The 115,343-nt window shown below is 41.6% G+C and carries 112 protein-coding genes (2 of these 112 only partly in view); 96 read left to right on the top strand and 16 right to left on the bottom strand.

What is annotated here, in order from left to right:
• Nucleotides 1–1,215, top strand: the 3' portion of a protein-coding gene (locus IGI84_RS09280; protein WP_081118097.1) for a beta-glucoside-specific PTS transporter subunit IIABC. The gene continues 705 nt to the left of window position 1, outside the view; the window shows 1,215 of its 1,920 coding nt (coding positions 706–1,920); its start codon lies off the left edge, out of view; the stop codon is at nucleotides 1,213–1,215.
• A 76-nt stretch (nucleotides 1,216–1,291) separates the two neighbouring features.
• On the opposite strand, the gene IGI84_RS09275 is transcribed toward IGI84_RS09280, so the two are convergent.
• Nucleotides 1,292–2,212 carry a MurR/RpiR family transcriptional regulator gene (locus IGI84_RS09275; protein ID WP_005235454.1) on the bottom strand — a complete coding sequence of 307 codons (921 nt, stop codon included), beginning with the start codon at nucleotides 2,210–2,212 and terminating at the stop codon, nucleotides 1,292–1,294.
• Nucleotides 2,213–2,472: 260 nt separating this feature from the next.
• Between IGI84_RS09275 and IGI84_RS09270 the strand changes: the two genes are divergently transcribed.
• Nucleotides 2,473–3,864 (top strand): 6-phospho-beta-glucosidase, encoded by a 1,392-nt coding sequence (locus IGI84_RS09270; RefSeq protein WP_081118099.1) that lies wholly within the window; start codon nucleotides 2,473–2,475, stop codon nucleotides 3,862–3,864.
• A gap of 20 nt (nucleotides 3,865–3,884) precedes the next feature.
• Nucleotides 3,885–5,318 (top strand): 6-phospho-beta-glucosidase, encoded by a 1,434-nt coding sequence (locus IGI84_RS09265; protein ID WP_008378424.1) that lies wholly within the window; start codon nucleotides 3,885–3,887, stop codon nucleotides 5,316–5,318.
• A gap of 232 nt (nucleotides 5,319–5,550) precedes the next feature.
• Here IGI84_RS09265 and IGI84_RS09260 read toward each other — a convergent pair whose 3' ends face one another.
• On the bottom strand, nucleotides 5,551–6,021 hold the full coding sequence (locus IGI84_RS09260; RefSeq protein ID WP_077454296.1) for a glutathione peroxidase: 471 nt from the start codon (nucleotides 6,019–6,021) through the stop codon (nucleotides 5,551–5,553).
• A 153-nt stretch (nucleotides 6,022–6,174) separates the two neighbouring features.
• Complete coding sequence (locus tag IGI84_RS09255; RefSeq protein ID WP_216681797.1) at nucleotides 6,175–7,560, bottom strand: MATE family efflux transporter; 1,386 nt, start codon at nucleotides 7,558–7,560, stop codon at nucleotides 6,175–6,177.
• Between the two features lie 185 nt (nucleotides 7,561–7,745).
• On the opposite strand from IGI84_RS09255, the gene trxB reads away from it, so the two are divergent.
• The 6 genes from trxB to thrB all read left to right on the top strand — a co-directional run bounded on the left by trxB (nucleotide 7,746) and on the right by thrB (nucleotide 14,384).
• On the top strand, nucleotides 7,746–8,678 hold the full coding sequence (gene trxB, locus IGI84_RS09250; protein WP_077454294.1) for a thioredoxin-disulfide reductase: 933 nt from the start codon (nucleotides 7,746–7,748) through the stop codon (nucleotides 8,676–8,678).
• Between the two features lie 147 nt (nucleotides 8,679–8,825).
• Nucleotides 8,826–10,553: a phospho-sugar mutase gene (locus IGI84_RS09245; RefSeq protein ID WP_077454293.1), complete on the top strand. Its 1,728-nt coding sequence runs from the start codon at nucleotides 8,826–8,828 to the stop codon at nucleotides 10,551–10,553.
• 243 nt (nucleotides 10,554–10,796) lie between these two features.
• Nucleotides 10,797–11,090, top strand: a complete 294-nt coding sequence (locus tag IGI84_RS09240; RefSeq protein ID WP_005225828.1) for an ArsR/SmtB family transcription factor — start codon at nucleotides 10,797–10,799, stop codon at nucleotides 11,088–11,090.
• A gap of 116 nt (nucleotides 11,091–11,206) precedes the next feature.
• Entirely contained in the window at nucleotides 11,207–12,457 is a 1,251-nt protein-coding gene (locus IGI84_RS09235) for a homoserine dehydrogenase (protein WP_430600230.1), read from the top strand.
• A 2-nt stretch (nucleotides 12,458–12,459) separates the two neighbouring features.
• Nucleotides 12,460–13,518 (top strand): threonine synthase, encoded by a 1,059-nt coding sequence (gene thrC / locus IGI84_RS09230; protein WP_005225830.1) that lies wholly within the window; start codon nucleotides 12,460–12,462, stop codon nucleotides 13,516–13,518.
• Nucleotides 13,515–14,384, top strand: coding sequence for a homoserine kinase (thrB, locus tag IGI84_RS09225; protein ID WP_077454291.1), 870 nt, complete (start codon nucleotides 13,515–13,517; stop codon nucleotides 14,382–14,384). The genes thrC and thrB overlap by 4 nt, the downstream gene beginning before the upstream one ends.
• Before the next feature lie 78 nt (nucleotides 14,385–14,462).
• On the opposite strand, the gene IGI84_RS09220 is transcribed toward thrB, so the two are convergent.
• Nucleotides 14,463–15,350 (bottom strand): pyruvate, water dikinase regulatory protein, encoded by an 888-nt coding sequence (locus tag IGI84_RS09220; protein ID WP_010748043.1) that lies wholly within the window; start codon nucleotides 15,348–15,350, stop codon nucleotides 14,463–14,465.
• Nucleotides 15,351–15,445: 95 nt separating this feature from the next.
• On the opposite strand from IGI84_RS09220, the gene IGI84_RS09215 reads away from it, so the two are divergent.
• The 9 genes from IGI84_RS09215 (at nucleotide 15,446) to recO (ending at nucleotide 22,716) form a co-directional block, all read left to right on the top strand.
• The gene (locus tag IGI84_RS09215) at nucleotides 15,446–15,877 is read left to right on the top strand and encodes a Fur family transcriptional regulator (RefSeq protein WP_005225833.1); all 432 of its coding nucleotides are present in this window, start codon (nucleotides 15,446–15,448) and stop codon (nucleotides 15,875–15,877) included.
• A 160-nt stretch (nucleotides 15,878–16,037) separates the two neighbouring features.
• Complete coding sequence (rpsU, locus tag IGI84_RS09210; RefSeq protein ID WP_002356740.1) at nucleotides 16,038–16,214, top strand: 30S ribosomal protein S21; 177 nt, start codon at nucleotides 16,038–16,040, stop codon at nucleotides 16,212–16,214.
• 33 nt (nucleotides 16,215–16,247) lie between these two features.
• Nucleotides 16,248–16,697 carry a GatB/YqeY domain-containing protein gene (locus IGI84_RS09205; RefSeq protein WP_077454289.1) on the top strand — a complete coding sequence of 150 codons (450 nt, stop codon included), beginning with the start codon at nucleotides 16,248–16,250 and terminating at the stop codon, nucleotides 16,695–16,697.
• A gap of 184 nt (nucleotides 16,698–16,881) precedes the next feature.
• Nucleotides 16,882–17,841: a PhoH family protein gene (locus IGI84_RS09200; RefSeq protein ID WP_371875354.1), complete on the top strand. Its 960-nt coding sequence runs from the start codon at nucleotides 16,882–16,884 to the stop codon at nucleotides 17,839–17,841.
• A gap of 21 nt (nucleotides 17,842–17,862) precedes the next feature.
• Nucleotides 17,863–20,064: an HD family phosphohydrolase gene (locus tag IGI84_RS09195; RefSeq protein ID WP_077454287.1), complete on the top strand. Its 2,202-nt coding sequence runs from the start codon at nucleotides 17,863–17,865 to the stop codon at nucleotides 20,062–20,064.
• Nucleotides 20,064–20,540, top strand: a complete 477-nt coding sequence (gene ybeY, locus IGI84_RS09190) for an rRNA maturation RNase YbeY (protein ID WP_081118108.1) — start codon at nucleotides 20,064–20,066, stop codon at nucleotides 20,538–20,540. The genes IGI84_RS09195 and ybeY overlap by 1 nt, the downstream gene beginning before the upstream one ends.
• Nucleotides 20,524–20,913 (top strand): diacylglycerol kinase family protein, encoded by a 390-nt coding sequence (locus IGI84_RS09185; RefSeq protein WP_170920108.1) that lies wholly within the window; start codon nucleotides 20,524–20,526, stop codon nucleotides 20,911–20,913. The genes ybeY and IGI84_RS09185 overlap by 17 nt, the downstream gene beginning before the upstream one ends.
• A 36-nt stretch (nucleotides 20,914–20,949) precedes the next feature.
• Entirely contained in the window at nucleotides 20,950–21,849 is a 900-nt protein-coding gene (gene era / locus IGI84_RS09180) for a GTPase Era (RefSeq protein ID WP_005225846.1), read from the top strand.
• Between the two features lie 93 nt (nucleotides 21,850–21,942).
• The gene (gene recO / locus IGI84_RS09175) at nucleotides 21,943–22,716 is read left to right on the top strand and encodes a DNA repair protein RecO (protein WP_142424313.1); all 774 of its coding nucleotides are present in this window, start codon (nucleotides 21,943–21,945) and stop codon (nucleotides 22,714–22,716) included.
• Here recO and IGI84_RS09170 read toward each other — a convergent pair.
• The gene (locus IGI84_RS09170; protein ID WP_223079816.1) at nucleotides 22,710–23,516 is read right to left on the bottom strand and encodes an AraC family transcriptional regulator; all 807 of its coding nucleotides are present in this window, start codon (nucleotides 23,514–23,516) and stop codon (nucleotides 22,710–22,712) included. The genes recO and IGI84_RS09170 overlap by 7 nt on opposite strands.
• Before the next feature lie 121 nt (nucleotides 23,517–23,637).
• Here IGI84_RS09170 and IGI84_RS09165 point away from each other — a divergent pair, with 121 nt between their 5' ends.
• The 5 genes from IGI84_RS09165 (at nucleotide 23,638) to glyS (ending at nucleotide 30,947) form a co-directional block, all read left to right on the top strand.
• A complete protein-coding gene (locus tag IGI84_RS09165) occupies nucleotides 23,638–25,650 on the top strand; it encodes a beta-galactosidase (RefSeq protein WP_430600229.1) in 2,013 nt (670 codons plus the stop codon).
• Nucleotides 25,650–27,407 carry a glycoside hydrolase family 35 protein gene (locus tag IGI84_RS09160; protein WP_216681792.1) on the top strand — a complete coding sequence of 586 codons (1,758 nt, stop codon included), beginning with the start codon at nucleotides 25,650–25,652 and terminating at the stop codon, nucleotides 27,405–27,407. The genes IGI84_RS09165 and IGI84_RS09160 overlap by 1 nt, the downstream gene beginning before the upstream one ends.
• A 299-nt stretch (nucleotides 27,408–27,706) precedes the next feature.
• Complete coding sequence (locus IGI84_RS09155; RefSeq protein ID WP_081118113.1) at nucleotides 27,707–27,946, top strand: hypothetical protein; 240 nt, start codon at nucleotides 27,707–27,709, stop codon at nucleotides 27,944–27,946.
• A 15-nt stretch (nucleotides 27,947–27,961) separates the two neighbouring features.
• Nucleotides 27,962–28,873: a glycine--tRNA ligase subunit alpha gene (gene glyQ / locus IGI84_RS09150; RefSeq protein ID WP_077454407.1), complete on the top strand. Its 912-nt coding sequence runs from the start codon at nucleotides 27,962–27,964 to the stop codon at nucleotides 28,871–28,873.
• 1 nt (nucleotide 28,874) lies between these two features.
• The gene (glyS, locus tag IGI84_RS09145; RefSeq protein ID WP_220426603.1) at nucleotides 28,875–30,947 is read left to right on the top strand and encodes a glycine--tRNA ligase subunit beta; all 2,073 of its coding nucleotides are present in this window, start codon (nucleotides 28,875–28,877) and stop codon (nucleotides 30,945–30,947) included.
• Nucleotides 30,948–31,248: 301 nt separating this feature from the next.
• Here the strand turns inward: glyS and rlmD are convergent, their stop codons facing one another.
• On the bottom strand, nucleotides 31,249–32,625 hold the full coding sequence (gene rlmD / locus IGI84_RS09140; protein ID WP_220426602.1) for a 23S rRNA (uracil(1939)-C(5))-methyltransferase RlmD: 1,377 nt from the start codon (nucleotides 32,623–32,625) through the stop codon (nucleotides 31,249–31,251).
• A 114-nt stretch (nucleotides 32,626–32,739) separates the two neighbouring features.
• Between rlmD and recX the strand changes: the two genes are divergently transcribed.
• From recX to IGI84_RS09120, 4 genes are all read left to right on the top strand, one after another.
• Nucleotides 32,740–33,534: a recombination regulator RecX gene (gene recX / locus IGI84_RS09135; RefSeq protein ID WP_008378247.1), complete on the top strand. Its 795-nt coding sequence runs from the start codon at nucleotides 32,740–32,742 to the stop codon at nucleotides 33,532–33,534.
• Complete coding sequence (mutY, locus tag IGI84_RS09130; RefSeq protein ID WP_220426601.1) at nucleotides 33,527–34,678, top strand: A/G-specific adenine glycosylase; 1,152 nt, start codon at nucleotides 33,527–33,529, stop codon at nucleotides 34,676–34,678. Before recX ends, mutY begins: the two co-directional genes overlap by 8 nt.
• Before the next feature lie 93 nt (nucleotides 34,679–34,771).
• On the top strand, nucleotides 34,772–35,305 hold the full coding sequence (ntdP, locus tag IGI84_RS09125) for a nucleoside tri-diphosphate phosphatase (protein ID WP_005225863.1): 534 nt from the start codon (nucleotides 34,772–34,774) through the stop codon (nucleotides 35,303–35,305).
• A 161-nt stretch (nucleotides 35,306–35,466) separates the two neighbouring features.
• Nucleotides 35,467–36,429 carry an N-acetylmuramoyl-L-alanine amidase gene (locus IGI84_RS09120; protein WP_195265050.1) on the top strand — a complete coding sequence of 321 codons (963 nt, stop codon included), beginning with the start codon at nucleotides 35,467–35,469 and terminating at the stop codon, nucleotides 36,427–36,429.
• Between the two features lie 58 nt (nucleotides 36,430–36,487).
• Here the strand turns inward: IGI84_RS09120 and IGI84_RS09115 are convergent, their stop codons facing one another.
• Complete coding sequence (locus tag IGI84_RS09115) at nucleotides 36,488–36,931, bottom strand: GNAT family N-acetyltransferase (protein WP_077454401.1); 444 nt, start codon at nucleotides 36,929–36,931, stop codon at nucleotides 36,488–36,490.
• Nucleotides 36,932–37,073: 142 nt separating this feature from the next.
• Here IGI84_RS09115 and IGI84_RS09110 point away from each other — a divergent pair, with 142 nt between their 5' ends.
• The 8 genes from IGI84_RS09110 to IGI84_RS09075 all read left to right on the top strand — a co-directional run bounded on the left by IGI84_RS09110 (nucleotide 37,074) and on the right by IGI84_RS09075 (nucleotide 46,348).
• Nucleotides 37,074–38,189, top strand: coding sequence for an AI-2E family transporter (locus IGI84_RS09110; RefSeq protein WP_077454400.1), 1,116 nt, complete (start codon nucleotides 37,074–37,076; stop codon nucleotides 38,187–38,189).
• 112 nt (nucleotides 38,190–38,301) lie between these two features.
• A complete protein-coding gene (locus IGI84_RS09105) occupies nucleotides 38,302–39,678 on the top strand; it encodes a hemolysin family protein (protein WP_077454399.1) in 1,377 nt (458 codons plus the stop codon).
• Between the two features lie 237 nt (nucleotides 39,679–39,915).
• Nucleotides 39,916–40,932: a lipoate--protein ligase gene (locus IGI84_RS09100; protein WP_081118120.1), complete on the top strand. Its 1,017-nt coding sequence runs from the start codon at nucleotides 39,916–39,918 to the stop codon at nucleotides 40,930–40,932.
• 10 nt (nucleotides 40,933–40,942) lie between these two features.
• On the top strand, nucleotides 40,943–41,668 hold the full coding sequence (locus IGI84_RS09095) for a methionine ABC transporter ATP-binding protein (RefSeq protein ID WP_077454397.1): 726 nt from the start codon (nucleotides 40,943–40,945) through the stop codon (nucleotides 41,666–41,668).
• Nucleotides 41,655–42,323 (top strand): methionine ABC transporter permease, encoded by a 669-nt coding sequence (locus IGI84_RS09090; protein WP_081118122.1) that lies wholly within the window; start codon nucleotides 41,655–41,657, stop codon nucleotides 42,321–42,323. Before IGI84_RS09095 ends, IGI84_RS09090 begins: the two co-directional genes overlap by 14 nt.
• A 5-nt stretch (nucleotides 42,324–42,328) precedes the next feature.
• Complete coding sequence (locus IGI84_RS09085) at nucleotides 42,329–43,144, top strand: MetQ/NlpA family ABC transporter substrate-binding protein (protein ID WP_096742818.1); 816 nt, start codon at nucleotides 42,329–42,331, stop codon at nucleotides 43,142–43,144.
• A 191-nt stretch (nucleotides 43,145–43,335) separates the two neighbouring features.
• Nucleotides 43,336–44,916 (top strand): peptide chain release factor 3, encoded by a 1,581-nt coding sequence (locus IGI84_RS09080; RefSeq protein ID WP_005225872.1) that lies wholly within the window; start codon nucleotides 43,336–43,338, stop codon nucleotides 44,914–44,916.
• A gap of 661 nt (nucleotides 44,917–45,577) precedes the next feature.
• On the top strand, nucleotides 45,578–46,348 hold the full coding sequence (locus tag IGI84_RS09075) for a hypothetical protein (protein ID WP_430600223.1): 771 nt from the start codon (nucleotides 45,578–45,580) through the stop codon (nucleotides 46,346–46,348).
• A 112-nt stretch (nucleotides 46,349–46,460) separates the two neighbouring features.
• On the opposite strand, the gene IGI84_RS09070 is transcribed toward IGI84_RS09075, so the two are convergent.
• The 3 genes from IGI84_RS09070 to IGI84_RS09060 form a co-directional block, all read right to left on the bottom strand.
• Nucleotides 46,461–47,519, bottom strand: coding sequence for a DUF916 domain-containing protein (locus tag IGI84_RS09070; protein ID WP_220426597.1), 1,059 nt, complete (start codon nucleotides 47,517–47,519; stop codon nucleotides 46,461–46,463).
• 20 nt (nucleotides 47,520–47,539) lie between these two features.
• Nucleotides 47,540–48,043: a hypothetical protein gene (locus tag IGI84_RS09065; RefSeq protein WP_077454391.1), complete on the bottom strand. Its 504-nt coding sequence runs from the start codon at nucleotides 48,041–48,043 to the stop codon at nucleotides 47,540–47,542.
• 325 nt (nucleotides 48,044–48,368) lie between these two features.
• A complete protein-coding gene (locus IGI84_RS09060) occupies nucleotides 48,369–48,869 on the bottom strand; it encodes a hypothetical protein (protein ID WP_428207869.1) in 501 nt (166 codons plus the stop codon).
• 1,424 nt (nucleotides 48,870–50,293) lie between these two features.
• Here IGI84_RS09060 and IGI84_RS09055 point away from each other — a divergent pair.
• The 7 genes from IGI84_RS09055 to IGI84_RS09025 all read left to right on the top strand — a co-directional run bounded on the left by IGI84_RS09055 (nucleotide 50,294) and on the right by IGI84_RS09025 (nucleotide 58,453).
• Nucleotides 50,294–50,761: a hypothetical protein gene (locus tag IGI84_RS09055; protein WP_220426595.1), complete on the top strand. Its 468-nt coding sequence runs from the start codon at nucleotides 50,294–50,296 to the stop codon at nucleotides 50,759–50,761.
• Nucleotides 50,762–51,653: 892 nt separating this feature from the next.
• Nucleotides 51,654–52,970 carry a helix-turn-helix domain-containing protein gene (locus IGI84_RS09050; RefSeq protein WP_269924085.1) on the top strand — a complete coding sequence of 439 codons (1,317 nt, stop codon included), beginning with the start codon at nucleotides 51,654–51,656 and terminating at the stop codon, nucleotides 52,968–52,970.
• Between the two features lie 279 nt (nucleotides 52,971–53,249).
• Nucleotides 53,250–53,687: a hypothetical protein gene (locus IGI84_RS09045; protein WP_220426593.1), complete on the top strand. Its 438-nt coding sequence runs from the start codon at nucleotides 53,250–53,252 to the stop codon at nucleotides 53,685–53,687.
• A 443-nt stretch (nucleotides 53,688–54,130) separates the two neighbouring features.
• A complete protein-coding gene (locus IGI84_RS09040; RefSeq protein ID WP_220426592.1) occupies nucleotides 54,131–54,751 on the top strand; it encodes a hypothetical protein in 621 nt (206 codons plus the stop codon).
• A gap of 288 nt (nucleotides 54,752–55,039) precedes the next feature.
• On the top strand, nucleotides 55,040–55,504 hold the full coding sequence (locus IGI84_RS09035) for a hypothetical protein (RefSeq protein ID WP_228078649.1): 465 nt from the start codon (nucleotides 55,040–55,042) through the stop codon (nucleotides 55,502–55,504).
• 46 nt (nucleotides 55,505–55,550) lie between these two features.
• Complete coding sequence (locus IGI84_RS09030) at nucleotides 55,551–56,549, top strand: DUF916 domain-containing protein (protein ID WP_142424978.1); 999 nt, start codon at nucleotides 55,551–55,553, stop codon at nucleotides 56,547–56,549.
• Nucleotides 56,550–56,983: 434 nt separating this feature from the next.
• The gene (locus IGI84_RS09025; RefSeq protein ID WP_220426591.1) at nucleotides 56,984–58,453 is read left to right on the top strand and encodes a helix-turn-helix domain-containing protein; all 1,470 of its coding nucleotides are present in this window, start codon (nucleotides 56,984–56,986) and stop codon (nucleotides 58,451–58,453) included.
• A 137-nt stretch (nucleotides 58,454–58,590) separates the two neighbouring features.
• On the opposite strand, the gene IGI84_RS09020 is transcribed toward IGI84_RS09025, so the two are convergent.
• Both IGI84_RS09020 and IGI84_RS09015 read right to left on the bottom strand, forming a co-directional pair.
• Nucleotides 58,591–58,902 (bottom strand): DUF1827 family protein, encoded by a 312-nt coding sequence (locus tag IGI84_RS09020; RefSeq protein ID WP_077454383.1) that lies wholly within the window; start codon nucleotides 58,900–58,902, stop codon nucleotides 58,591–58,593.
• A gap of 151 nt (nucleotides 58,903–59,053) precedes the next feature.
• Nucleotides 59,054–61,312 (bottom strand): ATP-dependent Clp protease ATP-binding subunit, encoded by a 2,259-nt coding sequence (locus tag IGI84_RS09015; protein ID WP_220426615.1) that lies wholly within the window; start codon nucleotides 61,310–61,312, stop codon nucleotides 59,054–59,056.
• A 270-nt stretch (nucleotides 61,313–61,582) separates the two neighbouring features.
• On the opposite strand from IGI84_RS09015, the gene IGI84_RS09010 reads away from it, so the two are divergent.
• The 7 genes from IGI84_RS09010 to IGI84_RS08980 all read left to right on the top strand — a co-directional run bounded on the left by IGI84_RS09010 (nucleotide 61,583) and on the right by IGI84_RS08980 (nucleotide 67,731).
• On the top strand, nucleotides 61,583–61,774 hold the full coding sequence (locus tag IGI84_RS09010; protein ID WP_077454381.1) for a hypothetical protein: 192 nt from the start codon (nucleotides 61,583–61,585) through the stop codon (nucleotides 61,772–61,774).
• Between the two features lie 160 nt (nucleotides 61,775–61,934).
• Nucleotides 61,935–62,201: a phosphocarrier protein HPr gene (locus IGI84_RS09005; RefSeq protein ID WP_003126335.1), complete on the top strand. Its 267-nt coding sequence runs from the start codon at nucleotides 61,935–61,937 to the stop codon at nucleotides 62,199–62,201.
• Entirely contained in the window at nucleotides 62,201–63,928 is a 1,728-nt protein-coding gene (gene ptsP, locus IGI84_RS09000; protein WP_140964866.1) for a phosphoenolpyruvate--protein phosphotransferase, read from the top strand. The genes IGI84_RS09005 and ptsP overlap by 1 nt, the downstream gene beginning before the upstream one ends.
• A gap of 264 nt (nucleotides 63,929–64,192) precedes the next feature.
• Nucleotides 64,193–65,203, top strand: coding sequence for a glycosyltransferase (locus IGI84_RS08995; protein ID WP_077454380.1), 1,011 nt, complete (start codon nucleotides 64,193–64,195; stop codon nucleotides 65,201–65,203).
• Between the two features lie 31 nt (nucleotides 65,204–65,234).
• Entirely contained in the window at nucleotides 65,235–66,467 is a 1,233-nt protein-coding gene (locus IGI84_RS08990) for a glycosyltransferase family 4 protein (protein ID WP_077454379.1), read from the top strand.
• A gap of 74 nt (nucleotides 66,468–66,541) precedes the next feature.
• On the top strand, nucleotides 66,542–67,417 hold the full coding sequence (locus IGI84_RS08985) for an NAD(P)-dependent oxidoreductase (protein WP_144771738.1): 876 nt from the start codon (nucleotides 66,542–66,544) through the stop codon (nucleotides 67,415–67,417).
• Nucleotides 67,418–67,500: 83 nt separating this feature from the next.
• Entirely contained in the window at nucleotides 67,501–67,731 is a 231-nt protein-coding gene (locus IGI84_RS08980) for a YkuJ family protein (protein ID WP_005225886.1), read from the top strand.
• 68 nt (nucleotides 67,732–67,799) lie between these two features.
• Here IGI84_RS08980 and IGI84_RS08975 read toward each other — a convergent pair whose 3' ends face one another.
• On the bottom strand, nucleotides 67,800–68,741 hold the full coding sequence (locus IGI84_RS08975) for a GIY-YIG nuclease family protein (protein WP_220426590.1): 942 nt from the start codon (nucleotides 68,739–68,741) through the stop codon (nucleotides 67,800–67,802).
• A gap of 320 nt (nucleotides 68,742–69,061) precedes the next feature.
• Between IGI84_RS08975 and fabT the strand changes: the two genes are divergently transcribed.
• From fabT to IGI84_RS08855, 24 genes are all read left to right on the top strand, one after another.
• Nucleotides 69,062–69,502, top strand: a complete 441-nt coding sequence (gene fabT / locus IGI84_RS08970) for a fatty acid biosynthesis transcriptional regulator FabT (protein WP_008378199.1) — start codon at nucleotides 69,062–69,064, stop codon at nucleotides 69,500–69,502.
• A 9-nt stretch (nucleotides 69,503–69,511) separates the two neighbouring features.
• A complete protein-coding gene (locus IGI84_RS08965; RefSeq protein ID WP_220426589.1) occupies nucleotides 69,512–70,474 on the top strand; it encodes a beta-ketoacyl-ACP synthase III in 963 nt (320 codons plus the stop codon).
• A gap of 52 nt (nucleotides 70,475–70,526) precedes the next feature.
• A complete protein-coding gene (locus IGI84_RS08960) occupies nucleotides 70,527–70,751 on the top strand; it encodes an acyl carrier protein (protein WP_005225890.1) in 225 nt (74 codons plus the stop codon).
• A 123-nt stretch (nucleotides 70,752–70,874) separates the two neighbouring features.
• The gene (fabD, locus tag IGI84_RS08955) at nucleotides 70,875–71,798 is read left to right on the top strand and encodes an ACP S-malonyltransferase (RefSeq protein ID WP_220426588.1); all 924 of its coding nucleotides are present in this window, start codon (nucleotides 70,875–70,877) and stop codon (nucleotides 71,796–71,798) included.
• 9 nt (nucleotides 71,799–71,807) lie between these two features.
• A complete protein-coding gene (gene fabG, locus IGI84_RS08950) occupies nucleotides 71,808–72,545 on the top strand; it encodes a 3-oxoacyl-[acyl-carrier-protein] reductase (RefSeq protein ID WP_220426587.1) in 738 nt (245 codons plus the stop codon).
• Nucleotides 72,546–72,557: 12 nt separating this feature from the next.
• Nucleotides 72,558–73,796 carry a beta-ketoacyl-ACP synthase II gene (fabF, locus tag IGI84_RS08945; RefSeq protein ID WP_142424987.1) on the top strand — a complete coding sequence of 413 codons (1,239 nt, stop codon included), beginning with the start codon at nucleotides 72,558–72,560 and terminating at the stop codon, nucleotides 73,794–73,796.
• A complete protein-coding gene (accB, locus tag IGI84_RS08940; protein ID WP_077454374.1) occupies nucleotides 73,797–74,279 on the top strand; it encodes an acetyl-CoA carboxylase biotin carboxyl carrier protein in 483 nt (160 codons plus the stop codon).
• A gap of 4 nt (nucleotides 74,280–74,283) precedes the next feature.
• A complete protein-coding gene (gene fabZ, locus IGI84_RS08935) occupies nucleotides 74,284–74,712 on the top strand; it encodes a 3-hydroxyacyl-ACP dehydratase FabZ (protein WP_005225895.1) in 429 nt (142 codons plus the stop codon).
• A gap of 7 nt (nucleotides 74,713–74,719) precedes the next feature.
• Nucleotides 74,720–76,084, top strand: a complete 1,365-nt coding sequence (locus IGI84_RS08930; RefSeq protein WP_005225896.1) for an acetyl-CoA carboxylase biotin carboxylase subunit — start codon at nucleotides 74,720–74,722, stop codon at nucleotides 76,082–76,084.
• A gap of 12 nt (nucleotides 76,085–76,096) precedes the next feature.
• Complete coding sequence (accD, locus tag IGI84_RS08925; RefSeq protein ID WP_005225897.1) at nucleotides 76,097–76,966, top strand: acetyl-CoA carboxylase, carboxyltransferase subunit beta; 870 nt, start codon at nucleotides 76,097–76,099, stop codon at nucleotides 76,964–76,966.
• The gene (locus IGI84_RS08920; protein ID WP_220426586.1) at nucleotides 76,959–77,744 is read left to right on the top strand and encodes an acetyl-CoA carboxylase carboxyl transferase subunit alpha; all 786 of its coding nucleotides are present in this window, start codon (nucleotides 76,959–76,961) and stop codon (nucleotides 77,742–77,744) included. The genes accD and IGI84_RS08920 overlap by 8 nt, the downstream gene beginning before the upstream one ends.
• Nucleotides 77,745–77,934: 190 nt before the next feature.
• Nucleotides 77,935–78,780: a transporter substrate-binding domain-containing protein gene (locus IGI84_RS08915; protein WP_005225899.1), complete on the top strand. Its 846-nt coding sequence runs from the start codon at nucleotides 77,935–77,937 to the stop codon at nucleotides 78,778–78,780.
• Between the two features lie 22 nt (nucleotides 78,781–78,802).
• The gene (locus IGI84_RS08910; RefSeq protein ID WP_005225900.1) at nucleotides 78,803–79,492 is read left to right on the top strand and encodes an amino acid ABC transporter permease; all 690 of its coding nucleotides are present in this window, start codon (nucleotides 78,803–78,805) and stop codon (nucleotides 79,490–79,492) included.
• A gap of 16 nt (nucleotides 79,493–79,508) precedes the next feature.
• Nucleotides 79,509–80,234: an amino acid ABC transporter ATP-binding protein gene (locus IGI84_RS08905; protein WP_005225901.1), complete on the top strand. Its 726-nt coding sequence runs from the start codon at nucleotides 79,509–79,511 to the stop codon at nucleotides 80,232–80,234.
• Nucleotides 80,235–80,592: 358 nt separating this feature from the next.
• Nucleotides 80,593–81,117 (top strand): YqeG family HAD IIIA-type phosphatase, encoded by a 525-nt coding sequence (locus IGI84_RS08900; protein ID WP_008378174.1) that lies wholly within the window; start codon nucleotides 80,593–80,595, stop codon nucleotides 81,115–81,117.
• A gap of 1 nt (nucleotide 81,118) precedes the next feature.
• Nucleotides 81,119–82,237: a ribosome biogenesis GTPase YqeH gene (yqeH, locus tag IGI84_RS08895; protein WP_077454368.1), complete on the top strand. Its 1,119-nt coding sequence runs from the start codon at nucleotides 81,119–81,121 to the stop codon at nucleotides 82,235–82,237.
• A 15-nt stretch (nucleotides 82,238–82,252) separates the two neighbouring features.
• On the top strand, nucleotides 82,253–82,564 hold the full coding sequence (gene yhbY / locus IGI84_RS08890; protein WP_005225905.1) for a ribosome assembly RNA-binding protein YhbY: 312 nt from the start codon (nucleotides 82,253–82,255) through the stop codon (nucleotides 82,562–82,564).
• Nucleotides 82,565–82,576: 12 nt separating this feature from the next.
• A complete protein-coding gene (locus tag IGI84_RS08885; protein ID WP_005225906.1) occupies nucleotides 82,577–83,218 on the top strand; it encodes a nicotinate-nucleotide adenylyltransferase in 642 nt (213 codons plus the stop codon).
• On the top strand, nucleotides 83,208–83,807 hold the full coding sequence (yqeK, locus tag IGI84_RS08880) for a bis(5'-nucleosyl)-tetraphosphatase (symmetrical) YqeK (protein ID WP_081118631.1): 600 nt from the start codon (nucleotides 83,208–83,210) through the stop codon (nucleotides 83,805–83,807). Before IGI84_RS08885 ends, yqeK begins: the two co-directional genes overlap by 11 nt.
• An 11-nt stretch (nucleotides 83,808–83,818) precedes the next feature.
• Complete coding sequence (gene rsfS / locus IGI84_RS08875; protein ID WP_034695537.1) at nucleotides 83,819–84,160, top strand: ribosome silencing factor; 342 nt, start codon at nucleotides 83,819–83,821, stop codon at nucleotides 84,158–84,160.
• Nucleotides 84,160–84,888 carry a class I SAM-dependent DNA methyltransferase gene (locus IGI84_RS08870; protein WP_077454365.1) on the top strand — a complete coding sequence of 243 codons (729 nt, stop codon included), beginning with the start codon at nucleotides 84,160–84,162 and terminating at the stop codon, nucleotides 84,886–84,888. Before rsfS ends, IGI84_RS08870 begins: the two co-directional genes overlap by 1 nt.
• A 27-nt stretch (nucleotides 84,889–84,915) precedes the next feature.
• Nucleotides 84,916–86,082: a nucleotidyltransferase gene (locus IGI84_RS08865; RefSeq protein WP_096742798.1), complete on the top strand. Its 1,167-nt coding sequence runs from the start codon at nucleotides 84,916–84,918 to the stop codon at nucleotides 86,080–86,082.
• 79 nt (nucleotides 86,083–86,161) lie between these two features.
• Nucleotides 86,162–86,884: a YebC/PmpR family DNA-binding transcriptional regulator gene (locus IGI84_RS08860; protein WP_220426585.1), complete on the top strand. Its 723-nt coding sequence runs from the start codon at nucleotides 86,162–86,164 to the stop codon at nucleotides 86,882–86,884.
• Nucleotides 86,885–87,095: 211 nt separating this feature from the next.
• Complete coding sequence (locus IGI84_RS08855; RefSeq protein WP_077454441.1) at nucleotides 87,096–87,755, top strand: hypothetical protein; 660 nt, start codon at nucleotides 87,096–87,098, stop codon at nucleotides 87,753–87,755.
• 66 nt (nucleotides 87,756–87,821) lie between these two features.
• Here the strand turns inward: IGI84_RS08855 and helD are convergent, their stop codons facing one another.
• Entirely contained in the window at nucleotides 87,822–90,101 is a 2,280-nt protein-coding gene (gene helD, locus IGI84_RS08850) for an RNA polymerase recycling motor HelD (RefSeq protein ID WP_220426584.1), read from the bottom strand.
• A gap of 140 nt (nucleotides 90,102–90,241) precedes the next feature.
• Between helD and IGI84_RS08845 the strand changes: the two genes are divergently transcribed.
• From IGI84_RS08845 to rbfA, 12 genes are all read left to right on the top strand, one after another.
• Nucleotides 90,242–91,114, top strand: a complete 873-nt coding sequence (locus IGI84_RS08845) for an aminoglycoside 6-adenylyltransferase (RefSeq protein WP_081118628.1) — start codon at nucleotides 90,242–90,244, stop codon at nucleotides 91,112–91,114.
• A complete protein-coding gene (locus IGI84_RS08840; RefSeq protein WP_081118627.1) occupies nucleotides 91,084–91,599 on the top strand; it encodes an ASCH domain-containing protein in 516 nt (171 codons plus the stop codon). The genes IGI84_RS08845 and IGI84_RS08840 overlap by 31 nt, the downstream gene beginning before the upstream one ends.
• A gap of 70 nt (nucleotides 91,600–91,669) precedes the next feature.
• A complete protein-coding gene (locus IGI84_RS08835; protein ID WP_005225916.1) occupies nucleotides 91,670–91,846 on the top strand; it encodes a 2-hydroxymuconate tautomerase in 177 nt (58 codons plus the stop codon).
• 312 nt (nucleotides 91,847–92,158) lie between these two features.
• Complete coding sequence (gene thrS, locus IGI84_RS08830; protein WP_430600209.1) at nucleotides 92,159–94,099, top strand: threonine--tRNA ligase; 1,941 nt, start codon at nucleotides 92,159–92,161, stop codon at nucleotides 94,097–94,099.
• 176 nt (nucleotides 94,100–94,275) lie between these two features.
• Nucleotides 94,276–94,710: a DUF4234 domain-containing protein gene (locus IGI84_RS08825; protein WP_086292276.1), complete on the top strand. Its 435-nt coding sequence runs from the start codon at nucleotides 94,276–94,278 to the stop codon at nucleotides 94,708–94,710.
• Nucleotides 94,710–95,048: a DUF2752 domain-containing protein gene (locus tag IGI84_RS08820; protein WP_170920140.1), complete on the top strand. Its 339-nt coding sequence runs from the start codon at nucleotides 94,710–94,712 to the stop codon at nucleotides 95,046–95,048. The genes IGI84_RS08825 and IGI84_RS08820 overlap by 1 nt, the downstream gene beginning before the upstream one ends.
• Nucleotides 95,049–95,255: 207 nt before the next feature.
• Nucleotides 95,256–95,729, top strand: a complete 474-nt coding sequence (gene rimP / locus IGI84_RS08815) for a ribosome maturation factor RimP (RefSeq protein WP_077454435.1) — start codon at nucleotides 95,256–95,258, stop codon at nucleotides 95,727–95,729.
• A gap of 21 nt (nucleotides 95,730–95,750) precedes the next feature.
• On the top strand, nucleotides 95,751–96,965 hold the full coding sequence (nusA, locus tag IGI84_RS08810; RefSeq protein ID WP_077454434.1) for a transcription termination factor NusA: 1,215 nt from the start codon (nucleotides 95,751–95,753) through the stop codon (nucleotides 96,963–96,965).
• 16 nt (nucleotides 96,966–96,981) lie between these two features.
• Nucleotides 96,982–97,278 carry an RNase P modulator RnpM gene (rnpM, locus tag IGI84_RS08805; protein WP_005225922.1) on the top strand — a complete coding sequence of 99 codons (297 nt, stop codon included), beginning with the start codon at nucleotides 96,982–96,984 and terminating at the stop codon, nucleotides 97,276–97,278.
• Nucleotides 97,271–97,573 carry a YlxQ-related RNA-binding protein gene (locus IGI84_RS08800; protein WP_015509584.1) on the top strand — a complete coding sequence of 101 codons (303 nt, stop codon included), beginning with the start codon at nucleotides 97,271–97,273 and terminating at the stop codon, nucleotides 97,571–97,573. Before rnpM ends, IGI84_RS08800 begins: the two co-directional genes overlap by 8 nt.
• Nucleotides 97,574–97,585: 12 nt before the next feature.
• On the top strand, nucleotides 97,586–100,318 hold the full coding sequence (infB, locus tag IGI84_RS08795) for a translation initiation factor IF-2 (protein ID WP_220426583.1): 2,733 nt from the start codon (nucleotides 97,586–97,588) through the stop codon (nucleotides 100,316–100,318).
• 32 nt (nucleotides 100,319–100,350) lie between these two features.
• Complete coding sequence (gene rbfA / locus IGI84_RS08790; RefSeq protein WP_077454432.1) at nucleotides 100,351–100,701, top strand: 30S ribosome-binding factor RbfA; 351 nt, start codon at nucleotides 100,351–100,353, stop codon at nucleotides 100,699–100,701.
• Nucleotides 100,702–100,751: 50 nt separating this feature from the next.
• Here the strand turns inward: rbfA and IGI84_RS08785 are convergent, their stop codons facing one another.
• A complete protein-coding gene (locus tag IGI84_RS08785) occupies nucleotides 100,752–101,330 on the bottom strand; it encodes a phosphatase PAP2 family protein (RefSeq protein WP_220426582.1) in 579 nt (192 codons plus the stop codon).
• A gap of 122 nt (nucleotides 101,331–101,452) precedes the next feature.
• Here IGI84_RS08785 and truB point away from each other — a divergent pair, with 122 nt between their 5' ends.
• The 4 genes from truB (at nucleotide 101,453) to iadA (ending at nucleotide 106,481) form a co-directional block, all read left to right on the top strand.
• Entirely contained in the window at nucleotides 101,453–102,379 is a 927-nt protein-coding gene (truB, locus tag IGI84_RS08780; protein ID WP_220426581.1) for a tRNA pseudouridine(55) synthase TruB, read from the top strand.
• 2 nt (nucleotides 102,380–102,381) lie between these two features.
• Nucleotides 102,382–103,335 carry a riboflavin biosynthesis protein RibF gene (gene ribF, locus IGI84_RS08775; RefSeq protein ID WP_220426580.1) on the top strand — a complete coding sequence of 318 codons (954 nt, stop codon included), beginning with the start codon at nucleotides 102,382–102,384 and terminating at the stop codon, nucleotides 103,333–103,335.
• A 239-nt stretch (nucleotides 103,336–103,574) separates the two neighbouring features.
• Nucleotides 103,575–105,266 carry a putative basic amino acid antiporter YfcC gene (yfcC, locus tag IGI84_RS08770; RefSeq protein ID WP_220426614.1) on the top strand — a complete coding sequence of 564 codons (1,692 nt, stop codon included), beginning with the start codon at nucleotides 103,575–103,577 and terminating at the stop codon, nucleotides 105,264–105,266.
• A 30-nt stretch (nucleotides 105,267–105,296) separates the two neighbouring features.
• On the top strand, nucleotides 105,297–106,481 hold the full coding sequence (gene iadA, locus IGI84_RS08765; RefSeq protein ID WP_220426579.1) for a beta-aspartyl-peptidase: 1,185 nt from the start codon (nucleotides 105,297–105,299) through the stop codon (nucleotides 106,479–106,481).
• A gap of 136 nt (nucleotides 106,482–106,617) precedes the next feature.
• Here the strand turns inward: iadA and IGI84_RS08760 are convergent, their stop codons facing one another.
• Nucleotides 106,618–107,439, bottom strand: a complete 822-nt coding sequence (locus IGI84_RS08760; protein WP_077454427.1) for an aldo/keto reductase — start codon at nucleotides 107,437–107,439, stop codon at nucleotides 106,618–106,620.
• Between the two features lie 162 nt (nucleotides 107,440–107,601).
• Between IGI84_RS08760 and IGI84_RS08755 the strand changes: the two genes are divergently transcribed.
• The 7 genes from IGI84_RS08755 to IGI84_RS08725 form a co-directional block, all read left to right on the top strand.
• Entirely contained in the window at nucleotides 107,602–108,249 is a 648-nt protein-coding gene (locus IGI84_RS08755) for a hypothetical protein (protein WP_081118618.1), read from the top strand.
• A 440-nt stretch (nucleotides 108,250–108,689) separates the two neighbouring features.
• Nucleotides 108,690–109,880 (top strand): radical SAM family heme chaperone HemW, encoded by a 1,191-nt coding sequence (gene hemW / locus IGI84_RS08750; RefSeq protein ID WP_220426578.1) that lies wholly within the window; start codon nucleotides 108,690–108,692, stop codon nucleotides 109,878–109,880.
• A gap of 182 nt (nucleotides 109,881–110,062) precedes the next feature.
• Nucleotides 110,063–111,106 carry a heat-inducible transcriptional repressor HrcA gene (gene hrcA, locus IGI84_RS08745; RefSeq protein WP_430600206.1) on the top strand — a complete coding sequence of 348 codons (1,044 nt, stop codon included), beginning with the start codon at nucleotides 110,063–110,065 and terminating at the stop codon, nucleotides 111,104–111,106.
• A 38-nt stretch (nucleotides 111,107–111,144) separates the two neighbouring features.
• A complete protein-coding gene (gene grpE / locus IGI84_RS08740; RefSeq protein WP_077454424.1) occupies nucleotides 111,145–111,732 on the top strand; it encodes a nucleotide exchange factor GrpE in 588 nt (195 codons plus the stop codon).
• 52 nt (nucleotides 111,733–111,784) lie between these two features.
• Nucleotides 111,785–113,614, top strand: coding sequence for a molecular chaperone DnaK (dnaK, locus tag IGI84_RS08735; protein ID WP_005235649.1), 1,830 nt, complete (start codon nucleotides 111,785–111,787; stop codon nucleotides 113,612–113,614).
• A gap of 126 nt (nucleotides 113,615–113,740) precedes the next feature.
• Nucleotides 113,741–114,910, top strand: a complete 1,170-nt coding sequence (gene dnaJ, locus IGI84_RS08730) for a molecular chaperone DnaJ (protein ID WP_005235650.1) — start codon at nucleotides 113,741–113,743, stop codon at nucleotides 114,908–114,910.
• 187 nt (nucleotides 114,911–115,097) lie between these two features.
• Nucleotides 115,098–115,343: the beginning of a glycerol dehydrogenase gene (locus tag IGI84_RS08725; RefSeq protein ID WP_144771745.1), read on the top strand. 855 nt of this gene lie beyond the right edge of the window; 246 of the gene's 1,101 nt are visible here — the first part of the coding sequence; its start codon is at nucleotides 115,098–115,100; its stop codon lies beyond the right edge, outside the window.

Genomic DNA, 115,343 nt, shown 5'->3' with positions numbered 1-115,343 from the left:
AGTGTGGTGCCGGTCATCTTTATCATTGCCTTTGCTGCGCAAGTTCAAAAATTTGCGAAAAAAATCATTCCGTCTGTTGTCCAAACGTTCTTAGTGCCTTTCTTGGTTTTATTGATTGCATTGCCAATTGGTTTTTTGGTGATTGGACCTGTGATCAGTATGTTGACGGATCTTTTGAGCTCAGGATTTGAAGCGTTGATGGACTTCTCTCCAGCGATTTATGGTTTGTTATTAGGCTTCTTCTGGCAAGTCTTGGTTATTTTCGGCTTGCATTGGTCAGTTGTTCCGCTACACATTATGCAAGTGACACAACTAGGATACAGTCAGATTTTAGTAGCATCATTTGGCGCCAGCTTTGCTCAAACAGCAGTTGTGATGGCGATGTACTTTAAACTGAAAGATAAGAAACTAAAAGCTCTATGTCCGCCAGCCATTATTTCAGGACTTTTTGGTGTAACAGAACCAGCAATTTATGGGATCACGTTACCGAAAAAAATGCCGTTCTTCTTTTCAATGATTGGTGGTGCGGTCGCAGGTGCCTTCTTGATGATTAATGGTACAACGAGCTACACCTCTGGTGGGTTAGGGGTCTTTGGCATTTTCAACTATATCACTCCAGAAGGCGACGCTAGTGGCATGTGGTTCTCTGTCTTCGGAATCTTGATCGCTGCAGCGATTGGCTTTGGTTTGACGATGGCTTTCTGGAAAGATGATGCAGTGGAAGAAGAGATCGCAGAAGGACAACCAGCTATGACCGTTCGGAAAGAAGTAATCACTTCTCCAGTGGAAGGAACCATCGCACCATTAAGCAGCGCAAAAGATGAAGCCTTTGCTCAAGGAGTGCTAGGGAAAGGCATCTTGATCCACCCTTCAAAAGGTGAAGTTGTGGCTCCTTTTGATGGCACAGTAATGACCTTGTTCCCAACGAAACATGCCATTGGCTTGATTTCTGATAACGGTTTAGAGCTATTGATTCATATTGGTTTGGATACGGTTCAGTTAAATGGCGAATTCTTTGAAGCGCATGTGAAGCAAGGAGATAAAGTCACTCGTGGGCAAAAACTGATCAGCTTTGATAAAGATGCGTTGATCAAAGCTGGATTCAATATTGAGACGCCAGTATTAGTTACCAACTCCGCCGATTATTTGGATATCATCGAGTCTGACAAACGAGAAGTTGGCTGTTCCGATGATTTGATCACGGCTTTAGTTTAGCCAAAACTTTATTAACAAGAGCTAAGTAAGTATAAAAGCGATCGCCCATGTGAAGCGATCGCTTTTTGGCAGCTGTTTAATTGGGAAACAGTGAGTCTTTATAATGAAGATTTTTATCGTAGGTTGGTTCAGCAATAATCGTTGATGATGTAGGGCGCTTGTCGTAAGCCATCCCAATATCGATCAAATGCTGCAGATTTTTCTCATAATGTTCCGAAAAGACAACTGCATACAACAAATCCAGCAAGTAGCAAACCGATGTATTGATCGTAAAGTTGGCGATCTTTGAGTAGAGCCTTTCTCTTGTCGTGATATTCAAAACACAATTACTTAATTTTGCCAAGGAGTTCTCCCCGATACTCGTCATGCCAATGATGGAAACCTGCCGTTCGGCAAGGATCTTTCCAATTTCTTTGACCATTTTATTTTCGCCAGTATAAGAGATCAAAATCGCAGTCGTATCGGAGGTACAGTTGGAAGCCTCATAGGCACTTTCGCCGAAGGTATCGCAGACGTGGATGTTTTTTCCTAAACGTCGCATCTTCAAAACAAAGTCTTGAGAAATCAATGTATTGGCATTACTGGCGAAGATCTTGATATGGTTGGCATTGAGCAACGATTGTTTCGCCTTTTGTAATTCATCATGATGGATCAAGGAAAGTGTATCTTCAATCGTTGTTTGTTCAAGCTTTGCCAACTTTTTGGCGATGGTCATAATGCCGTCATGGGAGGAAAAGGGAAAGTTCGCATCCACATCGGTAAAATGGCTGCTCATATAAGTTTGCTCTTCCACAAAAGCCGTTTTTAAATCGAGCCAACCATTGAAGCCTAATTTTTTGGCGATCCGAATAAAAGTAGAAGGATGAACGTAGGTTTTTTCTGACAATTCCTTGATGGTTTGATCCGCCATCGCAGTCGGGTTGGCTAATAAATAATCGATTAACGATCGTTCCGCGGGTGCTAGTTTGATTTGGCGCATTTTTTCTTGTAGCAACATGGTATGTCTGCTCCTTTTTACATTTTTTTATGATTATTTGTAAATGTTTTTTACAGAAATTCTTCTTTATTAAGTAATTAGCGAATCGTTTACATCCTAATTATTCCTTATTTTATGCTCTTTGTAAATCTTTTTTACAAAACACCAGCAAGAAGAAGCGAGATTTGCAAACGCTTTTTCTAAATAAGCTATTTACATTGAATCAAATGTTTTTATGAATGATAATAAGAATGTAAATAAAATAGCAAAGGAGCAATACAATGACAAAAGGAATTAAAATTGCAACCATTGGTGGCGGCAGCAGCTATACCCCGGAGTTAATGGAAGGCTTTATCAAACGCTATGAAGAATTGCCGATTCGTGAAATTTGGCTAGTAGATATCGAAGCAGGAAAAGAGAAATTAGAAATCGTAGGTGCGATGGCACAACGAATGTGGGACGCCACGCCTTATGATGTAAAAATCCACATGACGTTGGATCGAGAAGAAGCGTTAAAGGATGCCGATTTCGTTACGACTCAATTCCGAGTAGGGTTGCTGAATGCCCGCATCAAAGATGAACGAATTCCTGCCTATTACGGCATGATTGGTCAAGAAACCAATGGCCCTGGGGGAATGTTCAAAGCGTTCCGTACGGTACCGATCATTCTTGAAATTGTTGAAGACATGAAACGTTTATGTCCGGATGCTTGGTTGATCAATTTTGCGAATCCAAGCGGCATGGTAACTGAAGCAATCGTGCGTTACGGAAAATGGGACAAAGTCATCGGGTTGTGTAATGTGCCAGTCATGGCAACCATGATTGAGCCAGCCTTAATTGGCAAAGAACCGGATGAATTGATTTACAAATTTGCAGGATTGAACCACTTCCACTGGCACAAAGTTGCTGATTCACACGGCAACGATGTAACGATGGACATTATTGATAAAATGTATGAAGAAGACAATGGCTTACCGAAGAATATCTTTGATGTACCATTTTACAAAGAACAGCTGGAACAAATGAAGATGATTCCTTGCGGGTATCACCGTTATTACTATCGTCAAGAAGAAATGTTGAATCATGCGATTGAAGAGTACAAGACTGTCGGTACACGCGCACAGCAAGTAAAACAAACCGAAGCAGAATTGTTTGAGTTGTACAAAGATCCTGAATTGGATCATAAACCTGAACAGCTGCAAAAACGTGGGGGTGCTTATTACTCAGATGCAGCGTGTGAAACGATTGCTTCCATTTATGCCAATAAAAATACCCAAATCGTCGTTTCAACCAAAAATGAAGGCGCCGTGCCTGATCTACCTGCCGATTGCGTAGTTGAAGTGACCGCTTACGTTGGTGGACAAGGCGCGAGAAATGTTGCCTTTGGTGAGTTACCGACAGCTGAAAAAGGTTGGTTACAGGTAATGAAAGCAATGGAATTATTGACGATCGAAGCCGCTGTGACTGGGGATTACAATATCGCATTACAAGCATTCACCATCAACCCACTGGTTCCATCAGGGGATACGGCAAAACGTGTCATGGACGAACTGTTTATTGCCCACAAAGATCACTTGCCGAAATTTAAGGAAACGATCGCACGTCTTGAAAAAGAAGGCGTCGAAGTACAAGATGAAGTAGCCCGCGAACTTGATCGCGAACTAGTTAAATAAAGAGAAAGTAGGAAAGAAACATGGCATTTAGAAAAGACTTTTTATGGGGCGGCGCAACAGCTGCCAATCAATGTGAAGGAGGCTACCAAGAAGGCGGACGCGGCTTAGCAAACGTAGACGTGGTACCGATCGGCAAAGATCGTTTTCCAGTGATTACTGGTCAAATGAAAATGTTTGATTTTGATGACGAACATTTCTACCCAGCAAAAGAAGCAATCGATATGTATCATCGCTACAAAGAAGACATCGCATTATTTGGCGAAATGGGCTTTAAAACCTACCGCTTGTCGATCGCTTGGAGTCGGATTTTCCCTAAAGGAGATGAAACAGAACCAAATGAAGACGGCTTGAAATTCTATGAAGATCTTTTCAAAGAATGCCACAAATATGGGATCGAACCGTTAGTAACGATCACTCACTTTGATTGTCCGATGCATTTAGTTGAAAAATACGGAGCATGGCGTTCTCGTGAATTAGTCGGATTCTATGAAAACTTGTGTAATGTGATTTTCAACCGCTACAAAGGATTAGTAAAATACTGGTTGACCTTTAACGAGATCAACATGATTCTACATGCGCCATTTATGGGAGCAGGTTTGTACTTTGAAGAAGGCGATAACGTTGAGCAAGTGAAATACCAAGCGGCTCACCATGAGCTGTTGGCCTCTGCGATCGCAACGAAAATCGCTCATGAAGTCGATCCTGAGAACAAAGTAGGTTGTATGTTAGCTGCTGGCGCATACTATCCATATACAAGCAAACCAGAAGATGTCTGGGAATCTCGCAAAGCAGATCGCGAAAACTATTTCTTTATTGATGTTCAATCACGTGGGGAATATCCACAATATGCGCTGAAAGAAATGGAACGCAATGGGATCGAAATCAAAATGGAAGAAGGCGACCTTGAGCTGTTGAAAGCTCATACCGTTGACTTTATTTCTTTCTCTTACTATTCTTCCCGCGTATCAACAACGGACGCTGAATTGTTAGAACAAACGGCTGGTAATATTTTTGCCTCAGTGAAAAACCCATACTTGGAAGCTAGTGAGTGGGGGTGGCAAATTGATCCACTTGGTTTGCGGATCACGATGAATGACATTTATGATCGCTACCAAAAACCATTGTTCATCGTTGAAAACGGCTTAGGAGCTGTCGATACACCGGATGCAGATGGTTATGTGGAAGATGACTATCGAATCCAATATTTGGCAGAGCATATTCAAGCAATGAAAGATGCGGTTGAACAAGATGGTGTCGATCTATTGGGCTACACCACATGGGGTTGTATCGATTTAGTTTCAGCTGGAACCGGTGAAATGAAAAAACGCTATGGTTTCATTTATGTGGACCGTGACAATGAAGGAAACGGCACCTTGAAACGAACAAAGAAAAAATCATTTGATTGGTACAAACAAGTGATTGCTTCAAACGGTGAAGATTTGTCGAATAACTAATCAAAAGAAGCTGCCGCTGATCTCTTAGAGAAATCTAAGGAGATCAACGGCAGTTTTTTAAAGTCTTTTTAAAAACTTTTGTAACGAATGGCTTCTTTAAGAAGAAATGGAGGCTCAAATATTTTTGATAACCGACAATGAGAGTGTTGTAAAATGTTTGCGTTGCAGCAATTACAAAAAGGCGACCTTAAAGATGACGTATTTTACCCTTAAGGTCGCCTGTATCAATTTTTTAAAGAACTTTTTCAATTTCAGGAATCATTTTTTGAGGATTGGTTTGTGGAGCAAAACGCTCAACGACTCTGCCTTGGCGATCCACCAAAAATTTCGTGAAATTCCATTTAATGGCTTTGCCTAGCGTGCCCGGTGCTTCTTCTTCCAAATAGCGAAACAAGGGATCCGCGTCTTTGCCATTGATCACCGTTAACTTGTGCATCGGAAAATCAACACCATAGGTGGTTCGGCAAGCGGCTGCGGCTTCTTCGGCTGAACCGACTTCTTGTTTGAACTGGTCAGAAGGAAATCCTAAAACGACCAACCCTTGGTCTTTATAGGTTTCATAAAGACCTTGTAATTCTTTGAACTGCGGGCTCAAACCGCACTTCGTAGCTGTATTGACAATCACTAGCGGTTGACCTTCGTATTTTGCTAGCGAATACGTTTCGCCGTTTTCTAATGTTGCTTGGTAGTCATAGATTGACATAGCAAACGCTCCTTTTAATGTAAATCATAGTCGATAGCTTCTGAGACAAGTATAGAGCAAAGTCTTCAAAAAAACCAAGCAAACTTCTTGGCGTATCTTATTTTTTATGGAAAACAAAAAAGTCCAGCAGTCACCGAGACCGCTGGACTTTAATTATGCTTCCGGTAAGACTTCTGGTTCGGCTTCTTGGGGATGAACGACAGCTTTGGTTTTCCAGACACCAGAATGCCAGCGATAGATCATTAAGACACTGCGGAGTGCTTCGTCAATGGCATAAGCGATCCAAACGCCGATCAAACCGAATTTAAAGACGATGGCCAATGAGTAAGAAAACGGTAAGCTGATGACCCATAGAACAACCAGACTGCAGATCAATGGGAACTTCACGTCGCCACTTGCATTCAAGGAACCCACAAGGATCATATTGACTGCACGAGCTGTTTCTAAGACGATCTCTACCAAAAAGACACCTTTAGCAATCTCGATCACTTCCGCGTTGGAGGTAAAGATTCCCATGATTGGCTCAATAAACAAGTAAGTCAATAGACAGATCGTCACTGAGGCAATGATCCCGATCACCATCGTGCGCATGCCTCGCTGATGCGCGCGATCGAATTCTCCAGCACCGACATTGCGGCCAATCATGATTTGATTCCCTTGACTCAATGCGGAGGCAATCAAATAAACAAATTGGGTGATAGCTGTTACGTAAGATTTTGCAATCAAGACACTTGCACCAAGTTGAGCCACAATCATCGTCACCACGACTTGCGCACCTTGATAGGAAAGAGATTCGCCAGAAGAAGGCAATCCGTAAGTCAAAATGTTTTTCATCACACCCCAAGAGACGTTCGAAAAACGGGCAGACAAAACAGAAAAATTCACGTGCTTCTTCAGTAGTACTGCGGCAATTACTAAACCGATCGAATTACCAAAGACGCTAGAAAATGCCAATCCAGTCACACCGAAATTCGGCAATCCGAAGGGGCTGTATAAGACAAAATAATTCCCAATCACGGCTAGAATACTAGCAAACATCGGTACCAATAACGCAGGTTTTGTGAAACTGTGGCTACGCATGACAGCAATTATGACCGCCGTGATCGAGGAAAGGAACAGACTTCCGCCATATACTTGTAAGTACCCATGCCCGAGGGCAACTAATTCAGCATCCAGTCCCATGAAACGCAAGAGATAGGTTGAGCCAAAAAGGAACATTAAGCTGATTAAAATTCCAATGAATAATGAGCCAAAAAGAGCGGTATTGATGACTTTCGGGATCTGATCCCGTTTTTTTGCACCAATTAATTGGGCGATAATGATCTGAGTACCCACGGTGATGAAACCGTAAATAAAGACCGTTAAATTTAACAGTTGATTGGCGGCACTGACAGCCGCTACTGCTGGCTCGGAGTAATGAGAAATCATCCAAACGTTGATATTCCCAATAACGACCCGCAAAAATAACTCAACAAAAATCGGCCAGCTGAGGAAAAGCAGTTCGCGATCTGATTTTCCTAAAAGTTTTTTCTTATTCAATTGTAAGGACTCCTTATTTTCTATATAATAGACGTATCGTGAAAATTTTACAAAAATTGAAAAGAAAGTCAATGTAATTTTCAAAAGTAAAAGCAGGAATATCTTATTATTTTTTGTAAGCAGATGAGTTGAAAGAATTTGCTTTTGAAAGTAAAGTATGGGTAGTCCAAATTGGAGGGAAATATATGTATGATGTAATTATCATCGGCGCAGGCCCTGCGGGGATGACAGCAGCGCTTTATGCGTCAAGATCGAATTTATCAGTACTAATGATTGAACGAGGTGCACCTGGCGGTCAAATGAATAATACGGCTGAAGTTGAAAACTACCCAGGATACGAGTCAATCTTAGGCCCTGAACTAGCATTCAAGATGTATGAAGGTGCCATAAAATTTGGTGTTGAAAATGCTTATGGAATCGTTCAAAACATCACTGACCAAGGTGAGTTTAAAGAAGTTGTGACCGAAGACAAAACTTATCAAGGAAAAACAGTCATTATTGCCACAGGGTGTGTACATAGAAAGTTAGGCGTCAAAGGCGAAGAAGAATTCGCTGGACGCGGTGTTTCATACTGTGCGGTTTGTGACGGTGCCTTTTTCCGTAACAAACGCTTGATTGTTGTTGGCGGAGGCGACTCGGCAGTCGAAGAAGCTATCTACTTAACACAATTTGCTTCTGAAGTAACGATCGTTCACCGTCGTGACGAATTACGAGCACAAAAAATCATCCAAGACCGCGCATTTGCCAACGAGAAAATCTCTTTTATTTGGGATTCTGTTGTGGAAGAAATCAAAGGCAATGAGATGGTCGTAACTGGCGTGCAAATCAGAAACGTAAAAACGGATGAAGTGACAGAAGAAGCTGCTGGCGGTGTCTTTATCTATGTTGGTTTAGATCCGTTGACAGAGCCATTCAAAGCCAGCGGTATCACGAATGATGCTGGCTGGATCTTAACCAATGACCAAATGGAAACTTCAATCCCTGGTGTCTATGCGGTTGGCGATGTTCGTGAAAAAGGCTTACGTCAAATCACGACAGCAGTCGGCGATGGCAGTATTGCTGGTCAACAAGTATTTGACTTTATCGAAACACAAAAAGATGCTCAATTAACGAAATAACCTAATGGAATCAGCTGTTATTTTTAAAGTGTCAATCACTTTTGATAGCAGCTGTTTTTATTTTTCGTTTGGTTATTCTTTGAGAAATCTGTAAGTAGTGTTATACTAATTTTAGAGCATTTTAACGGAAAAAGGAGAGGTTATTTTATGGCATGGGAACAAACATTTAATCAATGGAAAAACAGTGAACACTTAGATCCACAATTAAAAGAACAATTGACCGCATTAGAAGCAGATCCTGCGATGCTAGAAGACGCTTTTTATATGCCTTTGGAATTTGGGACTGCCGGTATGCGAGGGATTTTAGGGCCTGGGATCAACCGGATGAACATTTATACGATTCGTCAAGCAACCGAAGGATTGGCTCGCTTTATGGATACACAAGATCCTGAAACAAGACGTCGTGGCGTAGCGATCGCCTATGATTCCCGTCATTTTTCACCTGAGTTTGCGATGGAAGCAGCGAAAACATTGGCAAAACATGATATTCCAGCCTTCGTCTTTGAAAGCTTACGTCCGACGCCAGAATTATCTTTTGCTGTGCGTTACCTAAAAACTTTCACCGGAATCATGATCACTGCTTCTCACAATCCAGCCGAATACAATGGCTACAAAGTATATGGGGAAGATGGTGGGCAAATGCCACCTGCAGATGCGGATGCATTGACCAAATTCGTTCGGGAAATTGAAAATCCATTGGAAATCCCTGTATTAAGTGAAGAAGAAGCCAAAAACAGCGGCTTGATCTCTATTATTGGCGAAGAGATCGACACTGCCTATCTGAAAGAGATCAAAGAAGTCACGATCGATCAAGAATTGATCGATACGGTGGGCAAAGATTTGAAACTTGTCTATACACCACTTCACGGAACAGGGCGGATGCTTGGAGAGAAAGCGTTGAAACAAGCTGGTTTCCAACAATTCATTATTGAACCTTCTCAAGCGGTTGCTGATCCAAATTTCAGTACAGTAAAATCACCGAATCCAGAAGAGCACTCTGCCTTTGAATATGCGATTGCTTTAGGAGAAAAAGAAGGAGCCGACCTATTGATCGCCACGGACCCAGATGCCGATCGCTTGGGGGCTGCAGTAAGAATGCCAGATGGCAACTACCAAGTGTTGACTGGAAACCAATTAGGCGCATTGATGATCCGTTATATTCTAGAAGCTCATAAAACAGCAGGAACCTTGCCTGAAAATGCAGCAGTCTTAAAATCGATCGTTTCTAGTGAATTGCCAACAGCGATCGCCAAATCTTACAATGTGGATATGATCAATGTTTTGACCGGCTTTAAATTCATCGCCGAAAAAATCCAACAATTTGAAAAAGATCATTCGCAAACCTTCATGTTTGGTTTTGAAGAAAGTTATGGTTACTTAGTGAAACCATTTGTACGGGACAAGGACGCGATCCAAGCGCTCGTTTTATTAGCAGAAGTGGCGGCTTTTTACAAACAATCAGACAAAACCCTTTATGATGGTCTGCAAGATATTTTTGAAGAATATGGTTATTACGCAGAAAAAACCATTTCAGTAACGATGAGCGGTATGGAGGGGGCAACTAAGATTGCTGCCTTGATGAAGACTTTCCGTGAAAAAGCTCCTTCTGTTTTCGCAGGAACTCCTGTCGTTCAAACAGAAGACTTTAAACTGTTGACTCGTGTGGGCTTAGATGGACACCTGCAAAAAATGACGACACCGCCTTCTGATGTTTTGAAATACACATTAGAAGATGAAAGCTGGATTGCTGTGCGTCCTTCTGGAACTGAACCAAAAATCAAGTTTTATATTGGTGTGAAAGGCGAATCGGCAGATGAGGCAGAACAAAAAATTGCTGATCTGCAAGCAGCCATCGAAGAGATCACTGGGGAATAAAACTACCTGATGTCTCCAATACCAAGAAATTGCAACTGACTGAATGATCCGAGTGGTAGAAACGAAGCTTCGATTCCTCAGCACCTCGCTGTTGAGGAATCAAAGCTTCGAGAAGAAATTTTCTGACACTTGGATCTATTCGTGTCTTTTATCTATTTTCTTTCCCTTGCTCATCAAAGGTGGATTGACAAGCCGTCAACCAAGGGCTAAAATGCAAAAGGAAATAAGAGAGGATGTGGCGCGATGACTACGCCGAAATTAGAGGAAATTCAGCAAGTAACACAGATTTTTAAGATGCTTAGTGATCCCACCAGACTAAAAATTTTGTTGTCCCTTCAAGAAGGTGAACGCAACGTCACTTCGATTGCGGAACAAGTACATATGGAACAATCAGCAGTTTCTCATCAGTTGAAACTTTTGAAAGATAATCGGATCGTAAAGTCAGAGAGACAAGGAAAAACGATTCTTTATAGTCTCGATGACAAACATGTTGTGGATATTTTGCAAAAAACATTTGAACATATCCATCACCGTTAAAACTAGGGCGAGAATTTCTCAAAAGTCCTAGTTTTTTCTTATTGTTTTTGGTATGCTAGTGGAAATATTAAAATTAGATGAACGGTTTTTAATAACGTTTTCAGTTAGGGGGCATTATGGGTAAGCGATTAAACATTGGATTATTAGGAATGGGTGTTGTCGGCAGTGGAGTCTGTCAAGTGCTGGCGGAACAAAAAGAAGCCATTCTGGCACGGACAGGAGTCAATGTGCAAATCACGAAAGCACTAGCTTCGCCTTATGAGGATAAGTCTGCGTTAGCAGCTAAGTATGGGTTTGCTTTGACGAATGAGGCAAATGAGTTGTTTGAAGATGAGACCATCGACGTAATTGTGGAATTGATCGGGAAGATCGATCCGGCAAAAGCGTTTATTTCAGCTGCTTTAGAAAATAAAAAGCATGTTGTGACGGCAAATAAAGATTTGATTGCCACCCATGGACCTGAACTGCTGGCAATTGCTGAAAAAGCCGGTGTTTCTCTTTATTATGAAGCCAGTGTAGGTGGCGGCATTCCGATTTTGCGCACATTGAGCACCCACTATCTACCTGATACCATCACAGGAATTTTTGGTATCGTCAATGGGACGACCAATTACATGTTGACGAAAATGACGGAAGATGGCCTGACCTATGAAGATGCTTTGTCGCAAGCTCAAGCGAAAGGCTTTGCGGAATCAGATCCTACCAATGATGTCGATGGCATTGATGCTGCTTACAAAATGGTGATTTTGACGAAATTTGCCTTTGGGAAAACGATCAGCATTGATGATGTTGCAACGAAAGGCATCCGCGGATTAGCTGTGGCAGATATTAAGCAGGCGCAAGCCTTTGGTTATGAAGTGAAGTTGATCGGCGCAGCTCAAAAGACAGTTGACGGTTCCCTTACTGTGTCAGTTGGACCTGTATTAGTACCGAAAAACCATGCGTTAGCGACGATCCAAAACGAGTTTAATGGTATTTTTATCGAGAGCGAAGGCATTGATCAATCAATGGTTTATGGACCAGGAGCAGGATCGCGACCGACGGCCACCAGCGTGGTTGCGGATTTAACCGTGCTAGCAAAAAATAAAAGCTATGGGATCGTGGAACCATTTCTAACCTTTGAAAAAGAAACAGCATTAGCTGCTGTCCGAGAAGTTCCCAGCCGGCATTATGTGTCGTTTTCAAGTCAAGAGATCAAAGCGAACGCTCTTCCAGAATGGTTTGCGTTTGAGCAAACGGTGTTCAACGAAGCAGACCAACGAATTGTTGGAATCACCAATTCAATGAGCGAAAATGAGCTAGCAGAAACACTCGCAACTTATACCGATGCGCAAAGCATTCAAATAATGAAAGTGATGGAGGAATAGACATGTATCAAGGATTATTGCATCAATACAAAGAATATCTCCCAGTTAATGAAAATACCCCAGCATTGTCACTGGCAGAAGGTAACACGCCGTTGATTCCCTTACCAAGCCTTTCCAAGGAATTAGGGATCCAATTGTATGGAAAATACGAAGGGCTGAATCCAACAGGCTCATTTAAAGACCGCGGGATGGTCATGGCGGTGGCAAAAGCGGTGGAAGAAGGCGCCAAAGCAATCGTCTGTGCCTCGACAGGAAATACTAGTGCGGCAGCAGCAGCTTATGCCACCAGAGCGGGTATCAAAGCCTACGTTGTAATTCCAGATGGCAAGATCGCTATGGGAAAATTGGCGCAAGCAATCGTTTATGGAGCCGATATCATTTCGATTCCAGGAAACTTTGATGAAGCGTTAAAAGCGGTCCGGGATATTGCAGAAACGGAAGCCGTGGCGCTAGTAAACTCAGTCAATCCTTATCGTTTAGAAGGACAAAAAACAGCGGCCTTTGAAGTATGCGAACAATTAGGACAAGCGCCAGATGTTCTTGCGATTCCTGTCGGTAATGCAGGAAATATCTCGGCATATTGGAAAGGGTTCAAAGAATGGCATGAGAAAAAAGGCACCGCGTTGCCAAGAATGCATGGCTTTGAAGCTGAAGGTGCTGCTGCCATCGTCCGTGGGGAAGTCATCGAACAGCCGGAAACCATCGCTACAGCGATTCGGATCGGCAATCCAGCCAGCTGGCAGTTGGCAGAAGCCGCTCGTGATGAATCAAATGGACACATCGATGCAGTAACCGATGAGGAAATTTTGAATGCTTACCGTAAAATCGCTGCGCAAGATGGTGTGTTTATTGAACCAGGCTCAGCCGCATCACTTGCCGGCGTTATCCAGCACGTGAAAGCAGGGAAAATCAAACCAGGTGAGACTGTCGTTGCCGTCTTTACTGGAAATGGTCTGAAAGATCCGGATACAGCAATTAAAGCAACCGAAGTAACCATCAATAAAATGAGTGATTTAGAAGAAATGCGTCAGCATCTTCGTGAAGGAGTTGCCAATCTATGAAGATCCGCGTTCCTGCAACCAGTGCGAATTTAGGGCCTGGTTTTGATTCCTGCGGGATTGCCCTGTCAAAGTATTTGTTCATCGAAGTTTTAAAAGAAAACGATACATGGGAAATCATCCATGAGTTAGGCTCAGAGATTCCAACCGATGAAACCAATTTACTTTTGCGTGTGGCTTTGAAATTAGCACCAGACATGAAACCATTGAAGATTCGTATGAGCTCAGATATTCCATTGGCACGAGGCTTAGGCAGCAGTTCTTCTGTTATTGTTGCTGGGATTGAACTAGCCAACCGCATGGCGCATATGAATCTGAGTGCAGCACAAAAACTTGAGATCGCAACCGCCATTGAAGGGCATCCTGACAACGTCGGACCAGCGATCTATGGAGATTTTGCGATTGCTGCCTATGATCATCAGCACAAGCATACGTATTTAGTCAAACATCATTTTCCTGAATGTGAGATCATCGCCTATATCCCTCACGATGAGTTGTTGACGGAAGCAAGTCGCCAAGTCTTGCCCCAGACACTTTCTCACGAGCAAGCAGTCGAAGCCAGTGCGATCGCCAATGTTATGATCGCAGCAGTAATTAATGGCAATCTGCCTCTTGCAGGGAAATTGATGCAGCAAGATCGTTTTCATGAAGCCTATCGTGAGAAACTTGTTCCACACTTGTCGACCATTCGCCAGATTTGTGAAGAAGAAGGCGGTTATGGCTGTTTCTTGAGTGGCGCAGGTCCCACTGTCTTAGCAATCGTCCCAGAAGACAAGGCAGAACGTATCTCAAAACTTTTGCATGCGCTGGAAAGTAATGCGTATATCGAACAATTGCAAATCGATCGTGAAGGGCTACAAGTTTTCTAAAGAGCTTTAAAATGAAAAATATACCAAAAACGATGAGCAGACTCAGTCCGCTCATCGTTTTTTATTGCTTAATAGTGGTTAATCTTTCGTCTCTGAGGTGTAATAGCTATGATCTTCTAAGTTTAATGCATTTAAAATCATCGAGGCGGTTTCTTCGATGGAAAGAGAAGCGACATTGATCACGACACAACCTAATTTCTCATAAAGATCATTGGCAAACGTCAGCTCCGCTTTGATTTTTTCGATATCGGAATACGCAGAATCGGGGTTCAAGCCGTAGGAGCGCATCCGTTCTTTGCGGATACTGTTTAATACATTCGGATCGTTTGTTAACCCAACGATTTTTTTCGGATCGATTTCCCAGAGCTGTTTCGGGATGTGGGCTTGCGGAACCAAAGGCAAATTAGCGACTTTTAAGTTTTTGTTCGCTAAAAATAGACTCAAAGGCGTTTTTGAGGTCCGAGAAACACCCAATAAAACGACATCCGCCTCTAAAAAGCCACGGGGGTCTTTCCCGTCATCATACATCACAGCAAACTCCATGGCTTTGATGCGTTTGAAATAATTTTCATTCAAGTGATGCAAAGCGCCGGGTTCTCGTGACGGTGCCACCCCAGTGCGGCGTTCAACTTCACTCACAGGCGGTGTCAGTACATCAAAATGATAGAGATCCGCTTCTTCACAAAAATGATTCGTCAAGTCCACTAGCTCTTCTTTGATCAAGGTATGAAGAATAATGGCATTGTGTTTTTTTGCATCTGATAATGCTTTGATCAAATGCTCTTTTGTGTGGATAAACGTGCGTCTGAAAAGGTTGAATTCGACGCTGGGGTATTGGGCCATTGTCGCTTGTGCAAGCTTCGATGCCGTTTCGCCGGCAGAGTCAGACAATACGAACATCGTCACTGCGGCACTGGTTTGCAATTTTTCTTGCAAGTCTGGTTGTTCAGGTTCAGTTGGCTTCATAAGAAAAATCCTCTCTTGCTTTTTTATTGATTTCATTATAACATACTTAAGATCGATAGAATCGGAATGATTTTGATTTATCAGGAGGGCCTACGATGAAAAATCAAACACTTATTGAGCATGCCATGACAACATTGAAAGAAAATGGCTTTAAATACACCAAAAAAAGAGAAGCGATCATCACCTATTTAGTCAAACGCAATCGCTATTTACCAGCAAAAGAAATTCATGAATACATGTCGGAAAAGTATCCTGGTTTGAGTTATGATACGATCTACCGGAATTTGCACGATTTTTCTGAGATCGGTATTTTAGAAGAAACAGAGCTGAACGGTGAGATGAAGTTTCGCTATAACTGCTGTGCAGAATTAGAAGACCATCACCACCATCATTTCATTTGTACAGTCTGCGGCAAAACAAAAGAACTGCATATTTGTCCAATGGACTTCTTTCAAGAACAGCTTCCTGGTTGTTTGATCGAGGGTCATCGCTTCGAGATTCTGGGGCGTTGTGAAGAATGTCAATGAAAACCCAAACAAACTTGACAGTATCGAAGACTTTTTTACCAGAATGCCTTGACACTTTTTCAGGGGTTAGCTATAATTTTTAAAGGACAGTCGTGTTTTTTGGGATTTTATTTCAATAACAACTACGGTTACTTTTTAAGCTCGGAGGGAGGGAATTTACATGTCAAAAACAGTCGTTCGCAAAAACGAATCACTTGACGATGCTCTTCGTCGCTTCAAACGTTCCGTGTCAAAAGCGGGTACTTTACAGGAATCTCGTAAACGTGAATTTTACGAAAAACCTAGCGTAAAGCGTAAGAAAAAATCTGAAGCAGCTAGAAAACGCAAAAAATTCTAATTTTCTACTGTTTTGAGAATTGGAGCTGGTAGTGTGACACTACTAAGTACACTGAATGATGACATGAAGACAGCGATGAAAGCCAAAGACAAGGAAACCTTGCAGGTGATCCGCATGTTGAAAGCATCAATTCAAAATGAGCAGATCAAAAAAGGTACTGACTTGAATGAAGAAGAAGAGTTGACTGTTTTATCTCGTGAGATGAAGCAACGTCGGGACTCTTTAAATGAGTTTGAGAAAGCTGACCGAAAAGATCTAGCCGAGAAAGTCAAAGTTGAAATTGCAGTTGTTGAAAAATATTTACCAGCGCAACTTGATGAAGCGGAAATCCGCCAAATCGTTGCTGGAGCGATTGAAAAGACTGGTGCTTCTTCTTCCAAAGAATTTGGAAAAGTGATGGGTGCTGTAATGCCGCAAGTCAAAGGCAAAGCAGACGGCAATCAAGTCAATGCGATCGTTAAAGAATTATTGGATCAAATGTAAGCTCACGCCGCAAGTATGGATGACATGCTTGCGGCTTTTTTCTGATTTCGAAAACTTAAAAAAAGCATAAGGACAAAAGGAAACTACCTTTGGGCTTTATAAGTAATTTTTCTTTTTTCCATCTTATGTTATTATTAATAAGAACGCCAAAAAAGGAGCTGTAACATATTTGACAGACAAAACTATGACGATCGAGATAACACTTAGTGAAAACGATGATGTTCGTTTGCTATTAGGTGCTCACGATAAAAACATTAAAATTATTGAAGACTCGACAGGGACGGTCATTCACACTCGTGGTGAGCTAATCCAAATCGTCGGCGAAGCGGATGCAGCAGAAAAAGCACAATCTGTGATTCGAGCGTTGCAAGAGTTGATCAAACGAGGTATCAATATCAGTACCCCTGATGTGATCACAGCGTTGAATATGGTGAACAAAGGCAGTCTTGATTATTTCAAAGATATGTATGAGGAAGAAATCATCAAGGACCGTAATGGTAAACCGATTCGGGCGAAAAATGCCGGTCAAAAGAAATATATCGAAGCTGTTCGCAAACATGATGTGGTCTTTGGTGTCGGACCAGCTGGAACAGGAAAAACCTTTTTAGCCGTTGTCATGGCGATCGCTGCTTTAAAGAAAGGCCAAGTGCAAAAGATCATTTTGACACGGCCCGCTGTGGAAGCAGGAGAAAACCTTGGTTTCCTACCGGGAGACTTGAAAGAAAAAGTCGATCCTTACTTACGACCCGTTTATGATGCGTTGTATCAAATTTTCGGGATGGATCATACGAATCGTTTAATGGAACGTGGCGTCATAGAGATCGCTCCATTAGCATATATGCGAGGGCGCACGTTAGAAGATGCCTTTGTAATTTTAGATGAAGCCCAAAACACGACGATCGCTCAAATGAAAATGTTTCTGACACGTTTAGGATTTAACTCCAAAATGATCGTCAATGGCGATACGAGTCAGATCGACTTGCCAAAGGGAACTTTAAGCGGTTTGATCCATGCGGAGCGAACGTTGCAAGAGATCCCCAAAATTGCTTTTGCTAATTTTGAAGCAGGAGATGTGGTACGGCACCCAGTTGTGGCCGAAATCATTCGAGCTTATGAAGAAGCAGATCTTAAAGACAAGCGCTGATCGTCTTTTAGGAGGAGAACTATGATCATTCAACCACTACGGAAATTTAGAGAAAGACTTGGAAAGTTCTATTTGCCAGTTTTAATGTTTCTATTCTTTCTTTTTTCGATTGGTATCATGTACACCAGCGTCAAACAGAACAATGTCGATTATAGCGAAGGTCAGGTGGCGGAAGAAAACATCCGTGCCAATAAAACGATTGAAAATACCGCTGCGACAGAACAAAAGCGCAAATTAGCAGCAGAAGCGGTCCCACCAGAGTATACTTATCAAGACACACTGGCGCAAACACAGCACGATCGCATCGACCATTTATTTGACTTAGTTGATTCAGTCAAAAAGTCGGTAGATGATGCCCACGCTAAAGAAGTTGCTGAGGCTGATGAGGATGAAAATATCCCTAAACCGAGTACGGATGAATACATCGCAGCCTTAAAAAAAGAGTTTGAAAAAATGAGTGATGACGAACTTGATTTTTATCAGTCATTGACGAATAATTTTTTGTCGACGTTGTTTTCTTTAAGTAGCGATGAATTGAATACGGTACGAACCTATGCCTTACAGCTAGTGGACGAGCAAATGGCCAAGCAGATCCGTCAAACAGAACTCAGCACTTTCCGCTCGGAGGCAGAAGACAAGATCCAATTTCTAGATGTTACTTCAGACATGGCATCAGTATTGCGTTTTATTGTCAATCAAGGAATCGTCGTCAATGATATTCCCAATGAAAAGCGGACGGAAGAAGCGAGACAAACCGCCATGGACGCTGTTCCACCGGTAATGATCTATCAAGGAGAAATCATTGTTCGTGAAGGCTCACAGATCGATGCCAACGCATTGGAAAAATTACAGCTTTTAGGAATGACCAATCAAACCTTCTCAGTTTTTCCGTTGATTGCTTTAGTTTTAGCGACATGCTTACAAATGCTGATGCTGTTTTATTATACAAGACAGACAAAAGACGTTGAAAAACGTATGAACGCCGTCACTTTTTATATTTTGGCGATGGCATTCAGTATTTTGATCATGAAATTCTTCCAACTGTTCCAATCAGAATTAGTGACCTTTATCCCGCTCTTTTTCCCAGCAGCCTTTACACCGCTGATTCTGAGCATTTTCTCCAGCAGACGTTTAGGAATATTATCCGCGATTTTCCAAGTGGTCAGTGCACTCTTCATTTACTTTGATTCCAGTGGGACCAACTTGTTGACGACTGTTTTAGTGACCTACCTTTTCTCTGGTTTAATGGGGACGATGATCAAACGAGCACGTATTGCCAGTCAAGGGAAAATCGCAGTCATGTGGGTGATCGTTTTCCCATTACTCTTAAGCATCATGCTGGTCATTTTCCAAGGAATGGATTTGGCCCGCGGCAACACATGGACAACACTCGTCTGTGGATTGGCCGGCTCGCTCCTAAGCTATTTGCTGACAATGGGCCTGCATCCGTATATCGAACTATTGGTAACGGACGAAAGTATGATCGTGTTGAATGAATTGAGTAATCCGAACCATCCGTTGTTGAAACAGTTGTTGGAAGAAGCACCAGGGACCTATCATCACAGTATGATGGTTGCCAATCTTAGTGCCAATGCTGTAGCTGAGATCGGTGGGCAAAGCTTACTGACCCGCGTGGCTTGTTACTACCATGACATTGGTAAAGTCAAACATGCCAATTTCTTCGTCGAAAATTTACCTGCAGGTGCTGAGAATCCACATAATTTCTTGCTACCTGAAGACAGCAAACAAATCATCTTCGGTCACGTGATTGATGGGGCGGAAATTCTCGAAGAGGCCAAAATGCCGCGGATGGTGATCGATATTTGCCGTCAACACCATGGCACGACCCTGATGCGTTATTTCTATGTCAAAGCCCAAGAGCGTAATCCCGAGGTGACGGAAGAAGATTTCCGTTATCCCGGGCCAAAACCGCAAACACGAGAAGCGGGTGTCGTGAGTATCGCTGATAGCTGTGAAGCAGCGGTTCGAGCGATGGAAAATCCGACCAATCAAAAGATTCAAGAATTTGTTGCGAATCTCATCAATGACCGGATCTTGGACGGTCAACTGGATGAAACAGGGTTAACGTTGAAAGAAATCCGAATGATTGAAAAATCACTGGTCAATGGACTTTGCAGTACCTTCCATTCACGGATCAAATACCCAAAGATGAAATCGGAAGCAGAGAAAATGAAAGAAGAACAAGAAAGAAGAGAGCGCTAATGGAGATTACCTTTTTAGATGAGACAAATTCAGTAGGGGAAACCAAGATCAAAGAGATCGAAGGCCTTCTACAATTTGCTGCAGGACATTTAGACCTTCCAGAGGATACAGAGATGTCGGTCACGTTTATGGACAATGCAGCCATCCAAGAAATCAATCGGGAGTATCGCGGCAAAGATATGCCGACAGATGTCATCAGTTTTGCCTTCGAAGAAGAAACGCCAGAGGAGATGCCGATCATTTTTGATGAAGTCCTTGAAGAGATGCCTCGTGATCTAGGAGACATTATGATCTCCATTGAACGGGCAAAGGAACAAGCTGCTGAATATGGGCATACTTATGATCGGGAACTTGGTTTCTTGGCGTTGCATGGTTTCTTGCATATCAACGGCTATGATCATATGACACCAGAAGATGAAAAGGAAATGTTTGGATTGCAAAAGGAAATACTGGATGCCTATGGACTCAAAAGATAAGAATATTGGGAAAAACAAACAGTTTATCTCGTCAATCGAATTTGCTTTCACCGGTATAAAAACCGTCTTTAAAGAGGAGCGTAATATGCGTAAACATGTTGCGTTAGGTATCGTTGCGATCATTGCAGGCTTTGTTTTCCGTTTGAATCAAATGGAATGGCTTTGGCTGCTGTTAGCTGTTTTCTTAGTGTGGATCGTTGAGATCATCAATACAGTCTTTGAAAATGTCGTTGACATGTTTACGGACTTTCATTTCCATCCTATCGGAAAAAAAATCAAAGATATGGCAGCTGGTGCTGTTCTGATGACCGCTGTGTTTGCATTAGTGGTCGCCGCGATCATCTTCTTGCCAAAATTGCTACAGCTCTTCTAAAGATGCACCAAAACCACAAGATAAAGGGGAACAACAATGACAACACACAAATCAGGCTTCGTTGCGATCGTCGGGCGGCCAAATGTTGGAAAATCAACACTACTAAATCGAGTTGTAGGACAAAAAATCGCGATCATGAGTGACAAGGCGCAAACGACTCGTAATAAAATTCAAGGGGTCTATACGACAGATGACGCACAGCTGATCTTTATCGATACACCAGGGATCCATAAACCCAAACACCGTCTAGGCGATTTTATGGTGGAAACCGCCTATAGCGCACTTCGTGAAGTTGACGTGACACTATTTATGATCAGTGCCGATCAAAAGCGCGGTAAGGGTGATGATTTTATCATCGAACGGTTGCGTCAAAGCCAGACGCCGGTTTTCCTAGTGATCAATAAAATAGATAAAGTCCATCCAGATGCCTTATTGGCAATTATTGAAGACTATTCCTCACAAATGGACTTTGCTGAGATCGTACCGATTTCCGCAACAGAAGGCAATAATTTCGAAACGTTAATGAAGCTACTGATCGATGAAATGCCTGAAGGGCCTCAGTACTTCCCAGAGGATCAAATCACGGATCATCCAGAATACTTTATCGTTTCCGAATTGGTGCGGGAAAAAGTTTTGCTACTGACCAGAGATGAAGTGCCTCACTCGGTAGCGGTCGTTGTTGACTCCATGAAACGGGATCACAATGACAAGGTGCACATTCAAGCGACGATCATTGTCGAACGTGACAGTCAAAAAGGCATTATCATCGGTAAAGGCGGAAAAATGCTGAAACAAATCGGGACGAAAGCTCGTTTAGACATTGAACACTTGTTAGATGACAAAGTCTTTTTGGAACTATGGGTGAAAGTTCAAAAAGATTGGCGCGACAAGCAAACCTTCTTAACAGACTACGGCTATCGCAAAGATGAGTATTAAGGAAATTTAGATCAATCATGGTCTGCTTTAAAAAGAAAAAACTGATGCAGTTAGTTAACTGGATCAGTTTTTTTAAAGAAATGGGGTACGACGATGAATCTTGTTGAAACAAAAGGAATCTTGCTTTTTTCAAAAGACCATAAAGAAAAGGACAAGCTAGTCAAAATCTTTACGGAGTCAGCTGGGAAGCAAATGTTTTATGTCAAAGGGGCTCATCGGAAAAACAACCCCTTGGCACCAGCGTTGCTCTCCTATACTGAAGCGACTTACATGGGAACCATCAAAGCGGAAGGCTTGTCCTTTTTAAATAATGCCAAAGACATCCATCCATTTCGTACGATTCAAAGTGATATTTTTATCGCTGGCTATGCGACTTATCTGTTGAATCTGGCTGATTCTGCCATCGATGATCGGGTCTATGATCCACATCTTTACCAATTTCTGCACGAGGCGTTACAATTGATGGATCAAGGAAACGACGCAGAGATCATCACCAATATTTTTGAGATTCAGATTTTACACCGTTTCGGGATCACTCCAAATTGGACGCATTGTGCCATCTGCGGAAAAACCGACGGTCGGTTTGACTATTCCTCAAAATATAGCGGTATTTTATGTGAACAGCACTGGGGGATGGACGAACGTCGCTATCATGCGGATTCTCGTGCGATCCATTTTATTCGCTTGTTTTCGCAAATATCCTATGAGCAGATTGCTTCGATCAAATTAAAGTCAGAAACGAAAGCAGCGATTCGACAAGTGATCGATCTATTGTATGATGAATATGTCGGCATCCATTTGAAAAGCAAGAAGTTTATCGATCAGATGGGGCAATGGCAAGACGTCTTAAAACCGAAAAATCAATGATAGAGTTGGCGAAACTTCAATGGAGTTAAGCCGACTCTTTTTTTGAACAATGCGGTAAAGTGACTCGCATCTTGAAAACCCACGGCGAAGGCGGCTTGCTGAATGGGCAGATCCGGCTGTGCCACCAAAAGTTCTTTGGCGCGGGCCATGCGATAGTTTAATAAGTATTGGGCGGTGGATTGTCCTAGAAAACGCTGGAACAACCGCGAGAGATATTGGGGCGAAACATAGACTAAGCCAGCCAAGTCTCTGATCGTGATCGCCTGATCGTAATTGGTTTCGATTTCTTGTATTACAGGGATCAGATATTGTTGAAACAAGGGGTGTTTTTCGGTTGGATTCCCCGAGTTCTCTTGCATGATCGCCAGCAAAAAACGATAACACTCGCTAGAAGCCTGTAACGGATCCCAACTGATTTTTGGGTCTTCTTTAATGCGTTGTTTGATCCAAGTCATATAGGAAAAAGTTTCAGACTCTTCAACTAAAAGATAAGGTTTACTTGTAAATTGTTTTAAGATCTCAGCTGCCAAAGGTCCTTGAAAAGTGGCAAAGGAGGTTTTCCAATCAGACAAGGGATAGTAGCGATGTGGAGTAAAAGGAAAAATCAAGATGCCTTCACTGGGACGTAAGATAAAGGATTCTTGACCAAAGGTGACGCGGCCTTCTCCTTGTTCTGTCTGCAGCCAATGAAAGTAAGGGTAGCCATCGGGTCGAACAACGTCATCTTGTGGCCAATCGTTTCCGATACTTTCAAGCGACAAAGGCAGCTGCTGGTTTGTTTGATAAAAATAAATAGGCATATCCAACCTCCATGTTTCGAAAAGTTATAAAATAGTGTTTCATGTATTATACTACAACAGAATGAAAAGCCTTACAATAAGAGAGTAGAAATCATTTTATTTTAAAGGAGCGTTCATTCTTATGACAAAATTTTTCGATCGAATTTTATTTGGCGGCGATTATAACCCCAATCAATGGCCCAAAGAGATTTGGGAAGAAGACATTCGAATCTTTAAAAAAGCGAGTATCAATAGTGCGACCGTCAACGTCTTTTCATGGGCAAAGATCCAGCCTTCTGAAAATTGTTATGATTTTGAGGAATTGGATCAAATTATCGAAAGATTAAGCAAGGAAGGGTTCGATATCGTCTTAGCGACATCGACGGCGGCGCTGCCAGCTTGGATGTTCAAGAAATATCCGGAAGTCGCTCGCACCGATTATGATGGTCGCCATCATAAGTTTGGGCAACGGCACAATGCCTGCCCTAACAGCTTAGTCTATCAAAAATACGCAGAACGCTTGGCAACGAAATTAGCCGAACGTTACGGCGAAAATCCACAAGTGACTTGTTGGCACATCAATAATGAATACGGCGGCGAATGTTATTGCGAAAACTGTGAGAAAGCGTTTCGTGTTTGGTTAAAAGACAAGTATCAAACGATCGAGGCAGTGAACAAAGCCTGGAACATGGAATTTTGGGGACACACTGTGTATGAATGGGATGAAATCGTGCTGCCAAATGCGCTGTCAGAAGGAATCGGCTATGAGAAGACAGCATTTGCGGGTATTTCCATTGACTACCGACGGTTCAACTCGGATAGTCTTTTAAAAAACTATATGATGGAACGGGACGCTATTCGGAAAATTGATCCGACAACTCCGATTACAACGAATTTGATGGGAACCTTTAAAGGACTGGATTATTTCAAGTGGGCAAAGGAAATGGACCTTGTTTCGTGGGATAATTATCCATCATATAATACGCCATGGAGTTTAGTAGCCATGACCCATGATCTAATGCGTGGCTTGAAACAACAGCCCTTTATGTTGATGGAACAAACACCTTCGCAACAAAACTGGCAACCTTATAACTCGTTGAAAAAACCGGGACAAATGCGGGCACAAAGTTACCAAACCATCGCGCATGGGGCGGATACGATCCAATACTTTCAATTACGACGTTCCGTTGGCGCTTGTGAGAAATTCCATGGCGCGGTCATCGAACATGTCGGTCATGAAGACACGCGAGTTTTTCGAGAAACAGCCGCTCTTGGGGCGGAATTAGCGCAGCTTTCAGACATCATTGGGACGCAATCTCAAGCACAAGTTGCTTTGATTTTTGATTGGGACAATTACTGGGCATTAGAATACACCAGTGGTCCGACCGTTGATCTGAAATACGTAGAACAGATCCATCGCTACTATCGGTATTTTTACGAACAAAATATTGCCGTCGACTTGATTCCCGTGGATGCTGACTTATCAAAATACAAATTAGTCGCAGCACCGGTTCTCTACATGATCAAAGAAGGGATGCAAGAGCGGCTCACTGATTTCGTTAAGCAAGGCGGTGCTTTACTTACAACGTATATGAGCGGCATCGTTGATCAATCAGACAATGTTCACTTAGGCGGTTACCCTGGCCCCTTGCGGGAGTTATCTGGCATCTGGGTGGAAGAAATCGATGCATTAGCCCCAGAACAATCAAACGGGGTTTCCTTAGTCAATGAAGAACTGACAGGAACCAGTAATTTAGTCAGCGATCTGATCCATTTAGAAACCGCTGAAGCGCTAGCGCATTATACAAGCAATTTTTATGCAGGAATGCCGGCAGTGACGAAAAATACGTTTGGTGAAGGAACTGTCTATTACTTTGGTGGCCAGTTGGAAGATCAGCTACAAGATCAGCTTTTCAAAACAATCGTCGAAGAAACCGGTATTACCCCAGTGATCGAGGAGGCAACAAAACTGGAAGTTGCTTGTCGTGAAAATGCAGAGGCGAAATTCTTCGTTATCATTAATTTCCACGAAGAAGCACAACCTTTACCAGAAATTTTCGTCGGAGAAACGGATCTCCTGACGGGTGAGGTTCTTTCTTCAGAAACGAAACTGGCACAGTACACCACCTATATCGTCAAAGAGGAGCGTAACTGATGCGAACTTTTGCTATTGAAGATGACTTTTATTTAGACCACAAGCCTTTTAAAGTGATCTCTGGAGCGATCCACTATTTTCGTGTCGTTCCTGAATATTGGCAAGATCGTTTAGAGAAGCTACGCTTGATGGGCTGTAATACCGTGGAAACCTATGTTCCTTGGAATCTCCATGAAGCACAAGAAGGTGTCTATCAGTTTGAGGGGATCCTTGATTTGCGGCGATTTATCCAAACGGCACAAGAAGTAGGGCTTTATGTCATTTTGCGACCAGCACCTTATATTTGTGCGGAGTGGGAATTTGGTGGGCTGCCTTATTGGCTATTGCAAGATCCTATGATGAAGCTTCGGTTTGATTATCCACCATTTATGGAAAAAATCACTCGTTATTTCGCCCATTTGTTTCCACAAGTGCGGGATCTGCAGATCACCCAAGGTGGTCCGATTTTAATGATGCAAGTAGAAAATGAATACGGCAGCTACGCCAATGACAAAGAGTATTTGCGAAAAATGGTGGCTGCGATGCGGCAGCATGGTGTAGAAACGCCGTTAGTGACCTCTGACGGACCTTGGCACGATATGCTAGAAAACGGCAGTATCAAAGACTTGGCTTTGCCTACGATCAACTGCGGCTCCAACATCAAGGAAAACTTTGAAAAACTTCGAAGATTTCACGGAGAAAAACGGCCATTGATGGTCATGGAATTTTGGATCGGCTGGTTTGATGCCTGGGGTGACGACCAGCATCATACGACCTCCACAGAAGATGCAGTAAAGGAATTACAGGATTGTTTAGCATTGGGTTCTGTCAATATCTATATGTTTCATGGTGGGACCAATTTTGGCTTTATGAACGGGTCAAACTATTATGAACGCTTAGCGCCGGATGTCACTAGCTATGATTACGATGCCTTACTGACAGAATGGGGAGAACCTACTGCCAAATACCAAGCCTTCAAAAAGGTGATTGCTGACTATACGGAAATTCCTGAGTTTCCCTTGAGTATGGAAATTGAGCGAAAAGCTTATGGAACATTCTCAGTGAAAGAACGAGTCTCCTTGTTTTCGACGATCGACGCGATCAGTCAACCGATCATAAGTAATTACCCCTTATCGATGGAAGCCTGCAATCAAGCGACAGGTTATATCTATTATCGCTCACTGATTGGGTCTGCTCGGAAGATTGCCGACTACCGTCTGATCAATACGATGGATCGTGCCCATACATTTATCAACCAGGAACTTTTGCGCATCGATTATGATCAAGAAATCGGTCAAACCTACAGTTTCGATTTATCAGAATCAGAAAACGAGTTGGGGATCTTGGTGGAGAATATGGGGCGGGTCAATTATTCCGTAAAAATGAACCATCAGCACAAAGGCATCAAAGACGGTGTGATCATCAATGGCGCCTTCCAAAGCAACTGGGAAATCTATCCCTTACCGATGGATAATTTGCATGCCATTGATTTCCAAGGAAAATGGCAAAAAGGACAACCAAGTTTCTCACGCTTTGAATGTGTTTTTGATGAATGTGCAGATACCTTTATCGAATTGCCAGGCTGGGGTAAAGGGTTTGTCCAAGTCAATGGTCATATGATCGGCCGTTTCTGGGAAAAAGGACCGCAGCAACGCTTGTACGTCCCGGCACCGTTTTTGAAAACTGGAATAAACGAGATCATCGTTTTTGAAAGTGATGGGAAAATCGCTGATGAGATCGTCTTTCATGATCACGCGGATTTAGGTCCAGAAGCATAAAAGTTCAAATTAGTCATTGACAAACCCTAGCTTCAACTACTATCATAAGGGTAATCGAATCCGTGCTATGACCGGAAGAAAGAAAGAAGTCCATTCCATGAAGCGAACTTGGGAGAGTGAAAGCCAAGTTGGAACCTTATTTCGCAGGCGTCCGTGAGCATGATCAATGAAGCTGCCGACTTGTCGGAAGTAGGGTGGAACCGCGAATGTATCGTCCCTATATCTATACACTCCGTATAGATATAGGGACTTTTTTATGTTTCACACCAAGAATAGCCAAAAACAAAGGAGGTTTTTTTATGTTATTTGATATGACGATTCCAGCAAGTGCGTTTACCGAAAAAAAGCTCAAAGTATTAGCAAGTATTCCGCTGCAGGTTCGCCTTTTAAAGGATGAACAGCTTATCCATGAATTTACAACGAGTCCAGACCAAATGCTTTACGACTTATCTGATGTTTTAGAAGCAGATGTCGTGGTCGAAGTGAAATTGATCCCCGGATCAGTTGTCGAATTTTATCCTGTCGTCAATGCGTTATAAGAAAGGAAGAAAAAGATGAGTAAACTAACTGTGCAAGAAATGATTTTGACCCTGCAAAAATTCTGGTCTGAAAACGGCTGTATGCTGATGCAGGCCTATGATACAGAAAAAGGGGCTGGAACCATGAGCCCATATACATTTTTACGTGCAATCGGTCCAGAACCATGGAACGCCGCTTACGTAGAACCTTCTCGCCGTCCAGCTGATGGCCGCTACGGGGAAAACCCAAATCGTTTGTATCAGCACCACCAGTTCCAAGTCGTGATGAAGCCTTCTCCTGAAAATATCCAAGAGCTTTATTTAGAAAGCCTGCGTCTTTTAGGGATCGATCCATTAGAACATGATATTCGTTTTGTCGAAGATAACTGGGAAAATCCCTCAATGGGTTGTGCAGGTCTTGGTTGGGAAGTTTGGTTAGATGGGATGGAGATCACTCAGTTTACGTACTTCCAACAAGTTGGCGGCTTAGCATGTAAGCCAGTGACATCAGAGATCACTTACGGCTTAGAACGTCTAGCATCTTATATTCAAGAAGTTGAAAGTGTCTACGATCTTGAATGGTCTGCAGGTGTCAAATATGGTGAGATTTTCCGCCAACCTGAGTATGAACATTCAAAATACTCCTTTGAAGTCAGTGACCAAGACTTGCTTTTAGGGAACTTCGATCGTTTTGAACAAGAAGCAAAACGTTGTATCGATGAACGCTTAGTTCATCCAGCTTACGACTATATCTTAAAATGCAGCCATACCTTCAATTTGTTGGATGCACGTGGCGCAGTCTCCGTCACTGAACGTGCTGGGTACCTCGCACGAATCCGGAATATGGCGCGTCAAGTAGCAAAACTATTTGTAGCAGAACGGGAAAACCTCGGTTATCCATTGCTTGATCCAGAAGTGGCGCAAAAACTGATTGAGGAGGGAAAATAAGATGGCACAAAACCTATTATTAGAAATCGGCTTAGAGGAATTACCTGCGCATGTCGTAACCCCAAGTATGAAACAATTACAAGAAAAAACGGCAGCTTTCTTAGATGCTCATGCATTGCCTTATACAGCAATCGAAGCCTATTCCACACCTCGCCGCTTGGCAGTTTATGTCACCGGTATTCCTGAAAAACAAGCCGATACACAAGAAGACGTCAAAGGACCAGCGAAAAAAATCGCCTTAGACGAAGCTGGCAACTGGTCGAAAGCAGCTCAAGGATTTGTTCGGGGACAAGGATTGACAACCGATGACATCACCTTCCGTGAATTAAAAGGGGTTGAGTATGTCTATGTAACGAAACATACCCAAGGTCAAGCAACCGTTGAGGTATTGAAAGGATTGCAGGAAGTAATCACAAGTTTGACGTTCCCAGTAACGATGCACTGGGCAGATTACGATTTTGAATACATCCGACCCATTCATTGGATCGTTGCACTCTTTGGTGAGCAAGTCATTCCTTTCCAAATCCTTGATATTGCTACCGGTCGCGAGTCAAAAGGTCATCGTTTCTTAGGTGAGGCAGTCACGTTTGATCATGCGGACGAGTATTTGGAAAAAATGAAGCATCAGTTTGTCATTGCTGATCCAAGCGAACGTCAACAAATGATCACTGCACAAATCAACGAAATCGCTCAAGAAAACAACTGGCGGATCGATTTAGATGAAGACTTACTAGAAGAAGTGACAAATCTGGTTGAATACCCAACAGCGTTTGTAGGGGACTTTGAAGAAAAATATCTTTCTGTACCTGAAGAAGTGTTAGTTACTTCTATGAAAGAACATCAACGCTACTTCGATGTCCGCACCCTTGATGGAGAATTGCAGCCGCATTTCATCTCTGCCCGCAACGGGGATGCTGTGAAAATTGATAATGTTATCAAAGGAAACCAAAAAGTCCTGACCGCTCGTTTAGAAGATGCTGAGTTTTTCTACAATGAAGACAAAAAGCTGACCATCGACCATTGCGTGGAAAAGCTTAAGCAAGTCACCTTCCACGAAAAAATCGGCAGTTTGTATGAAAAAATGCAGCGTGTTGGATTAGCTGCACAAATCATCGGGAAGACGGTTGGTTTAACAGAAGAAGAACTGACCGACCTTCAACGGGCAGCTCAAATCTATAAATTTGATTTAGTGACAAATATGGTGGGAGAATTCCCTGAATTGCAAGGAATCATGGGGGAAAAATATGCCCTGATCCAAGGAGAGAAACCAGCAGTTGCCCAAGCGATTCGTGAACACTACATGCCGATCTCAGCAGAAGGTGAACTGCCGCAATCGAAAATCGGGGCTGTTTTAGCCATTGCGGATAAATTGGACAGCTTGCTTGCGTTCTTCGCTGTCGATATGGTTCCAAGTGGTTCAAACGATCCTTACGCACTCCGCCGGCAAACTTACGGAATTATCCGCATCCTAGCTGAAAAACGCTGGTATTTCCCATTTGCTCAGTTGCAAGAAGAGATTCGCGAAGCCATTAATGCCCAACCGGAAGTTTTTGGGATTCAACTTGCCGCAGGTCAAGAACAAGTGACTGATTTTGTGAAAGGCCGTCTGCGTCAATTCTTACTCAGCAAAAATACGCGTCATGATGTTATTGAAGCTGTTTTAGGCGCTCGTCAAGCAGATATCAGTACGTTATTTGAAACGGCTCAGATGTTAAGAGAACATCTGCAAGACACCGACTTCAAACCATCAATGGAAGCCTTGACTCGAGTCATCAATTTAGCGAAAAAAGCCGAATTGGAACAAGTAGCCATTGATCCTGCCTTGTTTGAAAACGACTCTGAAACTGCCTTGTATGAAGCGGTCTTAACAGTAGAGGACAAGTTCCCACATCAAACGATGGAAGAAAATTACCAAAGCTTAGTAGCACTGCGCCCATTGATCGAAGCTTATTTTGATCAAACAATGGTCATGGTTGAAGATGAAAATATTCGCCGCAATCGTTTTGCCTTGTTGGATAAAATCGCGAAGATGAGTCTGGCGGTTGCTAGTTTAGATGCTTTGATTACGAAATAAAAAGGAAGCTTGCAGTTGCAGGTTTCTAAATAAAAAAAGCTGGAACTGAAAGAATCAGTTCTGGCTTTTTTCTATGTTTCTCGATTTGCTTGTATTCAAAGTTGTATTCTAGTGACGGTATTTTGTTAATAACCAAAAAATTTATTTGCCATTTCTTTTCAGGGAATCCAATGATTGTTTAGCTTTTATGATTGAGGATTTGATGATGCTTCTATTGATACATAGATACTCATTATACAGAGAAACGATAGGTGCAATAAAACAGCCTGACAGATCATAAGATGATTTGTCAGGCGAATGTTTATTTGCGGGTCAATTTTACTACCACTTCACAGCGGGCGGTTTGTGGAAACATATCTACTGATTGCAGATATTCTACGTGAAACACTTTGGCTAGTTGGACTAAGTCTCTTGCTAAAGTAGAAACATTACAAGATATATAGACCATCTTCTTCGGTGGCTGTTTCAGCAAAGCTTTCAATAATCGTTCATCCAAGCCTGTCCTTGGTGGATCAACAATGATGCTATCAGGTTTGAAGCCTTCATTGAACCATTTTGGTAAGAGCTCCTCCGCAGTACCCGTTTCATAATGGGTATTTTGGGCACCAATGCGGCGTGCATTTTCTTGGGCATTTTCAATTGCTTGAGGAATAATGTCCATGCCGCGGACTTCTTTGGCATATGGAGCCACGCTCAACCCAATCGTTCCCACGCCGCAATAGGCATCAACGACTGTTTCATTTTTGCTCAAGTCAAGGGCTTTTAACCCTTCTTGATACAAGACGCTGGTTTGCTGCGGATTCAGCTGGAAGAATGCGCGGGCGGACAAGTCGAAGGTCAGTTCATTCAACCGTTCTTCGATTGCTTCTTTGCCCCAAAGATGAATCGTTTCCTCTCCCATGACGACTGATGTTTTTTTGTTTTGCACATTTTGCATGATGGAAACGACTTGCGGCAAGCGCTGATTGATTTCGCGAATCAGCGCATTTTTTTGTGGCAGTTTGACAGAATTGGTAATGAAAACGACTTGAACTTCGCCAGTCGCGATCCCGATCCGAACCATCAATGTTCGTAGAATGCCGCTGTTTTTGCGTTCATCGTAAATGGGAATCTGGTATTTATTCAACAACTGGACGATGCCGTTGATCACTTTTTGCGTATCTTGTTCTTGTACGAGGCAATCATCAATGGCGACTAAGCGATGGGATTCCATTTCGTATAAACCCGCTTCGATACGTTTGGTTTGACTGTTGTAACGCAATTGAAATTGCGCTTTGTTGCGGTAATGCCAAGGAACATCCATGCCTAAAGTATCCCTTAGTTCAAACTGTTGGTAGCCATTTGGCTTAAATTTTTCAAGTGCTTGTTTCAAGAGGTCTTTTTTGAAATCTAATTGTTTATCGTAGACTAAATGCTGCAATTGGCAGCCGCCGCATCGGTCATAAAACTTGCACGGTGGTTGGATGCGATCGCTGCTGGGCTTGACGATTTTGGTCATCTTAGCTTCAGCAAAGCGGGGAGAGGCTTTGGTGACTTCGGCGATGACCTGTTCTCCCGGCAGAACACGGGGAACAAAGATAATTAGCTTTTTGTAATAACCGATGCCTTCTCCGTCGATCCCTAAGCGTTTGATCGTTAGTTGTAGTTTTTGTCCAAGCTGGACTTGTGTATTTGCCATGTGAACTCCTTAAATAAAATAGTCAGTTCATTTTACCACATTTTTTCAGCTTGATTAGAAGGAATTTCATTGTAGTTGTGGTAAAATAGAATGTACGTTCGCGAGGTGAAGAAGATGAATACAATTATTCGTATCAATAAAGGAAAAGGACCCTTTTATGAAGTGGCGACATCAGAAGGTGAAACGCTGCGGGTCTCAGAAGATCTTTTGGTCCGTTTTCGGCTATTAAAAGGCAAGGAACTGAGTGAAGAAGAATTAAAAGAAATCAAAAAAAGTGCAGGATTTGATTTAGGATTGCAGCAAGCCATGAACTATATCAGCTATCAGCTGCGTTCTGAAATGGAAGTCCGTACCTATTTGAAAGACAAAGAAATCGAAAAACAAGACCGAGACTTAGTTGTTGAACGTCTAAAAGAGCTGAATTTGATCGATGACAAAAACTATGGAGAGAGCTACATTCGCACCCAAGTCCGTATGAGTGATAAAGGACCCGTGGTCATCAGCCAGCAATTGAGAAAAAAAGGCTTGAAAGATCCCGTGATTCAAGAAGTACTGCCTTTGTATACCGAGGAGATGCAGTTTGAAGTCGGTTATCATACGGCTGAAAAAGCGATGCGTCGTTTTCACAATAAAAGCCATAAAGAAATGATCCAAAAGATAAAAATGCATTTGATGCAAAAAGGTTTTCATCAAGGAGTCATTCAAATGATTTTGGATGAATTACCGATGGAAAAAGATGAAGACCAAGAAAATGAAGCGCTCCAAAGGGAAGGTGCTCGCCTTATGCGGCGGCATCAACGTTTGCCCTTGATGAAACGAAAAATGAAAATCAAGCAAGGCCTTTATCAAAAAGGGTTTGCCATCGATGATATACAACGATTCTTAGATGAGGAAGTAATGGATGAGTAAGCAATGGGAAACTTGGGATGAAGAAAAAATCGAGACGTTCCAAGAAACATTTTTAACTTGGTATCATAAAGAAAAACGCAATCTTCCTTGGCGGGCGACCAACGATCCGTATGCAATCTGGATCTCAGAGATCATGCTTCAACAAACACGAGTGGAAACAGTGATTGGCTATTTTTACCGTTTTATGGAGCAATTCCCAACGATCCAAGACTTGGCTGAAGCTGAAGAACAAAAGCTGTTAAAGGTTTGGGAAGGTCTAGGTTATTACTCTCGTGCCCGCAATCTGAAGGCGGCTGCCCAGCAAATCGTGGCAGAATTCGACGGGAAAATGCCCGATTCAATTGAGGAGATTCGTTCACTAAAAGGAATTGGTCCCTATACAGCTGGTGCTATCGGCAGTATTGCTTTTGGCTTACCAGAACCGGCGATCGATGGAAATGTGATGCGGGTCGTCAGTCGGTTATTTTGTATCGAAGCAGATATTGCGAAAGCTAGCAGCCGAAGACCATTCGACGAGGCGATGAGAACGATCATTTCCCCCGATGAACCCGGTGATTTTAATCAAGCCTTGATGGATCTTGGCTCACGAATCTGTACACCCACCACACCGAAATGTGAAGAGTGTCCCATCAGCCAGTACTGTCTTGCTTATGCAGAGAATCGACAAACAGACTTTCCAGTGAAATCGAAAAAAGCCAAGCCCAAGGATGTCTACTACATCGCAGGCGCCATCGAAGATCAAGGCTCGTTTCTACTTGTGCAGCGACCTGAAACAGGCTTATTGGCCTCTATGTGGCATTTCCCGTTGGTAGAAGTAACGAAAGAACAATATGAGGCTTTGCAGCGGACATGGGCAAAAGAGGAGCAGTTGCAGTTGGATTTGATTGTCGAAGATGATGCACTCGAGATTTTTCCTGATCTGCCTGTCGTTTGGCAAAAACGACATTTTGGTGAGATCACGCATATCTTTAGTCATTTGAAATGGCATGTCCTTTTATTTTATGGCAGAAAACGGGGAGAGCTCACGTTACAAGACAGTCAATGGGCTGCCAAAGAGTCCTTTCAAAACTATGTTTTTCCAAAACCTCAGCAGAAATTAGTCGAGCAATTAAAGAAATATCAGAAACTCGATAAAGATTTCTAGGCAAAGCTTTCTTTTATTGCTATAATATTAACGATGTCGGTGTAATGAACACCCAAACAAAACGCAAGTTTTCTTGCTGAGGGAAGGGTTGCTATGCGAGTTCCAAAAGAAGGAGAGTTTGTCAGCATTCAAAGCTACAAACATGACGGCAATTTGCATCGAACGTGGCGGGATACGATGGTCTTAAAGACCAGTGAATTCTCAGTGATAGGGGTCAACGATCATACACTAGTGACCGAATCAGATGGAAGACGCTGGGTTACCCGTGAACCAGCAATTGTATATTTTCATAAAAAATACTGGTTTAATGTTATTGCAATGATTCGAGAGAAGGGGGTTTCCTATTATTGTAATCTTGCTTCACCGTATTTACTTGATGAAGAGGCATTGAAATATATCGATTATGACCTTGATATCAAAGTATTTCCTGATGGCGAGAAACGTTTACTAGATGTGGATGAGTATGAATTGCACAGTAAGATTATGCAATATCCGCAAGACATTGATTTTATCTTGAAAGAAAATGTCAAAATTTTAGTAGATTGGATCAATAATGGCAAAGGACCCTTTTCGCAAGGGTATGTGGACATTTGGTATGATCGCTACAAGCAGTTGTCTCAAAAATAAGTGAAATGGGTCGGATCGCTCATTTTTCCCAAGAAACTTCAACCAAATTGGTTGGAGTTTTTTTGTGTCTCTAAAGGAATGCTTCCATCAGCAGGCTTTAAGTTCCGTTTAAGCTGATAGTCCCATGATAAAGAGACTAAGAAAATAAGTGGGGGAAGCACATGAAGAAAAAAGGGAAGCTTGTTATCGGGACCACCATGATTCTGCTTTTTGCAGCGGGGTTTGCTGTGTTGAGAAATGACCAATCCGCTCGTGAGGAGAGTCAAGAAAGTACTTCTCAAACTGAGCCTAACGCTCAAACAGAAGAGACCGCTCAGACTGTCAGTATGGTCCAAATTTATGTAGATCCCTCAGAATACGATGCAGCGGTTGAAAGTGAGAACGATTATGTATCGATCTATCAGACAACAAGTCAAGAGACAGTCATTGGAAAAATCCATCGAGGAAGTTGGGCAACCTTCATCAGTCAAACAGAAGAGATGGTTGAAATACAAACAGATGATGGGGTAACAGGTTACATTGAAAAGCAATCAGCATCGATTCAAGAAGTCGCGCTTTCGGCAGTACCAAAAGATTTATCGAACTTCAAAGTCGTCCTTGATGCAGGTCACGGCGGCGAAGATTCTGGGGCACTTTCGACGGATCAAACGATCATGGAAAAAGATTTGACGTTAGCAACGGTCCAAACGATCGGCGAAGCACTGACCAAAGCAGGTATTCAAGTCAGTTATACACGCACCGAAGATCGTTATCTCTCGCTGTCAGATATTACCGCTGCTTCGCTTTCAGAAGAACCAGATCTATTTATCAGCATTCATTACGATAATTCAGAAATACCAAACAGCAATCAAGGACTGACAACATACTATTACTATACTGGGGCAAAAGAGATGGCAGAAACGATCACTGCCAATTTGAGTTCCTCGGTGGCATTGAGTTCCAACGGTACCCGTTTTGGTAACTATTATGTGTTGCGGGAACAATATCTTCCAGCAGTTTTATTGGAGTTAGGCTATTTGAACAGTGACACCGATCTGTCAGTGATCACGAGTGACGGCTATGATCAAAAGGTGGCGCAAGCGTTGCTGGCAGCGATTAAAGAGATCGTGGAAGCAGAGGAATAAAAAAACAGCGACAACAAAACAGAGGAAGGATCTGTTTTATGGTCGCTGTTTTAAGGAATCACTTCTCGTTAAAGGTTTTGCTCATTTTGATATGGGGCATGTCCGCGTCTAAAAAGACATCGCCTTCAGGCTGATAGCCTAACTTCAAGTAAAACTCTTTGGCGGTTAATTGTGCGCCTAAAGTGACCTTTTTGATTCCTTGTTTTTGAATGAAGGCTTCCGCACCTTCGATCAGTTGTCTGCCGTAACCTGAACCACGATGAGCAGCGGGGACTGCCATTCGCTGCAACTTCACTTCATGATCAGAGATAGGTAAGAAACGCAAGGTTGCGACTGCTTCATTATCATCGTCATATAAGACGAAGTGGACTGCCAATGCTTCATTTTCATCTACTTCCAATGCTAATGGAACACCTTGCTCTTTCACGAACACTTGATTTCGTATTTTCAATGACGCCAGATAAATGTCACTTAGCGTATCTTTTGTTTGTGCAATATGCATAAAAAACTCACCTCAGCTAATATTTCTCCGTTATTTTTAATAGTATACCACTTTTTTTACAAATTTCTTTTGTTTGCGGCTAAAGTCGCAAGCTTTTTTTTTCAAAATCATCTATAATGTTATAAAAAAGGGAGGGAATCTTTTGTTCGACAAATTCAAACAATCAAAACTGTTCTTTTGGTCTTTGGAAGCATTGGTTTTAGTGACACTTGTATTTGTGTTAAGTAAAGTCAATTTTCTATTTGCACCGATCGGCACGTTTTTTTCTACTTTATTTGCACCAGTATTGATTGCTGGCTTTCTCTATTATCTGCTAAATCCAATCGTCTTATTTTTGATGAAAACCACCAAAATAAAACGGCTGTTTGCTGTCATACTCGTTCTGTTGTTATTAGTAGCAGCCATCATCTTGATTTTCGTCAGTGTTATTCCTAATTTGGTGAGTCAGATTTCTTCATTGGCAGAAAATATTCCAACATTTGCCAAGAATATGGAGAGCTGGATCTCAAGAATCGCAGATGATCCATTCTTCAAACAAATCGATATCGCCCAGCAATTAGAAAACCTAAATCTTTCTTACGGCTCATTGCTACAGCAGTTTCTTAGTGGATTATCCACCAGTTTAGGATCGATCGTCAGTACAATCGCTTCCGCAACAATGATCATCGTGACCGTACCTTTTATCTTGTTTTACATGCTGAAGGATGGGGAAAAGCTGGTTCCTAATCTGAAAACTGTCTTTCCAGAAAGAAGACGAGAGCAGATCGTTGGCTTGCTGGGCGACCTAAACAAAACATTGTCCAACTACATCAGTGGGCAAGCGATCGAATGTATCTTTGTTGGTACCTTCACCTTCATCGGTTACTGGATGATTGGCGTCAATTATGCCTTTTTATTCGGTGTGATCGCAGGGGTTACGAACTTGATCCCATATTTAGGTCCTTATCTTGGCTTGATTCCGGCGGTATTAGTGACGGTCTTTGATGAACCTTTCCGAGCGCTACTATGCTGTATCGTGGTTCTGATCGTCCAACAATTAGACGGAAATGTTATTTACCCGAATGTGATCGGCAAATCATTGGCGATCCATCCGTTAACGATCATTTTGGTCTTATTAGTTGCTGGTAATCTAGCTGGCTTATTAGGAATTTTCTTAGGTGTGCCATTTTATGCGATTTGCCGAACGATTGTCGTCTTTATTGTTCGCCTAATCAAAGATGACAAAATTAAGAAAAATCAGGAACGGTTGATTGAATAATCAATGACTGGTGTTTTTTATTGCAAAGAAAAAAACTTTGTGATAGGATTTTATCGTGGGCTAAGCCCACGATTTTTTTTAGAAAATGAAAAAATAAGGAGAGAATGCTATTATGAATGCTGACCCCGAGAGTCAGTCGCTTCTAGCGCAAATTTTATTATTGATCGTTTTGACATTGATCAACGCTTTTCTAGCGGCCTCTGAGATCGCAGTCGTCTCAGTCAACAAAAACCGTGTGGAGCAAAAAGCGGAAGAAGGAAATGTCAAATCACAAAAATTATTGAAAATCATTGATAATCCAACAAATTTCTTGTCAACGATCCAAGTTGGGATTACCTTGGTGAATATTTTATCTGGGGCATCTCTGGCAGATACCTTGTCGACCCGTTTGGCACCTTTATTAGGTGGAGGGACGGCGGCTAAAAGCTTAGCGAATATTATCGTTTTAGCGATCTTGACGTATGTGTCGATCGTTTTCGGTGAGTTGTATCCAAAACGGATCGCTATGAACAAATCAGAAGAAGTTGCCCAGTTCACTTCTGGTGTCATTCGAACGATCGGGATTATTGCCAAACCTTTCGTCTGGTTCTTATCTGCTTCGACAAGTTTATTGGCGCGCATCACTCCAATGGAATTTGACGATGAAGACACGAAGATGACCCGTGATGAAATGCGGTATATGTTGGAAACAGAAGGGGTCTTTGAAGAAGATGAATTAGAGATGCTGCAAGGGATCTTTTCATTAGACACGAAAGTCGCCCGGGAAGTCATGGTTCCTAGAACCTCAGCCTTTATGGTGGACATCAATGACTCAGTAGAAGAAATTTTGACTGAAATTTTAGCAGAAAATTATTCTCGTATTCCTGTATATAATGAAGATAAAGATAAAGTCGTAGGGATTCTACATACCAAAAATCTATTGAAGTGTGCGTACAAATACGGCTTTGATACGATGGACATCAAACAAATTCTACAAGAACCATTGTTTGTGCCAGAAACGGTCTTTATCGATGATTTGCTTTATGAATTAAAGAAAACCCAAAACCAAATGGCGATTTTGCTTGATGAATATGGCGGCGTCGTTGGGTTGGTTACACTAGAAGACTTGCTTGAAGAAATCGTCGGCGAGATCGATGATGAATCAGATGAAGTCGAAGAGCTTTATGAGAAAATCTCTGATAAAGAATATGTCATTCAAGGCCGCATGTTGATCGATGATTTTAATGAAGCCTTCAACATGAGCTTGCATATGAGTGATGTGGATACGATGGCGGGATATTTGATCACTGCTTTAGGATTGATCCCTGATGAAGGAGAAAAACTTTCCTTTGAAGTGGACAACGTAAAGCTGATCTCTGAAGAAATGGAAGGCTCACGGGTCTTGAAGATTCGGGTGATCTTCCACGACCCTGAAGACGGCGAAGTGGAACCAGAGGAAGAGCGCCGCTATTTCCGCAAAGATTTTGAGGAAGATGAGCCGCGCCGTTAAAGTTCCGTATAAATGAAATGAGGAAGACCAAGGCATTTGCTTTGGTCTTTTTTGTTCCTTTTTTACTTATTCCCCTTGATTTGTTTGTAAGAAACGGTTACGATAAATCTAATCAATAATACAGTTTAAAAACAGATAAAAAAACATGTGTATCTTATCTTCAAGCAATTTGATTGCATTTTTTCGAAAGAAAAGCGAGAATGTCCATAGAAATCTAATAAGAACGAGGGGCTTATAATGAAATTTTACCGTATGCTTAGTGAAGATATTCGTTACAATTTGGCAACTGAAGAGTACTTGATGGATAACATAGATGTTTCAGAACCTTGTCTTCTGTTATACATACAAAAACCATGTGTTATAATCGGTAGAAATCAAAATGCGTATCAAGAGATCGATTTTGAGTATTTGCGAAGCCGTAATATCGTTTTGACTCGCAGGACATCTGGTGGTGGAGCGGTTTATGACGATCTAGGCAACATGAGTTTTAGTTTTGTCACTAAAAAAGATGCCACAAGTTTTGGCGATTATCAAAGTGCGACGCAACCTATCATGAAGGGGTTAGCGGCAATGGGAGCCAAGGATATTGAAGTACACGGTCGCAATGATTTGTTCATTGATGGGAAAAAGTTTTCTGGCAATGCGATGTATACAAAAAAAGGCCGGACGTATTCTCATGGCACATTGATGTATGATGTGAACCTGGAAGAATTGACGAACGTTCTACACGTTGCCCAAGAAAAAATTGCTTCTAAAGCAACGAAATCCGTGCGGAAAAGTGTGACGAATATCAAACCTTATTTGGCAGAGCAATACCAATCAATGGATACCAAGGAATTTCGAGATACACTCCTTTGCCATATCTACGAAGTAGCCACCATCGATGAAATCAGTGATCAAGAGATCGTCTTGACGGAAACCGATCGACAAGCGATCCAAACGTTGTTTGAAGAGCGGTATGCGAATAATGAGTGGATTTTCAATGAAGCCCCAGCATTTGAATGGCAAAAAAGAAAGCGGTTTGAACAAGTAGGGATCGTTGAAGTCGATTTTACTGTGAACAAAGGCAAGATCGCAGCACTCCAAATTACGGGTGACTTTTTTGGGCAAAAAGAGATCAGTGAACTGGAAGCAATGTTGCAAGGGGTTGATTTTGAACAAAGTACCATCAGCCACTTGCTAGAGGGAATCGCCATCGAGCAATTTATCCATCAGATGACCACTTCTGAATTTTTAGCATTGCTGTTTGATTAGGAGGAAAAAGATGTTAGAAGCGATCAATCTCACAAAGCGTTATGATCGAAAGGTTCTCGATGGTTTGTCTTTTTCGGTTCAGGCAGGGGAAATCGTTGGGGTCGTCGGCAAAAGCGGCTCAGGAAAATCGACGTTGCTTCGGCTTTTAAACTTGATTGAAACCCCAGACAGCGGGGAATTACTTTTTGATGGCAAAAAAATCGATGCATCGAACAAAAAGCAGCTGCTACATGCGCAACAAGAAATCGGCATGATTTTTCAAAATTACAATCTGTTGCACAATCGAACCGTTTTTGAAAACGTCTATTTGCCTTTGAAATTAATGGGGAAATCCTCGGAGAAGGTGTTGGAGATGCTTTCGTTTGTTGGGATGGAAGACAAAGCCCACATCTACCCAGCCAAGTTGAGCGGTGGGGAGAAACAACGAGTGGCTATTGCACGAGCATTGATCCGTGAGCCGAAAATTTTATTGTGTGACGAACCCACCAGTGCGCTGGATGAAGACACCAAAGCGGATGTACTTGCTTTGCTGCAAAAAGTTCAACAGACGTTCCAGCCAGCAGTCGTTTTTGTCAGTCATGAGCTATCGGCCGTCCGACAAATTTGTCAACGTGTGTTTGTTTTGGAAGATGCCGTCTTTGCGGCGGAATTTGCCAATCAGCCACAGCCAATTGTCCGCATTGAAAGCTCTTATGTGAACAAAGTGGAGAGGAGTTTGCTGCATGACGATCAGTGAGAGTATTTTGTATTATCTGCCTGAATTGCTGGAATCTTTGAAAGAAACAGCGATCATGATGGGCATTTCGATGCTTGCAGCCGTTGCCTTAGGCCTGCCGTTAGGTGTCTGGCTTTTTCTCAGTCGCAGTCGTGGGAAAAAAATCTCATTTCTTTATGAGTGTCTGAATTTAATCGTGACGATCATTCGCTCGTTTCCATTTCTATTATTTGTCGTAGCCTTGATCCCGTTGACGCGGATGCTTTTAGGTAGCTCATTTGGACCGATCCCCGCCAGTTTTCCTTTGAGCATCGTTGCTATGAGTATTTTTGCTCGCTTGACGGAGCAAGTACTGCTGGATGTCCCAGAAGAAGTTTCTTATTTGGCAAAATCCTTGGGCGTCAGTCAATGGCAGTATGTTTGGTCATTTTTACTAGTAGAAGCCAGAAGTGGCTTGATTTTATCCTTGACGACGACAGCAGTCAGCATGGTTTCTTATTCGACGGTGATGGGGATCGTTGGCGGCGGCGGGATCGGCGATTTTGCGATCCGCTATGGCTATCAACGCTATGAATATGGCGTCATGTATTTTGCAATTATCATCATGATTCTTTTGGTCTTTATCCTGCAAGGGATTGGCAATCAAGCAGCAAGAAAACTTGATAAACGAAAATAGGAGGAATGAAAGTGAAAAAAGGATTTGTTTTAGGATTGAGTGTATTGGCGTTAGGTGTATTGGGGGCTTGCGGTTCCAGCTCTGATGAGGCGAGCGAAGAGAAAATCATCAAAGTCGCTTCACAAACGACACCAATGACCGATGTCGTAAAAGTTGCTGCTGAAGCGGTCGAAGATGGTTGGGAGATCCAATTGGTTCAAGTCAATGACAATATCCAGTACAACGAGTTGCTGAATAATGACGAGGTCGATGCCAACTTTGCGCAACATGAACCATATATGCAAATGTATAATGAAGAAAAAGATGCAAACCTAGTGGCATTAGATAAAATCTACAACGCAAAAGTCGGCTTTTATTCCAAAGAGTATACGGATATCAATGATATTCCAGAGGGAACGAAAGTCGCATTGCCGAATGATGTGTCCAATGAAGGTCGAGCGTTAGCGATTTTAGCAGAAGAAGGGTTGATCACTCTCAAAGATGGCGTTGGGGTCAATGGAACACTTAAAGACGTTACAGAAAATCCGAAAAACTTTGAATGGTTATCTGTCGATCTACTGAATCTTGCGGAAGCCTATGATGAGCCAAATGTATCTTTGGTATACAATTACCCAACCTATATTGCGAAAATCGGTTTGAAACCAGCAGATGCCCTTTTCTTAGAAAAGACCATCGATGATCGCTTTGCTATCTCATTGGTTGCTCGAGAAGACAATCAAGATTCTGAAAAAATCGCCGTTTTGCGCCGTGCCATGACTAGCGATAAGGTTCGCGAATTTTTAGAAAACGAGCATAGTGATACGTTATTGCCAGCATTTTAATTTGTTTCTATCAAATGGAAAGAACGCCCTTTGCCTAACTCTGTAAAAGAGAGTAGTCAAAGGGATTTCTTGTCTTTTTTTGCTTTTTTATCACCCTTATCCATGATATACTGATTTGGTCAGAAAACTAGCGACAGTCTAAAATGGTCACTGTTCGCATTGTAAATACAAGAAATGGAGCAATAGAATCAATGGATAATCCAAAATTAAAACAACAAGTCGATAGTCGCCGTACCTTTGCGATTATTTCCCACCCGGATGCGGGGAAAACAACCATTACAGAACAATTATTACTATTCGGTGGTGCGATTCGCCAAGCCGGTACGGTCAAAGGAAAAAAGACTGGCAATTTCGCAAAGTCCGACTGGATGGAAATTGAAAAACAACGGGGGATCTCCGTTACCAGTTCCGTTATGCAGTTTGATTACCAAGGCAAACGGGTCAATATTTTAGATACTCCTGGGCATGAGGACTTTTCTGAAGATACCTACCGTACCTTGATGGCGGTGGACAGTGCGGTTATGGTGATCGATAGCGCAAAAGGGATCGAAGCGCAAACGAAAAAACTTTTCCAAGTGGTTAAAAAACGCGGCATTCCAATTTTTACCTTCATCAATAAACTCGACCGTGATGGCCGTGAACCATTAGAATTACTAGAAGAGCTAGAAGATCTTTTAGAGATCGAATCATTTCCAATGAATTGGCCGATCGGCATGGGGAAAGGCTTAGAAGGGCTGTATGATATCCATAACCAACGGGTCGAATTTTACCGTCCAGACAATCACGGTGGGGAACGTTTAGTTGCCCTAGATGAAAATGGACAATTTCCTGCAGACCATCCATTTGCCGAAGATGGGCTGTTCCAACAAGTTTTAGAAGAAGTGGAATTGCTGCAAGAAGCTGGCGATGCCTTTGACACAGAAAAAATCGCTCGTGGCGATCAAACACCCGTGTTCTTTGGTTCCGCCCTTACGAATTTCGGAGTGCAGACCTTTTTGGAAACATTCTTGTCCTTTGCACCAGCACCTTATGGTCACAAAACTTTGGCCGGTGATGAAGTCAGTCCTTATGAACCAGAAATGTCCGGGTTTGTGTTCAAGATCCAAGCAAATATGAATCCTGCCCATCGTGACCGGATCGCCTTTGTCCGTATTTGTTCAGGAACCTTTGAACGAGGCATGGACGTGACACTTGAGCGTACTGGCAAAAAAATGAAACTCAGCAATGTGACACAATTTATGGCAGATACCCGAGAAAATATTGAAGAAGCAGTCGCTGGAGATATCATCGGGGTTTATGATACGGGAAATTATCAAATCGGCGATACGATTTATGAAGGAAAACTCAAAGTTGCTTACGAAGAGCTACCATCGTTTACTCCGGAACTCTTTATGAAAGTCACTGCAAAAAATGTGATGAAGCAAAAATCATTCCACAAAGGAATCTATCAGTTGGTCCAAGAAGGAGCCATCCAGTTGTACAAGACGTATCTTAGTGATGAGTATATCATTGGTGCTGTCGGGCAGCTGCAATTTGAAGTTTTCCAATACCGCATGATGAATGAGTACAATGCCGAAGTTATTATGACCCCAATGGGCCACAAGATCGCTCGCTGGATCGATCCAAAAGACTTAGATGAGCGCATGAGCTCAAGCCGTAACATTTTAGCGAAAGACCGTTTCGATCAGCCATTGTTCTTATTTGAAAATCAATTTGCAATGCGTTGGTTCGCTGACAAGTACCCAGATGTCGAATTGAAGAGCTTGATGTAAGAGCCGTTTCCCGCTAGACTGTTTAGGTATACTCAGCTTTGTGGGTAGCGTGAATCTTTTTTAGGGTAAAAGGTCCTTTCTTATCAAAATGGATAAGAAGGGGCTTTTTTATGCTGCCAGGGTGCTTTTGATGCAGAATGAAATGTGGGATTAGTCGTGAATGATTCACTGATTGAAGAATTTTCTGAAAAAATTATCCTAATTCATAAACATTCTTTTAAAAGAAGATAAAATTGAGTCGGGAAAAGAGCGTAGTATTAAAGATGACAGCAAGGAATTGCATTTGAAATGAATAGAAAAATAGCCTAGGCAACATTTAATGATTAGGAAATTTTCTTCTTGTTTGAAAGTAGAGGAAAAGCAGAGAAGAGATTGCCAGTGTTTGAGGGCATTTAATTCATTGATTGAGGGACATCTTCATTTTGTCAGATGCTACTAGTGAAGATATCTGAGCAGGATTTGGTTATAGACCTTGAAACTTCATTTGAAGCACTCCTAACAGATGGCTTAAGTTTTCAGTTGGTGAACCATGGCTTCGTGACTCCAAAATGGATATTAGTCTCATTGCTAGTCTGCTAGTTATCTATGTCTCGATTTTGCTAAAGCGAATGATTATTTGTTAAATAAAAGTGATTTCTGAAAGAAGAAAGGGGATCAGGTAGTGCTAAAAAGTTTGTTATTCATTTTTTCGGTGATGATTTTATTTCCAACACTAGAGGCTATGGCTGATGACGTTTCCGAAACTTTGATTTTTGATTTAAACACGATTGACTTTAAGGATGAACACTATTATTTGTTAAGAACCACACAAGATCTTCAGCTGACTGTCGATAGCAACGGCAGTGAAGGTGCTTTTGGCGTTACAATCACTGCTGTTGGAGAAGCATTTTCAGCAGAACTAAACAGCGTGAACGGTTCGGAAGAGATGATCATTCAGATTGAGGATGCTGATGAAGCATCAATGATTCTTAACATAGCTGCAACATTGAACATAAAGGAATATCTTGATTCCGACTCTGAGTACTACCTATCAGTCACTTTTACAGCAATTGATGATTCAGAGACCTTTACGAAAGAGATACAAATGAATCAGACGGATGAGGAAAAAGAAGAGATACCGGATGAAAACTTGACAGATGAAGACCAAGACGATGAAAAGCAAGAAGACAATGGCATCGAAGATGAATCCGAGAGCCAAAAGGAAGAAGCAGAATCTAATTACGACGAGCAAGCAAACTTGGAAGAAGACTCCCTTGATAATGATTCTACCAAACTAGAAGATTCGATCAGTGATGTCGAGGATGAGGCTAGTGCTGAGTTTTTTTTAGGGGAGAAAAGCCAGTACGAGACAGCAACCTTTTTTTCAAAAGAAATGATCATTGAAGAAAAAATATTTAGGCATATATCAGGAAAAACCGCTTATTTGATATGAGCGGTTTTTCTTGCCCCACTTCGGCGAGGCGATACGCAACATTACTTTAAAAAGGAAGCTATCAATAATTGATGAGCAGTGGAATAAGCAGAAACAGCACAAAAGAGAGGAGCTAGCCCTCTCTTTTTCTTTTTGATCTTACTATATATATGACTGACACTGTAAGTGCTGCTAAGAGAATTAGGATGATCCAGATAAACAATTGATTGTCTGACTGAATAGTGACAGTATTTGTTGGAATGCTTTCTTTTTTGAAGTCATCCAGGTCTTCTTTCTCATAAGAAAAAAGAGTGGTGATTGCTTTTCTACTTGTTTCTATTGTCAAACGGTATTCGCCTTCAATAAGTTCACTATTGTCTATTAAAGGGACTTGCATTCTTGATTTGGTTAACGGCGTTAAAAGAACGGAATCTGCTAACTCCCCAGAGGCAATTATTTCTCCATTTGGGTTTATTAGTTCGTAGAGCGCATTGTTCAAGTTGCCTAAAATAGGATTATAGTTGAGGGCGTAAAATTGTAGGTTTACCGTATCTTGAAGCGCAACAAAGGAGAAATCTTCATAAACGACGTCTTTGAGCTCTTCCACTTCACTAAAAAGTAAGTTGATAAAAATAAGTGATTCATACACAGATTTGATACCGATTGAATCTTCTGCTGTTTCAAGACCCATGATCTGGCTAAAATTGATTGACCCCATCACGGTTCCTTCACGTGCAGGCTCCTCTGGAAGAGTAATCGTAACGGTCACCAGAACGGATTCATTCGGAGGGATCTCAATTTGATTATCGTCATCTAATGCCTCTGATTCGATCGATGCATAATTGGAAAAGTTATACTTGTCATCTAGCAGTAAGTTTAGGTCATCGCTATAGATGATAGCTGATTCTCGTGAGAGAGCAGTGGAGGTGTAAGGTGTGACAACAATGGATGAATCACCGGATCCAACATTTTCTAGTGTAATTTCAACAATATACGCCGTCTCCATCTCAGGAGAAATACTCAAGGTATTGTCAGAAGTTTTGTACTCCGTTTCACTAAGTGTAAGTTTTAATGAATTCGCAGTTTCATCGGCATTTACGCGACGGATACTTGCATTGCTAATGAATGCTATAAAGAGAAGCAACACAGAAATCCTTAGAAAAGAATTTCTGTGTTTGAATGTATGATTCATGATTTTTTTCCTTTTAAAAATTATAGTGATGGAGTTTGACCAGGATCGGTACCATCTTGTGCAATTACAGTGATCACAGGAGCGTCTGCATCTTCTTCCAATGCAGCAAAAGCTTGTGCAAATGTTTGATCGATTGTAAATGTTATGTCTGTTCCTAGGGATTCAATATCAACAGGATCAGCAGTCAAAGTGTTAGGATTAGTGGCGTCGACAACGATTCCATCAAAGTCATCAGGCGCGTTAACAGCAAAATTAACGATTGCTTCAGAAGCAGTTAAATTGGTCAAAGTACCACCTACATTTAAGATAGTTCCTGCCACAGTTCCATTGTTTAATAAAACATCAGTAATCTGTACAGGTTCTTCCAAGGCGATGCCGTCATTAAACACGAAAGATGCATCTCCATATTCGAGTTCAATCGGAATCGTTATCGGGTCAGGGACATCTGTCACAGCAAACGCGTTGACTCCTCCGGCTAACAACAAAGATGCAATGAATGTACTGCCTAGAACAATTTTTTTCATATTCAAAACCTCACTTTAATTATTGCAGTTGTTGCACTGCTTAAATGAATTATAATATGCAATTTAGGGTAGCGATTATCCGATTTAGTGCTAATTTTTTTGAAAATATATAAAATATATACGGTGGAATATTTTATTGTGGTTAAAATTTGTTATTGCGATTATCATTTGTTCATTTGAAGCTGGCAGCAACGATCTGCAAACTACTGCGTCGGTTTTTGTTTATAAAATGAAAACGATAGAGACTTGATAAATAAGTCTCTGTCGTTTTATAGAAAAGATTCGGATGATTCGATTGTGTACAAAAATTGGCGATCTTTTTTGCTTATAGTGATACACAAGAAAAGTTTTCACTTTCCCCTGAAAGTCTGGCTGTAACAGTAATTATTGGTGGCTCTGTTAAGAGAGCAGTCTCACGGCTAACGGAATAAGTGGAGTTGATCGTGTTTTCTCCACGAGAAATAGCCTCGGCTTTGATCGTCACTGTTGGGTTATCAGTGATTTGGATGCCACTTTGTTCAGGGGCTTTGACTTCAACGATCACCTCAATGGGTGAGCGAGTGTAATTAAATAGTGCGCCGCCCACATTTGAAATTCCTCCTCGCGCAGAAAGAGTGCTATTTTCGAAAAAGGCATCTCCGATAGTAAACCTTCCCCCATTCGTTAAACGCATTTCGTTGTGAAAAGCGAAAGCAGAATTTCCATCTAAGATGGTAACTTTGAGGGGGTCGCTATTAGGATTGCTGACGCTTAAGGCGGTCGCATTGACTCCACCCGTTAGTAAGATTGTGGCTCCGAGAGTGATACTTAAGAAAGTTTTTTTCATTTTTAAACCTCGTTCTAGATTTTCAGATGTTTTTCTGAATATAAAAAGTATAAAGGGAAATTATCGTGAATATTATCTATATATTTGCAAATTAACAACAAATAGTGTAGAAAACTGATTAAAAATAAGGTTGTTTGTTTTGCTGGGAATTTTGGAAGGAGGGATAAGTTGTTTTTCCTATGGAAGTTCCTGTATTACTAAAAACGAAGGAGTAAAGCAAAAATAGCCTATTAGAGGAACAACAAATGAAACCATTGCTTTAAACTGGTGGCATCCAGAGCATCTCTCCATTTTGTGATGCATGATCTGTTGCTAAAAAAGCACTTTTCCCGATGCTATTCGGAGTAATTGCTGTGATTTGTCGGTCAAAATTGTAGTAACACAATCCTCTTGGTTTGTTGGCATTGGCGTTTCTCTAGAAAGATCATAGGTCATTTTCTTTATCTGAGTCGGTTTCGTTCATAAGCAAAGTAGTATGCCCAGCGTAAACGTCAGCCACTATATTGTGGAGGTTTTTCAGGTAGGTTAGATGAAGTGCAGAAGTCAAAAAAAGACTTGACTTCAACCCGTTGATTTAGTCTCTTAAAAAACAAGATTCACTGAAATAAAGAACAAGTTTTCTGAGAGCTGTATTTAAGTGATCGTTTTTATTCTCTACAACTGTCCTTAAGATTGCTTTTTCCTGCTTTCTCAGGAATCTTTTCAAGTGGTACAAAAATTGGCATAGAATAAAGATTTTGTTGAATATCGTCAAAATTATTTAAATAAATTATATAATGTGCATTTTAATCTGTTAATCTTGGCTTTTTTTTGGTAGAATGACCTCGTAGAGCATTTCACTTTCTCTGTTGTTTTCTTGTGTCAGGTTAAGGTTTTATTTGAGAAAGATCGGCTTTTTTATTTCATATCAATCTGGGGCTGAGAAATCATTTATGATTGAACAGTCCCAAAAAGTATAGGTAAAATTATGTTTGTTGTGATGACGGGTGAAGGAGTGCCAGCGATATGAAATTCTTACAAAGAAAAGAGGGATTTCAGCGGAATCATTTTTAGGAATGACCAGCAGGGTCTGGTGAAGAAAGCTAACAGAGTTAGGGTTTCTGATGTAATCGAAAGTTCAATAGAACCCATTGTTTGAAAGTGCAATTCATGAGAACTGTCAATTCAAAAACCGGATGCCTCCTATTTTATCAGGATGGATCGTGAAGGGAATTAGCAACTCTTGGGGTAGTCTTTGACTTTCAAGGTAGAGCCTCGTTTAAAAAATTCAACACTCATTTTTTTCTGTAACTGGCAAATTCTTCTTATTATAATAAATGATTATTTTTTTTTTAGTTTTTTTCATCAAAAGACGATAAAATTAAAAAAGAAGATGCTATATGCTTATTAAAGAGGATTAAAGTTCTTTTTAGGAGTGTGAAAATATGCTGCAGTCTAAAGAAAAAAATATTGAACAGCAAAAGGCTTTGATGATAAGCGTTCGTTTTTTCAGTAATAAAGTAAATTCGATTTTAGAGCGAAATCTGATTGTTGATCAAAAAGCAGATATCGCTGAAACGCTAGCATATTTGGAAGATTCTTTAGGGGAGATCAACATCCTTACCCACACGATCCAGCCTGTGTTTTGTATCGCGGAACATGCACGCTTAGATCAAGCCGGTTGTCACCATCGACTAGAGCATTTTTGGGGAGATGTTATTTGTTATGTGATCGAATGTGTAGACAAATCGGGCAACTATTATGACTTTAAGGTAGTAGGAAATGTTGATGCGGGGGATAAAGAATTGATTGACGCATTTAATGAATTGACGGATGACTTGGTCATTTTGAATATCTATGAATACAAAGATTGCTGGATAAAACGAGAACGCAGTACTCTAAAAGGAACTTGATCCTTCTTTCTAGAAGTTCGTCCTTTTCTATCGGGATTTATGTTTGAATATTCTGACATTTTTCCGTGCTTTTTTATGCCTTAGTAAAAGGGCTTTGCTTTAGATTGTCATCGGCAAGTGGATAGAAGGACAAAGCTAGCAGTCAATTTCTTGAGACATTAATAGCAAGCTTTCTCAGCCCCCTAGGAGAGCCATTGGCCAATCGAATAGGCGAGAAGCTACAAATCCACTATTCCTGTAGAAGCCAGCTTGCTTTTTTTTACAATGGACGAAAGAACTTTGATTCCATGAACAGAGTGAACCATCATTGTGACTGCTGATTTTCCCTTTCTTATGACTAACACTCCTAGCCAGTAGAAAGGATCTTAGTGAGCAAGCTTAGTTTTCCTATAAATGATGCGCTGCTGAATCAAGCTTTTTTTTTTGTGAATCAGTTAGTAGCAGAAAGTGTAGAAAGGCTTTTTTTTCTTCACATATTTGCGGAGTTTGAAGAACAAGCTTCGTATGTAGATTCATTTTTGGTACCAAAAGCAGATCGATCAAGTCAGAGCTACAATATCAAAATGGGTATCATAACAGTGAATACTACGCTCAGTCAGAATACTTTTCAGATTAAGATAAAAATCTTAAAATGAGTTAAAGTTGAAGAAATGATTAAAAATGACCGTTTTGTGAATGATTTGGCAGTTACTTAAAGTTTTTTTATTATAATTGGAAGCTGGGATATTTTTTTATTAAGGCGGTTAAAAAATTGGATTATATAGAAAAATTGTATAGGTTTTACTTAACCAAGAAACAAGTTGATAAACTAACAATTGTAAGAAATCTTGTTGTTGAAAAACAACTTTCTTTAGATGCGATTGGAGAATCCCTCAGTAAGTCACTTTATCAGGTGAAAATTCTCTTAACTGAGATCGATGATGATCTAGCCGGTATTTCAACGCTGGAGGACTCCTTTTTTTTTCTTGAAAAAAGAACACTTCATCTGTCTGATGATTTAAATCAAGAACAAAGTCTGTATATTTTTGTAAACCTCAAAAAAAAGTATTTTTTGGAATCTCCCTATTACAAACTCCTCATCTATTTATTAAGAAAACGAAAAACACGAATGGTAGATATTTCAGAAGAGCTGATTTTTAGTGTTTCCTATTGTTATAAACTGCTTAGTTATTTAAAAAAAATGTTCGCGGTCCAAAATGTACCGATAAAAATCAGTAATAGCAGTGATTCGATTCAATTAACAGGGGAAGAATCATGTATTCGCATGTATCATTATCTCGTCGAAGTCATGGCCTGTAATGTTTATACAGAACATCCCATCCGTTCTAGTGTGGAGTGGATCGCCAAAGATTATGAGACGTTGCGTACGACAAAGGTCAAGCATGCGATCGTTTTTTCTATTATTGAAAATGCCATTCTCCGAGGGAATATTGTTCCTGGAGTTGATGCGTCAACATTAGCGCTTTATCATTGTTTAAAGAAAGAAAATGATCAACAGCTGGCAAATCTTTTTCCTATTCGCAATCAATCTGATGTGGAAAAAGAACTAGTCTACTATTATTTTTGGCGGGTGCTTTTCATCCCAGAAACAGTGAGAGAGTCTGAAAAAAAGGTGATCGGGGAAAAATTCCTCATGCTTGAAAACAATGATTATGTGGATTTTGCTTCTCAGATTCTTGAACAACTTTCAAAGAAATATGCTCTAACAAAGCAGGCTTCATCAGTTTTTATCTATGAAGTAGTGATCAATACTTGGGGCTATATCCATCTGTATCTAGATAATTTTTTGTCAATCGGGGAGATTGATTATACAAATGATCGACTGGTTGAAGTGGAGGTTATCATAGATCGGGTCCTTAATAATCATCGGGGATGGATCGAAAGAGAGCCGCTTTTTATTCGTAAGCTTTCCCAAATCGTTACTTCCTACCTCCCTATCCAAAAAGAAGATCAAATCAATATTGGTATCTCTCTTTTGAATCATCCGGAATATATCCCTGTTATCAAAAATACGCTATTGAAAATCTATAATGAGAAAGTTATCAAGTTTAATGCCAATCTAGCTGACTCTGATATTTTGGTTTCAGATGGTGTGCTGATCCATAATGCGTCACAAAAATTTGCATTTTTTGGCAATGTTCATAATACAAGAGATTGGGATAATTTGAATGCCATGATCCAATCAGCGATCTTGGCGAAATATACATAAAGCAGAGCGCAGCTGGCGCTCTCTTTTTTTGAGTCGTTTCAAAATTTGTTTTGGGTTGCTGGCAGATGAGTGCTAAAAAACGAAATGGAAATTGGCCTCAGGTGCTTTTCTTGTTTGAGAAAGAACCGCTTACTTTGAGTTGCTTGAGACCGCATTAAAAAAAATTGCTAAATAATGTGCAAATTTTTGACAAAAAAAGATAAATAAAATAGTCGGAATTGCGGTATTTTAACTATAGCAATTTTATTTGTAATAAATAAACCTGAAGGTGATTTGAAGATGATGGAAATAATAGAAAATATACGCTTAAGTGAAAGAATGTATTCCATACGTTTTGCTAACAAAAGATACGATCATTTCTATCGAAATTGCGTGTTTCCGATAAACTTTGGCCTAGATCAAGTAGAAAAATATATCGTTGATTCATTGAATATCCTGAAAGACACGTTGAAAATCGTTGATTCCACTAACGTTTTGATAATGGATGGGTTTAAGCATGCCTCTGAAGAGGTAGCTTTCACATTTATTGATGCCCATTGGACAGATGCAGAACAATACATAGTCGAGTTGAAGGACACAAACAAGGTAGAATATATCACTTTGATTACAAATGTTGAAACAGAGTTGGCGGTAATAAAGCAATTTATGAAGACTGAATTTCCAAATACTGAATTTACGATCGATTACTATGATGAAGCTTGGGTGGTGAAACCATAAAAGTGAAAGTTCCTTTGGCTATATAGAAGAATAGCTCTGACTTAAAACAAATAAACTGTTGTGTCATTTTGCATCATTGAGGAAATCAATTCTCCCTAGACTGTAAATATTGGCATTTTGAGGAGAATTGAGGGTTTTCCATTTATGCTATGATTTAAGCGGAGAAGGATTCATAAGACCAAAATCAATAACTATTTTTTGACTGGATGAATGGCTGTTGAGGGAGTTATTGACGATAACTGACTGAAGAGAACATGCGTAAGGGAATATGATGAACAAAAGATCTCCCTCTCTTTACGATCAGTTTTTTACCTTTGTCGAGTAGAGGCCATCTTTCTAAGCGGAGGGATACCCCAAGAAAGGGAAGGATGTCATTTGTTTGGTAATAGTGAATCGTGTCTTGCCTTAAAACAGATAGGTATTTTTACTCAAGGAGAACTAGAATGATGAAACGGATTAAAGCAAGCTGTCTTTTAATGGTTTCGTGTTTTTCTTTATTGCATACGGAACGAATTTATGCTGCAGAAGCGAGTTTTTCGCTAACGGTGGAAGAACCAATCATTTTTGATTTTCAGGAGATTGATTTTAGCAATGAATTACTGAGTTATAAAGGTAGTCTAAAAGTTGAAAGTTCTGCCAGTGATGTGACAACGGCTTATCACTTGGAGATCTCTTCAAATGGCAGTGGTTTGAGCGCTGCTTTTGAAAATGCGGCAGAAATGGTGGCAACAGAAACGATGGATGACCACCATTTTTACGTTACATTAGATCCTAAAAAATTTCTGACGGCAGATCAAGGTAACTATAAAGTAATTTTTACCATCACGGAACTCTCTTCTGTAGCGACGAATCAAAATTTGTCGTCTTCACTTTTGCCGTCAAGTAACAAGCAAGAAGACCATGCATCCATCGTCGAGAGTGACGAGAGTGTAGAGGAATCAGCTACGACAAGCACCTCTTCAACAGAGACAACCTTTTCCACAGAGAGTCTCTTGCAGAGTAGTGAACGTTCTTCTCTGATGGAAGAAATGGAAACGACTGATACTTCCTTCATGCCGGAATAAACAAATAGTGGCTTGGTTTTTCCTTGTTTGCTAGAGAGAATGGGTCAAAGTAATAAGCGTTACGACTGTTATCTGAAAAAATTTCACTTTTCATGTCTATTTATTTTCGTTAACTGCCACCAGTTTTTATGGAGGCAAATGAAAATTTCGCGAGATAAGATTAAAAAAACCTTTATTCTTTTGGTGAAAAAAATTGCAAAAAGAAGAGAAGTTTGCCAAAAAAAATAGTGTATAGTTTTTTTGTAAGCTCGATTCTTACAAAAAAATATATAAGGAGGAATGAAATCAATGAAAAAGGTTATCTTAGCAACAGCATTATTATTTGCTCTCTCTATTGGTGTGTCCGTACCTGTAGCAGCAGAGGAAGTTGCTGTAACTGTTAACGAAGGAACAGCAACATTTACGTTAGAAACACCTGCTGAAACAAAAACGGTTGACTTTGCAGAGATTAGTTTTACGGATGCAAAAGCAGATCCGCTATCAGGTACTTTCTCACTATCGGGAACATTAGCGAATAAATCCTTTGGTGCAAAAAAAGTGGTGATCACAGCACAAGTGCCGGGAGAAACAAGTGCACCTGGTCTAACCGTGGCTACAAGTGAAGTATTCAGTGTGGAAGCAGAGCAGGGATACGAAGCAACTCAAACAGGTACTTTTGACTATACGATCGATCCAGCAACATTTGACAGTACCAAAAAAGCAGATTATCTAATCACTTTGACTGCATCAGAAGCTACGGACGTTACACCTTAATTTCATGTCTAGTTCTGACTGCGAGAAGAAATACGGTTTTTTTAAGGTGGTCTTTTTTTGCCTGTTCTTAGGAATGTTCTTTTACACTGAAAGTGTAGCAGCGGAAGAACAGATCAGCTCTTCATTTAATGTTTCGATCCAAGCTGATGATGAGACAAGTCAGGTAAAGGATATTCAATTTGCACCTCAATTGAATCAGGAATATCGCTATACGGCAACTGTTACCAATCTTGAAAACTATGCCATTGAAGTCTCGGTTTTTCCAAGTATCGCTGTTTCCACGAGGAATTCGATGACTTATGTAGCGGAAACAGAAAATTTACTGAACCAAGATTATGATTTAAAAAATTATGTAAAAATCCAACCGCAAGATGGGAATTTCGTTGATGGTTTTTTGCAATTAGATGCAAAGCAAAGTCGAGATGTTCAAATCATCATTAATGTAAATAAAAGGATTCATGGGGAAGTATTAGGTGGGATCAATTTTTCTCAGGTAATCGGCATACAAGAAAATAAAGATTCTGTAGATATTCAGCAAGTCTATCAGAAAGTAATCGTCGTTCGCCTAAAACTGAATGAACTGGCTAAAGGAACAAAACAGACTATCGGGGATTTTGAATTTACGATTACTGGAGACACAACGACTCTTTCTTATTATCTATATAATAATGATCCGCTTGTGACCTATGCTGAGGGTGGCACCTATCGTGTGATCAATCCCAATCAGGAGATTATCGCTGAAGGGAAGATAGAGTCGGAACAGATTGTTCTTTCACCCTATATAAAAACGCTCTTTAATGTCCCATTGTTGGATGGGGCCGAATTGATGTCTGGGGAGTATCAATTTATACGATCAGATGGCAACGACGAAACGACAACATATTTTCATTACACAAAGGAAGAGGTCGACCAGTTTATTGAGGAGGCTGCTGATTCTAGCAATACAATTACTGTTCAATCAAAAGCCAATCTTTGGTTGGTCATCGCCTTATCACTCGTTTCCGTTTTGCTTATTTTAACGCTTGTAAAATTGCTAAAAAAATAAGAGAAGTTTAGGGGAGATCGTTACCCCTAGACTTTTCTTGTTGCGTAAAATCTTTCTTAATCCTTTAACAGACCGTTGGGCGGCCGCTGATTTTGCTCTCCCACAGGACTGTCTCGAAAAAAGCTGTTTTTATTTTGTACTTGCTTATTTTCTATAGTTTTTTTCACTTTGATCAGGGAAAAGGTTCGGTGGTAAATCGTTAAAGGACTTTACAAATCGGTTGGCTTCATTGGTCCTTTGAGTAATTGATGATCCTTGCAGTAGTTTTTTATGAACGGCAGGATCATTTCTTTTTGCTTTTTATTATTAAAAAGCAGCAGATTTTAGCATAAAAGAGATATTCTTTTTTATTAATAACTAATGTTATATGTTTTCTTGTTAACTATGAGTTAACTAACATCACAGAAGTAACTATCGTTAAGAAGGAGATTACCATGGATTTATGGAAGTTGTTTCTAACGGAGCGGCAAGAACAAAAATTGAATTTATTAGAGGATATTATTTCAAGGACGGAAGCATCAATCGATGAATTAGCTTGTAAGCATTCACTTACGAACCGCAATGTGAAATCATTAATCATGCAGATAAACGAAGATTACATAGAAAACACAAGCACGACAGACGCACTGATCAGATTCGAAAATCGATTATTTCGGATATCCACGTTGAAAGCATCAGGAACTTATCCTTCGCTGTATTCAAATTTGAAAATAACGTATATTAAGCAAAGTGCCGTTTTCCAAGTCTTGATTTACTTTCTTAGGCATCGAAAAGTGGGGATGATCAAACTATCCACTCATTTTAATTATAGTCAGTCTTATTGTTATAAATTAGTCAATAGGGCAAACGATATCATACGATCTATGGGGATAGAGTGTCAGATCAGTAAGAGAATGAATTATTTGATTGTGGAAGGAAGGGAGAGTCAAATCAGAATGCTTTCATATATCTTGAATAGCCATTCTACGACATTTGCAGAAGACAACAATTACCTTTATAGAAACGAAAAGAGTCCTACTAAGATTCAACGGGACAAACTTTCTAGAATAACTAGAATTTTTTTAGATGCGCACAAGATGGGCCACTATACCGATGTGATCTCAGATCAAGAGATGTCTATTGGTTTGTGCTTGTACGAAGAGCTTCATTTAAGCTTTTCCCAAGCGTTTTATCCTTTAAATAAAAAAATAAATGATGCTGCTTTTCAATCAGAAAAATTTCTTTACTATCTCTTTGCTGTATATTTCTTTCCAGAATACTTAACTCCTGAGATTTGTGAGCGTTTAGGGGCAGGGTTAATGAGACTAACAAAAAATCCTATCGTGGATAGAGCGGTTGAAGCATTAGAAAAAATGGAAGAAAGTTATAGCATTCCTGATAATCTTCATCGCACGTTTGTCTTCCAGCTGGTCTATCGCTCTTTAATCACAGATAAACTAAGCTTAAGCTCTTTCTTTTATCTTGAAGACAAAAAATTACTGATGAATGATAAATTTTTAACCATAAAAGAGATGTTAAAATCTGTTTACAAAGAAAGTATATCAGAGCGAGATTTAGATATATTTAGTACCCAGTTAACTGAGCTGCTCTATTCTTATGTTGGACATGTCATGGCAAAACCCTTGCATGTAATGATCCATATTACGTACCATGCCAACTATGCCGTGTTAGTGAAAAATTATATAACAGGTGTATACAAACCAGAGACAGTTACCATGGTAGGAAATTTTGCAGATGCAGATCTTGTTATTTCTGATCGGTTCGTTGAGTCGAAAGAAAATCAGTATTTTTTCTTTCTTGAAGATATCCATAATATTGAGACATGGAAAAGATTAGGGGAGTTTATCAATAGCAAGATTATTGAAGGACGAATTCGATCAGATACGATAGAAAAAATCAGCTAGTATTAGCGGAAAGAGTACAGTTTTGATTAAAAGGCTAAGTAAATTCTTGGTTACATTCAAACAAAAAAGATATCTATAAAAGAAGGCTGCGACAGTCATCTTTTATAGATATTTTTTTAAGACGTAATTAGGCTAAACTAATGGGATGAGGATAAGGATTTTTTGATGGAGATTTCAACCACTTCAGGCATTTGGATCACAGAGATGGTTGAAGGATCATACGAGCCATCAGGTAATTTTTTTAGAAAGTAATTTTTGATTTCTTCTACTTCTGTCGGGCGAATATTTCGTTTTTTATTGATCAGCAGAATTTCATTGTGGTTCGGCGCTGAGGTAAAGATCACGGTCGTATCTCCGGCTGTGTAAACCTTTACAAGTTCTGCGTCGGTATTTTCAAGTTGATTCAATACTAGTCGAGAATGGCTGTTCGTAACATTGATTAATTTCACCAGACTCACCTCACATTCTATGTATTTATTAATAACATTATAGGGCGTTTTTTTTCAAAAGAAAAGCCAGACAACTCGGAATTACCCAATTTTTTGGCAAAACATGGTTGTCTGGCAAAGGAAACGGTTCAAGACACGTTTTTAAAGCTTGTTAATCGTTAGTTTCCGAAGATTCTTCTTCAGTCGTGTCGGCTTCTGAAGAAGGTGCAGGGGATTCAGCGGAAGTTACAATGATCTTATCTGAATCTTCCAATTGGGCTTTTAACTGACGCACTTGCGGATGCTCCAAATAGAATTCTGCAATCCCATCTTCGATTTGATCTTGGATCGTTCTACGCAGCGGGCGAGCACCCATCGTTGCACTGTAACCAAGATCCACCAATTTTTCTTGCACGTCTTGCGGAACATCGATATGCAGTTTTTGATGACTAAGGGTTTGATTGACATCATGCAGCATAAGGGACACGATCGATAACAAGTTTTCCTTGCTTAGTGCCTTGAATTCGATGATCCCGTCAAAGCGGTTGAGAAATTCTGGCGTAAAGTAATTGTTCAATTGATTTAACACGGAACGAGTGATGCCTTCACGTGCGGCACCAAAGCCAACGTTGGCTTCAACTTTGCCGGTTCCGGCATTACTTGTCATGATGATCAGGGTATCTTTAAAGCTGACCGTACGTCCTTGGGCATCCGTCAAACGACCATCATCGAGAATTTGCAAGAACATATGCAATACATCAGGATGGGCTTTTTCCACTTCATCCAATAGAATCAAGCTGTAAGGATTCCGACGAACTTTTTCAGTCAATTGACCTGCTTCTTCATAGCCAACATAGCCAGGAGGAGAGCCGATCAATTTTGATACACTGTGTTTTTCCATGTATTCTGACATGTCGAAACGAATCATTGCTTCTTCGGAGCCAAACATTTCATAAGCTAATTGTTTGGCTAATTCCGTTTTCCCGACACCGGTTGGACCGACGAAAAGGAAAGAGCCGATTGGACGATTTTGTTTGCCTAAACCGACCCGATTTCTGCGGATCGCTTTGGCTACTTTGTCGATCGCTTCATCTTGTCCGATAACTTTTGCTTTCAAGTCATCCGCGAGATTTTTTAATTGGGTTTGTTCTTTTTCTTTCAATTCGCCAACTGGAATATTCGTCCGTTCTTCAACGATTTGTTCCATGTCTTTTTCAGTAATGACTGGCGTTTCTTCTTCGCTGATTTGACGTTCTTTCATTTTTTGCAGTTTGTTGATTTGATCGCGATAGTAAGCAGCTTTTTCAAAATCTTCTTCTCGAGAGGCTGCTTGCTTTTGTTCTTCTGCTTCTTGCAATTTCTTTTCGATCGTTTTTGGATCAACGATTTGGATCGTCAAGTTTTTCTTCGAACCTGTTTCATCTAGCAGATCGATCGCTTTATCAGGCAAGAATCGGTCTTGGATGTAACGGTTAGAAAGGGTAGCGGCAGCTGCGATCGCTTCATCCGTGTATTTCACATGATGATAATCTTCATAGCGTGGTTGCAGGCCTTTTAAAATACGAATGGTTTCTTCAACAGAAGGTTCATCCACACGCACTGGTTGCAAACGGCGTTCTAAAGCAGCATCTTTTTCGATAATGCGGTATTCATTTAACGTCGTTGCTCCGACCATTTGTAGTTCTCCACGGGCAAGCGCTGGTTTTAAGATGTTTCCAGCATCCATATTTCCGTCGCCAGCTGCACCAGCGCCAACGATTTCATGGACTTCATCAATAAACAAAATCACGTTTTCTGCTTGCTTGATTTCTTCAATCAATTTTTGGATGCGTTCTTCAAATTGGCCACGAATACCTGTACCTTGCACAAGAGAGGCAACGTCTAGGCGAATGACTTCTTTGTCCATCAGTTTTTGTGGCACATCGCCATCAACGATTTTTTGGGCTAACCCTTCAACGACGGCAGTTTTCCCAACTCCGGGTTCACCAATAAGAACAGGGTTATTTTTGGTTCGGCGATTAAGGATCTCGATCACTCGTTTGATCTCTGAATCACGACCAACGACTGGATCGACTTCGCCATCACGAGCCATTTGGGTAATATTGATGCCGTATTCTCCTAACAGACCTGCAGGTGCTTGGTTATTGCGTGGAGGCTGACCGCCGACAAAACCGTTACCGCCGGTTTGTGTCGGTGGAGTTTGTTCATAAGGGGTATTTCCTTGCTGCATTTGACGAGACATTTGACGGAATAGATCATCAAGATTGCCAAATCCAAAAGGATCTTGCGCCATTGTAGCTGCAGCATTCCCAGATTGAGCTTTTAATTTTTGGTAACAACTTTGACAATAATCGAGTTGTTTTCTTTGACCATTGACATTGGCATATAAATGAATTGAAGCTTCATTTTTGCCGCAATTTTGACAAAGCATAGATTCACGACCTTTCATATTTGTTCCAACAACCCTATTTTACGGCGCTTTTGATCGCTTGTAAAAGAAAAGGGGCTGTGGGCAAAGAAACGGTCACCTTCGAGGTAATGTATTATTGACCTTTACTGACCATAATTCTATTATACTAACTTTTTGTCAGACTGCAAGAATTTTACTCTGAAAAGTTCTCGCTGCTCTTTCATCTACAAAAGCGTCTTTTAAATAGAAATCAATTCAATTATAATAGAAAGAAAGAGGTGAGAATGGACGATGGAGAACAGAGATTTTGCTGTAGAAGTAGTGCGTTTACGCAATGGAGAGATCAAAGAATTGATTGTTCAACAGCCGGAATTTCTGGCATTTAGAGATGTCTGGCTCCAGCTGGAAGATCGGTCTTCTTTTGTCGGAGAAGCGGGGTTAAACGGGAAGATCATCTACCGTTATGTACAAGAAAATAAATAGGACATTTATTTCAATCGTTTATTTAAGAGAAAACGGTTGTCTATCGATGAAAAAAATGGTAATCTTAACAGTTGAAAGGGCGATTTTTTTCGGGTGTCATTGCATGCATGGAAATTTTGCCTTCACACAAAAAAACGTATCATAAAGGAGATTGATCAATATGGAAAAGAAAGATTTTCACGTAGTTGCTGAGACAGGGATTCACGCACGTCCAGCTACATTATTGGTTCAAACAGCAAGCAAATTTAACTCTGATATCAACTTAGAGTACAAAGGTAAATCAGTAAACCTTAAATCAATCATGGGCGTAATGTCATTAGGTGTTGGCCAAGGTTCTGATGTTACTATCACTGCTGAAGGTGCTGACGAAGCAGATGCAATCGCTGCAATCGTAGAAACAATGAAAAAAGAAGGTTTGTCTGAATAATGGTTGAGATGCTAAAAGGAATTGCTGCTAGTGATGGTGTAGCCGTTGCGAAAGCCTACCTGTTAGTACAACCTGATTTATCTTTTTCAAAAGTATCAGTTGAAGATACTGCAGCAGAGGAAGCACGCTTAGATGATGCGCTAGCGAAGTCAACAGCGGAATTACAACAAATCCGTGACAAAGCAGCACAAACTTTAGGTGAAGCAGAAGCACAAGTATTTGATGCTCATTTAATGGTTCTTTCAGATCCTGAGATGATCGGTCAAATCAAACAAAACGTGACAGATAACAAAGTCAATGCAGAAGCTGCGTTGAAAGAAGTTACTGACATGTATATTGGTATGTTTGAAGCAATGGATGACAATGCTTACATGCAAGAACGGGCAGCTGACATCAAAGATGTTGCGAAACGTATCTTGGCGCATTTGTTGAATGTGACTTTGCCTAATCCTTCAATGATCAACGAAGAAGTAGTCGTTGTTGCGCATGACTTGACACCAAGTGATACTGCACAATTAGACCGCAACTTTGTAAAAGCTTTTGTAACAGATATCGGTGGACGTACTTCTCATTCCGCAATCATGGCACGTTCTCTTGAAATCCCAGCAATCGTTGGAACGATGGAGATCACTGCAAAAGTGAAAGCGGGCGACATCTTAGCTGTTAACGGCATTATCGGTGACGTTATCGTCAACCCGACAGATGACCAAGCAGCTGAATTTGTTGAAGCTGGGAAAGCCTACGCAGAACAAAAAGCAGAATGGGAAAAATTGAAAGATGCTGAAACAGTTACGGCTGATGGCAAGCACTTTGAATTGGCTGCAAACATTGGAACGCCAAAAGATTTAGAAGGTGTCCACAACAATGGTGCAGAAGCAGTCGGTTTATACCGGACTGAATTCTTGTACATGGATTCTCCTGATTTCCCAACAGAAGAAGACCAATACAAAGCATACAAAGCAGTTTTAGAAGGAATGGCTGGCAAACCAGTGGTTGTCCGTACAATGGATATCGGTGGCGATAAAGAACTTCCTTACCTAAAATTGCCTCACGAAATGAATCCTTTCTTAGGCTATCGTGCATTGCGTATCAGCTTATCTGAACTTGGGGACGACATGTTCCGTACCCAACTTCGTGCGTTGTTACGTGCTTCTGCTCACGGCAACTTGCGTATCATGTTCCCAATGGTGGCAACATTGAAAGAGTTCCGTACAGCGAAGAAAATGTATGAAGAAGAGCGTCAAAAATTGATTGACGAAGGCGTTGAGATTTCTAACGAGATTCAAGTCGGAATCATGATCGAAATTCCAGCAGCAGCTGTCTTAGCAGACAAGTTCGCCAAGGAAGTTGACTTCTTCAGTATTGGTACCAATGACTTGATCCAATACACAATGGCTGCAGACCGCATGAATGAGCGCGTGTCTTACTTGTACCAACCATACAACCCATCAATTTTACGTTTAATCAAAAACGTGATCGACTCAGCGCATGCTGAAGGAAAATGGGCTGGTATGTGTGGAGAAATGGCCGGCGATCAAACTGCTGTGCCACTTCTTGTAGGTATGGGCTTAGATGAGTTCTCAATGAGTGCAACATCTGTTCTGAAAACACGTAGCTTAATGAAACGCTTGTCAACGACTGACATGCAAGAATTAGCAAAACGTGCTTTAGAAGATTGCGATACAATGGAAGAAGTTGTAGAGTTAATCGAACAGTATGTAAACTAATCATTTCTAGGCAACAAGCAATTTTTGCTTGTTGCCTTTTTTGTTTTAAGAAGACATTTTGTTTGATTAGACTTGCAACAACTTACTACTTTTTTCAGAAAACGAACAGTTTTGTCATATCTTGGAATTAAGCTATGATTCCCTGAGTTTTTCCCGTATCATGGTTAAATGGGGAACAAAATCTAGGACCATGGTAGGAGTATCTCTGCGATCGCCTATGGTATACTAATATCAGATATAAGCATTTCCAAGGAGGAATCATCTTTGAAAGTACTTCTTTATTTTGAAGGAGAAAAATTATTAGCTAAATCAGGTATCGGTCGCGCATTGGCTCATCAGCAACGAGCGCTGACATCTGTCGGGATTCCTTTTACTCTTGATAAAAATGATGAGGATTATGACATTCTTCACATCAACACGTATGGAATCAATAGTATGCATATGGTCAACAAAGCCAAAAGACAAGGGAAAAAAGTGATTTACCATGCCCATTCTACAGAAGAGGATTTTCGGAATTCATTTATCGGCTCGAACCAGCTTTCGCCATTATATAAAAAATATTTGATCAATCTTTATTCTAGAGCCGATCAGTTGATCACCCCGACTCCTTATTCGAAAGAACTTTTGGAAGGGTATGGTATCCAAGTACCGATCGAGGCAATCTCAAACGGCATCGATCTTGACAAATATCAGCCGGATCAAGAGAAAGAAAAAGCCTTTCGCGAGTATTTCAATCTCTTACCAGATCAAAAAGTGATTATATCGGTCGGTTTGTTTTTTGAACGAAAAGGCATTCTTGATTTTGTAGAGATAGCCAGACAATTGCCTGAGTATACGTTTATCTGGTTTGGTCATACACCAATGATGACGATTCCTAAGCAGATCCGCGACCTTGTCAATGAAGACCATCCAGAAAACGTGCTATTTCCCGGCTATATCAAAGGAGACATCATCGAAGGGGCATATTCAGCGGCTGATCTGTTCTTCTTTCCATCCTATGAAGAAACAGAAGGAATCGTGGTCCTTGAGGCGTTAGCCAGCCACCAAAATGTGCTTGTTCGGGATATTCCTGTTTATAAAGGTTGGCTAAGCAATGGGCACAATGCTTACATGGAAAAAAACAATCAAGGATTTATTGAGAAAATCAAAGGAATCGTGGAAGGCACATTGCCACAGTTGAGTGAAGCCGGCTATGAAACGGCCAAGCAAAAAAGTATTGATGAAATCGGATATGAACTAAAAGAAGTTTATACAAAAGTGATGAATACGGAATGAAGAAACTAATGGAAAGTTTGGAGGGACCGTTTTGAAAATCGGATTTTTTACAGACACCTACTTCCCCCAGGTAAGTGGTGTGGCGACATCGATCAAGACATTGAAAGAAGAGCTTGAGAAAAAAGGCCATAAAGTCTATATCTTTACTACGACCGATCCAAATGCTGATCTGGATGAAGAAGATATCATTCGCATGCCAAGTGTCCCGTTTGTGTCCTTCAAAGACCGGCGAATCGTAGTGCGCGGCATGTTGTATGCCTATTTGATCGCCAAAGAATTAGAGTTGGAATTGATCCATACCCATACCGAGTTTGGCTCTGGGATGTTGGGGAAAATGGTGGGGCGCAAATTGCAGATTCCTGTGATCCATACCTACCATACGATGTATGAAGACTACTTGCACTACATCGCCAACGGAAAGGTCTTGCGGCCATCTCACGTGAAATATCTTTCACGGCTCTTTGCCAACCACTCGACAGGTGTTGTTTGTCCTAGTGAACGAGTCATCGATACACTGAGAGGGTATGGCGTGGTTTCACCGATGCGGATCATCCCCACAGGGATCGAAGTTGAGAAGTTTCGTCGACCGGACATTACAACTGACATGAAAAAAGAATTGCGGGAGAAATTGGGCATCACTGAGAATCAGCCCATGCTGCTTTCCCTCAGTCGTATTTCTTATGAAAAGAATATCCAAGCAATCATCGACGGCATGCCAGAAATTTTAACGAAGATTCCTGATGCGCAATTAGTGATCGTTGGGAAAGGTCCGCATAAAGAAAAATTAGAAGAAAAAGTGGTGGATATGGCTTTATCTGACCATGTTCAATTTGTCGGTGAAGTGGCGAATGATAAGGTAGCGATCTATTACCATGCGGCAGATTACTTCGTCAGTGCCTCCACCTCAGAAACACAAGGTTTGACTTACACGGAAGCAATGGCTGCTGGAACACCGTTAGTCGTTGAAGGCAATGACTACTTAAATACTTTGATTGACGATCCGTCTTTAGGTGTCACCTATGAGAGTGATCGGGATTTCGCAAAAGCATTTATTGATTATTATGAACGAAAGATTCCTGCTGATCCCGAAGTTCTTGCTAGGAAGATGTATGAGATTTCGGCACTACGTTTTGGTGAGTCGATGCTATCTTTCTACCATGACATGGTTGCTTATTATGAAACAGAACGCATCGAAAAAGAAACCGAGCAGACGTTAGAAAAATTCAAAGTTAAATTGAAAGCATTTCGCCGAACGGTCGATTAAACAGAAAATTTTCGCAAGTTCATGTTTTTAGCGTATACTAAAGACATGAACTTTTTTATTTTGGAGGGATCTGCATGAAATTAGGATTTATCGGTACTGGTGTCATGGGTCAAGCGATGGTTGGTCATCTCTTAGCTGCAGGACATACAGTGAATGTTTACAATCGGACGAAAGCAAAAACAGATGAACTCGTTGCGAATGGAGCAATTTGGTGTGACACCCCAACAGAAGTTGCATCAGAAAGTGAAATCATCTTTACAATGGTTGGTTATCCATCTGACGTTGAAGAGGTTTACTATGGGCCTCAAGGGATTTTTCAAACGACTGTGACAGGCAAAACATTGGTGGATTTTACCACCAGCACCCCTGATTTGGCAGAACGAATCTACCAGACAGCGAAGGAAAAAGGAGCAGCGAGTATTGATGCGCCAGTTTCTGGTGGTGATCTTGGTGCGAGAAACGCCACGCTAACGATTATGGTTGGTGGCGATGAAGAAGCTTACCAACAAGTAAAACCACTTTTTGAAGTATTAGGAAAGACGTTTCAACTTCAAGGAGGGGCAGGGAAGGGTCAGCATACGAAAATGGCCAATCAGATCATGATTGCCGGAACCATGACGGGGATGACAGAAATGCTGGTCTATGCGAACCAAGCGGGTCTTGATTTGCCACGAGTGATTGACACGCTTTCTGGCGGTGGTGCAGCCAATTGGTCCATGACGAATTACAGTCCTCGTATCCTAAAAGAGGATTATTCACCAGGCTTTTTTGTCAAACATTTCATCAAAGATTTGGGAATCGCTTTGGATGAGGCCAAGAAGATGGGATTGGATTTGCCGAGCACCACTTTAGCTAAAAAATTGTATGATCAGTTGGCTGAAAAAGGCTTTGAAAATGACGGAACGCAGGCGCTGATTAAACTTTGGTGGCAAGATGGAAAAAAATCTTAAAATGACAAAAAAAATACGAAAAATCAATGCAAGATAGAGGATGTTTTGATACAATATAACGGACAGAAAAAGGAGGCTTACGAATGAAAAGTTCGCAATTAGTCGCTATCATCAAACGTTTAGAAGCGATGGTCGAAGCGCAAGACAATGAAGTTCAAGTACGTCGTTTTGAAAAAGAAGGCGTCGAAAAATGTACCGTTACTTATGACAATTCGACAGAAACGTTTGAATTAACGGAAGCAGAATCAAGTCAATCTTATCAATTTGATAATGTTGATATTGTAGCCATGGAAATCTATGATTTGATCCAATAAGAATGAGTGGGACGTTCGTCGTCGCTTTCTCATTTCTATACAGCAAGCCTACTGGGGCTTGCTGTTTTTTATTTATCTGCTGCTTTTTCTTGGCGATACAGGTGATTGAGGATGATCCCTAATGGATCGAGATCTTTCGGGGCTAAAGGAAGCGCAGCGCTTGCTGGCGGAAGTGGCTGGAATGTTTCTTCGGGAGAAAGAATGTTTGTTTGGATCAACTTGCCAAAGCTGACTTGATAGTATTTGATTTGAGTCGTCTGTGATCCTGGCTCCTCTAAGTCAAGGGGGATAGAAAAAATCACTTCTGGTTCTTGAATAAACTGATTGACCCTCACGATTTCTTGGTAAAAGCTTTGCGCTAAATGGATCTCGCGCTGCAGTACACTAGCTTGCTCAAACAATAAGTGATCAATCAGGTATGCTAAGCGTTTTTTAAGGAGTGAAAAACAGTCGGTCTTCTTTCCTGCAAAAAAACAGCCGATCTCTCGCCACTTCTCTTCCAAGGGATACGCCTCCATTTGAGGGAGTTGCTTACGTAAGGTTAATAGCGTCAGTTCGTTGACAGTCGGCAATTGAAAGGTTTCTGACAATAATTGAAACAACATCGGCAATTTTTTTGTTTGCCGAAAGGGGCCATAACTGCCAATTTGTGGTGTTTGAGTGATCGTGAAGGTATGATTCGTCAAGTCAACAAAGCAGTAGTTGGCTGAATGGTTCATTTGTCTGTTGTAGATAGGATGAAAAGCTTGGATCAAACGACATTCAAGTAAAAGTGCATCCAATTCTGTATCTGTTTCGATCGTTTCAAAATCAACAACATTATAAACAAGGCGAAGCACCTTATTGGCATGCTGCTGGTTTTTTCGGAAGTAGGAAACGACACGCTGTTTCAATGATTTGGCTTTTCCTACATACAAGACTTCGTTGTGCTGATCTTTCATTAGATAAACACCAGGCTTTTCAGGCAGTGCATTTGCTTTGTTTTTTAGAAACTCTTTGTTCGGATTCATCGATCGTTCCTCTCCTTCCTCCAAAGAGTAGCAGATGAAGCGTAAGAGAGCAACGTTTGCTGGCCATCGACAAGAAAAAATTATAAATAGAGTGGAGGCAACGCAATGATAAACTTTGACATTCAAAGGAAATTTCTATATAACGGAAACGGATTATTTTGTCAACTCGCAGCTTTTAGAATCTTAGAAAATCAATTCTTAAATAAAAATGTGCTTAAAAATCAAAAAAGTTCGAAAAAATTCTTGCATTTCTCAATAACTTCCGATATAGTTTGACTATCAAATGATTTGATTATCAAAGTATTCGGATGGTGAAGGTTATGGAACCCAATTTAGAAACAGTTAATGACTACTTAGTCAGCGTCTTTAATGACATCTTAGTGATTGAAGAATCTGAATTGAAAAAATCTCAATTCAAAGACCTTTCAATTACCGAAATGCATACCATCGAAGCCATCGGGATGTACAAAAAAAAGACCACGACTGAAGTTGCCAAAGAGCTTTCGATCACTGTTGGGACTTTGACCATCGCGATCAATCGTTTGGTGAAAAAAGAATATGTAGAACGGATTCGCAGTGAAGATGATCGGCGAGTCGTCAAACTAGGTTTGACGAAAAAAGGAAAACTCCTTTATCGTGTTCATCAGCATTTTCATCGTGAGATGGTGAAAGGTGTCTTGAGTCAGATGTCTCCTGAAGAGGAACAGGCACTGTTGAAAGCACTGAAAAATCTGCATGACTTTTTACAAGATTATAAGTGAGAATAATGGATGAATATGTTTGGGAAAATTACCGCGACTGCAAGTTATGTTCCAGAAAAAATCGTAACAAATGATGATCTATCAAATTTGATGGATACTTCAGATGAATGGATTCATTCTCGTACGGGAATCAAACGTAGAAGAGTCGCTGTTGGCGAAAACACTTCTGACCTTTGTATTCGCGTCGCTCAAACGCTCTTGCAAGATACTCAGCTTTCAGCAGAAAGTCTAGATTTTATCTTGGTAGCGACGATCACACCGGATTTCAATACACCGGCGGTTGCTTGCCAAGTCCAAGGAGCGATTGGGGCAGTCAATGCCTTTGCATTTGATATCAGTGCAGCATGTGCTGGTTTCGTTTATGCATTGTCTATGGCTGAAAAACTGATTCGAACAGGCGCTAAAAAAGGATTGGTCATCGGTGGAGAAGTACTTTCAAAAGTCTTGGATTGGAACGACCGTTCGACGGCTGTTTTATTCGGAGATGGTGCCGGTGGACTATTGCTGGAAGCATCTTCAGAGCAGCATTTACTCAAAGAGTCTTTAAAAGCAGATGGGACGCGAGGCATGTCCTTGACATCTGGTTTTCGCACGAATGAGAATCCTTTTTCACAAAACGCTCCGGCGTATAGTGCTTGTATGCAAATGATTGGACGAGAAATCTTTGATTTTGCGACGCGTGATGTGGTCGCCTCGATCAATGATCTGACACAAGATGAAGCAATCGATTATTTTTTGCTTCACCAAGCAAATTCTCGTATTTTAGACAAAGTTGCTCGCAAGCTGAAGCAGCCCCGTGAGAAATTTTTGCAAAATATGCAAGATTATGGCAATACTTCGGCAGCCTCGATTCCGTTATTGCTAGATGAAGAAATCAAACGAGGTACACTGTCCCTTGGCAGTGGTCAAAAAGTGGTGTTCTCAGGTTTTGGCGGCGGATTGACATGGGGAACTATGTTAGCCACCTTATAACTTGTTCACGAAACAAAATTACTATTGAAAAACACATTGGAGGAATATACACATGGTATTCGAAAAAATTCAAGAAATCGTAGCAGAAGAATTAGGAAAAGAAAAAGAAGAAATCAAATTGAACACGAACATCCAAGAAGATTTAGAAGCAGATAGCTTGGATCTTTTCCAAATCATTAACGAGATCGAAGATGAATTCGATGTGAAGATCGAAACAGAAGATGGTATCACAACCGTTGAAGATCTAGTTAAATATGTAGAAAAACAACAAGCATAAAACAAAGGCTAGGCAGACAGCCTAGCCTTTCCTTTTTAAGAACGTGTTTTTGCTGATTCATAGACGAACTGCAAGAAGCCATGTTCTCCAACGATAACCATCAAAGTAATGAAGGAGTGCAAAATGAAGACAGCCTTTTTATTTAGCGGTCAAGGTGCACAGTACCCAAAAATGGGGGAAGAGCTCTATCACCAAGAAGCGATCGTTCGTGAGACGTTTGAACAGGCCAGCACGATTCTAGGATATGATATGGCCGAGTTATGCTTTACTGAAAACGAACGTTTAAACCAGACGGAATATACACAGCCTGCCATTTTAACAGTAAGCACGGCTTTTTGGCGACTTTTGGATGCGCAAGAAATCAAAGCAGATGCTGTTGCTGGCTTGAGTTTAGGTGAATATACAGCCTTAGTCGCTAGTGGTGCGCTTGATTTCCAGACCGCAGTCGCATTGGTGCAAAAGCGCGGTCGATATATGGCAAGTGCGGCGCCAGCAGGTGTTGGGAAAATGGTCGCTGTGATGAACACACCCGCTGAAACAATTGAAGAAATCTGTAAAGAAGCAAGTCAAGTCGGGATCGTGACACCAGCGAATTATAATACGCCGCAGCAGATCGTCATTGGCGGTGAAGCGCCGGCAGTGGATAAAGCGGTGGAATTGTTACAAGCTGCTGGAACCAAACGGGTGATTCCTTTAAATGTCAGTGGTCCTTTCCATACTGCTTTGTTGGAACCCGCATCGCAGCAATTAGCACAGGAATTAGCTCAAATCACCTTTGACGAGTTGCAAGTACCTGTCATCAGCAATACGACCGCGCAGCCAATGCAGCAAGACCAAATCAAGGAACTGTTGACGCTGCAAGTGAAATCGCCAGTGCGTTTTTACGAAAGCATTGCGACACTTAAGCAGCTTGGCATCCAACAAGTCATCGAGATCGGACCAGGAAAAGTATTGAGCGGTTTTATGAAGAAAATAGACAAAGAAATCCAGACTGCGCGTGTAGAAGATAGCCAAACGTTGGCAGATACACTAGCCCGATTCAACTAGGAGGAATTTATGGATCTGCAAAATAAAAACGTCTTTGTAACTGGTAGCTCGCGAGGGATCGGTTTTACCATCGCGGAAACCTTTGCCAAAGAAGGAGCGAATATCGTTTTAAATGGACGAAAAGAAATTCCCCAGTCACTGATCGATCGCATCACCAGCTACGGCGTGAAATGTGTAGCGATCAATGGGGACATTTCTGATTTTGATCAAGCGGCAGCCATGCTCTCGGAAGCAGAAGCGGCAATCGGACCGATCCACATTTTAGTCAATAATGCCGGGATCACGAGTGACAAATTATTGTTGAGAATGAAACCGGAAGATTTTGATTCAGTGATCAAAATCAATTTGACTGGTACCTTTAATATGACGCAACACGCGTTGAAAAAAATGATGAAGCTGCGAGAAGGCCGCATCATCAATTTGACGAGTGTGGTCGGCTTGACGGGAAATATCGGGCAAGCCAACTATGCGGCAAGTAAAGCTGGCGTGATCGGTTTTACGAAATCTGCCGCTCGTGAAGGTGCCGCTCGGGGAATCACCTGCAATGCGATCGCCCCAGGATTTATCGAAACAGAGATGACTGAAGTGCTGTCGGATAAAGTCAAAGAACAATCATTGGCAAATATTCCATTACAGCGTTTTGGTTCCACACAGGATGTTGCGCAAACAGCAGTCTTTTTAGCAAAAAGCCCCTACATCACTGGTCAGGTGATCAGTGTAGACGGCGGGATGGCAATGCAAGGGTAGGAGGAAGAATAGATGAATCGAGTAGTAGTTACAGGATACGGCGTCACTTCTCCAATCGGAAATGACCCAGAAACATTTTTAGCAAGTTTACAAAACGGGACCAACGGCATTGGCCCGATTACAAAATTTGACGCAGAAGCAACAGGGATCTCAGTTGCTGCTGAAGTCAAAGATTTTCCATTAGAAAAGTACTTCGTTAAAAAAGATACGAAGCGGATGGATCTTTTTTCCATTTATGGAATTTATGCGGCCTTAGAAGCGATGGACATGGCGAAGTTAGATACAGAAACCATTGATGTGGATCGTTTTGGCGTGATGGTTGGTTCAGGGATCGGCGGCTTGCCAACGATTCAAGACCAAGTGATTCGGATGCATGACAAAGGAGCAAATCGGGTATCACCAATGTTCGTACCGATGTCGATCGTAAATATGGTTGCCGGCAACATTGCGTTACGGGTAGGTGCGAAAGGCATTTGTACGACGACTGTTTCCGCCTGTGCTTCTGGTACCCATTCAATCGGTGAAGCTTTTCGGAACATCAAGCATGGCTATGCAGATGTCATGATCGCTGGTGGTTCAGAAGCGACGATCTGTGAAATCGGTATTGCTGGTTTTGCTTCGCTGACGGCGTTAACCACTGAATCAGACCCTGACAAAGCTTCCGTTCCGTTTGATAAAAACCGTAGTGGGTTTGTCATGGGTGAAGGCGCTGGCGTCTTCATTTTAGAATCATTGGCGCATGCGCAAAAACGTGGGGCAACGATTTTAGGTGAAGTCGTGGGGTACGGTGCGAACTGTGATGCCTACCATATGACTGCACCAAACCCTGATGGATCAGGTGCTGGAAAAGCAATGAAATTGGCGATGCAAGAAGCGGCGATCACCCCAGCTGAAGTTGGCTACATCAATGCCCACGGTACAAGCACACCTGCCAATGACAGTGCAGAAGCGACATCGATCCAATACGGATTAGGGGAAGACTATAAAAAACCATATGTCAGCAGTACAAAGTCAATGACTGGTCATTTGCTTGGGGCGGCTGGTGGAATCGAAGCCATTGCTTCACTATTAGCATTACAACATCAATTTATTCCACCAACCATCAACGTGACAGAACAAGATCCTGAGATCGACTTGAACGTTGTTATCAATCAAAGCCAACCAGCAGATTTGACCTATGCCATGAGTAATTCACTTGGGTTTGGCGGTCATAATGCAGTGATCTTGCTGAAACGTTGGGAGGAAGCGTAATTGGAAACACATGAGGTAAAAGAGCTGCTCAGCCAATTCGATCAATCGACGTTAACTGAGCTTCAATTAAAAAAAGAGACCTTTGAACTTTATTTTAATAAAAATACGACAAGTGGGCTACAAAATGCATCCTCTGCACCTGCGCCTGCTCCTGCAGCGAATGCTGCGCCAACTCCTGTTGCACCAACGCCTGCTGTCTCAGCAACACCTGACACAGTAGAAACGGCAAAACCTGCCTTAGAGGGCAAAGAAGTTGTCTCTCCATTAGTGGGTGTCGTTTATTTGAAACCAAGTCCTGATAAAGACAACTTCAAACAAATCGGCGATCACGTGAAAAAAGGCGATATTCTTTGTATCGTGGAAGCGATGAAAGTCATGAATGAAATCGTCAGCGACGTCGATGGCGAATTAGTTGAAGTCTTGGTTGAAAGCGAACAAATCGTTGAATACAATCAACCATTATTCCGTGTGAAAGAAGGGTAAAGCAATGAGCGCATTAACGATTCAAGAGATCAAAGAAATCATCCCTCATCGTTATCCGATGCTTTTAGTGGATCGGGTAGAGGAGTTAGAAGAAGGCAAACGGGTCGTTGCGAAGAAAAACGTTACTATCAATGAGCCATTTTTCCAAGGTCATTTTCCCCATGAACCAGTGATGCCCGGAGTATTGATCGTGGAAGCAATGGCGCAAGCAGGTGCTGTGGCATTGCTATCATTGGAAGATTTTCGTGGGAAAACTGCCTACTTTGGCGGTTTAGACAAAGCGAAATTCAGAAAAAAAGTAACACCAGGCGATACCTTGATCTTAGAAGTAGAAATAATCAAAGTGAAATCTGCAGCCGGCATCGGCAAAGGAATTGCCTATGTTGATGGAAAAAAAGTGGCGGAAGCAGAATTGACTTTCATGATTGGATAGGTGAGACATGTTTTCTAAAGTATTGATCGCAAACCGTGGCGAAATCGCCGTACGTATCATTCGCGCTTGTCGTGAATTAGGTATTCAAACGGTCGCCGTTTATTCAGAAGCAGATAAAGAAGCGTTGCATACAGAGCTTGCCGATGAAGCGATTTGTATCGGACCTGCCAAAGCAGCCGACTCTTATTTGAATGTACAGCAGATCCTAAGCGCTGCGATCGTCACAAAGGCTGAGGCGATCCATCCCGGATTTGGCTTTCTTTCAGAGAATAGCCGCTTTGCTGCGATGTGCGAGGAATGCAATATCGTCTTTATTGGGCCAAAGAGTGAGACTATCGATGCAATGGGAAACAAGATCAATGCAAGACGCTTGATGATCGAAGCAGAAGTACCGGTCATTCCCGGAAGCAAAGGCGCGATTTCTGATGTGGAAGAAGCTTTAACGATCGCTGAAGAGATTGGTTACCCGGTCATGCTCAAAGCAGCAGCCGGCGGTGGCGGTAAAGGGATACGGAAAGTCGCAGATAAAGAAGCATTGCCGCATCATTTTGCTTCCGCACAGCAAGAGGCGAAAGCGGCATTTGGCAACGATGAAATGTACATTGAAAAAATCATTTATCCTGCTCGACACATAGAAGTGCAAGTGTTAGGTGATTCTTTTGGTAATATTATCCACCTTGGTGAACGCGATTGCTCGCTACAACGCAACAACCAAAAAGTGTTGGAGGAATCTCCTTCTGTGGTGATTTCTGAAAGCAAGCGAGCAGAACTAGGAGAAGCAGCGGTACGTGCCGCACAAGCGGTAGGGTATCGTAATGCTGGCACGATCGAGTTTTTAATGGCGGACACTGGGGAGTTTTATTTCATGGAAATGAACACTCGAATCCAAGTGGAACACCCCATCACCGAAATGGTGACAAACATTGATCTAGTCAAAAAACAACTTGAAGTCGCTAGTGGTGAACCGCTAGGCTTGACGCAAGCAGACATCAAGATGACGGGCGCGGCGATCGAATGTCGGATCAATGCAGAAAATCCAGCCTTCAATTTTGCACCCTCTCCTGGTAAGATCAACAATTTGTTTTTACCAAGTGGCGGTCTAGGCGTTCGTGTAGACAGTGCCATGTATTCCGGCTACACGATCCCACCTTATTATGATTCGATGATCGCTAAAGTGATTGTTCACGGTGAGAATCGTTTTGAAGCATTGATGAAAATGCAGCGGGCGTTAGCTGAATTAGTGACCGATGGTGTCATTACGAATGCAGAATTCCAAATGGACTTGATCAGTCACCCGAAAGTGATTGCGGGAGACTATACTACCGCCTTTTTACAAGAGGAATTTTTGCCGAATTGGACACCTGAACAATAGGAGGGAAGTTGAGTGGCTTTATTTAAGAAAAAAAACTACATTCGCATCAATCCTAATCGAGGTCAGCTGCCAACGAACGAACCAGTCGTCCCAGATAATCTTTGGGCGAAATGTCCTAGTTGCAAACGAACGCTTTATACGAAGGAGATGGGGGCGGAAAAAGTCTGTCCTCACTGCGGGTATAATTTCCGAATCAGTGCCTGGGAACGGATCGCTATCACGATTGATGAGAAAAGCTTTGAAGAATGGGACACAGATGTAACCACAAAAGATCCCCTTGATTTCCCAGGGTACCTGGATAAAGTCGCACAAATGCAAGAAAAAACTGGGTTGCATGAGGCTGTCCTCACAGGAGAAGCCAAAGTTCAAGGATTGCCGTTAGCGATCGGGATCATGGATGCGAATTTCATCATGGGCAGTATGGGAACGGTCGTGGGGGAGAAGATTACCCGTTTGTTTGAACGTGCGATCGAAAAACAGCTACCAGTTGTTCTTTTTACCGCTTCAGGTGGTGCACGGATGCAAGAAGGAATTTTGTCACTGATGCAAATGGCAAAAATCTCTGCGGCGGTAAAACGCCACAGTAAAGCTGGCTTGTTTTATCTAACGGTTTTAACGGACCCGACCACCGGTGGCGTTACCGCTAGTTTTGCGATGGAAGGGGATATCATTCTAGCAGAACCGCAAGCCTTGATTGGTTTTGCTGGACGACGAGTGATTGAACAAACCATTCGTCAGGAATTACCTGAAGATTTTCAAAAAGCAGAGTTCTTGCTAGATCATGGCTTTGTCGATCAAATCGTTCCACGGACGAACTTACGGGAGAAAATCCACCATTTGATTTCTTTGCATACGCGGAAAGGATGGGATCGCAATGACTAGAACAGCCCACGAAATCGTTGAACTCGCTCGCAGCAAAGACCGTTTGACGGCACTGGATTACTTTGAAGGCATTTTTTCTGAGTTTGAAGAGTTTCATGGAGACCGTCTGTTTGGCGAAGATGAAGCTGTCGTTGGTGGGATCGCTTGTTTAGATGGCAAGCCAGTGACCGTGATCGGTATTCAAAAAGGCCGTAATCTGCCTGAAAACTTACGCAGAAACTTTGGCTCGCCACATCCGGAAGGCTATCGCAAAGCGTTACGCTTAATGAAGCAAGCCGAAAAATTTCAGCGACCTGTGGTCACATTGATCAATACAGCAGGGGCATTTTGCGGTATTGGTGCGGAAGAGCGCGGGGAAGGGGAAGCAATTGCCCGTAACTTGATGGAAATGTCCGATTTAACGGTGCCAATTCTGGCAATCATTATTGGTGAAGGCGGCAGTGGCGGTGCCTTAGCACTGGCATTAGGCGATGAAGTGTGGATGATGGAACATTCGATCTATGCGATTTTATCTCCCGAAGGCTTTGCTTCGATCCTATGGAAAGATGGCAGCCGTGCCAAAGAAGCTGCTGGCTTGATGAAGATCACTGCCCAAGAACTATATGAATTAGGCGTTATTGAAAAAGTGATTGCTGAAACCAATGAAGAGGCCTTTTTACCGAAAGAGCAATTGATGGAACAGATGAAAGCGGCAATCTCAACGAAACTTGCTGAACTTTCTACCTTGCAAACAGAAGAATTACTTGAGGCAAGGTATCAGCGTTTTCGTCGATTTTAACAACTAGGATATCCACTCTGATTAAAGGGAGGGTATCCTAGTATTTTTTTATTGAAAGTGTTATTGAATAAATCGGGCAAATGACAAAGTTTTTAGTTTAAAATTTAATTATTCTGTGCTACTATGTATATATTCTGAATATAAGAAGATTATATTGCATAAATATTTGTTTTGAAGAGGAGCGTTTTTAATGAAAAAATTATTTGGAGCACTTGTTGTATTGACGGGGATTTTGGTTTTAGGAGCTTGTGGGAATGGCGGCTCATCGAGTACTGGAAGTTCTAGTGCCAGCGGTTCGGCGGATAATCAATTGGAAGCCATCAAAGCAGCTGGTGTGTTAAATGTGGCAACTTCTGCTGACTTTGCCCCGTTTGAATTTCATGCCTTGATCGATGGCAAAGATACGATCGTGGGCGCAGATATCGATATGGTCAATGAGATCGCTGATCGTCTTGGTGTCGAAGTGAATATTTTGGATCTTGATTTCAATGCTGTTTTGACTGCTTTGCAACAAGGGAAAGCCGATATCGCTGTTTCAGGCATCTCAGCAACTGACGAACGTAAACAGACTTTTGATTTCACCGATAACTATTTTACACCAGAACAAAAATTAGTTGTTAATAAAAACAATGAATCGGCATTTGATTCAATCGAAAGCTTGTCTGGAAAAAAAGTAGGCGCTCAAAAAGGCTCGATCCAAGAAATGATCGTTCAAGATCAATTAGCTGATTCGCAATTGGTTTCCATCGCCAAAGTTCCGAATCTAGTCAATGAATTGAAACAAGGCTCGATCGACGGTTTGGTCCTTGAAAGTGCGGTTGCTGAATCGTATGTTGCACAAAATGATGACCTCGTGATCACTGATGTAGCATTAGAAGCATCTGAAGGTGATTCTTATGCAATTGCTTTACCTAAAGGGAGCACCGAACTACAAGAAGAACTAAACAGTATTTTGAAAGAATTGATTGAAGATGGTACAATCGATGAGTATGTACAAAAGAACACAGATCTAGCCAATGAAAATGCGGCGCAATAGATAGAACGGAGTAGACACAATTATGGATTTATCCTTTTTAGCGATATATTACCCTTATTTTCTTTCTGGTGTGGTGATCACCATCGTGATCTCTATCATCACCGTGATCTTTGGAACGATTCTAGGGGTGATTTTTGCCCTAATGAAATTATCAAAAGTGACGCCTTTGCGCTGGTTTGCTAATGCGTATATTGAAGTCATCCGCGGCACACCGATGCTGGTGCAAATTTTGATCGCTTTTGGTCTTTTGCAAGGAATGTTTGCTTTGCCGACGGTCTCAATCGGCGTGCTGAGTCTTGATTTTGGGCGGCTCTTCCCAGGGATCATTGCCTTATCACTAAATTCCGGGGCATACGTTGCTGAAATCGTCCGAGGGGGGATCAATGCCGTTGATTACGGACAAACAGAAGCGGCAGGATCTTTAGGGCTGCGGCCTTTTCAAACGATGCGTTATGTCGTGTTGCCACAAGCACTACGCAACATTTTGCCGCCACTAGGCAATGAATTTATCGTTTTGATCAAGGATTCCTCTTTGCTTTCAACGATCGGTATCTATGAGTTAATGAACAGTGCCCAGATCGTTGTCACCAGTTCTTTCCAACCGTTAACGCCTTTTTATGTAGCGGCGGTCATTTACTTCATCTTGACGTTTACGACTTCGCGACTATTGAGTTTATGGGAAAAGAAACTAGGCAAAGGCTATCGTCGTTAAAAGGAGAAGACAAGCTATGATGTTAGATATTCAAGATTTACACAAAACCTTTGGCAGCAATCAAGTGCTAAAAGGGATCACCACGACGATCGATCAAGGAGAAGTCGTGGTGGTGATTGGGCCATCTGGGTCAGGAAAAAGTACGTTTTTACGCTGTTTAAACCTATTAGAAGTACCGACAAGCGGGAAGATATTTTTTGAAGGAACCGATATTACCGATCCAAAAAATGATTTATATAAGATGCGGGAAAAAATGGGTATGGTTTTTCAAAATTTTAATCTTTTTCCGAATATGACGGTTTTAGAAAACATTACCTTGTCCCCGACGAAAGTCAAAAAGGTAGCAAAATCGGCAGCGGATCAGTTGGCAAAACAACTTCTGAATGATGTCGGTTTACCAGATAAAGCAAAAGCTTATCCTCAAAGTCTTTCTGGTGGACAAATGCAGCGGATCGCCATCGCACGAGCTTTGGCGATGGAACCGGATGTGATGCTCTTTGATGAACCGACTTCTGCGTTAGACCCTGAAATGGTTGGCGAAGTATTGTCCGTTATGCAGCGTTTGGCTCAGCAAGGAATGACGATGGTCATCGTCACTCATGAAATGGGCTTTGCGAAAGAAGTCGCGGATCGGATTTTATTTATGGATCAGGGAATCATTATGGAGGAAGGAACGCCAGAACAGATCTTTGATCATCCGAAAAATCCACGAACCATTGATTTTTTGAGTAAAGTATTGTAAACTGCGAGAAGTTCGCAGTTGTTAGTGATAAATTTGGACCTTTCCTAAGCATCCTTTCAGTAAAAGGATGCTTTTTTGATGAAAAAAAGACTACTTTAAAGAAGTGATAGAACAAACGGTTGTCTTGGCAGGTTCCTTTTTCAGCTCTTTTACAAGAAACCTGCATAAACTGGCGCACTTGCTAGTATTCAAAAAGATTCTATTGTATAATTACAGGTTGAAGAGGTCTGATCCTTTTAGAAACGTTCTGTTTATGTTTGGTGAGATAGGACTGTATCTTTTAAGGAGCGACTATGTGGATCGTTGACGAGTCGCCGATTTTTAATATGCGAAGAAATCATGCAGCAAAGGAGATTTTATGTTTTCAAATTATAAACCGACTTGGATGGTCGATGCGATTTATAAAATTACGCCCAGCCAACTTAAGGCACAGGGAATCAAGGGGATTTTGACTGACCTTGACAATACCTTGATTGCTTGGAACAATCCTGATGGAACCGAAGAATTAAAAAACTGGTTATTGGAAATGAAAAACGCTGGCATACCGGTGATAGTGGTTTCTAACAACAATAGTGAACGAGTGGCACGGGCAGTTGCCCCCTTTGGCTTAAAGTACGTACACCGCGCACTAAAACCTTTTTCAAGAGGCATCAAACAAGGGTATCAGCAATTAGGTTTGAAAAAAGAAGAGGTCGTCATGATCGGCGATCAAATCATGACGGATGTACGAGGTGCCAATCGTGCCGGTGTTCGCAGTATTTTAGTGAAACCAGTGATCCCAACGGATTCTTGGAAAACCCAGTTTAATCGAGCGGCAGAAAGAAAAATCATGAACTATCTATTGAAACATAACCCAGAGTTAAAATGGCGTGGAGGAATTTAATATGACAGAAGGAATCGAAGAAATTCACTGTATCGGCTGCGGGGCATTGATTCAAACAACAAACCCTAACGAATTGGGGTACACCCCGCAATCTGCATTAGAAAAAGGAATTGAATCAGGAGAAGTCTATTGTCAACGTTGTTTCCGCTTGCGCCATTACAATGAGATTCAAGATGTTTCGCTGACAGACGATGATTTTCTGCGTTTACTGAATGAAATCGGAGAAAAAGATGCCTTGATCGTTAATGTCGTCGATATTTTTGATTTTAATGGTTCATTGATCCCAGGACTGCACCGCTTTGTTGGGAATAATCCTGTCTTATTAGTGGGCAACAAGGTGGATATTTTACCGAAATCTTTGAAAAAATCGAAGATGACCCAATGGATGAAGGAACGTGCCCATGAAGCTGGCTTAAGACCCGTCGATGTATTATTGACTAGCGCCAAGAAACCAGGTGAAACGGAAGCTTTACTGCAAGCGATCGAAACGTATCGTGAAGGACGCGATGTGTATGTGGTTGGTGTGACAAATGTTGGGAAATCAACATTGATCAATCAAATCATCAAACAAACAGCGGGGATCAACGAACTGATCACGACTTCGCGTTTCCCAGGAACCACATTGGATAAAATCGAGATTCCCTTGGATGACGGACACTTCTTGATCGACACACCAGGAATCATTCATCGTCATCAAATGGCGCATTATTTAGGTAAAAAAGATCTAAAAATCGTGGCACCAGCCAAAGAGATCAAACCAAAGGTGTATCAGTTGAATCCAGAACAAACCTTGTTCTTAGGAGGACTTGCCCGGTTTGATTTCATTCAAGGAGAACGCAGTTCATTTATTGCTTATGTAGCAAATGATGTGGCGATCCATCGGACCAAATTAACGAAAGCCGATGAGTTTTATGAGAAACATGTTGGTGGGCTGCTGCAGCCGCCGCGAGCAGATGAAGTGGCGGATTTTCCTGAACTCGTCCGTTTTGAATTTTCAATCAAAGAAAAAACCGACATCGTTTTTGCGGGACTTGGCTGGATCACGATCACCAAACCGTGTGTCATCGCCGGGTGGGCGCCAAAAGGTGTCGATGTGCTTAGACGTAAAGCATTAGTATAAGGAAGAAGGAAGATTATGGACTTACGAGGAAAACAAAAAAGATTTTTACGAAGTGAAGCGCACCATTTAAACCCGATTTTTCAAATCGGCAAAGGCGGTTTGAATGACGCAATGATGGCGCAAATTGAAGAAGCACTAGAAAAACGAGAATTGATCAAAGTCTCATTGCTCCAAAATACCGATGAGGTTGCTGACGAAGCAGCTGAAACGATCCGTGAGAAAGTCGGCTGTGAAGTGGTACAGATCATCGGACGAGTGATCGTTTTATTCAAACCGTCAAGCAAAGAAAAATACCAAACGATTTCAAGCAAAGTTCGTTCAATTTAGGAGGGAAAAGGCATGCAAGGACAAACATTTGGCAAGGTACAAACGGTTTTAGAAACACAAACACAAGAACTGGTACCGAAAAAGCAAGTGGGCATTCTTGGTGGAAATTTTAATCCAGTACACTACGCACATCTGGTCATGGGTGAGCAAGTAGGGCAAGCATTAGGGCTGGATAAAGTTTATTTCATGCCTGAGTATTTACCGCCTCATGTTGATGAGAAAAAGACGATCCCAGCTGAGCACCGCTTGGCGATGTTGGAGTTGGCGATCGCCGATAATCCGCGATTTGCTGTAGAGACCATTGAGTTGGAACGAAAAGGGAAGAGTTATACAGTTGATACGATGCGGGAATTGACAGCTAAGAATCCAGATACTAATTATTATTTTATCATTGGCGGAGATATGGTGAACTATTTACCAAAATGGCATCAAATCGATGAGCTGATGGAATTGGTAACGTTTGTGGGGGTTCGCCGCCCGGAAGTGCCCATTGACAGTCCATACCCGATTATTTGGATTGATATCCCCTTGATGGATGTCAGCTCAACGACAATTCGTAAAAAAGTACAACAAGGTTGTTCCGTTCGCTACTTATTGCCAGATAATGTGTTACACTATATTCAAGAAAAGGGGTTGTACTTGGATGAAGAGTGAACACTACACACAAGCAGAACGGGAACTTTTGATGCAAAAGGTCCAAATGCAGATGAGTCAAAAGCGCTTTGAGCATGTGTTGGGTGTCGAAAAAACCGCCGTTGCCCTTGCGGAAAAATATGGCGCTTCACCGGTCAAAGCCAGCATTGCTGCTTTGACTCATGATTATGCAAAAGAACGCAGCGATGAAGAATTTCGATTAGTCATTCGTAGAGATGGCTTTGATTTGGATCTCTTGAACTGGAACAATGCGATCTGGCATGGACTCGTCGGTGCTGATTTCGTTCAACGAGAATTAGAGATCGATGATGAAGAAATCTTACAAGCGATCCGTTTGCACACCACCGGAGCTGCCAAGATGAGCCTACTAGATAAAATCATCTATGTGGCAGATTATATCGAACCCGGACGAACGTTTCCTGGAGTCGTTGAGGCTAGGGAAATCGCAATGATCGACTTAGATGCCGCTGTTGCTTACGAAACGAAACATACCTTGCTTCATTTGATCGAAACAGAAGCAGTTATCTACCCAAAAACGATCGAAACCTACAATTTTTGGGTAGCCAAATATAGGAGGGAATTACCATAGATAGTCAGAAAATATTAGAAATTGCTGTAAAAGCCGCCGATTCAAAACATGCCGAAGATATTATGGCATTAGATGTGCGGGAAATCTCTTTACTAGCAGATTACTTTGTGATCTGTTCAGGAAATAGTGAACGTCAAATCAATGCGATCATCGATGAAGTCATCGATAAAGAAGAAGAAAATCAAGTATCTGTTCGCCGTGTCGAAGGAAAAGATGGTGGAAAATGGGTCTTGATCGATTTAGGTGACGTGATCGTTCACGTATTCAGTGCCTCAGAACGTGCTTTTTACAACCTAGAAAAATTATGGTCTGATGCGCCGCTTGTGGATCTTAATGAATGGGTCGTGGCGTAATGGCTTACGAAACCTTCGCATTTGTCTATGACGAAGTAATGGATTCCAGTCTCTATAAAAAGTGGCTGGATTTTTCTTGTCGTCATTTAGGAGAAAGAAAACAGCTGTTAGAATTGGCTTGTGGAACCGGTGCGTTAGCCGTTGAATTTGCCAAGGCTGGTTTTGATGTGACTGGGTTGGATCTTTCAGAAGAGATGCTGATGATCGCTAGTCAACGGGCAGAAAAAGAAGCGGCAGCTGTGCAGTTTGTTGCGGGTGACATGCTGGATCTCGTAGATGTTGGCACCTATCAAGCAATTACCTGTTATTCTGACTCCCTTTGCTACATGGAAGACGAGCAGAGTGTGCAGCAAGTTTTTGATGGTGTTTACAGTTGTTTAGAAGAAGATGGCGTGTTTTTATTTGATGTGCATTCTTTATATCAAATCGATGAAGTCTTTCCTGATTATAGCTATCATTACCAAACCGATGAATTTGCCTTTCTTTGGGAAAGCTATCAAGGCGAAAAAGACCATAGCATTGAACACTTTCTGACCTTTTTTGTTGCACAAGAGAATGGCTTGTTTGAACGCTTAGATGAGCTTCATCAAGAAAGAACCTATCCTCTCGAAAGCTATTTAAGAATGTTAGAAAATGCTGGTTTTGCTAATGTTGAATGCTACGCCGATTTTATCGATACGAAACCAAATGAAAAAAGCCGTCGCTGGTTTTTTGTCTGCCATAAGTAACCGTTATGTAAAACAGGAGGGATGTCGATGAAGGCTTGCGGACTAGTCGTAGAATATAATCCTTTTCACCATGGACACCAATACCACGTGGACAAAGCTCGGCAAGAAACCAACGCCGAGGTCATTGTAGCCGTGATGAGTGGAAATTTTTTACAGCGTGGTGAACCGGCAATCATCGATAAATGGCAGCGAGCCCAAGCGGCATTGCAAAATGGCGTCGATTTGGTCGTTGAACTGCCATCCGCTTGGGCCGTCCAGTCTGCTGATTTTTTTGCAGCGGGAGCGATTAGGGTCTTACAAGATCTGCAATGTGATTCTTTGTGTTTTGGAACAGATGCGAAACAACCCTTTGACTATGCAAAGTTCGCTCAGTTTGAAAAAGAAAATCAGCGGATGATCGATGATGCATTTCAACGCATAGCTAGGCAAAATGCTACCTATAGTCAAAAAATGAGTGCGGTTCTCAGTGAGCTTTATCCTGAGTACCATGCAGAAAAAGATCAGCCGAATCATCTGTTGGGAATGGCGTATGCACGGGAAGTGTTACATTATGAAAAACCATTGCGCTTGGTCCCCATCCAACGTGTTGCGGCGTCCTATCATTCAGAACAATTCGATCATCCAACGATCGCCAGTGCAACAGCCATTCGCCAAGCAATCAAACAAGGTGCAGCTGTTGCGGATTTTGTTCCGGAAGCTACACAAAACTTTCTTTCACAAGCAACAGTCGACTGGGAAGCTTTTTGGCCGTACCTTCAATACCAGATCATTTCTGCCCCTCTTGAAAAATTAGCGGCTATTTACCAGATGGAAGAAGGACTAGAATATCGACTGAAACAATATGTGACGGCGGCGGATTCTTTTGCAGATTTTATCAAGTTGTTAAAGACGAAGCGTTATACCCAAACGCGGCTGCAGCGCCTTGCTTGTTATGTATTGTTCCAAGTGACAAAAGCTGAAATGAAGGAAGCCCAAGAACATTCCTTTATTCGAGTCTTAGGGTATACGAAGCAAGGGCAGCACTATTTAAAAGAGGTCAAAAAAGAGCTGACCCTGCCGCTGATCGCTAAATTCGGTAAGCAAGAAGCACAGCGCTATGGCTTGTCATTGCGGATCGACCAGATCTATCAACAAGGGAATGCTCAAATCACAGAACAAAATTTTCGAAGAATTCCGCTTTTTATTGATAAATAAGTGAAAATTACTTCACAGAACGCCATTTGACAAGTATAATGAATAAGGATTTTTAAAAACAAGAAAGCGAAGTGAAATCATGGGTCGTAAATGGGCAAATATCGTAGCGAAGAAAACTGCTAAAGATGCAAACAATAGCCGAGTTTATGCAAAATTTGGAATCGAAATCTACGCAGCAGCAAAATCGGGTGATCCTGATCCGCACGCGAACCAAAAATTACGCTTTGTTATCGAACGTGCGAAAACCTACAATGTGCCAAAACACATTATTGACCGTGCGATTGAAAAAGCCAAAGGTTCTGGCGATGAACAATACTCAGAACTTCGATATGAAGGATTTGGACCAAACGGATCTATGGTGATCGTCGATACTTTGACAAACAACGTCAATCGGACTGCAGCTGATGTTCGGGCCGCGTTTGGTAAAAACGGCGGGAACATGGGCGTTTCAGGTGCAGTTGCTTATATGTTTGATAACACGGCACTCTTTGGCTTTGCCGGTGACGATGCGGATGAGATCTTAGAATATTTGATGGACAAAGAGATCGATGTTCGTGATGTTGTTGAAGAAGATGGACAAATCATCGTTCACGGTGAACCAAGTGACTTCCATGCCATTCAAGAAGTCTTGAAAGAAAAAGGAATCACTGAATTCTCAATTGCAGAAATGCAAATGATTCCTCAAAATGAAGTAACCTTGACGGGTGACGATCTAGAAAAATTCGAAAAAATGATCGATGTGTTAGAAGATCTTGAAGACGTACAAAACGTCTATCACAATGTGGCAGACGCCGAAGAATAAAACGCACTTGGCAGCCTAGAGGTAATCTGGCTGCCATTTTTTGGTGTTTTTTTTAATGGGTTTTCCGCTGCTTAGCCAAGTGAAAAAACAAGAGAGCGAGAAGCACTTCTCTTGAAAATTCTTCCAGATTCATTATCTTTTCAGTTGGTTTCTAGGCATTTTATATGTTATGATTTACTACATAAGCAAACAACTCGTTAGGGGGGCAGACATGGAAGAAAAAATCGTTTTAGAGCCATTTAATCGAATCTTAAGTGGTTTTGAGAAGCTAGCAGAAGTGTCTGTATCGATTTCTGACTGTTCGGCCCTTTGCCGAAAATATAAAAAGTATGGGGTAGAGGGGTATCGTTTGGGCGATTATCGTGGTTCTTCCTACTTAAATCGTTATTTAAACGTCGTGGTTGATCGCGCACCATTATTGATTTATAAAGAGCGTTTTTTGATTCCATTAGTCTTTCGCATGTCGGAATACTCTGAACGACTTTTTATCGATGAGTACCGAATGGAAGGGTTCTTCTTGCTGTTGGATTGGCTTTTAGAGCACCGACCAGAAAAAGCAATTATTGATTATAAACGAACGCGTGCTTTGCCTCACAGAAAAGAATTTGTTATCGATAGTTCATATGTACTTTTTCGATTGACAGAAATTCTTGATGGGGCTGGCTTCCCTCTTAGTCGCTTTACGACGATTGAGGAATTCAGTCAATGGAATCGTACCCATCGCTTGATCGATAACGGCAGTATCGGCCGACATACAAAATTATTCGTTCCAGAAGATCCAGAACACGTTTCTGAGCTGCAAATGATTTTAACCATCGTCGGGATGCGTTATCCAGAAACCCGCTTGTTTATCGGCGAATTAAAAGGCTAAAAAACATCACTTTCGACTGTTTCTTCAAAAGAAACAAGCCGATCGTGATGTTTTTTTGTTAGTTTTTTAGTCAATCTTTGATGCTTCTTGGAACTGATAAGTGGTAGGATCAGCTTTTGCTAGCAGTGGCAATTCCTCTTGGGTGACGACGGTCAACTGATGCATCGCCCGTGTCGCCATTGTATAAAAAATCAATTGGTCTTGTTCAGTCACGAAAGTGGCACCTGGTGTCCAGACAAATACTTGGTCAAACTCTAGCCCTTTTGCTAAAAAGGCCGGGAAGATCATCACATTGCGTTTCATGAAGTCTTCTTCAGAGGTGATCAGCTGCACTTGTTCCTGCATTGTTTCTGCCAGCTGGGCATATAACTGCTGGCAATCCTTTGCGGTTTTACAAATGATCGCGGTGCGCCAACGCTGATTCTCAGCTGCGTCAAGAATACTAGTTTCTAGGAAAGCCAGATTTTCAGTTGCAGTTCCTTTAGTAATTACTGGTACCGCACCTTTACGAGCCGTCAATTCCACTTGATCACTGCCCACTAAAAATTGATTGGCGAAATCTGTGATTTCCTTAGTCGAACGATAGCTGGTTTTCAATTGATAACGTTTCACACTTTCGTGGGGGAATAATTCTGCTAATGCCCCGACGATCGTTTCATTGCCATACACTTTTTGATTCAAATCGCCGCAAAGGGTGATACCAGCCTTTGGATAAAGCTGACGCAGCAATGCCACTTGGGCAGGTGGGAAATCTTGCATTTCATCGATAAAGATAAACCGAGCTTTTTCTTCGACGTGAACAGGATAGAGCTGTTTAATCAGTAAGAAAAACAAAACGGCGTCTTCTTGTTTGATTTGTCTTTGGCGCATACCTTGACGAATGTCGGCAATACTTTGCTGCCAAGCCGCAGCCTCGATGCCAGTTTCTTTGACTGCAGCAGACTCAACCGATTGTAGAAAGTGTAAGTATTGTTTGGCTTGGTTGATAAACTGAAAGTTTTTCACTCCCCGCGTCAAGGAACGGAACTTCTTGCGGACGATTTGCTGTCTGAGCTTCTTCCGTAAACGGCGTTCGTTTTCTTCGCTGTATTCTTGATGAGGATCGTTGGCGAATACTTGTTGCAATTGTTCTTCGGTCGCTTCTTTGACCCAGTCTTTTTTGGCTTCATCTTTTTCCAAGCCGCCGATTTTTTTTAATAATTTCGTTTGAAGCAGTTGGGTTCTTTGGTAAATCGGCAGTTCATTATTGGTTTCTTGATACCAGCGGCGAATTTGTTCTTTTGTCAAATAGGTTTGCCCTTGGATTTTTAGATCACGGAACAAGGGACCAATCGGTGCGATCGAACGGACATAACGGTTGATTTTTTCCACCAAGAAAAGACTGCTTTTGATTTTTTCAATGGCGTCGTCGTCTCCGCTTAAAAAGGTTTCTTCTTGTTGGGTTTCTTTCGTCACTTCATAGCCAGTCAGAATCAATTGGATAAAGTGGTGGAAGGTTCTTGTGGGCACTTCACTTTCCCCTAAAGAAGGCAGGACCATGGAAATATAATCAGAAAACAAATGATTGGGTGAAAACAGCAAGACTTGTTTTTCATCCAGCCATTTGCGATTACGGTAAAGTAAAAAGGCGACCCGCTGCAACAAAGCAGAGGTTTTCCCACTTCCAGCAATCCCTTCGATCAGTAAGAATTTATTGGTGGTATCACGAATGATTTGGTTCTGCGCTTTTTGGATCGTTGAAACGATGTTACGCATTTGAGAAGAAGAGGCTTCATCCAAAATTTCCAACAAAAATTCGTCATTGATGATCTCCGAAGTATCGACCATCGACAAGATTTCACCATTTTGAATTTTAAATTGGCGTTTCAAAAGCAATTCTACCGTAAACCGATCAGTGTCTGTTTCGTAGAAGGTCTCACCAAGCTCTCCTTCATAGTAAAGATTGGCGATCGGTGCGCGCCAGTCAATGACGATCGTTTCTTCATCTTTGTCTCGTAATGAAGCGATCCCCAAATAGAGGGTCTCGGTCTCTTGTTCTTCTTTGAAATCGATTCGAGCAAAATACGGATTGCCCGCCATCGTTGTTAAGGTTTTGACGCGTTTTTCTTGCGATTCTGCGGTTTGGTATTTTATCAGCAATTCTTGTTCATGCTGCTGGTACTCGATAACTGATTCATAAAAGGCTTCACTGTCGCCCCCGCGAATTTTCTTATCGGCGATTTCTTTTAATTGATCATCCATTTTAGCGGCTAACTCTTGTTTTTGCTGCGAAAGGATCGCTTGTTCTCTGTGGATCAGAGCAATGGTTTCATTAACATGTTGTTGTTCTTTTTGACGTTCGTTCACGAAGGATCCTCCTTAAAAAAATTGCGACATAAAATTATAGCATATTTTCCCTGCGAATGTCGTGGAAAAAAAGAAACTATGCTAATATTTATAGAAAGAGCATAGTAATTCAAAAATTAGTCGAATTAGAGGTGGAAAGAGTGAGGGAAGAAGCAGAACTACTCCGACTGATCCAATCGGTGGGCGAAGGTGTTGGGGCACGTGCCATCGGTTTATCTGGTTCACGGACCGATCCGCAGGCGCCAAAAGATTTTTTGCAAGACTTTGATGTGGTTTATGTAATGGATGATATTCAGCCCTTGGTCGATGATCCTTCATGGTTAGAAGCCTTTGGACCGCTCATGATCAGGCAAACACCGGAAGCTAGCACCATCTATCCGCCCAGTCTGGGTGGTTGTTTTACGTACTTGATGCATTTTTTAGACGGAGTAAGAATCGATCTCATGCTTTGTCCTCTTGCACTGGTCGATCGGCTGGCTAACGAACCAGGCTTGCAGCCGCTGCTTGATCCAGACCAATTACTAAGTTTTACTAATCAAGCAAATCATTCGCATTACTGGATCAAGCGTCCGACCCAAGCCGCTTTTCGGGAACACTGCAACGAATTTTGGTGGGTAAGCACGTATGTCGTGAAAGGGCTGCTTCGAAAGCAGCTGATTTATGCTGCGGATCATTTATACACCATTTGTTGGCAAGAATTGTTATGGATTGAAGATTTGTTTGTTGCCCACACTCAGCAATTTCAGGTGAGTACTGGAAAAAATCATAAATACCTGCAGTCGTTTCTCACGGAAAAGGAGTGGCGGGAATTGACCTCATTGCTTGATTTTTCCACGATCACTGCTTGCGGTCAGTCACTTTTGAAGATGCAAAAACGATTTGATGGCCAAGCAAAGAAAATTAGCGAGAAATTGGGATTGGCGTATGATTGGCAAGAAGCTGAGAATGTCCAAAAATATACGAAGTATTGGAGTGAAAAAAATTGGCAGATGAGACCAGAGAACCAAAAATAAAAGACAGTCAGATTCAGGCTTTTTGGCAACAATTTTTAAAAGTAAACCCAAGAAACCAATCTGCTCTGACCTATGAAGATGCTTGGTCCTTTGGTGATACCCCACAAATGGCCGATGAACTGGCAGCACTGGTTTTAGCTGGCAAAAAGACGGCAACGACATCTGCCGCTGCCCTCTATGAAATCGAGCAAGAAGCATTGCCGCAATCAGGAACGTATAGTGTTCTTTTAGATGGTTCGGATGTACCAAGAGCTGTTCTTTATTTAGAGTCAGTGTCGATCGTGCCTTTTGATGAGGTGACAGCAGCGTTCGCCTTTTTAGAAGGGGAAGGAGATCGCACTTTGGCTTATTGGCGCCGTGTTCATGAAGCTTTTTTTCGACGAGCTTATGCCTCAGCGGGTTTGTCTTTTCACGATCAAATGCTGTGTGTTTGCGAGAAGTTTTCTGTTGTGTATCAAGAAGATGAAGGCCATGATTTTCAATGAAAAGCGCGACAATCGCTTTTGTCTTTCTGAAAAAGGTGTATAATCAAAAGCAAACAAAGGAGGAAATCGTATGCCATTTATCCATGTCGAACTAGTTGAAGGGCGTTCACAAGAACAACTGACGAATATGATGAAAGAAATCACTGAGGCAGTCCATAAAAATACGGGTGCCCCTAAGGAGCATATCCACGTTATCATCAATGAAATGAAGCAAGGAACCTATGCTGTGAATGGCGATTGGAAATAATTCTCTTGCTTTTTCTTGTAGGTAGTGGTTTAATTGAGCCATAATCGATCAATAAAAAAGACACCTGAATTTGAGAGTCTTCGATAAGAGAGGGAAATCTTGGCTGAAAATTTCCTAGAAGAAAACCAAAGGATGACCACTTTTTTTAGACCTCTGTCGAAACGGAGGCGGTTGAACCGTTATCTCATGAAGAGGAAAACAGACTTTTTCTGTTTTTAAACAATAGGTGGAACCACGAGTGATCGTCCTAGTATCGTAACCGATACTAGGACTTTTTTTATTGATTGAAATCATTCAAAGGAGGACATTCATATGTCATTATTTATTACATTTCCTGATGGCGCAAAAAAAGAATTTGCTGTTGGGGTAACAACCAAAGAGATTGCTGAAAGTATCTCGAAAAGTCTTGCAAAAAAAGCCTTAGCTGGAAAAGTCAATGGGCAACTGATCGATCTTTCACGTCCGATCGAAGAAGATGCAACGATTGAGATCGTGACACCCGATCACGAAGACGCTTTAGGCTTACTTCGTCATTCGACAGCTCATTTAATGGCTCAAGCTATGCGCAGACTCTATCCATCGATCCATTTTGGGGTAGGACCTGCAATTGATTCTGGTTTTTACTATGACACAGATAATGAGGAAAACCCAGTAACTGCGGAAGATCTACCGGCAATCGAAGCAGAAATGATGAAGATCATCAAAGAAAATCTGCCAATCGAACGACGTGTATTAACAAAAGAAGAAGCGTTGGCCCTTTTTGCCGAAGATCCATACAAAGTAGAGTTGATCACTGAATTACCAGATGACGAAACGATTACTGCCTATCAGCAAGGTGAATTTGTCGATCTTTGCCGCGGTCCTCACGTCCCATCAACTGGTCGTATCCAAGTATACAAATTGTTATCAGTGGCAGGTGCTTACTGGCGTGGAAGCTCTGATAACCAGATGATGCAACGAGTATACGGAACAGCCTTTTTCGATAAAAAAGACTTGAAGGAATTTATCCGTTTACGGGAAGAAGCAAAAGAACGCGATCATCGTAAACTAGGGAAAGAATTAGAATTGTTTATGTTGTCTCCTGAAGTCGGCGCTGGTCTGCCTTTCTGGCTGCCAAAAGGAGCAACGATCCGTCGTACGATCGAGCGTTATATCGTGGATAAAGAAGTTAGCCTTGGGTACCAACACGTATACACACCAATCATGGCAAACGTGGATTTATACAAAACATCAGGGCACTGGGATCATTACCACGAGGACATGTTCCCACCAATGGATATGGGTGATGGCGAAATGCTGGTTCTACGACCAATGAACTGTCCGCACCATATGATGGTTTACAAAAATGACATTCATTCGTATCGTGAACTACCAATTCGGATTGCTGAATTAGGGATGATGCACCGCTATGAAAAATCTGGCGCGCTATCAGGGTTGCAACGGGTTCGTGAAATGACCTTAAATGACGGTCATACATTCGTTCGTCCTGATCAAATCAAAGAAGAATTCAAACGGACACTGGATCTTATGGTGGGCGTTTACGAAGACTTTAATATTACTGACTATCGTTTCCGTTTAAGCTATCGCGATCCACAAAATAAAGACAAATATTTTGATGACGATGCGATGTGGGAAAATGCGCAAACAATGCTAAAAGCAGCCATGGATGAATTAGAATTGGATTATTTTGAAGCTGACGGTGAAGCAGCTTTCTATGGACCTAAACTAGATGTCCAAGTGAAAACAGCTCTAGGTATGGAAGAAACATTGTCAACGATCCAATTGGATTTCTTATTGCCAGAACGTTTTGATTTGACATACGTTGGTGAAGATGGCGAAAACAACCACCGTCCAGTGGTGATCCACCGCGGGATCGTTTCAACGATGGAACGTTTTGTGGCTTATTTGACAGAAGTCTATAAAGGGGCATTCCCGACTTGGTTGGCACCAATCCAAGCATCGATCATTCCGGTCTCAGTCGAAGCCCACAGCGACTATGCCTACGAAATCAAAGAACGCTTGCAAGCGCAAGGTCTGCGAGTGGAAGTAGATGATCGCAATGAAAAAATGGGGTACAAGATCCGTGCGTCGCAAACACAAAAAATTCCTTACCAAATCGTTGTTGGGGATCAAGAAGTCAATGACGCAACAGTCAATATTCGTCGCTATGGCAGCAAAGAAACTCAAGTGGAAGAGTTGAATCTTTTTGTTGATGCTATGGCTGCAGAAGTGAAAAACTATAGCCGCGCATAGTTTTTGTTACAAAGAAGATAATTGTCTTATAGTATATGCACCTGCTTTTTAGCAGGTGCTGTTTATCTCTTTTTGTTCTATAAAAACTGTGGAAAATGCAGAAAATTTTGTTTTTGTGAATAAAATCATATATAATTAACCGGTAGCAACAAGGAGAAAAATAGAAGGGGTATGTGATGAACTATAATTATGGAGTAAGAAAAAAATCGGTTGTATCGGTCATTCTATTAACATTTATTACTTGTGGTATTTATACATTCTTTTGGATGTACCAAACAACCAAAGAGCTAGCAGAGTACAGTGGGGACAATCGTCTTTCACCAGAGACGTCGATTTTATTAACGATCCTTACTTGTGGGTTGTATCAAATTTATTGGTGGTATCGAATCGCGGATATCTTTATGAGTGCGCAACAACGAGCGAAAATGCCTCGTTTGAGTGACAACAAAATCCTGTTTGTTGTCTTAAGCCTCTTTAATTTTGATTTTATCAATATGGCGATTTTACAAGGAGACATGAACCAAATGTGGGAAGCAGCTGATCAAAATACTATGACATCATCTGATGCTTCAAATGATCCGTTTGATTCAGATGATTGGGTCGATTATTGATCTGTCCGTTTAAATGGATAACGGGGGTTCCTTGTCCAGGTTGTGGCATGACGCGCGCATATTTACATTTATTCCAAGGCGATCTTCAAGGCGCGCTACATTTTCATCCCTTGTTTTGGTTAGTGCCGATCGTATTCGGGATCGTTTTATTCAAAAAAAATCCGAAAATCGGCAAACTTTACCACAGTCAAAACCTGTGGGTGACATTGACACTTTTAGTACTAGTGGTTTATGGCGGTCGGCTCTGGCTTCATTTCCCACATGAAGCGCCAATGGACTTTGATCCAGAAAGTATTTTCCCACAACTACTACGTCGGATTGGTCAAGTGATTCACTAACATCCATTCACCCAAGCATTAAAAAACATTAAGAAAATGCTTTGTTTTTTTCTGAAAGCGAAGGGAACATGCGACAGTAGTTGAATCTTTATGAAAATTGTGTTATATTTACAATGTAATGATACTTAGAGTGAGTGAGCGGTTTTTTCGCTCACTCTTTTTAATGGAATGAAGTTCGTTTCGTTGAGAAATAAAGGAGGCGATGTTGTGAGTACAGTAGTGGAAACTGTTACAGATATAGTGACCCCTATTCTGGATGCGCAAAAATTTGAATTAGTTGAAGTAGAATTCGTGAAGGAAGGGAAAAATTGGTTTCTTCGTGTGTTCATCGATAAAGAAGGCGGAATCGATATCGAGGAATGTGCCTTTGTCAGTGAACAACTTAGTGAACAATTAGACCAATGCGATCCTGATCCTATTCCACAAGCCTATTTCTTGGAAGTTTCTTCCCCTGGCGCCGAGCGTCCATTGAAGAAAGAAGCAGATTATCAACGGGCAGTCGGCGAGTACATTCATGTTTCTTTATATCAACCGATTGATGGAGAAAAACAGTTCGAAGGCTTTTTACAGTCATTCGACGAAAATCAGCTAGTTATGAAGACCCGAATCAAAACCAGAGAAAAAGAACGAACGATCGACCGGAAAAATATTGCCAAAGCTCGTTTAGCCATTCAATTTTAAACACGGAGGAATGAAAGAATCATGAGTAAAGAAATGTTGAATGCATTGGATGCATTAGAAGCAGAGAAAGGCATTTCAAAAGAGATTGTCATCGATGCCTTGGAAGCGGCATTGGTTTCAGCGTACAAACGTCATTACGGGCAAGCACAAAATGTGGAAGTGGAATTTGATCAGAAAAAAGGCAACATCCACGTATATGCAGTCAAAGAAGTGACAGAAGAAGTCATGGACTCGCAACTAGAGGTTTCATTAAAAGAAGCGATGACAATCAACCCCGCTTATGAAATCGGCGACAAAATCCGCTTTGAAGTAACACCTAAAGACTTTGGTCGTATTGCGGCGCAAACGGCCAAACAAGTCATTTTGCAACGAGTTCGAGAAGCAGAAAGAAACATTATCTATAACGAATTTAGTGCTTATGAAAAAGACATTCTACAAGGAATCGTAGAGCGTCAAGACAATCGTTATATTTATGTGAACTTAGGTAAAATTGAAGCAGTGCTTTCAAAACAAGACCAAATGCCAAATGAGTTTTATCAACCCCATGATCGGATCAAAGTATTCGTTTCTCGTGTTGAAAATACGTCTAAAGGGCCTCAAGTATTTGTTAGCCGTAGCCATCCAGATTTGCTACGCCGATTATTTGAACAAGAAGTGCCAGAAGTATATGATGGTACTGTAGAGATCGTAAGTATCGCTCGTGAAGCAGGGGATCGTGCCAAAGTGGCTGTTCGTTCTTTTGATGCTAACGTTGATCCTGTCGGCACTTGTGTAGGTCCTAAAGGGCAACGGGTTCAAGCAATCGTCAATGAACTAAAAGGCGAAAACATGGACATCGTGGAATGGAATGAAGATCCAGCGATCTTCATTGCCAATGCATTGAATCCAGCGGAAGTTAGCGACGTTATTTTCGATGTTGATAATCCGAAGTCTTGTACCGTTGTCGTGCCTGATTACCAATTGTCATTGGCGATCGGTAAACGGGGACAAAATGCCCGTCTGGCAGCCAAATTGACTGGCTTCAAAATCGATATCAAATCAGAAACAGACATGGAAGAGTTTTATGCGAAGTTGGATGAAGGCGACTATATCGATGAGTATGATGCAAATGCTTCAGAAGCTGCCGAAGAAATCAGCACAGAAGCAACGGAATCTACAGAAACGCTCGATGAAGCAATCCTTTCATCAGACATGACTGCAGATGATTACGAAAATGTTGAGTTTGACGAAAAATAGTTGAGGTGAGATCGTGATGAAAAAACGAAAAATTCCTTTACGAAAATCAGTGATTTCAGGTGAAATGTTGCCTAAGAAAGAAATGCTTCGTATCACTCGTTCAAAAGAAGGCGTTGTTTCTATTGATCCAACCGGAAAAATGCCTGGTCGTGGTGCCTATATAGCGATCGAACCGGCTGAAGCCCAGAAAGCTTGGGATAAGCGTATTTTAGATCGAGTGTTGGAAACGAAATTGACAGATGAATTTTACCAAGAACTATTGGACTATGTAACGCACCAAAAAGCGCGAAAAGAGTTATTTGCAAATGAATAAAACCAAAGCATTAAATATGTTAGGACTAGCCATGCGTGCTGGGAAATTAGTGACTGGTGAAGAAATGACCTTAAAAGAGATTCGCAATGAGAAAGCTGCTTTGGTCATTGTCGCCAGTGATGCTGGTAAAAATACACAAAAGAAAATTAAGGACAAAAGTTCTTATTACGAAATTCCGCTCCTAGATGCATTTTCTGCTGATGAAATCAGTGCGGCCATTGGGAAACCAAGAATGGTCATTGGCATCTTAGATCAAGGATTTGCAAGGAAGGTGCAGGAATTAATATTAGGTTAGGAAGGTGATTGCATGGGGAAAAAAAGAATTTATGAACTTGCAAAAGAATGGAACAAATCGAGCAAAGAGGTTGTTGAAAAAGCACAATCTTTAGGCTTTGATGTCAAAAATCATATGGGCGCGATCTCAGATGGAGAGGCGCAGAAATTGCAGCAGTCATTAGGCGGCAATCCAAATGGTAAAACATCTGCAAACTCAAATCCCGCAAATCAGAAACCAGCCAACCAGCCGGAAAAACAAGAACAAAAGAAATTTAAAACGCAAAGAAATAATCCTAACTTCCAAAACCGTCATAACAATCAAAGTCAACAGCGAACTGCGCAAAGTAATAACCGTCCTGCTGGTCAAGGACAAGTAGATCGCACGAACAGTCAAGGAAGTAACAGACCAAATAACCAAGGAAGTCATAATCGAGTGAATAACCAAGAGAATCGTAACAATCAAGGGCAACAAAATCGCCCAACAAACCAAGGACAACAAAATCGTCCGAATAATCAAGGGCAACAAAACCGCCCAACAAACCATGGACAGCAAAACCGTCCAAACAATCAAGGACAACAAAATCGTCCGAATAACCAAGGGCAACAAAACCGTCCAAACAATCAAGGACAACAAAATCGTCCGAATAACCAAGGGCAACAAAATCGCCCAACAAACCAAGGACAGCAAAACCGTCCAAACAACCAAGGGCAACAAAACCGCCCAACAAACCAAGGACAACAAAACCGTCCGAACAATCAAGGGCAGCAAAACCGTCCGGCCGCTCAATCTGCAGGAAATACGCAAGGGGCAGACCGTAACAATAACCGTACGCAAGGATCGAATGATTCCCGTGGAGGAAATCAAAACCGCGGCAAGTCAAATTACGGTGGACGCAATAACAATTTCAACAATAACAATCGCAACAAATTTAACAAAAAAGGCAAAAAAGGCCGTCAGCAGACGGAAAAGAAACCGCCAGTTCCAGCACGTAAATTCCGTGAGTTACCAGAAGTATTGGAATACACAGAAGGCATGAACGTAGCGGATATCGCGAAAAAAATCTACCGTGAACCAGCTGAAATCATCAAGAAACTCTTTATGATGGGGGTTATGGTCAATCAAAACCAACCTTTAGATAAAGATACGATTGAACTGCTTGCTACTGATTACGGAATTGAACCACAAGAAAAAGTCCAAGTGGATATCGCAGACATCGATAAATTCTTTGAAGAAGAAGAACAAGTCGAAGAGAACTTGGTGTCACGACCACCTGTTGTGACGATCATGGGACACGTTGACCATGGGAAGACAACCTTGCTTGATACTTTACGCCATTCACGAGTGACGAGTGGTGAAGCTGGAGGAATCACCCAGCATATTGGGGCTTACCAAATCGACATCAATGGCAAACCAATCACTTTCTTAGATACTCCTGGACATGCGGCCTTTACCAGTATGCGTGCACGGGGAGCAAGTATCACCGATATCACGATTTTAGTTGTCGCAGCTGATGATGGTGTGATGCCACAGACGGTGGAAGCAATCAACCATGCGAAAGCAGCAAAAGTGCCGATCATCGTTGCAGTAAACAAAATCGATAAGCCAGGTGCCAACCCACAACACGTGATGCAAGAATTAAGTGAACATGAGTTGATCCCAGAAGCCTGGGGTGGCGATACGATTTTCGTTGAAATCTCAGCGAAATTTGGGCAAAACATTGAAGAATTGCTTGAAATGATTCTTTTAGTAGCAGAAGTGGAAGATTTGAAAGCTGATCCTACCCAACGGGCAATCGGTACCGTCATTGAAGCACGCCTTGATAAAGGAAAAGGACCTGTGGCTACCCTATTGGTTCAACAAGGAACGCTTCATGTAGGTGATCCAATCGTTGTAGGGAATACCTTCGGTCGTGTTCGGGTAATGACGAATGACTTAGGTCGTCGTGATAAAACAGCAGGACCTGCTACACCTGTCGAAATCACAGGATTGAACGATGTCCCTCAAGCAGGTGATCGTTTCGTTACTTTTGAAGACGAGAAAACAGCTCGGGCAGCAGGGGAAGAACGGGCAAAACGTGCTTTAATGGAGCAACGCGCATCAAGTAGTCGTGTGACATTAGATAACTTGTTTGAAAGTCTAAAAGAAGGCGAACTGAAAGAAGTAAATGTCATCATCAAAGCAGACGTACAGGGTTCAGCTGAAGCATTAGCTGCGTCATTGAAGAAAATCGATGTGGAAGGTGTGCGAGTAAACATCGTCCATTCAGCCGTTGGTGCCATCAATGAAAGTGATGTAACGCTAGCAGCGGCAAGTAATGCCATCATCATCGGATTTAACGTCCGTCCAACACCGCAAGCCAAACAGCAAGCGGAAGCGGAAAAAGTCGATATTCGTTTGCATCGCATCATCTACAAAGCGATCGAAGAAATCGAAACTGCGATGAAAGGGATGCTTGATCCTGAATTCGAAGAAAAAATCACTGGTCAAATGATCGTTCGTGAAACATACAAAGTTTCTAAAGTGGGTACGATTGCTGGTTGCTATGTGACGGAAGGCAGCATTCGCCGTGACAGTGGCGTCCGCGTGATCCGCGACGGTATCGTTATCTATGAAGGCAAACTTGCCAGCTTGAAACGCTTCAAAGACGATGTCAAAGAAGTGAAGCTAGGGTTTGAATGTGGCGCGATGATCGAGAAATTCAACGATCTTAAAGTTGATGACGTGATCGAAGGCTATGTGATGGAAGAAGTACCGACAAAATAACGGAATGACAACTATACAAGGAGGCTTTTTGAATGGCTAATTATCGAGATCGCCGAGTGGCACAAGAAATCTTAAAAGAAGTCAATCAAATTCTTCGTAAAAAAGTTCGTGATCCTCGCGTGCAAGATGTGACGATCACAGATGTACGAGTAACTGGAGATTTGCAGCAAGCAACGATCTTTTACAGCACTCTAACGGACTTAGCTTCAGATAAGCAAAAAGCCCAAGCAGGACTGGAAAAAGCAACTGGTTTAGTTCGTCGTGAATTAGGTCAAGCGTTAACGCTCTATAAAGTCCCAGAAATCCAATTTGAACTGGATGAATCTGTACAATACGGGAATAAAATTGATGAAATGATTCGTTCATTGCACTCAGAAGAATAAAAAAAGAACAGCTTCCAATCGAAGCTGTTCTTTTTTATTTGAAATGAGCATCAGGTATTCATCAGTAAAGTGACCAGTCCAGCAACCCCTGTCCCCAAAAGCCAACCGCCAATCACATCTGTTAAAAAATGGATCCCTAAGTAGACTCTGCTAAAGCCAATCATAAAGCTCAACAAAATTGCCAGTAGAGTCATCGGAAGGACTGCTGTGGGAACCAAAATTCCAAGATTCAAAGCAATCGTTACGTACATAGCGGCTGATGTGGCAGCATGGGCACTAGGGAAACTATGGTCCTTTTCTTCAACCAAACGATGATCGATCGGCCGATCTCTTCGGACGATTCGTTTGATAAGATAAGCAGCTGCTGATACTATGAAGATACTGACTGCTGTTTTTGGTGCAAGATCCGCCCGCGATGATGGAAAGGCAAACAACAGTAAAGCGATCGCAACTGTCGGAAAGGCTTTTCCTAAATTGGTAAAAAAGTGCATCATGCGCGTCAAAGACGGAGTACGGCTTTGGATGATCTGCAAAGCAAACGCTTCTTCCCAACGCTGCATCGTGCCGAGCTGAATCATGATCAAAAAAATGGCAAATCCAATAAATGAGCCTATCATTAAAACAACCATTTTAGGACCTCCTTATATGCTTAGTTTATCATGTAATGAGAAGGTGCGAAAAGGATTTTGTCGTGCAATGATTTTTTTTTATATGTTATAATAAGCAAGTTGAAGTGAAATGGAGGAATACGATGGACGGGATTTTACCATTATGGAAAGAGCGTGGACAAACTAGTCACGACTGCGTGTTTAAATTACGAAAAATATTAAAGACAAAAAAGATTGGGCACAGCGGCACACTAGATCCTGACGTGGATGGTGTCTTGCCCATTTGTATCGGAAAAGGAACGAAGATCGTTGAATACTTGGTTGATTCTGGAAAAGTCTACACCGGGGAAATCACCTTGGGGTTCAGTACCACTACAGAAGATCGGTCGGGGGATATCGTTGAACAACAAGCACTAACTCGTCCGTTTACGAAGGAAGAGATCGATCAGGCAATGAAACAGTTGACGGGTACGATTACCCAAGTACCCCCGATGTATTCGGCGGTCAAAGTCAATGGCAAACGACTTTACGAATATGCCCGCAACAATGAAACCGTCGAGCGGCCACAACGCAAAGCCGAAATTTATTCCTTTAAACGAATTTCAGAGCCGGTTACTCATGAGGACAATACGCAAAGCTGGCGTTTTGAAGTTTCTTGTGGAAAAGGGACTTATGTTCGCACATTAGCGGTCGACACAGGGAAATTGCTGGGTGTACCCGCGCATATGTCTGATTTGACTCGCCTAAAAAGCGGTGGTTTTTCTAAAGAAGAATCTTACACGATTGCAGAGGTTCAAAAGGCAGTCGATGAACAACGTGTTTCGGAACTACTACTACCTTTAGAATACGGGGTATCGGAGTTTGTTCAAGTGACGATCGATGCGGACCTCTGGCAGAAAGTAAAAAATGGCATGCGTTTGCCATTTCGTGCATTTGGATTACAAGAGCGCCCAGAAGAGTTAGTGGCGATTTTCTATCAAGAAAAATTAATTAGTATTTATAAAGCTCATGACAAATACCACGATATGATGAAACCGGTAAAAGTCATCCGTACAGAAATAGGAGAATGAACATGGAAATCATTGAAATGAGACACCCTTATGATCACGCAACGATTCCTGAAGAGGAGATCGTCTTAGTTTTAGGCTTTTTCGATGGCGTGCATCTAGGCCATCAGAAAGTCATTGAAACAGGGCGCAAGATTGCAGAGGAAAAAGGGTTAAAATTGGCGTTGATGACCTTTAATCAACATCCCTCGATCGTGTTTCAAAAAGTCGATCCTGAAAAAATGCAATACCTGACCAGTTTGGCTCAAAAGGAAGCGCATATGGAACAACTTGGGGTAGACATTCTTTATATCATTGAATTTACTTCTGCTTTTGCAAATTTGGCACCGCAAGTATTTGTAGATGAATACATGATCGGACTGCATGCAAAAGTTGTTGTTGCAGGTTTTGACTATACCTATGGCAAGAAGGAAATTGCCAACATGGCGCTGTTGCCAACCTATGCAGAAGGACGTTTTGAAGTTATGACTGTCGCGCAAGAATCGTTTGATGAAGAAAAGGTAAGCTCCACACGCATTCGCTCTGCGCTACAAAATGGCGATATGGCGCAAGTCAATCGCTTGTTAGGGTATATTTATGAATTTGAAGGAACCGTCGTTCACGGTGATGCTAGAGGACGAGAACTTGGGTTTCCAACCGCGAATATCAAAGTGAAGAGCACTGTTCGGTTGCCAAAAGAAGGTGTCTATGTGACGGAAATCAAAGTCGGTGACAAGTGGTATCCATCGATGGGATCGATTGGTCACAATGACACCTTTGGTCAAGGGCGCCAGTTAACAGTTGAAATCTATATTCTCGATTTTCACCAAGATATCTATGGGGAAACTGTGGCAATCCGCTGGCATCATTTCTTGCGTGATCAAGTGGCTTTCAATGGTGCGCAAGCATTGATCGAACAATTAAAGCAAGACGAACGAGACACTGAAGCTTATTTTGATGGCCTTTCAGAAGAAAACTAATCATTCGTAGTGAAAAGAAGCGTTTCTGGCTTCTTTTCACTTTTTCTTTTTCTCTCTTTTTATAACGTAGTTTATTTGAATTCTAATGCTTTCCCCATGAGGAAAAAACGTTTTTTCGATATACTAAAAAATAGGCTAAAATGATAATTTATGCAGTACGCTGCAAAGGGAAAGGGAGAGAAAAAGTGACAATTGGAAAAAAAGCAAAAAAGGGGAAAGATAAGAAAGATTTAACCAAAATGAAAACGCCGCATACGTATGTCATCATCTTTGGTGTTGTGCTGTTGGCATGGTTGCTGACTTTCTTAGTTCCTGCTGGGAAATTTAGTACACAAGAAATCGAGTATACCGATGCAAATGGGGAAATCAGTACCAGAACGGTCTTAATGCAAGATTCGTTTCGTTATGCATACCCGTTAGATAACGAATACGTCTATCAACAGTTGAATCAATTGGAAGACGATCCACAAGAGCTGGAAGAATTAGATGTCGATCCTGAGGCTTTAGCAGCTGTTCTAGCTGAAGGGCCTAAAGAGTTATCCCAGAGTCAATTAGATGAGGTGGGACTAACCGATGATACGCTTTACAGTCTTTACGGGGAAAAAATTTATGATACTTCTGAAAAACTGCATAAAACAGCCAAGGTTTGGGGAACTGATGACTTTAACGGTTTCGGCTTTTTAAATTTTGTTTTTGAAGGGTTGGTTTCTGGCGATAAATATGGATCAGCAGTTGGGATCGCAGCGCTGATCTTAGTGGTCGGGGGTGCATTTGGTATTATCATGCAAACCGGAGCGATCGATGCAGGGATCTTTGCGTTTATCAGCAAAACCCGTGGATTAGAACGTTTGGCATTGCCGTTATTGTTCTTTGCTTTTTCATTTGGGGGTGCTACTTTTGGGATGGCAGAAGAAGTCATTCCGTTTTCGATGGTCATGGTACCTTTCGTGATCGCATTAGGGTATGATTCGATCGTGGCGGTCACTGTCACTTATGTCGCCTCCCAGATTGGGAATGCCACCTCGTGGATGAGTCCATTTAGTGTGGCAGTGGCTCAAGGGATCGCAGGTATTCCGGTTCTTTCAGGGGCAACGTTCCGAATCATCATGTGGGTCGTGGTTACCGCATTATCTGCAGCATACCTTATGATCTATGCCGAAAGAATCCGCAAGAATCCGGAGAAGTCACTAACCTATCAATCGGATGCATATTTTAGAAATCATCTTGAGAAAACCTCTAGTGAGCAAAAACCCTTTCTATTAGGTCATAAATTGATCTTGGTTGAAATGCTAGCAGTCTTGATTTGGATCGTATGGGGTGTGACACAAAAAGGCTATTATATTCCCGAGATCGCTTCTCAATTCTTTGTTATGGGCTTAGGGGCAGGAATCATAGCGGTTCTTTTCAAATTAGAAGATATGGGCTTGAATGATGTGGCGAGTGCCTTTCAATCAGGGGCCTCAGAATTAGCAGGAACTGCAATCGTTGTAGGGATGGCCAAAGGGATTCTTCTGGTTCTCGGCGGTTCTGATGCCAACGTGCCGTCAGCATTGAATACGATTTTGCACAGCATCGGTGGTTTGTTAAGCAATGTTCCAGCATTTATTGGGGCATGGTTCATGTACATTTTCCAAAGCTTCTTCAATTTGATCGTGACCTCCAATTCAGGTCAGGCTGCATTGACCATGCCGATCATGGCGCCATTAGCTGATCTTTTAGGTGTTTCAAGACAGATCGCTGTATTGGCTTATCAATTAGGCTCAGGCTTCATGGATGCCTTCACTCCTGTATCGGCAAGTCTGATCGGTGTGCTAGGTGTCGCAAGAATCGAATGGGTGAAATGGGCGAAATTCCAGATCAAAATGCAAGGGTTCTTATTTGTATTAGGAACGATCTTCATCTTTATTGCAGTCGCGATCGGCTTGCAATAAGAAGCAATCAGACACGAGGAGGAAGCACTCATGAAGGTGATACGACAAGCGGAGGTTTACGCTCCTGACTATTTAGGAAAAAAAGATATTTTATTAAATGAAGACAAGATTATTGCCATTCAAGATTCGATTCAAGGAGGATTCTCAGGCGTTGCTCTTGAAGAAATCGATGGCAGAGGGTTGCTTGCTGTGCCCGGTTTTATTGACTGTCACTTTCATATCTTAGGAGGTGGCGGGGAAGGTGGTTTTCAAAACCGGACACCTGAAGTGAAATTGTCTCAGCTGACCTCTGCGGGGGTAACGACAGTGGTTGGCTGTTTAGGTACTGACGGAGTAGGCAGAGATATGACTGCCTTGATCAGTAAGGCCCGTGGACTAGAGGCGGAAGGCATCACGACTTATCTTTATGACGGTTCGTATCGATTGCCTTTGACGCCCGTCACGGATTCCATCATCCAAGATTTTTTGACTATCGATAAAATTATTGGTATCGGTGAAATTGCCGTTTCTGACCATCGTTCTTCACAACCAAGTTTCGAAGAATTTACCCGCGCGGTTGCGGATGCTCGTGTCGGTGGGATGCTTTCTGGAAAAGCAGGCATCGTAAACGTCCACCTAGGTGGAGGAAAGAAAAAATATGAGCTGCTTTTACGAACCATCGAAGAGACAGAGATTCCAATCAGCCAATTTTTACCGACACATGCCAATCGGACCAGCGAGCTTTTCGAAGCAAGTATTGCTTTTGCAAAAATGGGTGGAACGATCGATTTTACGGCGAGTGAAGATCCTGATTTCTGGGAAAAAGAAGACGATGAGGTTCGCTTCAGTAAAGGATTGAAACGTTTGTTAGCAGAAGGGATCGGGCTGGATCAATTTACCATGACCTCTGATGGGCAAGGCAGTCTCCCTTACTTTGATGAAAACAATCAATTCATAGGTCTGGGTGTCGGCAGTTCGCGAGCACTGATGGTAGGCATTAAAGAAGCAGTCCAAAAAGAGCAGATTCCATTGGAGATCGCCATTCGTGCAATCACTTCCAATCCAGCGAAAGTATTGAAGCTTGATCAAAAGGGGCGCCTTGCAGCAGGGATGGATGCTGATATTTGCTTGCTGAACAAAAAATCATTCGCTGTAGAAACAGTTCTAGCAAAAGGCAAAACGATGCTAGAAAGACAAGAAGTGAAAGTATGGGGTACCTTTGAGCAACTAGCGTAAAAAGAAGCCAATTCTGGCAGACTAAGAGTCGGTTGTTTTTCTAAACAGAGTTGTAAAAGACAAAAAAACAGCCCGATCTATGACCAGCATTTGCTGGACTTGATCGGGCTGCTTTTTCACTTAAATGCAAGAATTCTTATGCTTGCAGCTCATCTAATTTCTTCATGTCTTCTTCAGAAATTTCAAAGTCAACTTTGGCATTATCTGAAATGTATTCTTCATGAACTGATTTTGGCAATGGCAAAATATCTTTTTGTAGTAGGTAACGAATAGAAAGCTGTGGAATCGATTTTCCATAGGCTTCAGCAATCGTTTTGACCGCATCGTTGTCTAGTAAACGACCAGTAGCGATTGGTGAATAGCCTTCCACTAAAATTTCGTGCTCTTTGCAAAATGCCAATAATTCTTCATTTGTGCGACCAATATGGTAAATAAACTGATTGACCATTGGTTTCACATCGCAATGGTCGAATATATTTTGTAAATCTTTTTGATCGAAGTTGGAAACACCGATCGATTTTACTTTTCCACTTAAGTAGGCTTCTTCTAATGCTTTCCAAACGTCGATGTTTTCCAGATAAAAATCTTTATTTTCTGGATTGTTTCCCATGATTTTCCAAGGACGAGGGGCATGGATCAAAATCAAATCGATATACCCTAAGTCAAGTTTTTTTAGAGAAGCATCAATGCTATCAACCGCTTCTTGGTAGGTCTTTAACTCAGCAGGTACTTTCGTGGTAACAAAAATCTCTTCACGAGCAACGCCTGAATCGCGGACAGCTTTCCCAACTGCTTCTTCATTTTTATAAGCAGCAGCTGTATCGACATGTCGATAACCATCTTGGATGGCAAATTTTGTTGCATTGTAAGCATCTTCTGGCGAAGATTGCCAGGTCCCAAGGCCGATCTTAGGAATCGTCAGTTTGTTCTGCAAAGTAAATGTTTCTTGTAATATCACGTATTTCAACCTACTTTCGTCGCTTTTTTTAGTTACATCTTTTATTATAAAACGTTTTCTTATTTGATACAAATCTGACGCTGAAACTTTTTCGGTAAATTGACTTTCAAAGGGATCTTTGATACAGTAGCAGCAACCTCAACCTGGAAAGATGTGGTAAGAATGGATTTTGTAAAAGAAGATTTTGCCTACTATCGGCGCTCTTTTGAGTTGATGTATCGTAGTTATTTCCGTAGAAGAATGATTGCTCTTGGCGTGGCGATTTTGATTATCTTAGGTTACCTATTTTTGTTACAAGAAAGTTTGCTTTTAAATATCATTTTGTTGGTTATTTTGCTAGGGATGATGGCATGGTTAGTTTCACTTTATCAGCGAGCGAGTGAGGTCGTACTTGCTTTCGAAGAAGAAAATCAGGTGCCGAAAATTTATCAACTGACAGAATTCGAGGATCATTATGCATTCCACATGAAGGATGGAACAACGATGCGCGTGAAGAAAAACGGCAATCGCAACTTTCCTTCCAATAATAAGCAGTACACGCTGATGGCAGGGTATAAGAAAGTGTTTTTTGTGCAACAACCCCTAATGATCTTTTATTATGATCTCTTAGAGATGAAGTATGATGAAGCGTATCGATTAAAGCGAAATCGCCAAAATGGGTTCAGTCGTTGGTCCCGGTATTTCAGTTTTCGCTCCTTTAAAGGATCTATCGGAAATGTTTTTCAATTTTTGCTAGGAAATATTTTTTTCTTATTTATCGCCTATCGGTTGATCCGTTACTTGATCGACATCTTGCTTCATGTTTTTTAATCGATCAAGCGTCCTTACATTCCTCACTGTTTTCATAGACTGATGAAAAAGATGATAGGACTTAATTTTTAAATCAAGGTATACTAGAGTCAGATAAGGCAAGCGATTGTCTTTCAAGAAGAGAGCTACTCTTATTCAGTAAGTCGCCGACAACAGCTTATCTTTTGTGGCGCTAACAATTTGGGGGAAGTGTTAGTTCTTGTAGCAGACCGCAATTTTTCTGTTTGCCATAAGAACAAAAACGGTAGTTTACCGTACTTAATAGGAGTAGTCCTCTTGGTTTTTTCTATGATTGTTCTGAAACATCACTTTCTTGAAGTGGTGTTTTTTTGCTTATTGCTATTTCAAGTGATAGGAGAATTCACAGATCTGTGCTACAATAAGTGCCGATACTCTCAGCAATGCGAGTGAAAAAGAAGATAGAGGAGAATCACTTAGTAATGCTTGAAGGTCAAACAATAAATGATCCATCTACAAAAAGCGCAGGAAATATTTCCGCGTATCTACATATACCTTTCTGTGAACATATTTGCTACTACTGTGACTTCAACAAAGTGTTTTTAGAAGGCCAGCCAGTGGATGAATACATCGAAGCACTGTTGAAGGAAATTGAGTTGACTCTTTTCCACCAGCCAGTCAGCGAAGCAGAAACGATTTACATTGGCGGTGGGACGCCAACGTCGCTTTCGGCAAGCCAGCTGGATCGATTGCTGTCAGGCGTACACGAATTATTGCCGACTCACACAACGAAAGAGTTTACAGTGGAAGCAAATCCTGGTGATTTGAGCGAAGACAAAATGCTGGTGTTGAAAAACCACCAAGTCAATCGATTGTCTATGGGGGTCCAGACCTTTGATAATCGCTTGCTAAAAAAAATTGGTCGCAAGCATACTGCTGAAGATGTTTATTCAACCATCCAACTGCTAGAAAAACATGATTTTCAGAATGTGACGATCGATTTGATTTATGCACTTCCGGGACAAAGCATTGGAAGCTTCCGTGATACGCTGACGCGAGCGATTGATCTCGGGTTGCCTCATTATGCCATGTATTCCTTAATCTTAGAAAACAAAACCATGTTTATGAACTGGGTTCGCCAAGGAAGAATGGCGTTGCCTTCTCAAGAAGCGGAAACACAGATGTTTGACGAAGCAATCGCCGCGATGAACAAAGCTGGCTTGACCCAATATGAAATCAGTAATTTTGCCCGACCAGGGTATGAGTCCTTGCACAATCTAGTGTATTGGAACAATGAACATTATTTTGGCTTTGGGGCAGGCGCTAGTGGTTATCTTGGACAGTCTCGCTACAAGAATAAAGGACCAATTCAGCATTATTTGAAACCATTGCAGGAAAATCAGTTGCCAATCCACGAAATCGAAGAATTGACAACCAGCAATCAAATGGAAGAGGAACTTTTTTTAGGCCTCCGTAAAAAGGCTGGCATTTCAAAAATACGCTTTGCAGAAAAATTCGGGAAGTCTTTTCAGGAAATCTATGGTTCAACTAGCGAACAGTTGATTCAAAAAGGCTGGTTGGCTAGTCAAGGTGATCGTGTCTTTTTAACGAAAGCTGGGATGTTCATTGGCAACGAAGTGTTTGAAGCATTTCTCTTGGATGGAGAAAAATAAGAAAGAACAAGGAAGAGAAGTAGCCATTTCGCGCTGCTTCTTTTTTGCTTTCTTTTTTTAGCACTCTCTTAGAAAGAGTGCTAAAAAAGTGATGCAAATACTTGACATTCCTAGCAAATATGGTATATTTATAATCGTGTTAGCACTTAATAGGAATGAGTGCTAACGGAGGAGTGGATAAAATGTTGACATCTAGACAACAAATGATTTTACACCTCATCATCCAAAACTATACGAATACTGGTCAGCCCACGGGCTCGAAGCGATTGATGGAAGATGGGGTTGAAGCTAGCTCTGCCACCATTCGCAATGAGATGAAGGCGCTGGAAGAAGCTGGACTTCTATTAAAGACACATTCATCTTCAGGGCGTGTGCCATCAATAAAAGGGTATCGCTATTACGTTGATCACTTATTGAAGCCATCTGAAGTTGACCAAAACGAAATTCAAACCATTCGTCATTCTTTTGGAAAAGATTTTCATGAAATCAATGAAATCATCCAGCAGTCTGCCACGATCTTGTCCAACTTGACTAGCTATACAGCGTTGTCTCTCGGGCCAGATATGAAGGAAAGGAAATTGACGGGCTTTCGAATCGTCCCTTTGAATGCACGACAGATCATCGCGATCATCGTGACGGATAAAGGGAATGTCGAAAATCAAGTCTTTACCCTTCCTGAATCGATGAGCAGCGAAGATTTGGAAAAAATGGTAAGGATCATCAACGACAAATTGATCGGTGAACCTCTAATGACGGTCTACCATCGATTAAGAACCGAGATTCCGATGATTCTGCATAAGTATTTTCAAACGACTGACGGAATCGTTGATCTCTTTGATACGATGCTGAGCCATATTTTTGAAGAAAAAATCTTCGTCGGCGGGCGTATGAATCTTCTGGATTTTGAACCGACGCAAGATGTTAGTCAGTTCAAATCGATGTATTCATTTATGAAAAACGCAGATCAGCTGACACAGCTGCTGGCGCCAAGAGATTCTGCGATTCAAATCAGAATCGGCTCTGAGCTTGGCAATGACTTGTTACAAAATATGAGTTTGATCCAAGCCAGCTATGAAATCGAAGGTCATGGACAAGGAACGATCGCTTTATTAGGTCCATCAAGTATGCCGTATTCACGGATGTTTGGACTGATGGAAGTTTTTCGAGGCGAGTTAGCAAAAAAATTGGCCGATTATTATCGCGCATTAGACGCTGCCAATGAATAAGCGGCAATGAAACAAATCGTAGAAGGGATGGTTGAAACGTGACGGAAAAAGAAGAGCGTTTAGATGAAGAATTAGCTAAAACTGCTGAAGAAACCGCAGAAACACCTGAATCTTCAAATGAATCAACTGAAACTGAAGCACAGACTCCTCAACCAGAGGAAGAAGCAGTGGAAAAAAGCGAACTGGAACTTTTGCAAGAAAAGAATAACGAATTGGAAGATCAATTCCTGCGTGCTCGTGCAGAGATCGCAAATATCACTTCACGTAACCGCAATGAGCGGGAACTTTTACAAAAATACCGCTCGCAAGATCTTGGCAAAAAACTGTTGCCAGCAATCGACAATTTGGAACGAGCGATGGCAGCAGATGTCGATCAAGACCAAGCGGCGAATTTGAAAAAAGGCGTTGAAATGGTTCTTGAAAGTCTGCGTCAAGCCTTAAAAGAAGAGGGAATCGAAGAGATTCCTGCTGAAGGTGCAATGTTTGATCCGAACTTGCATCAAGCGGTGCAGACTGTACCTGCCTCTGATGAAACACCGGCAGACACAATCGTTACTGTCTTGCAAAAAGGGTATAAATTGCATGATCGTGTCTTGCGTGCAAGCATGGTCATCGTTGCACAATAGTTCTTTCTATCTATAAGTAGATGTTTAAATTAAAAAAGGGAGTGTATTACTTATGAGTAAAATTATCGGTATCGACTTAGGAACAACAAACTCAGCTGTTGCTGTCCTTGAAGGCGGCGAAGCAAAAATCATTACGAATCCAGAAGGAAACCGTACCACACCTTCTGTTGTTTCATTCAAAAATGGTGAGATCCAAGTAGGGGAAGTTGCAAAACGCCAAGCAGTGACAAACCCGAATACGATTTCTTCTATTAAACGCCATATGGGTGAAGCAGGATACAAAGTAGAAGTTGAAGGCAAATCTTATACACCACAAGAAGTTTCCGCAATGGTTCTTCAATACATCAAAGGATTTGCTGAAGACTATTTAGGTGAAAAAGTTGAAAAAGCAGTCATCACTGTTCCTGCATACTTCAACGATGCACAACGTCAAGCAACTAAAGATGCTGGTAAAATTGCCGGTCTTGAAGTAGAACGAATCGTCAATGAACCAACTGCCGCAGCTTTAGCTTATGGGTTAGATAAAACAGATAAAGATGAAAAAATCCTAGTCTTTGACTTAGGTGGCGGTACTTTCGACGTATCGATCCTTGAATTAGGCGATGGCGTCTTTGACGTATTGTCAACTGCTGGGGACAACAACCTAGGTGGGGATGACTTTGATAACAAAATCATCGATCACATGGTAGCAGAATTCAAAAAAGAAAACGGCATTGATCTTGGAAAAGACAAAATGGCTTTGCAACGTTTGAAAGATGCTGCTGAAAAAGCGAAAAAAGACTTGTCAGGTGTAACAAGTACCCAAATCAGCTTACCGTTTATCACAGCTGGCGATGCTGGTCCATTGCACTTGGAAATGACCTTGACTCGTGCGAAATTTGATGAATTAACAGCAGACTTAGTAGAACGTACAAAAATTCCAGTACGCCAAGCTTTGAAAGATGCTGGCTTATCACAATCAGAAATCGATGAAGTGATCTTAGTTGGTGGTTCAACTCGTATTCCGGCAGTAGTTGATGCTGTACGTAAAGAAACCAATAAAGAACCAAACAAATCAGTAAACCCAGATGAAGTGGTAGCGATGGGTGCTGCGATCCAAGGTGGCGTGATCACTGGGGATGTGAAAGATGTTGTCTTACTAGACGTTACACCATTATCATTAGGTATCGAAACGATGGGTGCTGTCTTCACAAAACTGATCGATCGTAACACAACGATCCCTACAAGTAAATCACAAGTCTTCTCAACTGCAGCAGACAATCAACCTGCCGTTGATATCCATGTCTTGCAAGGGGAACGTCCAATGGCTGCTGACAACAAAACATTAGGAAGATTCCAATTGACGGATATTCCACCAGCACCTCGTGGCATCCCTCAAATCGAAGTAACATTTGATATCGATAAAAATGGGATCGTCAATGTTTCTGCAAAAGATTTAGGTACACAAAAAGAACAAAAAATCACGATCAAATCATCTTCAGGTTTATCAGATGAAGAAATCGAACGCATGGTAAAAGATGCTGAAGCAAACGCTGAAGCCGACAAACAGCGCAAAGAAGAAGTTGATCTACGCAATGACGTCGATGCATTGTTGTTCACTGTTGATAAAACATTGAAAGAGCTTGAAGGCAAAGTGGATGCAGACGAAGTCAAAAAAGCGGAAGAAGCTCGTGATGAGTTGAAAGCTGCGGTTGAAGCAAACAACTTAGAAGAAATGAAAACCAAACGTGATGCTTTGAATGAAATCGTACAAAACTTAACCGTTAAATTATACGAACAAGCAGCACAACAACAAGCACAAGAAAATCCAGAAGCTGCACAAGGCGGCGCAGACGATGTGGTTGACGCCGACTTTGAAGAAGTAGACGGTGACGATAAATAATCGCTGTTTGTGAAAAAGCCAAAGTCACCGCTTTGGCTTTTTCTTATGAATTTGCGAAACGTATTTTTCTAGAGCGAATTATATGCTAAAATACGAGAGACGCAAGAATAGAGTGGAGGGAAGCCAATGGCAGACAAAAGAGATTATTATGAGGTCTTAGGTCTACAAAAAGGGGCTTCGGATGACGAAATCAAAAAAGCTTATCGTAAGCTTTCAAAACAATATCATCCAGACATCAATAAAGAACCTGATGCAGAAGCAAAGTTTAAAGAGATTTCTGAGGCCTATGAAATATTAAGTGATTCCCAAAAAAGAGCTGCTTATGATCAGTATGGTCATGCTGGTACCGATCCGAACTACGGAGGCGGTTATGGCGGTGGATTCGGCGGCTTTAACAGTGGCGGATTCTCCGGTGGCGGTTTTGGTGGATTTGAAGACATTTTCGAATCGTTTTTCGGGGGTGGAGGCGGCAGAGCAGCCAATCCTAATGCACCCCGACAAGGAGCGGACTTGCAATATGCGGTCGATCTTTCCTTTGAAGAAGCGATTTTCGGAGTGGAAAAAACTGTTCAATACAATCGTGAAGAAACCTGTCATACCTGCGGCGGGAACGGGGCAAAACCAGGTACTTCACCAGAAACCTGTCATAAATGTCATGGTGCAGGTACTATCAATGTTGAACGTCAAACACCACTTGGTCGTGTGATGAGCCGTCAAACCTGTGATGTTTGTCATGGAACTGGGAAAGAAATCAAGGAACCATGTACAACCTGTCATGGTACTGGCCATGAAAAGAAAAAACATAATGTAAAAGTCAACGTGCCTGCAGGTGTCGAAGATGGACAACAAATGCGTTTATCTGGCCAGGGAGAAGCTGGGACCAACGGTGGTCCTTATGGGGACTTATACGTTGTTTTCCGTGTGGAAGAAAGTGATATTTTTGATCGTGACGGTTCTGAGATTTATTACGAGCTACCGCTGAACTTTGTCCAAGCTGCTTTAGGTGACGAAGTCAATGTACCAACGGTTCACGGGAATGTGAAGTTAAAAATCCCAGCTGGGACCCAAACAGGTACAAACTTCCGCTTACGCGGTAAAGGAGCCCCTCGCTTACGGGGAGGCGGCAATGGCGATCAACAAGTCAAAGTGAAGCTGATCACACCGAAGAACTTAAATGAGGAACAAAAAGAAGCATTGCGGGCTTATGCAAAAGCTAGTGGACATGAAACCACCGAACAACAACCAGAAGGATTTTTTGATAAAATGAAAGATGCTTTTGGTGGGAAAAAGAAATAGCAAGTCAATAATCCAATTCATGCCCTGATAAAACCATCCGTTTTATCAGGGCATGAGTGGTTGAAAGAATATAAATGTGCAGTATGGACGAGAATCGAATCTTCTTGTCCATCTTTTTTTCTTTTCCTTTGAAATCGCTTGCTTAGTATGTCACAATGAAAGGAGACCAATTAAAGGAGGAGATACAATGGAAAGAATATTTGCGAGTCCGTCACGATACGTTCAAGGAAAAGGTGTATTGAAAGATGGTTTATCCCACATTAAAGATCTAGGGAAGAAAGTGCTGCTTTTGACCGATGAAACAGTTTGGAAAATTGCCGGTGAAGACTTATTTGATAATCTCAAAGCAGCTGATTTAGATCCGGTAAAAGAAATTTTTGGTGGAGAAGCTTCTGCAAATGAAATCGATCGTATCGTCTCTAAAGCGAAAAGC

It is taken from the genome of Enterococcus sp. DIV0008 (assembly GCF_050542615.1).
GTDB classification, from domain to species: domain Bacteria; phylum Bacillota; class Bacilli; order Lactobacillales; family Enterococcaceae; genus Enterococcus_D; species Enterococcus_D innesii.
The sequence above is the reverse complement of the archived record's forward strand: the minus strand, read 5'-3'. Positions and strand labels throughout refer to the sequence as shown.

Bases quoted from the DNA above. Each gene is read 5' to 3' on its own strand.
- IGI84_RS09275 (WP_005235454.1), bottom strand. From the start codon at position 2,212: ATGTTGCTACAAGAAAAAATGCGCCAAATCAAACTAGCACCCGCGGAA.
- IGI84_RS09270 (WP_081118099.1), top strand. From the start codon at position 2,473: ATGACAAAAGGAATTAAAATTGCAACCATTGGTGGCGGCAGCAGCTAT.
- IGI84_RS09265 (WP_008378424.1), top strand. From the start codon at position 3,885: ATGGCATTTAGAAAAGACTTTTTATGGGGCGGCGCAACAGCTGCCAAT.
- IGI84_RS09260 (WP_077454296.1), bottom strand. From the start codon at position 6,021: ATGTCAATCTATGACTACCAAGCAACATTAGAAAACGGCGAAACGTAT.
- trxB (WP_077454294.1), top strand. From the start codon at position 7,746: ATGTATGATGTAATTATCATCGGCGCAGGCCCTGCGGGGATGACAGCA.
- IGI84_RS09245 (WP_077454293.1), top strand. From the start codon at position 8,826: ATGGCATGGGAACAAACATTTAATCAATGGAAAAACAGTGAACACTTA.
- IGI84_RS09240 (WP_005225828.1), top strand. From the start codon at position 10,797: ATGACTACGCCGAAATTAGAGGAAATTCAGCAAGTAACACAGATTTTT.
- IGI84_RS09235 (WP_430600230.1), top strand. From the start codon at position 11,207: ATGGGTAAGCGATTAAACATTGGATTATTAGGAATGGGTGTTGTCGGC.
- thrC (WP_005225830.1), top strand. From the start codon at position 12,460: ATGTATCAAGGATTATTGCATCAATACAAAGAATATCTCCCAGTTAAT.
- thrB (WP_077454291.1), top strand. From the start codon at position 13,515: ATGAAGATCCGCGTTCCTGCAACCAGTGCGAATTTAGGGCCTGGTTTT.
- IGI84_RS09220 (WP_010748043.1), bottom strand. From the start codon at position 15,350: ATGAAGCCAACTGAACCTGAACAACCAGACTTGCAAGAAAAATTGCAA.
- IGI84_RS09215 (WP_005225833.1), top strand. From the start codon at position 15,446: ATGAAAAATCAAACACTTATTGAGCATGCCATGACAACATTGAAAGAA.
- rpsU (WP_002356740.1), top strand. From the start codon at position 16,038: ATGTCAAAAACAGTCGTTCGCAAAAACGAATCACTTGACGATGCTCTT.
- IGI84_RS09200 (WP_371875354.1), top strand. From the start codon at position 16,882: ATGACGATCGAGATAACACTTAGTGAAAACGATGATGTTCGTTTGCTA.
- IGI84_RS09195 (WP_077454287.1), top strand. From the start codon at position 17,863: ATGATCATTCAACCACTACGGAAATTTAGAGAAAGACTTGGAAAGTTC.
- ybeY (WP_081118108.1), top strand. From the start codon at position 20,064: ATGGAGATTACCTTTTTAGATGAGACAAATTCAGTAGGGGAAACCAAG.
- IGI84_RS09185 (WP_170920108.1), top strand. From the start codon at position 20,524: ATGGACTCAAAAGATAAGAATATTGGGAAAAACAAACAGTTTATCTCG.
- era (WP_005225846.1), top strand. From the start codon at position 20,950: ATGACAACACACAAATCAGGCTTCGTTGCGATCGTCGGGCGGCCAAAT.
- recO (WP_142424313.1), top strand. From the start codon at position 21,943: ATGAATCTTGTTGAAACAAAAGGAATCTTGCTTTTTTCAAAAGACCAT.
- IGI84_RS09170 (WP_223079816.1), bottom strand. From the start codon at position 23,516: ATGCCTATTTATTTTTATCAAACAAACCAGCAGCTGCCTTTGTCGCTT.
- IGI84_RS09165 (WP_430600229.1), top strand. From the start codon at position 23,638: ATGACAAAATTTTTCGATCGAATTTTATTTGGCGGCGATTATAACCCC.
- IGI84_RS09160 (WP_216681792.1), top strand. From the start codon at position 25,650: ATGCGAACTTTTGCTATTGAAGATGACTTTTATTTAGACCACAAGCCT.
- IGI84_RS09155 (WP_081118113.1), top strand. From the start codon at position 27,707: ATGTTATTTGATATGACGATTCCAGCAAGTGCGTTTACCGAAAAAAAG.
- glyQ (WP_077454407.1), top strand. From the start codon at position 27,962: ATGAGTAAACTAACTGTGCAAGAAATGATTTTGACCCTGCAAAAATTC.
- glyS (WP_220426603.1), top strand. From the start codon at position 28,875: ATGGCACAAAACCTATTATTAGAAATCGGCTTAGAGGAATTACCTGCG.
- rlmD (WP_220426602.1), bottom strand. From the start codon at position 32,625: ATGGCAAATACACAAGTCCAGCTTGGACAAAAACTACAACTAACGATC.
- recX (WP_008378247.1), top strand. From the start codon at position 32,740: ATGAATACAATTATTCGTATCAATAAAGGAAAAGGACCCTTTTATGAA.
- mutY (WP_220426601.1), top strand. From the start codon at position 33,527: ATGAGTAAGCAATGGGAAACTTGGGATGAAGAAAAAATCGAGACGTTC.
- ntdP (WP_005225863.1), top strand. From the start codon at position 34,772: ATGCGAGTTCCAAAAGAAGGAGAGTTTGTCAGCATTCAAAGCTACAAA.
- IGI84_RS09120 (WP_195265050.1), top strand. From the start codon at position 35,467: ATGAAGAAAAAAGGGAAGCTTGTTATCGGGACCACCATGATTCTGCTT.
- IGI84_RS09115 (WP_077454401.1), bottom strand. From the start codon at position 36,931: ATGCATATTGCACAAACAAAAGATACGCTAAGTGACATTTATCTGGCG.
- IGI84_RS09105 (WP_077454399.1), top strand. From the start codon at position 38,302: ATGAATGCTGACCCCGAGAGTCAGTCGCTTCTAGCGCAAATTTTATTA.
- IGI84_RS09100 (WP_081118120.1), top strand. From the start codon at position 39,916: ATGAAATTTTACCGTATGCTTAGTGAAGATATTCGTTACAATTTGGCA.
- IGI84_RS09095 (WP_077454397.1), top strand. From the start codon at position 40,943: ATGTTAGAAGCGATCAATCTCACAAAGCGTTATGATCGAAAGGTTCTC.
- IGI84_RS09090 (WP_081118122.1), top strand. From the start codon at position 41,655: ATGACGATCAGTGAGAGTATTTTGTATTATCTGCCTGAATTGCTGGAA.
- IGI84_RS09085 (WP_096742818.1), top strand. From the start codon at position 42,329: ATGAAAGTGAAAAAAGGATTTGTTTTAGGATTGAGTGTATTGGCGTTA.
- IGI84_RS09080 (WP_005225872.1), top strand. From the start codon at position 43,336: ATGGATAATCCAAAATTAAAACAACAAGTCGATAGTCGCCGTACCTTT.
- IGI84_RS09070 (WP_220426597.1), bottom strand. From the start codon at position 47,519: ATGAATCATACATTCAAACACAGAAATTCTTTTCTAAGGATTTCTGTG.
- IGI84_RS09065 (WP_077454391.1), bottom strand. From the start codon at position 48,043: ATGAAAAAAATTGTTCTAGGCAGTACATTCATTGCATCTTTGTTGTTA.
- IGI84_RS09060 (WP_428207869.1), bottom strand. From the start codon at position 48,869: ATGAAAAAAACTTTCTTAAGTATCACTCTCGGAGCCACAATCTTACTA.
- IGI84_RS09055 (WP_220426595.1), top strand. From the start codon at position 50,294: ATGCTGCAGTCTAAAGAAAAAAATATTGAACAGCAAAAGGCTTTGATG.
- IGI84_RS09045 (WP_220426593.1), top strand. From the start codon at position 53,250: ATGATGGAAATAATAGAAAATATACGCTTAAGTGAAAGAATGTATTCC.
- IGI84_RS09040 (WP_220426592.1), top strand. From the start codon at position 54,131: ATGATGAAACGGATTAAAGCAAGCTGTCTTTTAATGGTTTCGTGTTTT.
- IGI84_RS09035 (WP_228078649.1), top strand. From the start codon at position 55,040: ATGAAAAAGGTTATCTTAGCAACAGCATTATTATTTGCTCTCTCTATT.
- IGI84_RS09025 (WP_220426591.1), top strand. From the start codon at position 56,984: ATGGATTTATGGAAGTTGTTTCTAACGGAGCGGCAAGAACAAAAATTG.
- IGI84_RS09015 (WP_220426615.1), bottom strand. From the start codon at position 61,312: ATGCTTTGTCAAAATTGCGGCAAAAATGAAGCTTCAATTCATTTATAT.
- IGI84_RS09010 (WP_077454381.1), top strand. From the start codon at position 61,583: ATGGAGAACAGAGATTTTGCTGTAGAAGTAGTGCGTTTACGCAATGGA.
- IGI84_RS09005 (WP_003126335.1), top strand. From the start codon at position 61,935: ATGGAAAAGAAAGATTTTCACGTAGTTGCTGAGACAGGGATTCACGCA.
- ptsP (WP_140964866.1), top strand. From the start codon at position 62,201: ATGGTTGAGATGCTAAAAGGAATTGCTGCTAGTGATGGTGTAGCCGTT.
- IGI84_RS08985 (WP_144771738.1), top strand. From the start codon at position 66,542: ATGAAATTAGGATTTATCGGTACTGGTGTCATGGGTCAAGCGATGGTT.
- IGI84_RS08980 (WP_005225886.1), top strand. From the start codon at position 67,501: ATGAAAAGTTCGCAATTAGTCGCTATCATCAAACGTTTAGAAGCGATG.
- IGI84_RS08975 (WP_220426590.1), bottom strand. From the start codon at position 68,741: ATGAATCCGAACAAAGAGTTTCTAAAAAACAAAGCAAATGCACTGCCT.
- fabT (WP_008378199.1), top strand. From the start codon at position 69,062: ATGGAACCCAATTTAGAAACAGTTAATGACTACTTAGTCAGCGTCTTT.
- IGI84_RS08965 (WP_220426589.1), top strand. From the start codon at position 69,512: ATGAATATGTTTGGGAAAATTACCGCGACTGCAAGTTATGTTCCAGAA.
- IGI84_RS08960 (WP_005225890.1), top strand. From the start codon at position 70,527: ATGGTATTCGAAAAAATTCAAGAAATCGTAGCAGAAGAATTAGGAAAA.
- fabD (WP_220426588.1), top strand. From the start codon at position 70,875: ATGAAGACAGCCTTTTTATTTAGCGGTCAAGGTGCACAGTACCCAAAA.
- fabG (WP_220426587.1), top strand. From the start codon at position 71,808: ATGGATCTGCAAAATAAAAACGTCTTTGTAACTGGTAGCTCGCGAGGG.
- fabF (WP_142424987.1), top strand. From the start codon at position 72,558: ATGAATCGAGTAGTAGTTACAGGATACGGCGTCACTTCTCCAATCGGA.
- fabZ (WP_005225895.1), top strand. From the start codon at position 74,284: ATGAGCGCATTAACGATTCAAGAGATCAAAGAAATCATCCCTCATCGT.
- IGI84_RS08930 (WP_005225896.1), top strand. From the start codon at position 74,720: ATGTTTTCTAAAGTATTGATCGCAAACCGTGGCGAAATCGCCGTACGT.
- IGI84_RS08920 (WP_220426586.1), top strand. From the start codon at position 76,959: ATGACTAGAACAGCCCACGAAATCGTTGAACTCGCTCGCAGCAAAGAC.
- IGI84_RS08915 (WP_005225899.1), top strand. From the start codon at position 77,935: ATGAAAAAATTATTTGGAGCACTTGTTGTATTGACGGGGATTTTGGTT.
- IGI84_RS08910 (WP_005225900.1), top strand. From the start codon at position 78,803: ATGGATTTATCCTTTTTAGCGATATATTACCCTTATTTTCTTTCTGGT.
- IGI84_RS08905 (WP_005225901.1), top strand. From the start codon at position 79,509: ATGATGTTAGATATTCAAGATTTACACAAAACCTTTGGCAGCAATCAA.
- IGI84_RS08900 (WP_008378174.1), top strand. From the start codon at position 80,593: ATGTTTTCAAATTATAAACCGACTTGGATGGTCGATGCGATTTATAAA.
- yqeH (WP_077454368.1), top strand. From the start codon at position 81,119: ATGACAGAAGGAATCGAAGAAATTCACTGTATCGGCTGCGGGGCATTG.
- yhbY (WP_005225905.1), top strand. From the start codon at position 82,253: ATGGACTTACGAGGAAAACAAAAAAGATTTTTACGAAGTGAAGCGCAC.
- IGI84_RS08885 (WP_005225906.1), top strand. From the start codon at position 82,577: ATGCAAGGACAAACATTTGGCAAGGTACAAACGGTTTTAGAAACACAA.
- yqeK (WP_081118631.1), top strand. From the start codon at position 83,208: ATGAAGAGTGAACACTACACACAAGCAGAACGGGAACTTTTGATGCAA.
- IGI84_RS08870 (WP_077454365.1), top strand. From the start codon at position 84,160: ATGGCTTACGAAACCTTCGCATTTGTCTATGACGAAGTAATGGATTCC.
- IGI84_RS08865 (WP_096742798.1), top strand. From the start codon at position 84,916: ATGAAGGCTTGCGGACTAGTCGTAGAATATAATCCTTTTCACCATGGA.
- IGI84_RS08860 (WP_220426585.1), top strand. From the start codon at position 86,162: ATGGGTCGTAAATGGGCAAATATCGTAGCGAAGAAAACTGCTAAAGAT.
- IGI84_RS08855 (WP_077454441.1), top strand. From the start codon at position 87,096: ATGGAAGAAAAAATCGTTTTAGAGCCATTTAATCGAATCTTAAGTGGT.
- IGI84_RS08835 (WP_005225916.1), top strand. From the start codon at position 91,670: ATGCCATTTATCCATGTCGAACTAGTTGAAGGGCGTTCACAAGAACAA.
- thrS (WP_430600209.1), top strand. From the start codon at position 92,159: ATGTCATTATTTATTACATTTCCTGATGGCGCAAAAAAAGAATTTGCT.
- IGI84_RS08825 (WP_086292276.1), top strand. From the start codon at position 94,276: ATGAACTATAATTATGGAGTAAGAAAAAAATCGGTTGTATCGGTCATT.
- nusA (WP_077454434.1), top strand. From the start codon at position 95,751: ATGAGTAAAGAAATGTTGAATGCATTGGATGCATTAGAAGCAGAGAAA.
- rnpM (WP_005225922.1), top strand. From the start codon at position 96,982: ATGAAAAAACGAAAAATTCCTTTACGAAAATCAGTGATTTCAGGTGAA.
- IGI84_RS08800 (WP_015509584.1), top strand. From the start codon at position 97,271: ATGAATAAAACCAAAGCATTAAATATGTTAGGACTAGCCATGCGTGCT.
- infB (WP_220426583.1), top strand. From the start codon at position 97,586: ATGGGGAAAAAAAGAATTTATGAACTTGCAAAAGAATGGAACAAATCG.
- rbfA (WP_077454432.1), top strand. From the start codon at position 100,351: ATGGCTAATTATCGAGATCGCCGAGTGGCACAAGAAATCTTAAAAGAA.
- IGI84_RS08785 (WP_220426582.1), bottom strand. From the start codon at position 101,330: ATGGTTGTTTTAATGATAGGCTCATTTATTGGATTTGCCATTTTTTTG.
- truB (WP_220426581.1), top strand. From the start codon at position 101,453: ATGGACGGGATTTTACCATTATGGAAAGAGCGTGGACAAACTAGTCAC.
- ribF (WP_220426580.1), top strand. From the start codon at position 102,382: ATGGAAATCATTGAAATGAGACACCCTTATGATCACGCAACGATTCCT.
- yfcC (WP_220426614.1), top strand. From the start codon at position 103,575: ATGAAAACGCCGCATACGTATGTCATCATCTTTGGTGTTGTGCTGTTG.
- iadA (WP_220426579.1), top strand. From the start codon at position 105,297: ATGAAGGTGATACGACAAGCGGAGGTTTACGCTCCTGACTATTTAGGA.
- IGI84_RS08755 (WP_081118618.1), top strand. From the start codon at position 107,602: ATGGATTTTGTAAAAGAAGATTTTGCCTACTATCGGCGCTCTTTTGAG.
- hemW (WP_220426578.1), top strand. From the start codon at position 108,690: ATGCTTGAAGGTCAAACAATAAATGATCCATCTACAAAAAGCGCAGGA.
- hrcA (WP_430600206.1), top strand. From the start codon at position 110,063: ATGTTGACATCTAGACAACAAATGATTTTACACCTCATCATCCAAAAC.
- dnaK (WP_005235649.1), top strand. From the start codon at position 111,785: ATGAGTAAAATTATCGGTATCGACTTAGGAACAACAAACTCAGCTGTT.
- dnaJ (WP_005235650.1), top strand. From the start codon at position 113,741: ATGGCAGACAAAAGAGATTATTATGAGGTCTTAGGTCTACAAAAAGGG.